We start from the raw sequence: 115,343 nt of genomic DNA, 5'->3' as shown, positions 1-115,343 counted from the left end.
ATCCGCGGGCTGCTTGGCCGCAACGAAGGCGGATACCTCGGCGGCCAGCTGCTGGAACGCCGGCGTCTTGGCCACGAAGTCGGTCTCGCAGTTGAGCTCGAGCAGCACACCGTGCTGCGTCCCCTCGATGTAGGAGGTCACGAGCCCGTTGGAGGCGGTCCGCTCAGCTCGCTTCGTGACGCCCTTGGCGCCCTTGATCCGCAGGATCTCCACTGCCTTCTCGAAGTCGCCGTCAGCCTCCTCGAGCGCCCTCTTACAGTCCAGCATCCCGGCCCCGGTCATCTCCCGCAGGCGCTTGACATCAGCTGCGCTGACAGCCATCAGTTGTTCTCCTCGGTAGTCGTCTCGGTGTTCTCGGCCGGCGCTTCTGCTTGCTCGGTGGCGGGCCGTTCGGCCGGCGCCTCCTCGACCGCGTCAGTCTGCTCGGCGGCGGGCTGTTCGGCCGGCGCCTCCTCGACCGCGTCAGTCTGCTCGGCGTCACCGCGTCAGCCTGCTCGGCGGCAGCCTGCTGCTCCAGCAGTTCGCGCTCCCACTCCGGCATCTGCTCGGCGCCCTCGTCGCTGGCACCGGCGCGGGCCATCTTGCCCTCAGCCACGGCGTCGGCGATCACCCTCGTGAGCAGCGTGACGGAGCGGATCGCGTCATCGTTGCCGGGGATCGGGTAGTCGACGTCGTCCGGGTCGCAGTTGGTGTCCAGGATCGCGACGATCGGGATGCCGAGTTTCTTGGCCTCGGCGACGGCGATGTGCTCCTTGTTGGTGTCGACGATCCACACCGCGCTGGGCACCTTGTTCATGAAGCGGATGCCGCCGAGGGTGCGCTCGAGCTTGTCGCGCTCGCGACGCAGGCCGAGCAGTTCCCGCTTGGTCATGCCGCTGGCGGCCACGTCGTCGAAGTCGATCTCCTCGAGTTCCTTCAGCCGCTGCAGCCGCTGGTGGACCGTCTGGAAGTTGGTGAGCATGCCACCGAGCCAGCGTTCGTTGACATAGGGCATCCCGACCCGCTGGGCCTGCTGGGCAATGGCTTCCTGGCCCTGCTTCTTGGTGCCGATGAAGAGAATCGTGCCGCCATGGGCCACGGTCTCCTTGACGAACTCGTAGGCGTTGTCCAGGTACCCGAGGGCCTGGTTGAGATCGATGATGTAGATGCCGTTGCGGTCCGTGAGGATGAACCGCTTCATCTTGGGGTTCCAGCGACGGGTCTGATGCCCGAAGTGGACCCCGGATTCCAGCATCTGACGCATGGTCACGACAGCCATGGGTAGTCCTTTCGCGCCTTGCAGCGCTTTCCAGTTGTACGCTCCAGCCGGTCGGCCGGGGCCCTGACACCGCCTCCTGCCACGCCCCCCAAGGGGACCGGACGGCACGAGGCCGGCAAGTGCCGGCTGACGGTGTGCGAATTTCGCAGCGGACTGCGATACGAGGAAGTCTACCCGGTTGGCCTGTGGACGGATTCCGCGGCCATCCACAGAAGTGCCGGTGACTCTGGCCGTGATCAGTCGTGCAGTGCTGCCATTGACCTGTGCTCGTACTCCCCCTTCCGCCCGTGGCCCCCCTGGTCGTCACCAGAGCCTTCACCCCCGCTGCGCACGCCTGGCTGCCGGCGCACCGAGGAGTCGACGTGCGGGCCCGGGCGGGGCAGGCAGTCGTGGCCCCGGACGCGTGCACCGTGGTGTTCGCCCACCGGATCGCGGGGCGTCCGGTGCTGTCCCTGCGCTGCCGGGGTGTGCGACTGACCTTCGAGCCGGTCCGGGCGGAAGCCGCTACCGGCGAACGGATGTCACCGGGCGCCGTGGTGGGCCGGGTGGCCCACGGCGGTCACTGCGAGGGCTCCTGCGTCCACTGGGGCGCCAAGGTCGACGGCCGGTACGTGGACCCCATGTCGTTCTTGATGCCGCGGGCCCCGGTGCTCAAGCCGCGTGTCACAGCCCGACCTGCTGCAGGCGCGCGCAGGTCCAGCAGGGACTTGCTGTGGATCTGGCTGACACGGCTTTCGGTGACGCCGAGCACCGAGCCGATCTCAGCAAGGGTGAGCCGCTCGTAGTAGTACAGGGTGAGCACCACCTTCTCGCGCTCGGGCAAGGATGCGATCTGCTCGGCCAGGATCGTCTTCATCTCCTCGGTCTCGTACTCGGCTTCGGGGTCCACGGCACGTGGGTCTTCCAGCAGGTCGCCGAGGGTCATCTTGTCGCCACGGTCCGAGCCCCCATGGGTCACCTCATCGAGGGCGACGACATTGGTGAAGGACACCTTGCTCATGAGCTTGGCGAGTTCCGGTCGGGTCAGCCCCATCCGATCGGCCAGTTCGGCCTCGCTGGGGGCTCGCTTGAGTTCGGCTTCCAGTGCGGCGTGCGCCCGCTCGAGATCCTTGGCCTTGGACCGCACGGAACGCGGCACCCAGTCCAAGGACCGGAGCTCGTCGATGATGGCGCCCCGGATGCGGTTGATGGCGTAGGTCTCGAACTTGATCTGCCGGTCGAGGTCGTACTTGTCGAGGGCGTCGATGAGCCCGAACATGCCGTAGGACACCAGATCAGAGGACTCGACGTTGTTGGGCAGCCCGGACCGCACGCGACCGGCCACGTACTTGACGAGCGGCGCATAGTGCAGGATGAGCCGATCCCGGTAGGCGCGCTCCCCTGTCGCCTTGTAATCCTCCCAGAGCCCCCGCAGCGCTGCGGCGTTGTCGGCGGCTTCCTGGGCGGCGGTCTCGGCGTTGTCCAGAACGTCGGATTCAGGCACGGGGATGCGCATTCTCGTAGACCGATCGCAGCCGGTCGGCGGACACATGGGTGTAGATCTGCGTGCTGGCCAGGCTGGCATGGCCGAGCAGCTGCTGGACATAACGCAGGTCCGCACCGCCCTCCAGAACGTGGCTGGCCATGCTGTGCCGCAAGCCGTGCGGGGCGAGGTCTGGCAGGCCCGGGAACTGTGCGGTCATGTCGTGCACCACGCGGCGGGCGACGCGCACGTCCAGGGCGCGACCACGGGTCCCGACCAGCAGCGCCGTCTCGTGGGGCTGCGCGAGGTCCCCCCGCACCGTCGACCAGCGCTGCACAGCGCGCACACAGGCGCCCGTGAGCGGCACGACCCGTTGCTTCGCGCCCTTGCCCATGACCCTGACGGTACGCCGATCCAGATCCACATCGCGCACCTTGATCGCGCACGCCTCGCTGACCCGCAGCCCACTGCCGTACAGCAGTTCCAGGAGCACCAGATCACGGATCGCGACCGGGTCGTCCGCCAGACGGCTGAGGGTGTCCAGCGCCTCGTTGAGCCGGACGCTGTCGGCCACGGCAGGCAGGTCCGGGCTCACCCGCGGGGTCCGCAGCCGCAGGGTCGGGTCGGTGTCCAGCAACCCGCGGCGGACAGCCCAACGGGCGAAACAGCGGATGCTGGCGATCCTGCGGGCGACGGTGGCCGAACCGGCGCCGGTGGCGCGGGCCTGCGCCAGCCACTGCCGAACCGCAGCGGTGGTGAGGCCGCGACCCTCCAGGAACGCGAGCAGATCGGCCACGTCGCCGAGGTAGGCGGCTGTCGTGTGCTCGGAGAACCCGCGCTCGCGGCTCATATAGTCCTCGAACGCAGGCAGCGCGGCGCCAAGGGGTGACGGGTTGTCCCCATCCTCGCCCGGTCCCACCCGCCGTACTGATCGCACGTGCCCAGACTGCCCAAGGGCCCTGACCGAGTCAACCGGACTCGGGCGGCGTGCCGAGCATCTGGACAAGATCGTCTGCACTGAGCAGCAGCGCCGCCCAGCCGTCGGCCACCGCCCGGTGCACACCCACCACCGTCGGGCTGTCCATCCGGCCCGGCACAGCGAGGACCAGTCGGCCCAGGTCGGCTGCCGTGCGTGCGGTGTTCAGGGCTCCCGATCGGTCAGCGGCCTCCACGACCACGGTGGCCAGCGTCAACGCCGCGATCAGCCGGTTCCGATGAAGAAAGGAACCTCGCGTCAGGCCCACACCGGGCGGGTGCTCCCAGACGACTGCGCCGCGATGCATCGCTGCGGAGAAGAGGTCGGAGTGCTCCGGTGGGTAGACCCGCCCGGCTCCGCCGGCGGCCACCAGGATCGTGCTGCCTGCGGCACGCAGCGCGCCGGCGTGGGCGGCGCTGTCGATGCCCCGGGCGCCGCCGGACACCACCAGTCGGCCAGTCGCGACCACGGCCGCCGCCAACTGCCCGGCCGCCGCCACCCCGTAGTCACTGCACCGGCGCGACCCCACCACCGACACCATCGTGCGGGGGTCGACGGGCACCTCCCCCCGGACCCACAGTGCACAAGGCGCTGCCATCCCCAGCGCGGACAGTCCGAGCGGCCAGTCATCGTCGGCCTGGCACAGCACGCGACCGCCATCCTCCAGCCAGGGTCCGGCGATCGCCGTAGCCGCTTCGTCGAGCATGTCGTGGCCGATGAGGGCGCCCGCTCGCTCGACCTGATCGTGCGCTCCCGTCTGCCCGGCCGCACTGAGCACCGCAGCTGCGCTGTGTCGGAGGTCCATGCCTCGATCGTGCGCCGCCACCCGATCCCGCGGGAGGCTCCGTGGAGCTTCTGTGGATCAGGCCTAGGCGTTGTCCCCAGCTGGCAGATCCTCCACGTTGACGTCCTTGAACGTCAGGATCCGGACGGCCTTGGCGAAGCGTCCTTGCCGGTACATGTCCCACACCCACACGTCGCGCAGCATCACCTCGAAGAACACCTCGCCGCCGTCGGTGCTGCGGACCTGGATGTCGACGTCGTTGGCGAGATAGAAGCGCCGCTCCGTCTCCACCACGTGGCGAAACATGCCCACGACCTCGCGGTACTGGCGGTAGAGCTCGAGTTCGACCTCGCTCTCGTACCGCTGCAGGTCCTCAACGCTCATGCAGCTCCCTCTCGGACGGCCCGCCGGACGGTGATGAATCGGTGGCGGTGCACGGCGCAGGGTCCGTGCTCGGTCAGCGCCCGGCGGTGCGCTGGTGTGGTGTAGCCCTTGTGCTCGTCGAAACCGTACTGCGGGTACTGGGCATGCAGGCCGACCATGTGCCGGTCGCGGGCGCACTTTGCCAGCACGCTGGCCGCGGCGATCGTCGCCGACACCTGGTCACCTTTCCAAATGGCCAGTTGCGGGCTGCCCAGACCGCCAGGCACGAAGCCGTCGCACAGTGCGTAGTCGGGGGTCAGGTCCAGTCGCCGCCAAGCTCGCCGGAAGGCGACCAGGTTGGCTCGGTGCAGCCCGACCTCGTCGAGTTCGGCGACGTCGATGGCGACCACCGACCACGCCACCGCCAGCCGTTTCACGCGCTGTTCGACGCGTTCGCGGGCAGCGGGGGTCAGCAACTTCGAGTCGGCCAGTTCGGCGATGCGGCTCTGGGGTGCCAGGACCACCGCGGCGGCGTACAAAGGCCCGGCGCAGGCGCCCCGGCCGGCTTCGTCCAGCCCCGTCACCAGCGGAAAGCCTGCCTTGCGCACGGTGTTGTCGAAGGCGTACGGACCAGCACCCTTGCGGGGCACGGGGACGCTGGCCGGACCGATCACAGCCCCACCATATGTGCAGGTATGACAGATCCGTGGCCGGGACGTGGCGTGTCAGCCCTGCTGCTGATCCAGCCGTGGGTCGTCGAACGGGATCTCCGGCACGGGGTGGGTGCTGAAGGCCGACAACGGCCACACGGTCAGCACGACCCGGCCGACGACGTTGTCGACCGGCACGGTGCCCTGGTTGTCGTTGAGGTGGTACCGGGAGTCCGCCGAGGCGTTGCGGTTATCACCCATCACGAAGATGCGGTCCTGCGGGACGGTCACGTCGAAACGCACGTCGTCGGTGGTGTCACCGGGCTTGATGTAGGGCTCGGTCAGCGGGACACCGTTGAGGACGATCCGGCCGTCGGTACTGCAGCATCGCACGTGGTCGCCGCCCACACCGATCACGCGCTTGACGAGGTCGTCACCGGTGTTGCTGGGCAGCAGCCCGACCCATTCCAGGATCCCGGGCAGACCGCCCGGTGATTGCTTCTGGGCCGCGTCGAGCCAATCGCCGGGATCGCGGAACACGACGATCTGCCCGCGATCCACGCCCCCGAAGCGGGTGGACAGTTTCGATGCCAGGATCCGGTCGTTGGGCATCAACGTGTCTTCCATGGACTGGCTGGGCACATAGAAGGCCTGCACGATGAACGTGCGCACGACGAAGGACAGTCCGAGCGCCACCACCAGGATGATGACGATCTCTTTGACGAATCGCCACAGCGCCCTGCCGGCGCTGGTCGAGGTTGACTCGCTCACGCGCCAGGGGTGTCGCGCTTCTCGCGGATCTTGGCAGCCTTGCCACGCAGTTCGCGCAGGTAGTACAACTTGGCGCGGCGCACGTCACCGCGGGTCATGACCTCGATGTGGTCGATGATCGGGCTGTGCAGCGGGAAGGTGCGCTCGACACCGACGCCGAAACTGACCTTGCGCACGGTGAACGACTCGCGCACGCCACCGTTCTGCCGGCGGATCACCACGCCCTGGAACACCTGCACGCGCTTGCGCTCACCCTCGACGACATTGACGTGAACCTTGACGGTGTCACCGGGGCGAAAGGGCGGAATGTCGTCTCGCAGGCTCGCCGCGTCGATCGAATCCAGGGTGTGCATGATGGCTCCTCGCATTCACCACAGGTCGAACGCACGCGTGGGTTGGTAACTCCGGTCGGTCAAGTAGACCCGGCGTCCGCAGCGTGTCCCCCTGTGGCGGGTGGCTGCTGAACCTCTCCAGTGTGCCACACGGCACCATCTGCGGCGGGGGTCAGGTCTGTCCGGCGGAACTGCGCGGTGCGTTCACGGGCACGGGCCTGGCGCCAGGCGTCGATACGGCCGTGGTCCCCCGACAGCAGGATCTCCGGGACCGTCAGTCCGCGCCAGACCGGTGGGCGCGTGTAGACCGGTCCCTCCAGCAGCGCGTCGGGTCTGCTGAACGAGTCGTCGCTGACCGACTCCGGGTTGCCGAGCACGCCGGGCACCAGTCGTGCGACCGCCTCGCACATCACCAGCACTGCAGCCTCACCGCCCGCCAGCACGTAATCACCGATACTCACCTCCAGCACGTCGCACCTGCTCGCGAAGTGCTCGATCACGCGGGCGTCGATGCCCTCATAACGGCCGCAGGCGAAGACGAGGTGCGGCCGCCTGGCGAGGTCCTCCGCCACGCGCTGGGTGAACGTGCGGCCCGACGGTGTGGGCACCACCAGCACAGCGCCGTCCGACAGCAGTTGATCCAGTGCCTCTCCCCACGGTTGCGGGCTCATGACCATGCCGGGACCACCGCCGTACGGGGCGTCATCGACGGTGCGGTGGCGGTCCTGGGCGTGATCGCGCAAGTCGTGGACACGCAGGTCGATCGCGCCGCGGTCGATCGCCTTGCCGATCAACGACAGGCGCAGTGGCGCGAGGTACTCCGGAAAGATCGAGACCACGTCAATGCGCATCATCGAACAGCCCTTCCAGCGCCACCACCTCGACGTGACCACTATCGAGGTCGACGACGGGCACGATGGCAGCCACGAAGGGCACCAGCGCTTGACCCATGCCCGTATCCACGGCGAGTACGTCCTGACCCGGAAGGTGCAGGACCTGGGCGATCGTGCCCATCTGCGCGCCGTTCACGACCACCCGCAGACCCTCCAACTGGTGGTCGTAGAACTCGTCGGGATCGTCCGGGGACTCCTCGGTGATGTCCGCGTAGAGCCACGTGCCCCGCAGCGCTTCGGCATGCTCACGCGCAGTGCAACCGGCCAATCGCAGTGCCACGCGCGGTGTCAGCCGGGACTCTTCGACCACGCGCGGTTGACCGTCGAGCATGACCGTGGATCCGGCAGCGAAGCGGCGCTCCGGTTCGTCGGTGGTCGGTGCGACTGTGACCCAGCCCCGGATCCCGTGCGGTTTCCCGATCCGGCCGATAGCCACGCGTGTGCCGGTCAGCGGCCGTTCACATCCACGAAGTCGACACGGACACCGGTGCCGCCGGCGATCGCGTTCATCACTGTGCGCAGCGATTTGGCGGTGCGTCCGGCGCGCCCGATGACCCGCCCGAGATCGTCGGGGTGGACAGTGACCTTCAACAGGGTCCCGCGACCGCGTCCCGGCTTCTCGCGCACGGTCACGTCATCGGGGTTGTCCACGATGCCCGACACGAGGTGTTCGAGCGCATCGGCCAGCGGTCTAGCCATCGGCCTGCGTGGGCTCGTCGGCGGTCGGCTCCGTCGCCTCCGGCGCGGTGGCCTCCGGCTCGGGGACCTCAGTGACCGGCTCCTGCGCAGGCTTCTCCTGTGCGGGCTTGGTCTTCTGCTTCGGGGCCCTCTCCTGGGCCTCCTTCAGCCCTGCGGCCTCAGCGGCTGCCGCGGCGAAGACGGACTTGCGATCGGTCTTCTCCTGTTGGCTCTGCAACGTGCCCTCGGCTCCGGGCAGGCCTTTGAACTTCTGCCAGTCACCGGTGACCTTGAGCAGGGCCATCACCGCCTCCGTGGGCTGGGCGCCCACAGCGAGCCAATACTGCGCCCGCTCGGAGTCGATCTGGATGAACGACGGCTGCTCCTTGGGGCGGTACAGGCCGATCTCCTCGATCGCCCGGCCATCGCGCTTGTTGCGCGCATCGGCCACGACGACGCGGTACTGGGGGTTGCGGATCTTGCCGAGCCGCTTCAACTTGATCTTGACTGCCACTGGGGGTGTATCTCCTGTTGTCGTGTGCCGCTCCCGCCGCGTGTGTGGGGCCACCCACGAGCAGGACCGTCAAAGTCTTCGTTCCCCGTGAGAGAGGGCGGGGCACTGCCCAAGTCTGCCAGACGAACGCGCTCAGGTCAGTGGCGGGCGCCGAAATGCCAGGTCCGGCAGACCAGCACACCCCTGACAGAGACCTCAGTTCCCCCCGCCGAGCAACTTGGTGAACTCGTCGGGCAACTGATCGCCGGTGAAGGGCGTGTCCTGTGCCGCGGGCTGGCCGGAGTCCTGCTGAGCCCGCTTGGCCGGGTTCCCGCTGCGGCCCTTCTTGGCCTTCGGCGCCTTGCCCTTGCCCTTGGCCTTCTTGGACATCCCCGGCATGGGCGGCATCCCTGGCATCGCGGGCATCCCGCCGCCGCCCCGCATGCGCTTCATCATCTTCTGCGCCTCGGTGAAACGGTCCACGAGATTGTTGACGTCGGACACCTGCACCCCCGCGCCACGAGCGATCCGCGCGCGACGCGAGCCGTTGAGTATCTTCGTGTCCCTGCGCTCCTGCGGGGTCATCGAATGGATGATCGCCGCGACCCGATCGAGTTCGCGATCGTCGATCTGTTCGAGTTGTTTGCGCGCCTCGGCCATCCCGGGGAGCATGCCGAGCAACTTGCCCAGCGACCCCATCTTCTTCACGGCCTGCATCTGCTCGAGGAACTCCTCGAGGGTGAAGGCGTCCCCGCGGGCCACCTTGTCGGCCATCCGCTGGGCCTGATCGGCGTCGAAGGCCCGCTCGGCCTGCTCGATGAGGGTGAGGACGTCACCCATGTCCAGGATTCGGGAGGCCATGCGGTCGGGGTGGAAGACCTCGAGGTCCTCGACCTTCTCCCCCACGGATGCGAACATGATCGGCGCGCCGGTCGCCTCGCGCACCGACAACGCCGCACCACCGCGGGCATCGCCGTCGAGCTTGGTGAGCACCACCCCGTCGACGCCGACTCCCTCCTGGAAAGCGGCGGCGGTCTGCACGGCGTCCTGCCCGATCATCGCGTCGATGACCAGCAGCAACTCATCGGGCTGCACGGCATCCCGGATGGCCTCGGCCTGCGCCATCAACTCCTCGTCGATCGCGAGGCGACCCGCGGTGTCGATGATGACCACGTCGTACAGAGACTGCTGCGCCACTTCGAGGGAACCGTGTGCCACCTTCACCGGGTCGCCCACGCCGTTGCCGGGCTCCGGGGCGTAACAGGCCACGCCGGCCCGCTCGGCCACGATCTGCAACTGGGTGACGGCGTTGGGCCGCTGCAGGTCCGCGGCCACGAGCACAGGGGTGTGCCCCTGAGCGGCGAGGTGCTTGGCGAGCTTGCCCGCGAGGGTCGTCTTACCCGACCCCTGCAGGCCCAGGAGCATGACCACCGTCGGCGGCTTCTTGGCCAGCCGCATGGTGCGCGTCTGGCCACCGAGGATCTCCACGAGTTCCTCGTGGACGATCTTCACGACCTGCTGTGCTGGGTTGAGACTGGAGGACACCTCGGACCCGAGCGCTCGCTCCTTGACCCGGGAGGTGAACGTTCGCACCACCGGCAGGGAAACGTCGGCCTCGAGCAGCGCGCGCCGGATCTCCCGGACGGTCTCATCGATGTCCGCCTCGGACAGTCGGCCCTTGCCGCGAAGACCTTTGAAGGTCGCGGTCAGCCGGTCGGACAGGGAATTGAACATGCGAACGCTCCTGAGGGGATCAGGTTCCAGCCTAACCGCAGGACCGGTGGGGCTCGGATCAGGAACCGGCCAATGCCGCCCGCACCGCCGTCATCGCCGCTTCCGTGCGGCCCGGCGACAAGGGACGACCGGCCTCATCGGTGAGGAAGAACACGTCGACGACCTCCGAACCCAGGGTGGACACCTTGGCACCGTCGACGTTCACGCCGGCGGCAGCCAGCGCCGAGGTGATCCAGTAGAGCAATCCGGCGCGGTCGTGGGCGCGGACCTCCAGCACGGTTGCCCGACTCGATCCGTCGGGTACCACCGCCACCAGTGGTTCGGGGCGCGGGTCGTCGCTCACCGCGTACGCCCGTTCCCGCTCTGCGAGCCGTCGGGTCAGGTCCATGTCGCCGGCCAGGGCCCGTCGGATGTCCGCAGTGAGACGTTCCGCCGATGGGGGTTCGCCGAACTGCGTCTGCACCGTCCACCGGATGACGGCCCGCCCCTCACGGGTCCTGCTGACCGCGTCCCGCACGCTGAGCCGATTCACCGCCAGGGCACCCGCACAGCGACTCAACAGCCCCACGGCATCACCGGCGGCCACCGTGACGATCACCTCGGTGTCGGGGATCGGCTCGCAGTGAACGACCACGTCCGTGTCCGCCCACATCTGTCCGGCGACGTCCTCCATCTGCGGTTCGATGACCGGCTGACCACCGGCCAGCACCGCGTGGGTGCGGCGCACGAGGACCTCCATGAGATTGCCCTTCCAGGGACTCCAGGCCGCGGGGCCGGTCGCGATCGCATCCGACACGCTGAGCCAGTGCAACAGGTCGAGGAAGTCGCGATCGCCCACGGCCTGCGCCACAGCAGAGATGACCGCAGGGTCGTCGATGTCCTTGCGCGTGGCGGTGTCGGGCAGGAGTAAGTGGTGGCGAACCAGCGCCACCAGCGTTTCCGTGTCGGACGCGTCGAAGCCGAGCATCGGTCCCAGATCCGCCATCAAATCCACGCCGATCGTCGTGTGGTCACCGCCACGGGCCTTGCCGACGTCGTGCAGCAGCGCACCGATGAGCAGGAGGTCGGGTCGAGTGACCTTGCGCGTGTGGGCCGACGCCGCCACGGCTGTCTCGACGAGGTGCCGGTCGACGGTGAAACGGTGCACAGGGTTGCGCTGAGGCGCCGATCGGACGACGTCCCAGCCCGGGATCAGCCGGGAGATCAGGTCCGCTTGGTCCAGCGCCTCCCAGACCCCGACAGTCCACCGGCCGGCGCCGACGAGGCTCACCAGGTTGTCGCGGGCTTGCCGGGGCCAGGGGACGGGCAGCGGCGCGGACTCCTCGGCCAGGCGATCCACGGTGTGGGGCGCCAGACGAAGGCCCGCCTGTGCGGTGGCCGCCGCCGCCCGCAGGATCAGCACCGGATCCCGGTCGGGCCGGGCGTCCTGAGCCAGCACGACCTCGCCGCCCTGCACCACCACCCCGTCGCACAACGGTTCGCGCTGTGCCGGCTTACGGATCCGGCGCAGCCGTGGCAGCGATCTGGGCTTGGCCTGTCTTTTCACCCGGCCCCAGGCCACGGAACTGACGAAGGAGATGGTCCGCCCCGCGGCACACACCGCGCGCAGCAGTTCATCGGCATCGCGGTATCCGAGCAGTTCGGCCACCTGTGGCTGCTCCTGCTGGGTGAGGCGATCAGTCGCCCGGCCCGTGACGATGTGCAACGCGTCGCGCACGTCCAGCAGGGTCAGTTTGCTGGCCGCCAGCGAATTCTGAGGGGGGCTGATGACCCAACTGGCCGCCAACGCGCGCATCACGGTCAACTCCCGCAGCCCGCCGTAGGACTCCTTGAGGTCGGGTTCCAGCAGGTAGGCCAGTTCACCGTGGAGTTCCCGGCGCTGCTCGACGAAGGCCAACAACTCGTCGAAGCGGCCAGCCGCCATGGCCCGCCAGTCGCCGAGGACACTCGAGCGGGTCTCGACCGTCAGCCGGTCGTCGCCAGCCACTGTGCGGGCATCCAGCAGCCCCAGCACCACCCGCAGGTCTTGGCCGGCCAGACGTCGCGCTTCGGCGGGCGTGCGCACACTGTGATCCAGGCGGATCCCGGAGTTCCACACGGGGTACCAGATCCGGTCTGCCACCTCGGCCACGTCTTTGACGGGTACCCGCGTCGGGTGCAGGAGCAGCACGTCGACATCGCTGGCCGGAGCCATCTCACCGCGGCCGTAGCCGCCAACGGCCACGAGGGCACACCCGAGGTCAGCGGCCCCCGACGCCGTGAACAGGTCGACGAGCCAGTCATCGGTGAGCCCGGTGAGGGCGTTCCGCCGCGACGGCCCGAAGCCGGGTCTGGCGATCAGGTCGGCACGCGCTGCCAGGAAGTCGCCAGCCACCACGCTCATCTGTCCCACCCGTCCCGTCGTTGACAGACGTGCGTGGCGGCAGTCCCCATCTGTGAGACCGCCGCCACGCACGTTCATGTCAGAGAGCGTCCGGTCCGCGCTCGCCGGTGCGCACCCGCACCACCGAGTCAACCGGGGCCACCCAGACCTTGCCGTCACCGATCCGCCCGGTTTGGGCGCTCTTGACGATCACGTCGACCACGCTGTCTGCGTCGTCGTCCTCCACGACCACCTCGATGCGCACCTTCGGCACCAGGTCGACGGTGTACTCCGCTCCCCGGTAGACCTCGGTGTGACCGCGCTGGCGGCCGTAGCCGCTGGCCTCGGAGACCGTCAGCCCGTGGATCCCGAAGGTCTCCAGCGCCGACTTCACGTCGTCGAGTTTGAACGGCTTGATCACCGCAGTGACGATTTTCATACTGAGACCTCTTCCTTCTTGATCGCGGACTGGCCGACACCGGCGAACTTGCCGCCGGATCCACTCTCCTGCAGCTCGTAGGCCGATTCCGCGTGGGTGGTGAGGTCGATACCGGCGACCTCGTCATCCTCGACGATCCGCATGCCGATCGTCTTGTGGAGCGCGAAGCCGATCACCAGCGTCATCACGAAGGAGAACACCAGCACTGCGACCGCTGCGATCAGCTGTGACCAGAACTGCGTCAACCCGCCGCCGTAGAACAGCCCGTTGACTCCGGCCGGCGCAGCCTCGGTGGCCAGCAGCCCGATGAGCAGGGTGCCCACCAGACCACCGACGAGGTGCACGCCCACCACGTCCAGCGAGTCGTCGTACTTCAGCTTGTACTTCAGGCCCACCGCCAGGGCACACAGCACACCCGCGGCGATTCCGATGAGGATGGCCCCGATCGGGCTGACCGCCGAGCACGACGGGGTGATGGCCACCAATCCGGCGACGATGCCGGACGCAGCGCCCAGGCTCGTGGCGTGCCCGTCACGGATGCGCTCCACGAGCAGCCACGCCAGGCTGGCCGCGCAGGTGGCGACGAAGGTGTTCAGGAACACCACGGCGGAGGTGTTGTTGGCCGCCAGTGCCGAACCCGCGTTGAACCCGAACCAGCCGAACCACAGCAGACCCGCACCGATCATCACCAGCGTCAGGTTGTGCGGCTTCATCGGGGTCTTGGGCCAGCCCAGGCGCTTTCCGATGACCATCGCGAGCGCCAGTCCGGCGACACCTGCGTTGATGTGCACCGCGGTGCCACCTGCGAAGTCGATAGCGGGAGTGCCGTTGAGCGGGCCGAGGCCTTCGAAGATCCAGCCGCCGGCGCCCCACACCCAGTGCGCCACCGGGAAGTACACGATCGTGACCCACAGGCCCGAGAAGATCAACCAGGCGTTGAACTTCGTCCGGTCTGCCACGGCTCCGGCGATCAGCGCCACAGTGATCGATGCGAACATGGCCTGAAACGCCACGAACGCCATCGCCGGGTAGGTCGCCGCCGGGTCGTCGGCCATCAGACCCTCAAGGCCGAGGTACTGCGTGAAGCTGCCGAGCCAGGCACCTCCCTCGCCGAAGGTCAGCGAGTACCCGAAGAGCACCCACAGCACGCCGACCACCGCCAGCGAGCCCATCACCATCATCATCATGTTCAGCGTCGACTTCGATCGCGTCATGCCGCCGTAGAAGAGCGCAAGGCCCGGCAACATGAGCAGCACGAGTGCGGCGCTGACGAGAATCCAGGCCGTATCGCCAGGACTCAGGACGATTTCCTCCATCCGTCCGCCTTTCTGTTCGTTGTGACCATCGGGGGTTTCCCTCTGGATGCCCAAAGGCTCTCCCGGTCGTGTTTCGAGGTGCGCGACGTCAGGTTTCGCGCATGTGACGAAGGCGGGGTCCGGTGTTAACTCTGGGTTTCGCGCGGTACCGGGGCTGGGCCCGCGGCCCGAAGCGCGGAGCCCGCAGTGCTGAAGGCGGGAGTGCCGAAGCCGGAGCCCGCAGCGCTGAAGGCGGGAGTGCCGAAGCCGGAGCCCGCAGCGCTGAAGGCGGGACCGCCGGTGCACCGGGGCCCGCAGCGCGGGCGGGGGGGGAGCGACACCTCCGCGGGGGCAGCCAACCCGGTTGAACCGCTCCCCAACGTCCGTACCTCTCCCGGCTTCCCCTTGCGCGCTCAGCCGCCGGTGCACCGGGGCCCGCAGCGCCGAAGGCGGGACCGCCGGTGCACCGGGGCCCGCAGCGCCGAAGGCGGGAGTGAAACCTCTACCCGGGAGAGACCCAACCCGGTTGAACCACTCCCCGACGTACGTACCTCTCCCGGCTTCCCCTTGCGCGCTCAGCCGCCGGTGCACCGGGTAAGGGTGACCCGGGAGAGACCCGTCGCGGGCTCAGTCCAGCAAGGCGGACACGAAAGCATCGGGGTCGAACGGCGCAAGATCGTCGGGACCCTCACCCAGACCCACGAGTTTCACGGGCACGCCGAGCTCCTTCTGGATGGCCACCACGATGCCGCCCTTGGCGGTGCCATCGAGTTTCGTCAGCACGACCCCGGTGATGTCCACGCCCTCGCTGAACACCCGGGCCTGGGTCAGGCCGTTCTGGCCGGTCGTGGCGTCGAGGACGAGCAGCACCTCGTCGACAGGCCCCTGCTTGTTCACCACGCGCTTGATCTTGCCGAGCTCGTCCATCAGGCCGACCTTCGTGTGCAGGCGGCCGGCAGTGTCGATGACCACACAGTCGGCGCTCTCGGCGTTGGCCTCGGCCACCGCGTCGAAGGCGACCGCTGCCGGGTCAGAACCCTCCGGTCCCCGGATCACCTGGGCACCGACCCGGTCCCCCCACGTCTGCAACTGCTCGGCAGCCGCGGCCCGGAAGGTGTCGGCGGCGCCGAGCACCACGGTGTGCCCGTCGGCCACGAGCACCCGCGCCAACTTGCCGGTGGTCGTGGTCTTGCCCGTGCCGTTGACCCCGACGACCATGATCACGGCCGGTCGGTCGCCCTGCCGGGAGGCCACGAGTTCGCGGTCCATGCCCGGGTCGACCAGTGTCAGCAACTCGTCGTGCAAGGCTCGTTGCCAGTCCACCTCCCCGTCCAGGCGAAGGCGCAACCGCAGCCGTTCCACCAGATCCGTGGCGGCCTCGACCCCGAGGTCGGACATGATCAGGGTGTCCTCGATCTCCTCCCAGGTGGCCTCGTCCAACTGGTCGCGCGTCAGCAGTGCGAGCAGCCCGCGCCCGATCGCCGAGTTGGACCGGGCCAAGCGGGCCTTGAGGGCGGCCAGCCGGCCCTTGGTGGGCTTCGGCCGCTCCAGTTCGATCGTCGGCGCCGATGGCTGCTCGGGCAGGACGACATCCTCGACCGTCGGCAACGGGGTGTCCCGCGGTTCGCTGGCGTCGTCGCCGACGCCCGGGATGACCTCGGGCGCCTCCACCGGGGGGGTCCGGCGGCCAGCGACCAGGCGCGCCCCAGCGAGTACGACGACGGCGATGAGCACCACCGCGAGAATCAGGTACACAACGATCGAATCCACCCGTCCAGTGTGACCGACGCTGACGCCGGCACCGCAGGGCGGTGGTCTCGCGAACCGGCCCCTGGGTGCGGCACTTCACCGATCCGACCCGCGGGTGCCGGGGTGAGGCAGCCGTCAGACAGGCTGCAGTTGACGCATCCGCTGGCTGATCACCTCGGTGACCCCGGTACGCATGGTCACGCCGTACAGCGCGTCGGCCATCTCCATCGTTCGCTTCTGGTGGGTGATCACCAACAACTGCGAGGTCTGCCGGAGTTCTTCGAGCAACCCGATGAGCCGGCCGAGGTTGACATCGTCGAGGGCGGCCTCCACCTCGTCTAGCAGATAGAACGGCGATGGCCGCGCCTTGAACAGCGCCACCAGGAAGGCCACGGCCGTGAGGCTGCGCTCCCCACCGGACAGCAACGACAGGCGTTTGATCTTCTTGCCGGGCGGCCGGGCCTCGACCTCCACGCCGGTGGCCAGCAGGTCGTCCGGGTCCGTGAGGATCAGCCGCCCCTGACCGCCCGGGAACAGTCGCGAGAAGGTGTACTCGAACTCGCGCGCCACATCGGCATACGCCTCCGAGAACACCTGCTGCACGCGGGTGTCGACGTCCGCGACGATATCGAGCAGGTCCTCCCGGCTCTTCTTGACGTCCTCGATCTGATTGACCAGGTGCGTGTGCCGCTCCTCCATGGCAGCGAACTCCTCGAGGGCCAAGGGATTGACCCGCCCGAGCAGCGCCAAGCCCCGTTCTGCCTCCTTCAACCGCCTCTGCTGGACCGTCCGGTCGTACGCCTGGGGCTCCTCACCCTCCGCGCCGGCGATCAGTTGTTCGGGGCCGTACTCCGCAACCAGGTCCTCGACGGTGAGTCCGAACTCCTCGAGCGCCTTCTCCGTCAACTGGTCGAGGGTCGCCCGCTTCCCGGCGCGCAGCACCTCGTCGCGGTGGACGTCCTGTGTCAGGCGCCCGACCTCGGATGCCAGTTCAAGTGCCGAAGCCCGCGCCTGGGAGTGCCGGGACTGCGTCTGCTCCTGCTCGGCCTCGAGAGTGGCCAGTTCTGCCTCCACTGAGCCCGCGTCGGCCTCGACCATCACCGAGGTACGCCGGGCGAGGTCGCCAAGTGCCCCGAGGGTCAGCAGTGCCTGTTCGCGCTCCACACGGCGCCGCGCCGCGGCCGCCACCGCCTCGTGGGCCTGCCGGACCTGTTCATCGAGTTCCTGGTGGCGGGATTGAAGGGCGGAGTACCGCTCCTGCGCGGAACGCACGGTAAGGCTCGACTCGTGGTGGGCGTGACGAGCCCGTTCCTGCTCGGCGAGCAGGCCTTCCAGCCGGGAGCGGTCCACAGCGGGGACGCCCCGAGTCTGCAATGCGGCAAGGTGCTGGCGCGCCGAGTGCAGGTCCGCGACGTGGGATGCCAGCGCAGCGGATACCTCGTCGCGCTCCGCGCTCACCTGCTCCAGGCGACGGGCGGTCGCCACGGCTCGCTGGCGCACGTGGACATCACGCTCGGCCGCGGCGGCGGCACGGGCCTGCTGCCGGGCGACTGCGTTGCGCACCTCGTCGCGCTCCTGCCGCGCGGCGCTCAGTTGTGCATCGACCCGCGTCACGTGGTCGACGGCTCGGCGCCAGCAGGCCTCCGTCGCGACGAGTTCCTCCGTGGCCTGTTCCAGTGCGTTGCGCAGGGCCATGACGTTGCCACCGTCGGAACCCTGGCAGGCCACGCCGCGTCCGAGCACCTGGCCGGTGAGCGTCGCCACGAGCGTGTGCGGGTCCTGGGACACCAGCGTCTCGGCGTCGGCAAGGTCCGTGGCGATGGCACATCCGCGCAAGATGTGGTGCAGTGCGCCGTGCAGATACTCGGGGGCCTCGATGTACTCTAGGACCGGACTCGCGGCGTCCCACGGCGTGCCTGCCAAGACCAGTCGCAGCGATTCGTCGTCACCCGCGGCCTGCAGGACCGCCCCCGGTGATTGGCCCTCGCGCAACACCGTGGCGCGGGCGTGTGCGCCGAGCAGCGCGGCGACCGCTTTCTCGAAGCCCGGACGCACCCGGATGACGCTGTCCAGGGTGCCGTATTGCGCCTCCGGGCCGACGGCGCTGTCGGTGTCATGGGCCAGTGCGCTGCGCAGAGCCTCGCAGCGCGCGGTCAGGGAAGCCCGGCGCTGCTCCTGGGCGGACAGTTCGGCGCGGGCCAGTTCCACGGACCGCTCGGCGTCGAGCATCGTCTTGTCGGCGCCGGCGACGTCCGCCACCTCATCGACGACTTCGGCCGGGGGCAACTGAGCCACGGCGGCCGTTGCCTCCGCGGCTTCGCGTGCTGCGGGCTCGTACTGTTCACCCAGCCGGTCGGCCCGATTCTGTGTCGCCGCCACCAGGCGTTCCCCGCCGGTCACTGCCTGCTCCGCGGCGGCCTGCTGCCGGTGGTCGGTCAGTGCCCGCTCGGCATCGGCCACCTGCTGCTGCTCCTCGCGGACGCGGGTGCCCACAGCTTCTGCGGCATCCCGGGCCGCCTCGAACTCCCCGCGTGCCTGCAAAAGGACCTCGCCCTGATCGGCCAGTTCCCGTGCGACCGCATCGGCCTGCCTCTGCACATCCTCCGGGTCGACGCCGAAGCTGAACTCGAGTTGCTCGCGTTCCAGCGAACGCCGGCGTTCCCCGATGAGAGCGACCAGGGAGTTCATCCGCTCGCGCAGACGGGTGAGGTCCAGCGAGCGGGTGCGCACCTCATGCAGCCGCGGAGCGATGTGCTGCAGCCGCGACTCCAGATCCGCCTGCGCCGACCGAGCCGCGGTCAGTTGCTCCTCCACCCGCTCCCGCTCAGCCTTGGCGGCGCTCTCATCGGCCTGCTCCTGCGCCAACTCGTACTGCACGGTGGCCACGTCATCGGCCAGCAGTCGCAGACGCGCATCCCGCACATCGGCCTGGATGGTGGCCGCCCGGCGGGCCACTTCGGCCTGCCTGCCCAACGGCTTGAGCTGCCGGCGCAACTCGGCCGCGAGATCGGTGAGGCGGTTGAGGTTCTGCTGGATCTGCTCGAGCTTGCGCAGCGCCTTCTCCTTGCGGCGGCGGTGCTTGAGGACCCCGGCCGCCTCTTCGATGAAGCCGCGACGATCCTCCGGGCTGGCATGCAGGATGGCGTCGAGGCGGCCCTGGCCCACGATCACGTGCATCTCGCGGCCGATGCCGGAATCCGCGAGCAGTTCCTGCACGTCCAGCAGGCGACAGGTCTGACCGTTGATCGCGTACTCGGACCCCCCGCTGCGGAACAAGGTGCGCCGAATCGTCACTTCGGAGTAGTCGATCGGCAGCGCCCCGTCGCAGTTGTCGATGGTCAACTCCACCTCAGCGCGACCCAGCGGCGCCTTCCCGGAGGTACCCGCGAAGATGACGTCCTCCATCTTGCCGCCGCGCAGGCTCTTCGCGCCCTGCTCGCCCATGACCCACGCGATCGCGTCCACGACGTTGGACTTGCCCGATCCGTTGGGACCCACCACACACGTGATGCCGGGTTCGAGGTCGATGGTGGTCGATGTCGCGAAGGATTTGAATCCCCGAAGGGTCAGACTCCTCAGATGCACTCCGGGCCTCCTGCCGCGCATACGGTCACAGACGGACCTCACGGCCCGCTAGCGGGGAAGACCCTCACAGTACGCCTCTGAACGGCGACTGGCCGGCAACGCCACGCGGGGCGGCACGTGGCGGATCAGGCCAGGACGGGTGGCTGCGACGACAGGGACAGCACCTCGTCCTCGAATGTCGCCTGCTCGACCTTCAGAGCGCTGACCTCGCGCTCCAACTCGGCGACGCGGGCACGCAAAGACACCAACTCGGCCAGCAGCCGGGGGTCGTACTGTGCGCCAGGGGTATAGACCGCCTTGGCCATCGGAGTCCTCCGTACAGGGTTGGACAGGGCGGCAAGGGAACAGCGCCCCATATATCAGGCTGACATAACGCATCGAGCATCGTCAAGCAGAACACGCCGGTTGCCGCTGGCAGCGTGGACATCGGTAGGAGGACCGGTTGGCGAACGGTTCCCGCACGATGGGTGCACCGCAACGCGGGCAGGGCAGCCCCGCGCGACCGTACGCCGACAACTCCCGCTGGAAGTAACCGCTGCTGCCGTTGACGTTGACGTAGAGCCGGTCGAACGAGGTCCCGCCGGCGTCCATCGCCTGCCGCATGACCGCGGCGGCTGCGTCGAGCAGCATGCCCACGCGGCGCGCGCTGAGCGCATCTCCTGGGGTGCGCCAATGCACGCGGGCGCGCCACAAGGCCTCATCGGCGTAGATGTTCCCGATGCCGGACACGACACCCTGGTCCAGCAGTAAGGCCTTGATCGGCGCGCGTCGCCTGCGGATCGTGTGCACGACGCGGGCGCGGTCGTACCGTGCGGAGAAGGGGTCGGGCGCGATGTGCTGCAGCGACAACGGAAGACCGTTCTCCAGCGGTTCCACCCACATCCCGCCGAAGGTGCGCTGATCGTCGAAGAGCAGTGGCAGGCCGAGGTCGAAGGTGATTCGGGTGTGGTCGCCCGGCGCGGCCTCCACTCGGAACTGGCCCGACATGCCGAGGTGGCCCACCAGTGCGGCGTCACCGATCGGCCACCAGAGGAACTTCCCGCGCCGGTCCACGTGCGTGAGTTGGACGCCCAGCAGGCGCGACTCGAAGTCGCGGGGTGATCCGGGGTGCCGGCGTACGGCCCGGGGGTGCCGGACCTCGACCCCCGCAATGGTGCGCCCGGCCGTCCAGTGCTCCAAGCCGCGTCGGACGACCTCGACCTCCGGCAGCTCAGGCATCGTCGGCGAAAGCCTCGCGCACCTCGTCGAAGGCGGTCTGCGCGGCCTGCTGCTCGGCCTGCTTCTTCGTGCGGCCCTGCCCATGGCCGAAGAGTCGGTCGCCGACGCGCACTTGTGCGGTGAACATCCGGGCGTGGTCCGGGCCGTCGCCGGTGACCAGGTACTCCGGCGAACCCTGGCCCAACTGGGCGCTGAGTTCCTGCAGGCTGGTCTTCCAATCCAGTCCGGCGCCGAGTTCCGGCACCGTATGCAGCAGGTCGTCGAACAGTCGCAGGATGAACTCCCCCGCCCCGGCAATCCCCGCCTGCAGGTAGACGGCGCCGATGATGGCCTCGAGGGCGTCTGCGAGGATCGACGCCTTTCCGCGCCCGCCGGTGCCCTCCTCGCCGCGACCGAGCAGCAGGTACTCGCCGACGCCGACGGCGCCCGCTATCCCTGCCAACGACTGCGCGTTGACCAGCGCGGAGCGCATCTTCGCAAGTTGCCCTTCCGGAAGGTCCGGAAAGGAACGGAAGAGGTGATCGGTGATGACCACGCCGAGCACGGAGTCGCCGAGGAACTCCAGTCGCTCGTTGGTGGGGATCCTGCCGTTCTCGTAGGAGTACGACCGGTGCACCATCGCCAAGGGCAACTCCTCGGGCATGCTGGACAGCCCGAGCCGGTGCACCAGCCCGGTGAGTTCGATCCCCGTCACCCTCGCGCCGCCGCGATCAGACGTCGAGGACGCGCCGCTTGGCGTAAGTGCCGCACTCCGGGCACGCCGTGTGCGGGAGTTTGGGCATGCCGCACTGCTTGCACGTGGCCAGCGTCGCCGCGGAGGTCTTCCACTGCGACCGGCGGGACCGGGTGTTGCTGCGCGAGGTCTTGCGCTTCGGAACGGCCACTTACTTCTCCTTGGATACGTCGGCCTGCTCGGTGAGCAGGCCGTCCTTGAGGGCGGACAACGCCGCCCAGCGGGGGTCGGATGAATCGTGATGGTGCTCGGGGTCGTCTGCCAGCCGCGCCCCGCACTGCGGGCACAGACCGGGGCAGTCGGGATCACACAATGGTGCCTGCGGCATCTCCAGGATCAGCCCGTCCCGGATCGCCGGATGCAGATCCAGTGACTCCCCCTGCAGATGGGGGCCGAGCTCACCGAGGTCGTCGACCTCGGCCTCCTGCGCGGTCCAGGCGTACAACTCCTGCAGGTCCGCGGCCAGCGGCACCCGCACCGGGTCCAGGCACCTGCTGCACACCGCATCGGCAGTCGTGGTGGCGGTCCCGGTCACGAGGATCCCCTCGCGCACCGACTCCAGCATCACCTCGGCGCGTGCCGGCTCGGCCGGGTCGACGGTGACGACCGCCGTCGACACTCCCGCGCCGGCAGGTTCGGTGAGTTCGATGCGCTGGTAGGCCCCCGGTTTGCCGATCAACCGGCGCACGTCGACCACGAACGGCGCACCGGCGCTGGTCGTCATCGGCATGTCCTTGGGCTCGTCGGGGGCGCAGCGTCGTCGGGATCAGGGCATGCCGACGATCGCGCTACAGCGCCGCTGGACCCCAGGGTATCAAGCCTGCCGACCGCTGCGCCGACGCCCACCGACCAGATCCCCGGCAACCTCCGGGTCCTGGGTGAAGTCGTAGATCCCGCCCTCGCCCTCCGGCGGTGGTGCGGCCGACGCAGATCCGGCGTTGCTGCGTCGCCGCCCACGACCGATCTGATCCAGGGCCGCCCGCAAGGTGTCCTCCAGGTTGGCCAGGCGTTTGTCCACATAGATGTCCGCCTCGGCCCGAACGCGTGCGGCATCGCTGTCAGCCTGTTGACGCAGGGCCTTCGCCTGCCGCTCGGCCTCCAGCCGGATGGTGTCCGCCGCCACCAGTCGCTCAGCCTCCGCGCGGGCACGGTCCACCGTGCGCGCCGCGTCCGACTGGGCCTGGGCCAGGACCTGGTCGACGTCGGCCTGGCCACGTGACATCAGCGCCGCGGCTTCGTTCTCCGCGCGCGTCAGCGTCGCATCCGCGTCGTCCTGTGCCGCAGCGATCCGTGACTCCGCTTCCCGGGCAGCATCCTCGAGGACGTCGTCGCGGTCGGCGAGGATCGTCGCCGCGTCGCGCAGGGACGCAGGCATGAGGGCCCGCACCGCCTCCAGCAGCTCCAGTGCGATGGTGCGGTTGATGACGCAGGAGTCGGACAACGGGACGCCGCGCGCGCCTTCGATCAGGTCGACCAGGTCATCCAGTCGTTCGTAGACCTCCATGCGGGCCTCCCAACTCTCTCACCCAGTATTAGCCACACGTTCGAGCAAACGGTCGTTGACCACGCCGGGCAGCATGTTGGAGACATCCCCGCCGTACGTGGCGACCTCCTTGATCAGCGAACTGGACAAGTACGAATAGAGCGGGTTGGTCGACACGAAGACGGTGTCCACCCCGGACAACTGGTAGTTCATCTGCGCCATCTGCAACTCGTAGTCGAAGTCGCTGACCGCCCGCAGGCCCTTGACGATCGCCTGGATCCCGCGGTCCTTGCAGAAGTCGACCAGCAGCCCGTGGAAGGAGCCGACCACGACGTTGGGGAAGTCGGCGGTGACCTCCTGCAGCAGGCCGATGCGTTCCTCGACAGTGAACATCCCCTGCTTCTTCTTGTTGATGAGCACGGCGACGACCACCTCGTCGAACAGGTTGCTCGCCCGCCCCACGATGTCCAGGTGACCGTTGGTCACGGGGTCGAACGACCCGGGGCAAACCGCTCTGCGCACCGTTGGGCTCCTCGCGCTGGGATCTAGGCCTTCCGGTGACGGTACCAAACCGCCCGCTGCACATGGGTCCCCCCGAAGCGGCGACTCCACGCGTCGTCGAAACCGTCGGGCCATCGAGGCGGTTCGCTGGTGGCGCTGCGTTCGACGACGACCACCGCACCGTCGGCCAACCACCCGCTCGTCAGCGCCGCCAGGATGTCCTCCACCGCGCCCGTGGTCAGTTCGTACGGCGGATCCAGGACCACCAGGTCGAACTGCTGCGCCCCGCCGGTCAGGTAGGACTGGACACTGGCGCGCCGGACGGTGGCCCCGGGCAACGACAAGGTCCGGATGTTGTCGGCGATGACGCGCGCGGCCGCTGGCGACTGCTCCACCAGAACGACCTGGTGAGCTCCCCGGGACAGCGCTTCCAGACCCAGGGCCCCGGAGCCGGCGAAGAGGTCCAGGACGCGGGCCCGGCGAGGTCCACGACGCTGGCCAGCGACGCGAACACCGACTCCTGACCCTGTCGCTGGTCGGCCTGGTGGCGGTCGCGGGCACCTTGAGCCGGCGCCCCCCGGCCCGCCCGGCGATGATCCGGGTCACGTCTTCTCCACGTAGTCGGCTCCCGCGGATTGCCACCGGTTGACCATCGCGCGCAGCGTCGCATGCTCTCGCAGGCCCGGGTCGCGGGCGAGCAGATCGGCCACATCGGCGCGCGCCTGCTCGATGATCTGCTCGTCACGGATGACCCGCAGCAACCGCAACCGGGTGAGCCGGCCCGACTGAGCGGTGCCCAGCACGTCACCCTCCTTGCGCTGTTCGAGATCGATGCGGGCCAGGTCGAAGCCGTTGGTCGTGGCAGCGACCTTCTCCAACCGTTCGGTGGCCTCGGGATTGCGGGTGCACAGCAGGCACAGCCCAGGCAGGTCCGCCCGGCCCACGCGACCGCGCAACTGGTGCAACTGGGAGACCCCGAACGACTCGGCGTCGAGGACGACCATCACGGTCGCCGACGGCACATCCACCCCCACCTCGATGACGCTGGTGGCCACGAGCACGTCGATCGCATCGGCGGTGGCCGGATCGGCCGCGAACCGCCGCATCACATCGGACTTCTCCGCCGCCGGCAACCGGCCGTGCATCACACTGACCCGCACACCCGCCAGCGGGCCGTCGGCGAGTTCCTCCGCGGTCTGCAGGACACCCCGGGTGCTCTCCGGGGTGGGGAAGTCGAGTTCGGCGAGGTCTTCCGGCAGGTCAGGGTCGGGCTCGAAGGTCGCACCGTCACCGATCCGGGGGCACACGACGTAGACCTTGCGCCCGGCGGACACCTCTTCCACGACCCGCTCCCACGTGCGCTCGGCGTGGCGGGGGGCCAGGGACTCGTTGACCACGAACGTGCTCACACCGGCACGGTTGGCCGGCAGTTCGCGCAGCGTCGTGACATCCAGGTCACCGAACACCGTCATGGCCACCGTGCGCGGGATCGGGGTCGCCGTCATGACCAGCAGGTGGGGCCGCGACGCGCCGGCGCCGCGATCGAGCAGGGCGGCCCGCTGTTCCACCCCGAAACGGTGCTGCTCGTCCACGACCACCAAGCCCAACTCTGCGAACTGGACCGCCTCACTGAGCAGCGCGTGGGTGCCCACGACGATCCCCGCCTGCCCCGAGACGATCTGCAGCAGGGCATCCCGGCGGGCCGCCGCACCGGCCGACCCGGTCAGCAGCACCACCTGGGTGCCCTGCTCGCCGCCCAGCAGGGTCCCGGCGTGGGCCAGTTCGCCCAACAGGGCGCTGATCGAGGCGTGGTGCTGCTGGGCCAGGACCTCAGTGGGGGCCAGCAGCACCGCCTGTCCGCCGGAGTCCACGACGGTGGCCATGGCCAGCAGTGCCACCAGCGTCTTCCCTGCGCCCACCTCCCCGTGCAGCAGACGCTGCATGGGTGTCGGCTCGGCCAGGTCCGCCCGGATGGCGGCCACGGCCTCCTGCTGGCCGGTGGTCAGGGCGAACGGCAGGCGGTCCTCGATGGCTGCCGCCAACCCTCGGAGGGAGCCGGGGCGCGCCGTGGCGCGGCTGTGTGCCATCGCCTGGCGCCGCAGTGCCAGAACGGTCTGCAGGACGTAGGCCTCCTGGTAGGTGAACCGGCGCCGCGCCGGTTCGACCAAGTCCAGTGACGTCGGGGTGTGCAGCGCCTGGAAGGCCTCCTGCTGGCCCAGCAGTGCGCGCTTCTGCCGGGCCAGTTCGTCCACCGGGTCCTCCGAGAGATCCACGGCGTCCAGCACCAACTTCACGGACTTCCCTACCCGCCAGGAGGGGATGCTGGCCGTCGCCGGGTAGATCGGATTGATGGTGGCGAGGAAGGCTTCCACCTCCTCGGCGTCGTCACCCACCCCCTTCGGAGACATCACGCACATGGGGTGCGCCAACTGCAACTGGCCGCGGTATGCGCCGACCTTCCCGCTGAACAAGCCGACCCGGCCCGGTCGCAGCATCTCCTCGAAGTGCTGGATGCGGCGGAAGAAGGCCAGATGCAGGTCGTTGCGTCCGTCGGTGATGACGGCGTTGAGCATGCGGCCGTTACGGGTCGACCGGGTGCTGGCGTTCTTCACGCGGGCCAGGACAGTGGCCACATCACCGACGTGGAGGCCGCCGATGTCGGTGAGCCGGGTCATGTCCTGGTAACGGCGGGGGAACACCCACAGCAGGTCCTCACACGTGCTGACGCCGTGCGACTTGTGCAGACTGCCCGCACTGCGCCCGCCGAGCACGTCCGCCAGCGGTGATCCGAGGTGCGCCACGCTATTCCACGCCGATGATGACAGGCCAGTACGGCTGTCCGCCGCTGACGACCTCCAGGTCGACCATTGCGGCCCGCAGGTGCTGTTCGACCGCGCCGACCAGGTCCGGCGGCGCCTCGGTCCCCGTCACCAGCGTGACGAGTTCGGAGGTGGTGCTGCTCATGCGGTCGATCACCCGCAAGGCGACATCCTCCACGGAATCGCCGATCTCGACGATGTCGCCGTCGACCAGACCCAGGACGTCGCCGATCTGGCAGCGACCCGCGGTGGTGATGGCCTCCTTGCTGGCCACCGTCACCCCGCCGTACCGGGTCGCGCTCGACGCCCGCGCCATGGTGACCACGTCATCGTCGAAGCTGATCGACGGGTCGTGCACCGCCACTGCGGCCAGCGTCTGCACCACGGAACGACTCGGCACCACCGCCACGCGGATGTCGTCGTCGCGTAGAAACTCCGCAGCCGCCTTGGCCACCGGAGTGGAGTCGGAATCCGAGGGCAACAGCAGTGCCTCGCGGGCACCGCAGGATGTCACTGCGCGCACGAAGTCACGCGTGCTCGGGCGTCCCTTGGGCGGGGTGCGCACGGCCACCGCCCCCGACTCCTCCAGCAGTTCGGCCACGCCGGGCCCATGGGCCACGGCCACCACCACCCGGGTGATCTCGCGCGGAAGGTGGCGTTGCTGCTCGATCAGGTCGGTCACCGCGATCCGGTGCGGACGCCCCGCATCGATGCCTGCCTCCACGGATGCGCCGATGGTGTCGGTGTGCACATGTACGTTCCACAGCCCCCCGCCACCGACGACGACCAACGAGTCACCCATGGCATCCAGGCGGGTGCGCAAGGCGGGTATGCCGTCGTCCTCGGCGTCGAGCAGGTACATGACCTCATACCGCGGTCCCGTGTACTCCCCGTGTGGCATCGGCTCGTGCGCCACGACCACGGGCTCGGGCTCGTCGGGGTGCACCTCGCCGGTGAGCACCTCGACCAAGGCATCCAGCACCACGACCAAGCCCTTGCCGCCGGCGTCCACGACCCCTGCATCGGCCAGCGCCTGCAACTGGGTCGGCGTCTTGGCCAGAGCGCGGTGGGCGTGCTCAGTGGCGGCCCTCGCCACCTCCGCCACACCGGCGTCCCCGTTGGCTGCTGCCCCCTCCGCCGCCGCCCTGGCCACCGTCAGCACAGTGCCCTCGACCGGTCGGCTCACGGCCGCATACGCCAGATCGGCGGCGCGCGCGAGGGCTGCCACTAAGGTCTGCCCGGTGGGCGCGTCAGTGGTCGCAATGACGTCGGCCAGCCCTCGCAGGAGTTGGCTGAGGATCACCCCGGAGTTGCCCCGGGCCCCCAGCAGAGCCCCCCGCGCCATTGCGTCAGCCGTGGGGCCGGGCACACTGGCCGGGTCGGTCACCTCGGAGGCCGCCAGTGCGGCGGCCTCCACGGTGAGGTACATGTTGGTCCCGGTGTCGCCGTCGGGGACGGGGAACACGTTCAGCGCATCAATTTCCGCCCGCCGCTGGGCCAGCGCTTGCTGACTCAGACGCATCCAGTTGCGCAGGGCGGTGGCGTCGAGGGTGACCTCGCTCATCGCTTCAGGCTCCTCCCTGCGTCGACGTCATCCAAGGGTAACGGGGGCGGTGGGCACATGAGGGAGCATCGGCTATCCTGGGGAGGATTGCGCGCGCCCTCGACGTCGCGCACCACGACGATCAGACGTTCACCTAAGGAGTACCTGTGGCTGCCAACTGCGATGTCTGCGGCAAAGGTCCCGGCTTCGGCCACAACATCTCCCACTCGCACCGCCGCACGAAGCGCCGCTGGAACCCCAACATCCAGTCCGTGCGCGTGCTCGTCGGCAAGGCACCGAAGCGCCTGAACGTGTGCACCAGCTGCCTGAAGGCCGGCAAGGTCACCCGCGCCGTCTGAGGCCCGATGCACCCGCCCTGCGGGGCGACCTTCTGAGGTTCTCGTCTCTGGGTCCGGCCGTCACTGTCGTGCGCGTGCCCGATCTCTACATCTTTGCCGACTGACCCGGAATCAGTCCCGGAAGTGGTCGAACCCCGGTGCCCCGATGTGCCGGTATCCCGGCACCTCCACGCCACTGCCCTCGACGATCTCACCGATGGCGACGAACCCGCTCGGCAGCGCGGTCCCGGCCGGGAACGTGGCGGCCAGCGCGTGGTCGTCCCCACCGGCGACGACCCAGCCCAGCGGGTCGGCGTTGAAGGCCGAAGCGGTCTCGCGGATCTGGTCGTCGATCGGCAGCGCGTCGGTGTCCAGCACGATCTGCACCCCTGAGGCCGCGGCGATGTGACCCAGGTCCCCCAGCAACCCGTCGCTGACGTCGATCATCGCGGTGGCGCCAGCGGCTGCCGCCAGTGCACCTGCGGAGTACGGCGGGTGCGGCCTGCGGTGCGCGTCGACCACGATCCGCGGCGAGCGGAAGCCGCGGCCCAGCACGGCGAGGCCAGCCGCCGCCCACCCGAGGCGGCCGCAGACAGCGACCACGTCCCCCGGCCGGGCACCGTCACGACGCACGAGCCGGGAACCCGCCGGCACCCCCAGCGCGGTGACCGAGATGGTGACCGACGACGCCCGGGTGACATCCCCGCCCACCACGGCCGAGCCAAGGTCGGCGGCTTCGGCGACCAGCCCATCCATCACACCCAGCACCCATTCCACCGGGGTCTCCGGCGGCAGCGCGATCGCCGCCGTCAGCGCGACCGGCCGGGCCCCCATCGCGGTGAGATCGGCGAAGTTCTGCGCAGCGGCCTTGTGCCCGATGTCTTCCGGCGAGGACCACTCGATACGGAAGTGACGGTCCTGCACGAGCATGTCCGTGCTGACCACCAGCCGCTCGTTGCTCCACCGCAGCACGGCGGCGTCGTCACCGGACGGCACCTCCACCGCGGGCGCGGACGCCAGCCGGCTCTGCAGGGCCGCGATCAGCCCGAACTCCCCGATATCGGCCACCGTCTGCCCGCTCATCGCGCCACCCACCCAGTCATCGTCGTCCCCGTCATGTCGTTGTCCCCGTGGTCAAGATAGTCTCCTAGCATCTACCGCGTAGGAGGAACCGTGGTCCAGGCCTACATCCTGATCCAGACCGAAGTCGGCTCGGCATCCAGGGTCGCCGAGGAGATCCGCAAGATCTCCGGTGTCACCCAGGCCGACGACGTCACCGGCCCCTACGACGTCATCGTTCGCGGCGAGGCGGACTCCGTCGATCAACTCGGCCAGATGGTCGTGGCTAAAGTCCAGGCCGTTCCCGGAATCACGCGCACCCTCACGTGCCCCGTCGTGCACTTGTCCTAGTCCTGTTGCTCGCGGGCTGCTCCGCGGCGCAGATCCCGGCTGCCGACCCGTCGCCGTCCGACGAGGCACCCTGTCGCGCTTTGGTCGAGGCCCTGCCACGCACACTGGACGGCGACGAGGACACCGGACGGTCGGAGTACGCCGCGGCGTGGGGTGATCCCCGCATCGTGCTGCGATGCGGCGTCGCCACACCGGCGGGCTACCAGAAGACCTCAGAAATGGTCGTGGTGAACGAGATCTCGTGGTTCGCCGAGGAACAGTCCGACGGCTACGTGTTCACGGCGGTGGGCCGCAGCCCGCTGGTCCAGGTCTATGTTCCGGACACCCATCAGACCCAGGTCAATCCCCTGGTGGACCTGGCCCCGGCCATGACTCAGCACACCGAAGTCAGCGGCCCCGCCGGTGCGGCCCCCTGAGTCACAGGTACTTGCGGAAGACCCGCACCTGAGGGGCACTCCAGTCCGTGTGGTCGTTGCGCCAGCCCTTGACGCGTTCGTGGAAGTGCGGGGAGTCGTTGACCATGCGGTGGCCGATCACGTTCTGCTTCGTGATCCCCAGTTCGGACTGCAGCCAGCGCACCAATCGCACCCCCGCCCGCCGCTGCTTGGGCCGTTGCAGGATGTTGGAGGCCGAGGACATCTCGACGAACTCGATCCCCACGGAGCGGTCGTTGATCCCGATCGCATGCCGGCACATGATGCGCAGCGGAGCGAGTTGCAGGATCGTGCCGTCCTTGTCGACGATGAAGTGCGTACACCCACCCGGCTTCTCCGGCCTCGAGCCGGCCGGTCCCGGCGAGGCGCTGTTGCTGGCGAAGAGGTTCCACGGCGAGGAGGCGGTGTTGCTGACCGTGTAGTGCAGTACGACGACCCTCGGGTCGGTCAGTTGCCAGGTCCGCACGCCGTAGTGGCGCAAGGAGTACCCGGCCATCTGCTTCTTGCGCTGCTTGCCGTAGGGAATGTACTTGACGACGATCGGCGGCCGCGGAACCACGGTCGTGTCGACCGGCGGCACCAGTGGCAGGAACATCTCGATCATCGCAGGCCCACTCCCCGGAGCAGGGCATCGTCGATGAGGCTGGTCACCACGTCACTGTACGTGCGCCCCGTGGCCTCCCAGACCAGCGGGAACATCGACGCTGACGTGAAGCCCGGCATCGTGTTGATCTCGTTGAGGATCACCCGCTCACCGGACACGAAGAAGTCCACCCGCGCCAATCCCTCGCACATCGCCACGCGGAAGGCCTCCTGCGCCACGTGCCGGATCCCGTCCACCACGGGGCTGGGCAACTCCGGGTCGATCACGAGGTCGACGGAGTCGTCGAGGGTACTTGGCCTCGAAGTCGTAGAACTCGTGGCCGGTACGCACAACGATCTCGCCGGGCAGGCTCACTTCAGGATGCGGGGTGGCCAGGACCCCCACCTCGACCTCACGCGCGTCCTGCACCCCCGCTTCGACGATCAGTCGGGGATCGTGGCGCAACGCTTCCTCGATGGCGGTGCGCAACTCGCCGGGCCCGTGCACCTTCGAGATGCCCTGCGAGGAGCCCGCGCGACTCGGCTTGACGAAGACCGGCCACCCGAGTCCCGAGATCTGCGACTGCAGGTGCGCCGGGTCGGACCGCCACTGGTCCGCGGTGAACGCCACGAACGAACCCACGTCGATACCGGCAGCCGCCATGTGTTGCTTGAACGAGATCTTGTCCATAGCCAGCGCTGAGGCCAGCACCCCCGAGCCCACATATGGCAGGCCGGCCACCTCGAACAGGCCCTGCACCGTGCCGTCCTCGCCGAACGGCCCGTGCAGGATCGGGAACACCACATCCAGTGGCACGTACTCACCGTCCACGAGCAGTCCCTTGCGGGTGTGGTCGAGCATCAGGCTGACCTCGGGTCCCCTGAGCACCTCGGGCAGCTGCGCGCCGAGCCGCAACCGGGACAGGTCCTGGTCGTCCAGGCGCCACGTCCCGAGCCGGTCGATGCCGATGCGCACGACCTCGAACCGCTCCGGGTCGAGAGCCCGCAGTACGCTGCCCGCAGACACACAACTGATGCTGTGCTCCGAACTCGTCCCTCCGTAGAGGACGCCCACACGGATCCGCGACTCAGACACGATTACGACCCTAATCCAGGAGGTTCGATGGACCGCGCAACGATCGCCGTTGCGGGTGGACGGCCCACGCCACACGCCGACGCCCCACTGAACCTCCCGGTGGAGTTCGCCTCCGCACTGGCCGCCGGTGGGGACATCGAATACGCTCGCCACGACGCCCGCAACAGTCGTGCGTTCGAGGCAGTGCTCGGCGGCCTCGAAGGCGGCCACGCGGTCCTGTTCGCCTCCGGCATGGCGGCCATCAGTGCGGTGCTGGACCTCCACGCGCCGGTCACCTTGGCCACCCCGGCCGTGGTCTACTCCGGCACCGCCGCCCTGCTGGCTTCGCGCGAGATCATCCGGGTACCCCTCGACGACCCAACCGCGCAGACGCGCTGGCTGGAGACCCCGAGCAACCCGCACCTGCGGGTGTACGACATCGCGGCGCACGCCGGGATGGGGGGCGTCACCGTCGTCGACAGCACCTTCGCCACGCCACTGGCACAACGCCCCCTGCAACTGGGCGCGGACGTGATCGTGCATTCGGTGTCGAAGTTCCTGTCGGGGCATTCCGACGTGATCCTGGGCGCGGTGGTGTGCCGTGACGCAGATCTCGCACAGCGATTCCGCGAGCACCGGGAGCTCACGGGCGCGATCGCCGGTCCCATGGAGGCCTGGTTGGCGCTGCGCGGGGTACGGACACTCGACGTGCGCTACCGGCGGGCGAGCGCCAACGCCGCAGTTCTCGCCGAGCGCCTCTCAACGCACCCCGGTGTGACCGAGGTCGTGTACCCGGGACTGCCCACCCATCCCGACCACGACCTGGCAGCACGACAGATGGACCTCATCCCGCCGCTGCTCGCAGTCATTCCGCGCGGTGGTCCGCAAGCCGCCGAATCGGTGTGCGACCGGGTCCGGGTGTGGACCCATGCGACGAGTCTGGGCGGCGTGGAGTCGACGCTGGAACGGCGGCGCCGCCACCGCCTCGAATCCGACCTCGTGGACCCAGCACTGCTGCGCCTGTCGGTCGGTATCGAGCATGTCGACGACCTGTGGAAGGACTTGGCCGCAGCGCTACCGGGCGGAGAGGCTCGGTAGCACCGCGACGGTTGCACGGTTCAGGGTCGGCGCTCGCGGCCTGCGGCCCGGCCTCAGGACAGGCCCTCGTGGCCCTGTTCGGCCTTGCGATCACGCGACATCAGGTTGGCCAGCATCTGTCGCGGGGGCATGCCGTGATGCACCACCCGCACCACCTGCTCCGTGATGGGCATGTCCACCCCGTTGCGGGTGGCCAGATCCAGGATCGACTCGCAGCTCTTGACCCCCTCACAGGTCTGCTGGGTCTTGGCTATCGTCTCGTCCACGGTGAGTCCCCGGCCGAGGTTCTCCCCGAACGTGCGGTTGCGTGACAGCGGCGAGGTGCACGTCGCGATGAGATCGCCGATGCCGGCCAGACCCAGGAAGGTCAGCGGATTGGCCCCCAGAGCTTCGCCCAGCCGCGACATCTCGGCCAGACCACGGGTGATGAGCGATGCCTGCGCGTTCTCGCCGAAACCCAGACCGTAGGCCATGCCGTTGGCCAGCGCGATGACGTTCTTCACCGCTCCGCCGAGTTCGGCGCCGATCACATCAGTGGTGTAGTACGGGCGGAAGTACGCCGTGGTCGTCGCCTCCGCGAGGTTCTGTGCACGCCCCTGATCGGCGCACGCGACGGTTGTTGCCGCAGGCTGCCGCTGGGCGACCTCACGTGCGAGGTTCGGCCCGGAGACCACCGCCACCTGCGATTCGGGGAAGCCGGTCACCTCAGCTATGACCTGGGACATACGCATCACGGTGCCCAACTCGATGCCCTTCATCAAGGACACCAAGGTCGCGTCAGGGTTCAGGTACTCCTTCCACACCGACAAGTTCTCCCGCAGCGTCTGGGAGGGGATGGCCAGGACCACGATCTGCGCCCCCCGCAACACCCCCACCGGATCCCCACTGGCCCACATCGACGGCGGGAGTTCGATCCCTTCGTGGTAATGGTCGTTCCGATGGTTCTGGTTGATGTCGTCAGCCACGGCAGGCTCCCGCGCCCACATCGCCACATCCCCGCCAGCATCCGCCAGCACCATCCCGAACCCGGTTCCCCAAGAACCACTTCCCATCACTGCGATGCGTCGCATCTAACTCTCCTCTGTTTTGTCAGTCTCACGCGCCTGCCGCCAGGCCTTGTAGTCGAGTCGTCCGGGCGGCGCCTTCTCGCCACGGATGTCCTCCAGTAACTCGGTGATCCGGTCGATGATCCGGGCGGTAGCAGCGGCGAGGACCTCGGAGGTCAGCGACTCTGCCCGCAGGTCGTCGAGGTCGACCGGCGGCCCCACCTGCATGTGCATCGTCTTCCGCGGGAACACCTTGAACTCCTTGACGTAGGGACCCATCACGTATTGCGCGCCCCACTGTGCGATCGGGATGACGGGTGCGCCGGACAGCAGGGCGATCCGGGCCGCCCCGGTCTTGCCACTCATCGGCCACAGATCCGGGTCGCGGGTGATCGTCCCCTCCGGGTAGACCACCACCGCCTCCCCGTCGTTGACCGCCGCCACCGCGGCCTTCACGGACTCCGCAGCGTTCTGCGTCTCCCGCAACACCGGAATCTGTCCGGCACCACCGATGATCTGACCGACTCCGGGGACGTGGAAGATCGCCTCCTTTGCCAAGAACCGCGGCGACCGGCCGTTGTTCCACAGGATGTGGGCCAGGGGATCGGGTCGAACCACGACACGTGGTTGGAGACCACAACGATGCCGTCGGTGGGTGGGTAGTCCTGCCGCAGGTACTCCTCGCCGTGCCAGGCCCGCCGTGTCAGCACCGTCATCGGCGGCTTCAGGACCAAGGCCGCGAAGCGGTAGTACGGACCCAGTCTGCGGGTGCCGTGACGGGAGGACATGCTGCCGATCATCGCGCGGCGGGGTCCTGCTGTCGACCGATCCCTGCAGGCTGACACGATTGGGTGTGCAGTTCATCCTGCCCGTGAAAGGACGTCTGCGGGGCAAGACCCGCGTGGCCGCTTCGCCGGCCTTCCGGGAGGCCCTCATCGTGGCGATGTTGCGCGACTGCGTGGCCGCGGCGCTGGCCACGGAACTCGGGGAGGTCGTTGTGGTGACCCCCGATCCGGACCTGCGGAACATCGCCCGTTGCGATGGCGCCACGACCCTCGACCATGCCGGCAGTCTCAACGAAGCGATCGGCGCCGCCCTCGGCAAAGGCCGAAGTGCAGTCCTGCTGCCGGATGTGCCCGCGGTCCGCCCGGAGCACCTGCTGGAAGTACTGGCGTCCTCGGAGTCCGGCTTCGTGCCCGACCGCGCGGGCACAGGCACCACGATGCTCTTCGGCACGGATCTGGTGCCGGAGTTCGGGCCGGGTTCCGCGGCCAGACATGAAGCAGCCGGCAACCGGCGCATCATTGTGCCCGAGTGCGGACTGACGGTGGATGTCGACACTGCGGCCGACCTGGAGATCGCACGCCGACTGGGACTCGGCCGGCACACCGCCAGCGTCCTGACACACGCTCAGGGGCCGACCCGGTGATCCGGATCGGCCCCTGAGAACGCGAGTTACTTCTTGCTCGTGGGCTTCTTGGCCGGAGCCTTCTTCGCCGGAGCCTTCTTCGCGGCGGCCGTGGTCTTCTTCGCGGCGGCCGTGGTCTTGGCCGGAGCCTGGTCTTGGCCGGAGCCTTCTTCGCAGCGGCCGTGGTCTTCTTCGCAGCCGCCGTGGTCTTGGCCGGAGCCTTCTTCGCCGCAGCGGTGGTCTTCTTCGCAGCCGCCGTGGTCTTGGCCGGAGCCTTCTTCGCAGCGGCGGTGGTCTTCTTCGCAGCCGCCGTGGTCTTGGCCGGAGCCTTCTTCGCAGCGGTCTTGGCCGCCGTGGTCGTCTTCTTGACCGCAGCGGTGGTCTTGGCCGGGGCCTCCTTGGCGGCGGTCTTGGCCGCCGTCGTCGTCTTCTTGGCCGAAGCCGCGGCCTTAGCCGGGGCCTTCTTCGCGCTGGCCTGCGCCTGCTTGGCACGGGCCTGGGCCTTCTTCAACGCCGCGCGAGGGTTCTCCACGAAGGCACGGAACTCCGCACCTGCCTTGAACTTCGGCACCGGCTTGGCCTTCACCTTGATCGTGCGGCCGTCGAACGGGCTCTTCATGGTGCGCGCATTGCGCTGGATCTGCTCGAAGATCCCGAAGCCGCTGATCGCGACCTTTTCGCCCTTGGCCACCTCGCTCTTGATGGTCTCGATGACCGCCTCAACAGCCTCTGAGGCCTCTTGGCGACTGGCCTCGAGACGCTCCGCGACCGCCTCGACGAGTTCTTTTCTGTTCACGTTCTTTCCTCCGGTTGGGAGACTCGGTGCTTCGCACCCTAGGACCCCCATGGTTGGCTATGTGGGCGCCACGCCGCATTCACGATCATGGCTACCGTTCGGGTGCCTCGAACACTACCCAGGAAACGCCGTGATGTGCACCGATCAGCGCGATCTTTCCAGCGGTGCGGCACCGCCTGCGCACAGCCGTCAGGCAGTCGTCGGGAGGAAGTCAGGCCGCCGCTGCTCGAACGCAGTGATCGCATCGGCGTGCTGCAGCGTGATCCCGATGTCGTCGAGGCCTTCCAGCAGGCGCCAACGCACGTACTCATCGATGACGAAGTCCGCGACCAGATCACCTACGTGGACCTGCTTCGCCTGCAGATCCACCGTGACCTGCGTCCCCGGGGCTGCGTCGAGGATGGCCCACAGACGCTCGACCACATCCTGTTCGACCTCAGCCGTCACCAGGCCGCCCTTGCCCGCATTCCCGCGGAAGATGTCGGCAAATCGCGACGAGATCACCACCCGGAAGCCGTAGTCACTCAGGGCCCACACGGCGTGCTCGCGGGAGGAACCGGTGCCGAAGTCGGGACCCGCCACAAGGATCGATGCGGATCCATGGGCCGGATGGTTGAGGACGAAGTCCGGATCCTGCCGCCAGGCGGAGAACAGTGCGTCCTCGTAGCCGGTGCGGGTGATCCGCTTGAGGTACTCGGCCGGGATGATCTGGTCGGTGTCGACGTTGGAGTGGCGCAGCGGCGCAGCCACCCCTGTGTGACTCGTGAACTTCTCCATGCTCAGACCTCCACCAGATCGCTCGGAGCCGCTAGATGACCGGCCACTGCAGTGGCGGCAGCCACCTGCGGGGAGACCAAGTGGGTCCGCCCGCCCGGTCCCTGCCGGCCTTCGAAATTGCGGTTCGACGTCGACGCGCTGCGCTCCTGCGGGCGCAACTTGTCGGGGTTCATCGCCAGGCACATCGAACAACCGGCGTTACGCCACTGCGCACCGGCGGCTTCGAACACCTTGTCCAGGCCCTCGGCCTGCGCCTGCAGCCGGACCTTGACCGAACCGGGCACGACGAGCATCGTCACCGCGTCGCTGACCTTCCGTCCGCGCAGGATGTCGGCGGCTGCCCGCAGGTCCTCGATGCGACCGTTCGTGCAGGACCCGAGGAAGACGGTGTCCACCGCGATGTCCTTCAGCGGCGTGCCCGGCTCCAGGCCCATGTACTGCAGCGCCTTGCGGGCCGCTGCCTGTTGTGTGGGTTCGGCGAAGTCATCCGGCGACGGCACGGAGGCACTCAGCGGCAAGCCCTGCCCGGGATTGGTGCCCCACGTGACGAACGGGCTCAACTGCGAGGCGTTGATGGTCACTTCCGTGTCGAATCCCGCATCGTCGTCGGTGGCCAGCGTTCGCCAGTACGCAACTGCTGCATCGAAGTCCTGCGGCGCCCGTTCGCGCCCACGCAGGTAGTCGAAAGTGGTCTCGTCCGGGGCGATCATGCCGGCACGGGCACCGGCCTCGATCGACATGTTGCAGATCGTCATGCGGGCTCCATGGACAGTTGCTCGATAGCCGAGCCGCGGTACTCCAGGACGTGCCCCTGCCCGCCGCCGGTGCCGATCTTGGCGATGATCGCGAGGATCAGGTCTTTGGCGGTCACGCCCTCCGGCAGCAGCCCCTCGACGTTGATCGCCATGGTCTTGAAGGGCTTCAGAGGAAGGGTCTGGGTGGCCAGGACGTGCTCCACCTCGCTGGTGCCGATGCCGAAGGCCAGCGCGCCGAAGGCTCCGTGAGTGGAGGTGTGGCTGTCGCCGCAGACGACCGTCATCCCCGGCTGAGTCAGGCCCAGCTGCGGCCCGACCACATGCACGATCCCCTGGTCAGGGTCACCGAGCGGCCGGATCGGGACCCCGAACTCCTCGCAGTTGCGACGCAGCGCATCGACCTGGGCGCGCGAGACCGGGTCGGCGATGGGCTTGTCGATCTCCAGGGTGGGAACGTTGTGATCCTCAGTAGCCAACGTGAGATCAGGCCGCCGCACAGTGCGGCCCGTGGCCCGCAGGCCGTCGAACGCTTGGGGGCTGGTCACCTCGTGGACCAGATGCAGGTCGATGTAGAGCAGGTCCGGCTCCCCTTCGGCCCTGCGCACCACGTGCGCTTCCCACACCTTCTCCGCCAGCGTGCGGCCCATCGCGATCTCCTTGCCATCTCACATAGTGAGATCGTAGTATCACTTCGTGGACAACTCTAACACGGTGGGAACATTGGTCAAGGCCGGGGCGATCCTGGACGCCCTGGAAGTGGGGCCACAAGATCTAGCCGGCCTCGCGGCACTCACAGGACAACCCCGAGCCACCTGCCACCGGCTGGCCACCTCACTGGTGGACCTGCGCCTCCTGACCAAGGACGGCGCCGGCAGATACACCATCGGTCCCCGCATCGCGGAGTTGCACGCCGCTGGGGGCGGCGATCGGCTGCGGACCGTGGCCCTGCCGGCGCTGCGGCGGTTGCGTGACCTCACCGGCGAAAGTGCGCAGATCTACCGGCGGCAGGGTGCGGCGCGATTGTGCGTGGCCAGCGTGGAACCGGCCACCGGCCTGCGGGACACAGTCCCTGAGGGCGCCCTGCTCACCATGGCCGCCGGCTCCGCGGCGCAGGTGCTGACGGCCTGGTCGCAGTCGGAGTCCGGTTTCCCCCGGGAGAGCCTCGCCTCGGTGCGCAGACGCGGTTGGGCGGAGAGTGTCGGCGAGCGCGAGCCGGGCGTCGCCAGCGTCTCGGCCCCGGTGTGGTCCGGCGACCGGGTGGTGGCGGCGGTCAGCATCTCAGGACCTATCGACCGCCTGAGCCGCAGGCCCGGCCGCCGGTTCGCAGGCCACGTCGTCGACGCCGCAGACCAGGTAGGTCACGATCTCGGGGCCTGAGGTGAGGACCGGACCGTACGCATCACCAACGGATGTGGGCAGCCTGAGTCCCCGGCCCGAAATACGAAAGGCCCCCACCACGAGGGTGGGGGCCTTCGACGTAGCCCCGACGGGATTCGAACCCGCGCTACCGCCTTGAGAGGGCGGCGTGCTAGGCCGCTACACAACGGGGCCGGATGAGAAGCACTGTTCTCGCTGGGGTACCAGGACTCGAACCTAGACTAACTGGACCAGAACCAGTCGGGCTGCCAATTACCCCATACCCCAAGGGTGCCGTCCGCGAAGGACAACTGTTCCAGCATACCTAGGCCGGCGACGGCACAGAAAGGCGGTCCGGCTAGCCGGACAGGGCCGCGCGCAGGCGCCGCAGGCTCTCCTCGCGACCGAGTAACTCCATCGACTCGAACAGCGGCGGAGAGACCCGGCGCCCCGTGATGGCCACCCGGACCGGCCCGAAAGCGAGCTTGGGTTTGATCCCCATCTCGTCCACCAGAACCGTTCGCAGCGCCTGCTGGATCGGGTCGGCGGAGAACTCCGGGAGGTCGGCCACCGCCCGGGCGGCCGCCGCCACCACGTCGATGCCCTGCTCGGTCAGCACCTTCTGGGCGTCGTCGGGGTCGACCTGGAAGCCGTCGCCGGCGAACAAGAAGCCGAGCATCCCCGTGGCCTGCGCCAGGGTCTCCATGCGTTCCTGGACCAAGGGCGTGGCCGCCGTCAGCAGCGCCCGATGCTCGTCGCTGATCTCTGCTCCCAGCACCCCGTCACGCTGCAGGAACGGGATCATCCGCTCGGCGAGGTCCTCGGTCTGCAGGTGGCGGATCCAGTCCCCGTTGATAGCGGTGCACTTCTTCACGTCGAATCGGGCAGGGCTGGCATTGACGCGGGTGATGTCGAAGTGCTCGGCCATCTCCTGCAGGGAGAAGAACTCCCGGTCCTCGCCGATGGACCAGCCGAGCAGCGCCAGGTAGTTCGCCATCGCCTCTGGCAGGTAGCCGTCGCGCACGTAGGTGTTGAAGGCCGATTGCGGGTCGCGCTTGCTGAGCTTCTTGTTGCCCTCCCCCATCACGTACGGGAGGTGGCCGAACTCGGGCACCGGAGCGCCGAGGTGCTCGTACATCGCCAACTGCCGGGGCGTGCTGGACAACAGGTCCTCCCCACGCAGGACGTGTGTGATCCGCATCGCGATGTCGTCCACCGGGTTGACCAGGGTGTACAGCGGCTCGCCGTTGGCCCGCACGATCACGAAGTCGGGCACGTGCTCGTCGTGGACCGTGATGTCGCCGCGCACCAGATCGTGCCAGTGCCAGTCGTGGTCGGGCATCCGCACCCGGATCACCGAAGTGCGGCCCTGCGCGTCGTAGGCGGCGATCTGCTCGGCCGTGAGGTTGCGGCACGTGCCCTCGTACCCCGGAGGCCGCCCTTCGGCCCGCGCCAGTTCGCGCTGTGCTTCGAGTTCCTCCGGGGTGCAATAGCAGCGGTATGCCTTGCCCTCGTCGAGCAACTGCTCGGCGGCACGGGTGTAGGAGTCGAGGCGCTGGGACTGCCGGTACGGTCCGTACGGCCCACCCACCCCGGGGCCCTCGTCCCAGTCGAGGTGCAGCCAGCGCAAGGTGTCGAGCAGCGCCTGGAAGCTCTCCTCGGAGTCCCGCGCCGAGTCGGTGTCCTCGATGCGGAACACGAACGTGCCGCCGTGACGACGCGCGAACGCCCAGTTGAACAACGCGGTCCGCACCATCCCCACATGTGGGTTCCCGGTGGGCGAGGGGCAGAAGCGGACACGTACGTCGTTCATGCGAAGACTCCTGAGTCGCTGACCATGTTGTCGAGGGTGCCGATGCCCTCGATCGTGACCGTCACCATGTCGCCGGTGCGCAACGGCCCGACGCCGGCCGGGGTACCGGTGAGGATCACATCGCCGGGCACCAGCGTCATGATCCGGCTGATCCACGCGACGAGTTCGGGCACACCGCGGACCATGTCGGCGGTCGTTCCGTCCTGCCGGATCTGATCGTTGACCTCGCACTCGATCGCCAGGTCGGTGGGGTCGACATCCGTGCTGATCCATGGCCCGAGCGGGCAGAAGGTGTCGAACCCCTTGGCCCGGCCCCACTGGCCATCCGTGGCTTGCAGGTCGCGGGCGGTCACGTCATTGGCGCACGTGTAGCCGAGGACCACGTCGTTCACCCGGTCCTCGGGAACGTCTTTGCACAGCCGGCCGATGACCACTGCGAGTTCGGCCTCGTGCTCGACCCGCTGGGACTGCTCCGGCAAGGCGATGACGGCCTCGGGGCCGATGACAGCGGTCGAGGGCTTGAGGAAGATCATCGGTTCGGACGGCACGTCCCCGCCCATCTCGGCGGCGTGGTCGACGTAGTTCTTCGCCACGGCGATGATCTTGGTCGGCAGCACCGGCGCGAGCAGATCCACGTCGTCGATGTGGACCTCGGCACCGGTGACCTCGATGCCGGCCACCGTCGGGAACGGAGTCCCCGCGATCTGCCGGACGATCTCCCCGTCCACGATCCCGTAACTGACATCCCCGTCGTGCCGGTAGCGCGCAATCCTCACGGGACGAGCCTACTTGCGCAGTCGCGGGCCGGTGGCCGCCGGACGTCAGTCCCCCCGCTCGACTCCCAGCAGGCCGTAGCCGAACGCGTCCTCGAGCGCCATCCACGACGCGGCGATGACGTTCTCGTGCACCCCGACGGTGTCCCACCGCCGCGTACCATCGGTGGTCCCGACCAGCGTGCGCGTGACCGCGCCGGTGCCTCTGACCCCCTCGAGGATGCGGACTTTGTAGTCCACGAGGTGCAGGGCCGCCAGCTCGGGGTAGAGCTCGGTGAGCGCCGAGCGCAGGGCATTGTCCAGCGCGTTCACCGGACCGTTGCCCTCCCCCACCGCGACCATCCGCTGATCGTCGGCGACCACCTTCACCGTCGCCTCGCTGACGACCTCGCCGTCGATGCGCTGCTCCACGATGGTGCGCCACGACTCCACGGTGAAAGGACGGGTGCGGCCGTGCTCGCGCTCATCGACGATGAGCAGTTCGAAGGAGGCGTCCGCGGCTTCGAACGTCCACCCGCGAGCCTCGAGCTCCTTGACCCGATCGACCACGCGCGCGAGCAGCGCCGGGTCCTCCGAGAGGTCGTACCCGAGTTCCTTGCCCTTCAACTCCACCGACGCCCGCCCGGCCATCTCCGTGACCAGCACCCGCATGTCGTTTCCCACCACGGACGCGTCCTCGTGGTTGTACAGGTCGTAGTTGACCTTCAGTGCGCTGGCGTGAAGCCCGGCCTTGTGCGCGAAGGAGCTGACGCCGACGTACGGCTGATGAGTGTCCGGGGCGATGTTGGCGATCTCCGCGATGGCGTGCGAGATCCGCACGGATTCGCGCAGGTGGCCTTCCGGCAGTACCTGCAGTCCGAGTTTGAGTTCCAGGTTCGCGGCCACGACGAACAGGTCGGCGTTGCCGGTGCGCTCTCCGTACCCGTTGGCCGTGCACTGGGCATGAGTGGCCCCGGCCTCGACTGCTGCCACGGTGTTCGCGATCGCGCATCCGGTGTCGTCCTGACAGTGGATGCCGAGCCGGCCGCTCACCTTGGAGTGCACGTCCGTGACGATCCGGGAGAGGCCTGTGGGCAGCATGCCGCCGTTCGTGTCACACATCACCGCCGCCTCGGCCCCGGCGTCCAGCGCGGCGCGCGCCACGGAGACCGCGTAGTCGGCGTCGTGTTTGTACCCGTCGAAGAAGTGCTCACAGTCGACGAAGACCCGGCGGCCCTGGGCCAACAAGTACCGGACTGTGTCGGTGACCATGGCGAGGTTCTCCTCGGGGGTCGTCCGCAGCGCCTCCCGGACATGCCGGATGTCGGACTTGGCGACCAGCGTGATCACCGGCGCCCCACTGTCCAGCAGAGCCGCCACCTGCGGGTCCTCGGCCACGTCCACACCGGCTTTTCGGGTGGCCCCGAACGCGACCAGGGTGGCGTTGCGCAGTTTCAGTTCATCGGCGGCCCGGGCGAAGAACTCGGTGTCTTTGGGCATGGCACCGGGCCAGCCCCCTTCGATGAAACCCACGCCGTACTCGTCGAGCAGGCGACAGATGGCCAGTTTGTCCTCCACCGAGAAGGAGATGCCTTCGCGCTGCGCCCCGTCGCGCAGCGTGGTGTCGAACAACTGGAACTGCTGGTCCATGTCAATCCTTCCAACGAAAAACCCCCGGGCCCGAGGGCACGAGGGTCAGCGCATCGGTGACGGTGTCAGCCGATGCGCCTGTCGATAATCAGCGCGGAACGCATGGGGCCAGTGTGGCACATCGGCGGCATGCGAGGGTCGCCCAGGGCGCGAGGGTCGCCTGGCATGGGTGCCGACCGGCCGCGGCGCTGGGCGAGGGATCCACCCGCCCGTCACGCCAGTTCGTACATCCAGGCGTGAGTGTCCGGGCTCTGCCCCGACTGCAGGCTGAGCAGGGCGTTGCGCAAGCGCATCGTGATCGGGCCTGCCCCGCCATCGGACACCGCCCAGGCACCGATGCGACTCTTGACCTCCCCGACCGGCGTGATCACGGCCGCCGTGCCGCAGGCGAAGACCTCGGAGATCTCACCGGATTCGCACCCGGCCTTCCACTGGGTGACGCTCACGGGCTCCTCGGACACTGAGATGCCGAGATCCTGCTGGGCCATGATGAGGATCGAGTCGCGGGTCACCCCGGGGAGTAGCGACCCCGTCAGCGGCGGCGTCACCAGTCGCGCGGAATCGCCGGTGCCGAAGACGAAGAACAGGTTCATCCCGCCCATCTCCTCGACCCACTCGTGCTCCTTGGCGTCCAGCCACACCACCTGGTCACAGCCGTGCAGGCTCGCCTCGGCCTGGGCGATCAAGGACGCGGCGTAGTTGCCTGCGCACTTCGCCTCCCCGGTTCCACCCACCGCTGCGCGAACGTAGTCCGGGGTGAGCCACACCGACACCGGCGCCACACCGCGCGGGAAGTAGGCCCCAGCCGGCGAGGCGATGAGCAGGTACTGATACTCATCCGCCGGCTTCACCCCCAGCCCCACCTCGGTGGAGAACATGAAAGGCCGCAGGTACAGCGACTTCTCGGGGTCCGACGGCACCCAGGCGCCATCAATGCGCGCGAGTTCGACCAGGGATTGGATGAACATCTCCGCGGGAATCTCCGGCATCGCCAGTCGCCGGGCAGAGGCCCGGAAACGGTGCGCGTTCTTCAGCGGCCGGAACGTGCGGATGTGCCCGTCGGCGTGGCGGTAGGCCTTCATCCCCTCGAAGATCGACTGCCCGTAGTGGATGAAGTTCGTCGCCGGGTCCAAGGAGATGGGCCCGTAGGGGACCACGCTGGGCTCGTACCACCCGCGCCCGCGGTCGAAACGGATGCTCACCATGTGGTCGGTGAAGTGTCGGCCGAAGCCGGGGTCGGCGAGGATCGCCTGCCGCTGCTGGTCGTTGCGCGGCGTCGGGGACAGTTCGATGGCGAAGTCGGTCATCCCGTCACCCGTCCCACGAGGTCGTCGCCGATCTGCGAGGTGCTGCGTACGGCGTCGCCACGCGTCGCCAGGTCTTCGGTCACCGCCTTCTCAACCGCCATCGCAGCCTCCTGTTCACCGAGGTGGTCCAGCATCATGGACACACTGAGCACGGTGGCCGTGGGATCGGCCTTACCCTGCCCGGCGATGTCCGGCGCCGAACCGTGTACAGGCTCGAACATACTCGGATTGCGGCGCGTCACATCGAGGTTTCCGCTGGCAGACAGCCCGATGCCGCCGGCGATGGCCGCACCGATGTCGGTGAGGATGTCGCCGAACAGGTTGTCGGTCACCACGACGTCGAAGCGCTCGGGCGAGGTCAAGAAGAACATGCTCGCGGCGTCGACGTGGCAGTAGTCGGTCTCGATGTCCGGGTACTTCTCAGCCACCTCTTCGAACGTCCGCTGCCACAGCGAGCCGGCGTTGGTCAGGACGTTGGTCTTGTGCACGAGCGTGACCTTGCCCCGGCGGCGGGAGGCCCGCTGGAACGCGTCGCGCACGATGCGCTCCACGCCGAAGCGGGTGTTGAGGCTCTCTTCGACCGCGATCTCGTGCGGCGTCCCCACCCGCATGGCCCCGCCGGCCCCGACATACGGTCCTTCCGTGCCCTCGCGGCACACGACCATGTCGATGTGTTCAGGGCCCTTGCCCGCCAGCGGGGTGCGCACACCGGGGTAGAGCTTCACCGGGCGCAGGTTGACGTGGTGGTCGAGCCCGAACCGTAGTCTCAGCAGCAGCCCGCGCTCGAGGACACCGGGCGGAACGCTGGGGTCACCCACTGCACCGAGCAGGATGGCGTCGTAGGAGCGGATCGACTCGAGCTCAGCATCGGGCAGGACCTCGCCTGTGGCGTTGTACCGGGCCGCTCCGAGATCGAACTCGGTGGTCTCGATGGCGACACCCGTGGCTGCAAGCACCCGCAGCGCCTGTTCCACCACCTCTGAGCCGATCCCGTCGCCGGGGATGGTCGCGATCCGATATGCCATGGGTAAAGGCTAAAGGGGACCTCGGGCACGCGAACCCACGGGCGGACAGCACCGCACGAGACACCTGCCGGCGCGTAGGCTGCCACCATGGCCGAACACCTCCTGCTGACCTTCCCCGAGACCCGGGCCACCGAGCCGGTGATCTACCGGATCGTGACCGACTTCGACGTCATCCCCAACATCCGCCGCGCGGCGATCGAGAACCACCTCGGGTGGATGGTCGTGGAACTCGACGGTGACGCTGAGAGCATCCGCCGGGCCAAGCAGTATCTGGCCGGCCAGGGCATCGGGGTCGAGCGCGCCGAGGGCGACATCGTCGAGGGCTGAACAGATGACCTTCGACTTGCCGGTGCTACGCCAGGAGATCGACGCCGGTCACATCGAGACGGTCATCGTCGCAATGACCGACATGCAAGGCCGGCTGCAGGGCAAGCGGCTGCACGGACCCTTCTTCCTCGAACAGGTCGCGCATCACGGAACTGAGGGGTGCAGTTACCTGCTGGCCGTGGACGTGGACATGAACACCGTCGACGGCTACCAGATGGCTTCCTGGCACAGCGGCTACGGCGACTTCGTCATGCAGCCGGACTTCGGGACACTGCGGCGTATCCCCTGGCACCCGGCCACGGCGATGGTGCAGGCCGATGTCCTGTGGGAGGACGGTCGCGGCGTCGATGCCAGCCCGCGGCAGGTGCTCAAGGCGCAGCTCGCCCGGCTCGCAGACGCCGGACTGCAGGCCTTCGCGGGCACAGAACTCGAGTTCATCGTCTTCAGTGACTCCTACGAGCAGGCCTGGCGTCAGGGGTATCGGGACCTGAGCCCGGCCAACCAGTACAACGTGGACTACTCGATCCAGGGCACCTCGCGGATCGAACCGCTGCTGCGCCGCATTCGCCTGGCCATGGCCGGCGCGGGGATGTACGTCGAGAGTGTCAAGGGCGAGTGCAACCACGGTCAGCACGAGATCGTCTTCCGTTACGCCGACGCACTGACCGCCTGCGACGACCACGTGGTCTACAAGACCGGAGCCAAGGAGATCGCGGCGCAGGAGGGCACGGCGATCACGTTCATGGCGAAGTACGACCACCGTGAGGGCAACTCCTGCCACATCCACCTTTCACTGCGCGGACACCAGGACGAGATGGTCCTGGCTGACGACACCGATCCCGACGGCCTGTCCGCGCTGGGCCGGGCGTTCATCGCCGGGCAACTGGCCCACATGCGCGAGGTCTCGCTGCTCTTCGCGCCGAACATCAATTCGTACAAGCGCTTCGTGCCCGGATCGTTCGCCCCCACCGCCATCAGGTGGGGCCGGGACAACCGGACGTGCGCGCTCCGGCTGGTGGGGCACGGACCGTCGCTACGACTGGAGAACCGCGCCCCGGGCGGTGATGTGAACCCCTATCTCGCGGTGGCGGCAATGGTCGCGGCCGGTCTCGACGGGATCCAGCAGGGCCTCGAACTCGAGCCGGCGCTGAGTGGGAACGCCTACCAGGTGCAGACCGATCGCCTGCCGGACAACCTGACCACCGCCCTGCACCTGTGGGAGTCCTCGCCGTGGGTGGCCGCCACGTTCGGCGAGGAGGTCCAGCAGCACTACGCGAACATGGCCCGCATCGAACTGCAGGCCTTCGGTGAGGCTGTGACGGACTGGGAGCGCTACCGCGGTTTCGAAAGGCTCTAGATGCAGACATTCGCCGTCATCAACCCCGCCACCGAAGAGGTCGTCGCGGACGTCCCCCGCATGACCGTGGAGGCCGTCGACGAGATCATCTCCGGCGCCCAGGCGGCCTTCCCGGCGTGGCGGGCGGTCGCCCCCGGTGATCGGGGCCGTCTGCTGCGGCGGTTCGCCGTCCTGGTGGACGCCCAGGTGGAGGAACTGGCCGCTATCGAGGTCCACAACTCCGGCCACACCATCGCCAACGCCCGCTGGGAGGCCGGCAACGTCCGCGATGTCCTGCACTACTACGCAGCGGCGCCCGAGCGATTGCACGGCAAGCAGATCCCGGTGCCCGGCGGTGTCGACCTGACCTTCCAGGAGCCACTGGGCGTCGTCGGCGTGATTGTGCCCTGGAACTTCCCGATGCCGATCGCCGGGTGGGGTTTCGCCCCCGCGCTGGCAGCGGGCAACACCGTCGTTCTCAAACCGGCCGAAATGACCCCACTCACGGCCCTGCGCCTCGCGCAGTTGGCACTGGAGGCGGGGATCCCGCCGGGCGTCTTCAGCGTGGTGACTGGCCCCGGTTCAGTGGTTGGCGAACGCCTCGTCACGCATCCGGCAGTGCGCAAGATCGTGTTCACCGGTTCCACCGAAGTGGGCACCGCCCTCATGGCCAAGTGCGCCCCGCAGGTGAAGCGGGTGACGTTGGAACTCGGGGGGAAGAGCGCCAACATCGTCTTCGCCGACGCCGACCTGGACAAGGCCGCCGCCACCGCGCCGTACGGCGTGTTCGACAACGCCGGCCAGGACTGCTGCGCCCGCTCCCGGATCCTGGTGCAGCGCAGCGTGTTCGACCGGTTCATGGAGTTGCTGGAACCGGCTGTGCAGGGGGTGCGGGTCGAAGACCCAACCCGCGACAGCGCGGAGATGGGACCGCTGATCTCCGCAGGCCACCGCGCATCGGTGGCAGCCTACGTGCCTGACGATGCGCCGGTGGCCTTCCGCGGTACGTCCCCCGAAGGCCCCGGCTTCTGGTTCCCGCCGACCGTGCTCGCGCCGGTCGCGCCCGGGTCGGCCGCTTTCACCGAGGAGATCTTCGGACCGGTGGTGGCCGTCACCCCGTTCGACGACGAGGCCGACGCCATCACGCTGGCGAACGCCACCGAGTACGGGCTGTCGGGCTCCATCTGGACTCGGGACCTCGGGCGGGCCTTGCGCGTTGCGCGGGCCCACGACGCCGGCAACCTCTCGGTCAACTCGCACTCGTCGGTGCGCTACTGGACGCCGTTCGGCGGGTTCAAGCGGTCCGGTCTCGGGCGCGAGCTCGGCCCGGATGCCCTCGAGGCGTTCACCGAGACCAAGAACGTCTTCATCGACACCGAGGAGTAGACATGCTGCGACTGGCCGACAGGGTGGCCGTCATCACCGGCGCAGGCAGCGGCATCGGGCGCGCCACGGCACTGCGGTTCGCCGAGGAGGGCGCCCGGGTGGTCTGCTTCGACACCGACGGGGAGGCAGCCGGGGCAGTGGCCGCGGAGGTCAACGGCCTGTCTGTGACCGGCGACGTGACCGACCCGGGCGACGTGGCCGCGGTGTTCCGGGAGGCGTTCGGGACGTTCGGCAGCGTGGACATCGCGTTCAACAACGCCGGGATCTCCCGCCCCGATGACGACTCGATCCTGGAGACGGGACTGGATGCCTGGCGGCGGGTGCAGGAGGTGAACCTCACCAGCGTGTACTTGTGCTGCAAGGAAGCCATCCCCTACATGCAGCGGCAGGGCAAGGGATCGATCATCAACACCGCATCTTTCGTGGCCACGATGGGGGCGGCCACCTCGCAGATTTCCTATACCGCTTCCAAGGGCGGCGTGCTGGCGATGTCGCGCGAGCTCGGGGTGCAGTTCGCCCGCGAGGGGATCCGGGTCAACGCCCTGTCGCCCGGCCCGGTGAACACTCCGCTGCTCGTGGAGCTGTTCGCCAAGGATCCCGAACGCGCCGCGCGGCGGCTGGTCCACATCCCCCTGGGCCGGTTCGCGGAGGCGTCCGAGATCGCCGCCGCCGTCGCTTTCCTGGCCTCCGACGACGCCTCGTTCATCACTGCGTCGAACTTCCTCGTCGATGGCGGCATCTCCGGGGCGTACGTCACCCCGCTGTGAGGCCCGCCGCGCCGGCTCCAGCTCCACCGGGCGGCTCCAGCTCCACCGGGGAGCGATGCAACCGGGTTCGATCTCTCCCCGGTGACGGCAACCCTCCCGCCTTCAGCTAGCGCGGATGCTGGGGCTGTGGTCCAGCTCCACCGGGCGGCTCCAGCTCCACCGGGGAGAGAAACCCCCACCGGGGAGCGATGCAACCGGGTTCGATCTCTCCCCGGTGACGGCAACCCTCCCGCCTTCAGCTAGCGCGGATCACGGTGCGGCGGTGCTCCAGCCCCGCGCCGGCTCTCGGGCCCCCGGCCCCCGCCCCCCCCCCCCGCCGCCCCCCCCCCCCCCCCCCCCCCCCCCCCCGGCCCGGGGCCCCCCGCCCCCCCCCCCCCGCCCCCCCCCCCCCCCCCCCCCCCCGCCCCCCCCCCCCCCCCCCCCCCGCCCCCCGCCCCCCCCCCCCCCCCCCCCTCCCCCCGGGGGCCCCCGCCCCCCCCCCCCCCCCCCCCCCCCCCCCCCCCCCCCCCCCCCCCCCCCCCCCCCCCCCCCCCCCCCGGGGGCCCCGGCCCCGCCGCCCCCCCCCCCCCCCCCGGCCCCCCCCCGCCCCCCACCGGCCCCCCCCGGGGCCCCCCCCCCCGCCCCGCCCCCCCCTCCCCCACCCCGCCGAACCCCGCCCCCGCCCCCCCGCCCCCCCGCCCCCCCCCCCCCCCCCCCCCCCCCCCCCCCCCCCCCCCCCCCCCCCCCCCCCCCCCCCCCCCCCCCCCCCCCCCCCCCCCCCCCCCCCCCCCCCCCCCCCCCCCCCCACCGGCGGTGCTCCAGTCCACCCCGGACGGCTCCAGCTCCACCGGGGAGCGAAACGGACACCCGGGAGCGATGCAACCGGGTTCGATCTCTCCCCGGTGACGGCAACTCTCCCGCCTTCAGCAAGCGCGGATGTTGCGTGGTGCCAGTCGCGGCCGAGCACTACAGCCCGGACGCCCGCAGGGTGGCCCGCACCACGGGATGGTCGGGGTCGAGCCCGTACCGGTCCCGGTACACGGCCGTCACAGCGTGGCGGAGGGCGGGCCCAGCGGGTGCCCTCCTGAGCGGGAGAGGAGGCAGGGATGCGCCCATCAACAGCAGGCGCGGCTCCTCACCATCTTGCCCATGGTCGGGCGGGGCGTAATCGCGGACCGCGAGCAGATGGACACCGTGGCGCCGGTAGAAGTCGATGCGGCGCAGGTCGTCGCGCCGCTCCGCAGAATCCTGCGGCCGGCCGTCGGGATCCTCCACGTCGAGCAGCAGCATGGAGCATCCGGAGCCGCGAAGGTGGTCCACCAGAGCCGACCACAGTGCCGATCCGTGTCCGGCGCCGCGTCGCGTCGCATCAACCACGAAGTAGCGCAGGAAGGACATCGACGTGCCGCCCAGGTGGCGGAACAGGGCGAGTCCCACAGGCGGCGCCTCACTGCTCTCATCGTCGAGGAGGACGAGCAGTTCCTCGTCGGGGCGGCCGGCGGTGATCTCCTCCCACGGTGCGCGCAGCGCGAGCGGGAACGACGACTCGTAGACATGGCGCACGGCCGCCTGGTGGGCGGTGTCGAGCCCGGCGAACGCCGCCAGCCGGTGCTTCGTCATGCCGGACCTCCGATCCCCAGGCCGGCGTCCCACACAACCTCACCGCCGACCACGGTCGCCAGTACCTCGATGTCCGTCAGCGAAGCCGGGTCCACCCGCGTGGGGTCGTCGGACAGGACCGCGAGGTCGGCGAGCGTTCCCGGACCGATCCACCCTTTGCGGTCCTCTTCGTAGGAGGCGTAGGCCGACCCGTAGGTGTAGGCCCGCAGCGCGTCGTGGGCGGGGACCACCTCGCCCGCGCCGAGCAGGTCCCCGGACGCTGTCCGCCGGTTCACCATGTCGTGGATCCCCAGCATGGGGCGGCCATCGACGACGGGCCGGTCGCTGCTGCCCGGTACGACCAGTCCAGCCGCCAGCAGCGATGCGTGGCGGTAGGCCCAATCGGAGCGCTGCAGTCCCAGCGCCCGTCGCATACCGTCGCCGATCTCACCGACGAAACGGCCCTGGGGCACCGGCACGACGCCGAGGCGGGCCGCCCTGACCACCTGGTCGGGTCGGGCGACTCCGAAGTGCTCGATCCGGTGCCGCGGCTCCGGGTTTCCCGGACGGCCACCCCAGCCGGTCCGCGGGTGGTCGCGCGCACAGCGTTCGTACGCGTCGAGGACGAGGTCTATCGCGGCGTCGCCGATGGCGTGGGTGGCGACCCGCCAGCCGGAGCGGTGGGCGGACACGATCGTGTCGACAAGTGAGTCTGCGTCATCCTGCAGGTAGCCGCGGACGCCGGGGGTGTCGCTGAAGTCGGTACACATGGCGGCGGTGTGTCCGATCAGCGACCCGTCGGAGAACACCTTCACCGGTCCGAGCCGCAAGCGGTCGTCGCCGAACCCGGTGCGAAGACCCAGGTCGATGCCCTCACCCAGTGCGTCCGCATCGCTTGCGCCGAGCGCGTGAAGCACGTCGGACGCCACCATGAGCTCAACGCGGACGGCGAGGCGCCCGGCATCGCGGGCCCGCTGGTAGGCCAGCGCCTCGACCGGGGTGCGACCGATCCAGCCCCCGCCCACGCCAGCCTCCACCACGCTGGTGATGCCCTGACGGACATAGACCTCGCTGGCCCGCGCCAGCGCATGGACGACGTCGTCGACCAGGACCGGGCGGCGTAGTGGCTCGAGCAGGTTCTGGGCCTGCTCCTGAAGGAGTCCCGTGGGTCGACCGGAGCCGTCCAGCACGATCGTCCCGCCCGGCACCTCTCGGCCGCGTTCGGAGATGTCCAAGTCCGCCAGAACTGCCGCACTCACGACGCTCATGTGCCCGGACGTGTGGGTGAGCTGGACTCGGCGCCCGGGCGCCGCCCGCTCCAACAGGGTCCCGATCAGGATGGCCGCGATCTTGTTCTCGTCGTAGCCGTTCCCGACGATCCACCGGTCCGCCGGCGTGATCGCGCTGGCGGCTGCGACCGCGGCAGCAACGTCGTCGAGGTTGCGGACCGGCGGGGTGGACAGATCGATCTCGTCCAGGCTGGCACCGAACCAGGCCATGTGCTGGTGGGCGTCGTGGAACCCGGGCACGACGCACCGGCCGCCGAGGGACACCGTGCGCCGCGCGGTCAGCCCTGCATCCTCCGGGCCAACGTGCACGACCCGGTCGCCGAGCAGCGCCACGACACCGGCCCGAGGTGCGACCCCGGAGCCCTCGGGTGCCATCGTCAGGACGGTCGCGTCGGTGAGCAGGAGGTCGGCGATCACGGCCGCGGCCCCTGCGCTCCCGCGGCCAGCCAGCCGAACAGAGCCTGGAACGAATCGGTCCATGGGATCGGCTGTCCGGCGTCGTCGGCCTTGACCAGCACGCGGGTCCCGTGGGCCACCGGGATGCCGTCGCCCCCGGGTGCGGGCACTGCACAGCGGTACCCCCAAGTGGCACTGGTACGCCCCAGCCGGACGGCGACCACCTCGACGGTCATGACACCCGGGCAGGCCACCGGCGCGGTGAACTCCAGGGCGATCGCGCGGACCACGTAGCCGATGTCCTCGTGCCGTTGGGACAGGTCGGTCCAGCCGTAGCCGAGCTCCTCGAACAGGGCGGACTGGGCCCGTTCCACGTGTACCGCGAAGCGCGAGTTGTGCATGACGCCCAGCGGGTCCAACTCATCGAAGTAGACCGGGCTGTCGTACCGGTAACAGGCCGGTCCGGTCACGGTCATCTCCACACCCCATCCACGCGGTCCCACGTCCGGCCGGGGACCGGGACCAAGCGGGCCTTCGCGACCCGGTGCGACGCCGTGACCGGCAGGTCGTCGCACACCTCCCAGTAGCGCGGCACCTTGAAGCGGGCCAGCCGCTGCCCGCAATGCTCTGCGAGTTCACCAAGGAGCAACTGCTCCGGGCGGTCGGCCCCCGCCAAGGACACGAACGCCTTCACCTCCTCGCCGCGCAGGTCGTCGGGGACCGGCACCACGGCTGCCAGCCGGACGGCGTCGTGGGTGAGCAGGACCTCCTCGACCTCACGGGCGGACACGTTCTCCCCTGCGCGCCGGATCATGTCCTTCAAACGCCCCACCAAATACACGCGTCCCGCCTCGTCCATCCGCCCGAGGTCGCCGGTGTGGAACCAGCCGCCGCGGAAGGCGGCCGCCGTCGCGTCCGGGTCGGCCTCGTACCGGTCCATCAGGCCCGGTCCGCGCAACACCAGTTCGCCGACCTCACCCCGGGGCACCGGCAGGTTCTGGGCGTCCACGATCCTGGCCTCCCGCGCCCGCGCCGCAGCCCCCACACAGCCGCTGCCCACGAGAAGATCGTGATCCGCGTCTGTCACGCGCAGGTCGGCTCCGGTCTCGGTCATTCCGAACGCCTCGTACCACTTCACGCCCCACCGCTTCTCCAACTCCTCGTGGCGCGCGGGCGGGATGGCCGAGCACTGGACGACCCGGACCCGGTGCGAACGGTCGAGCGGGTCGGGAGGCATCTTCAGCAGCAGGGTGGGCATCGCAGCCAGGCAGTAGAAGTACGTCACCGCGTGCTCCCGCACCTTGGACCAGAACGTGGAGGGGTGGAAGGCGTCCAGGACGACCAGGTGCGCCCCCGCCAGCATCGCTGCGACCACGTTCCACTGCGGGTCGATGTACGAGAACGCCTGCGCGGTGAGCATGGTGTCGCCGGGACCAAGGTGGGGGAACTCGTCCACCAGACCGCCGCCGAGTTCCATCCAGTAGCGGTGAGACAGGACGCACCCCTTGGGTCGTCCGGTCGTGCCGGAGGTGTACTGGATGTTCACGGTGTCCTCCGCGGCGACCCGGTGCGCGGGCGCTCGGGAGCTCCCCAGCGGAAGGCCCGCACCCGGCAACCGTTCGACCCCGAGGACCGGCACATCCAGATCGGCGCAGGCAAGCGCCTCGCGCACGCATCCGGTGAGGTCACCGGATGCAACGACGGAAGCCGCACGGGAGTGTTCGAGGATGTGGCCGGCGTCGTCGGCGCGGTATTGCGGGTTCAGGGGGACCATCGTCGCGCCGAGCCGGGCCAGGGCGACCCAGGTCAGCGGGAACTCCGCCCGGTTGGCCATCATCACGGCGACCCGGTCGCCGACGGCGACCCTTTGGTCGGCCAGCGCCGCGGCGAGGCCGGCCGATCGACGGGCGACGTCCGCGAAGGTCAGGGACTCCCCCGGGTCGAACGTCCAGGCAGGACGGTCGGGCCAGAGGCGAGCCGCACGGTCGACGGCGGCAACGAGATCCTTCGCCTCGGCGACCGAACCTGCCGCGCCCCCTCGATCAGCCACCGGCTCTCCCCCGGAAGACCTCTGCAGCGGACTGTGCCTCGTCGGTCGACATGGTGGCGATCGCGGCATCCACCTCGCGCTGCAACGCGCCCGACTCGGTCGAGTCCACCCCGTGGTCGAGCAGCGACTTGGCCAGCGCCAGGGCGGCCGGGGGCTGTGCGACGAGCCGCTGCGCGAAATCGTGTGCGACCTCCTCGTGCGACCCGGTAGGGACGACCCGGTTCACCAGCCCGAGACGGTGGGCGTCGTCGGCCGACAGGTGCTCGCCCAGGAACAGCAGTTCCTTGGCCCGCATCGGGCCGACGGTGCGTGGGAGCAGCGCGGAGATCCCCCGGTCACGCTGAGCCCGACACCCACCTCGGGGAACCCGAATCGGGCGTCCTGGGCCGCCACGACGAGGTCGCATCCCAGGGCGAACTCGGCGCCGGCACCGAGCGCATAACCGTGGACGGCGGCGATGACCGGGCCCGGGAACGACCGGATTGCGCGGGTGACGTCCTGGATCCGCTGCAGCCGAAGCCGGGCCGCCGCCTCGTCCTCGGCAGGCGCCGGTTCCTTCAAGTCGTGGCCCGCGCAGAACGCGCGCCCGCGGCCGGCCAGGATGATGACCCCGACTCCTTCGCCCCGGGCCCGCTCGAACGCTCCCAGCATGCCGTCGACCAGCGCGGGCACGACCGCGTTCAGGCGGTTCGGCCGATCGAGGTGCACCACAGCGACTGGGCCGTTGGTCGAATACGAGACGCACTCGCTCACTGGACGACTGTAGCCCGACGCCGTGGTCACTGCGGTCATGTTGCGCCTCGCGGACGTACGCCAACTGCCACGCTGCGCGGCATCTGAGTTGGCCAGCGAGAGCAGACAGGTGCGACACTGCCAGAATGCGCAGCCTGGGTGTCGTACTCGTAGATGAAGCCCATCGGCAGGCCTGGACGACCCGTCCGGATCTCGCCGCACAGATGAACCCGCGGGCTCCGGCCGACGCGGGGTACGTGGTCGCTGCAGAGTCCCTGCGGAGCGCAGGCTACGAGGTGCGCGCTCACGAAGACGGGGCATTGACGCCAGCAGCGCTGGCCGACGTGGACGTGCTGGTGATTCCGCACTGTTCAGAGGACGCGTGGGAGGCCACCACCGGGATCGGGTCACCCGCGCACGCTCCCGATGAACTGGCCGCTATCGAGGGTTTCGTCGCAGCCGGGGGCGGGCTGATCGTGCTCGCGGAGACGGAGCAGGAGAAGTACGGGAACGTCCTGGGCGACCTCACAGGACGATTCGGGATCGACGTGGTGTCGACGACCGTCCAGGATCCGGTGAACCGGTTCAAGGACGTCAGCACGTGGGTGCTCGGCCAGCCCGGACCACCCACCGACCGCGATCTGCTCGCCGAAGTCTCCGCAGCCTGCTGCTACCGGGCAGGCGTGCTGCGGCTGACGGCACCCGAGGCGTTCGCGGTGCTGGTGACCTCCCCGCAGGCCACCCTCCCGGGTGAGCCGCTCATCGCCGCCGTCCCCAGCGGTGCCGGCCGGGTCGTCGTCGCCGCCGACTCGGATCTCTTCGGCGACGACTCCATCGAAGACCTCGGGCACCGCCGGCTGTGGCTGAACCTCGTCACCTGGGCCGGGACCGGACGCGCCTCGGTAACTCCCGCTGTGACTGGCGGGACCGGCGCGGTCGAGGACCCGGACTGGGAGGTCCTGGTTGCTGCGATCGAGCAGTTGCGCCCCTTGCAGGCCAAAGACGGAGCGGTCGCCCCGGAGCATCGCGACCGTGCGGCTGGCCTGGTGGCCGCGATCGCCGAGGCCGTCAGCGCGCTGAGTCCCCGGTTCCCCCACCAGCAAGCGCAGCTCGAAGCCACGGTCACCGATCTGCTGGCCTGGCGCGATGCGGGACTGGGCGTACCGGACTTCCTCGACTCGCTGCTGCTGTTCCACCCCGAGCAGGAACGCCGCGACGGCGTCGAGCACCTGACCGTGTTTCCGATGTACACGCAGAACGGGAACCTGAACCGGAATTTCGAAGCCGTGGTCACGCGGACCGTATGGCCCGACTGGATCGCGGAACTGGAGGCCGGCAACTACGACAACCCGGCGTTCGTCCCCATCGAGTTCGTGGGCTTCACCAAGGGGTACGACACCCACTCGGCAGTGCTCTTCCCCGAGACAGTGGCAACCCGCGAGACAGCGCGTTTCTCGTGGGGCGGCATCTTCTGCGACCGGGAGTCCGCACGCTTCCGGCGCGTCTCGGCCGCGGCAGCCGACCTGTTGGCGTTGTCGCTACCGCCGGACGCGGAGCGACTGCTGGAGGACCAGCGGCTGGCACAGGAGACGTTCATTCTGTGGGACCTCGTGCGACCGTACGCACAGTCACGGGGACCTGCCGTTCGACCCCTTCATGATCAAGCAGCGGATGCCGTACTGGATGTACGGCCTGGAGGAACTGCGCTGCGATCTCACCACATTCCGGGAGACCCCCGCTCTGGAGTCCCGAGGCGCGACGCTCGCCCGGCACGTGCGCATCGCGATCCTGTTCGACCGGCTCTTCCGCTTCCCGACAACCGGCGAGCGGGTGCGCAACTACGACGGGTTGGGCGGCCAGATCCTTTTCGCCTGGCTGCACCGCAATGGTGTTCTCCGGTGGACGGACAACACGCTGAGCCTCGACTGGCCCCGCGTGTACGACTCCGTCTGCGAACTCTGCGGCGAGATCGAGACCCTCTACAACGAGGGCATCGAGCGTTCCCGGATGGGGCACTGGATGGCAGCGCACACCTTCGTCAGCGGGCTCGTCCCCCCGAATCCGGCATCCGTCTGGGCGCAGGGAGCGCAGGCCCTCCCGAGCGAGCCCCGGCTCGCGGTCGACGAGGTGCTGCCCGACGAGTTCCCCCTCAACGTCTTCTATGAGGCGCTGCGGAAGAAACTGGCGCCCGTCATCGAATCGACGCGCGGGATCACAGGAGTGAGTGGATGAGCACATCACTGCCCGTGGCCATCGTTCTGGGGGCGGGCATGGGCGGCCGCGGCGTGTCCATGGCGCTCGCCGGTCGTGCGCATGTGGTCATGGTCGACCGCGATGAAGCCCTGGCCGGGAGTGCGGCACAGGCCGTGGTCGCGGCCGGCGGGACGGCCGAGGCCAGGACCGTGAACCTCCTCGACTACGACGCCGTCGAGGCGTTTCGGGACGACCTGCTCGAGCGACACGGGCGGATCGACACCGTCGTCCATCTTGTCGGCGGCTGGCAGGGGTCGACGACCGTGGACCGGAAAGCCGCAGAGCAGTTCGCGGCGCTGGAGCCGGGAATCTTCGGCACGCTCCGGGTCACGAGCGCGGCCTTCCGCGAGGTTCTGATCGCCTCCCCCGCCGGGCGGTACTTCATGCTGTCGAGCGCCCAGGTGCTGGCGCCCAGTGCGGGCAATGCCGCCTACGCGAGCATCAAGGGGGCCGCCGAGACGTGGATGCGAGCGCTCGGCGCCAGTTTCGACGGCACCTCGGCGCGGGCCCTGATCCTCGTGGTCAACGCCCTCGTAGACGACGAGATGAGGACCCGCAACCCCGGCAAGGCGTTCCGGACCTTCACCGACACCAACACGGTCGGCGCGGCGGTGGCCAATGCCATGGCTGACTCCGCCGTCGAGAACGGCGCACGCATCGTCCTGGTGCCGGAGCAGTAAGGGGTGGGCGCCGACCCGGCAGGCATTGCGAGTTCGTCTACGGCGTCGCAGCCATCAGCGAGGTGGGGGTTCCACCCGGCCGCCAGCAGAGTCGGACCGTTGCAGCCAGCAGCGAGGTTGGAGATCGTCCACAACCTCCACCCTCGCCGCGTCAAAGGACTGGGCAGCGAATGCGCGCATCAGGACAGCGCGGCGAGGACCCACGCCGCCACCTCAGCCTCGTACTCCAGGTGCCCGAAACGTCCGGCCGGCCCGGAGTGGGAGCCCTCGGCGGTTTCGACCCGGAACAGCACCGTGCCCGGTGATGTGGGATCGGCCGGGTCCGTGCCCGCGCCCTCGTCTGGATCAGTCGCCCGTAGCGCACTCACCCATTTCGCCGGCTCGCGGACCAGCACACGGGGGTCGTGCAGTGCTCCGGTCACGAGCAGCGGCGGTCGGCCGGCCGCCGGCGGCAGATTGTCGTAGGGCGAGTACCCGGCGAGGTAGGTCATGAATGCGGGGTCGCGCGGGTCTCCCCACTCGTCCCACTCGTTGACCGTCAACGGGATGGAGGGGTCCGACATCGCGGTCACGACATCGACGAAGGGGACCTCGGCGACCACCGCCCGCCAGCGGTCCGGCCGTTGCGAGTACACCGCACCCTGCAGCAGCCCCCCGGCGGACAACCCCCGGCTCGCAATGCGGCGTCCGTCCACCAGGCCGAGGGCACCGTCGTGAGCGAGAGCGTCCGCGACGTCGACGAAGTCGTCGAAGGTGGTGCGCTTGCGCAAGAGTCTGCCCTGCTCCCACCAGGTCCGCCCCATCTCGCCGCCGCCGCGCACGTGCGCATGAGCGAAGACGACCCCGCGCTCCAGCAGCGGCGGAAGGGCCGCGTCGAACTCGGGCTCGAAGACGTACTCGTAGGCGCCATAGCCGTACAGCAGGCAGGGCGCGCTCCCGTCGAGCGCGACGTCGTGGCGCCGCCACAAGGTCACCGGAACCAAGGCGCCATCCCTGACCGGGACCCACACCCGCGAGGCGGCGTAGCGCGCCGGTTCAAGGCCGGGGGCAGCCGTCCTGTGCACTTCGCGCCGGTCGCCGGACTCCAGGTTCACGTCCCACCAGGAGGCCGGCTCCGTGCGGGCTTCGGTGCGGATCGTCACGGCCCTCGGGTCGAAGTCGTCCACCCGGATCAGGCAGACCGTGGCCGCCTCGTCTGTGGGGAGGATGTCGTACGGAGCCGACCAGTCCCGCCTGACCACCCGGAGCACCGGCAGACCGTCCCGGCGCAATGTCAGAACGACGTGCCCAGCGAATGCGTCCGCGTCCAGAACGCGGACGGCTGGGTCGTGGGCCACCACCTCCCGCCAGGGTCCGAGCGTGTCCGTCGCTGCGGCCATGACCCGGAACTCCGGAGCCTCATCATTGGTGACTATCAGCAGTTCGTCGGACTGACCCCACGGGGCGTGGTCGACGGTGTACTCGATCCCCCGGCGCCGTCCGGCGACCGAACGCAGGGCTTCTGTGGTGTCCCGGGTCGGGAGCAACCACGACTCGCTGGTGTCCCGGCTGCGCGACTCGATGACGATCCACTCCCCGGAACGCGTCGCCCGCGCTGTCACCTCGAACGACTCATCATCCTCCTGCAACACGAGCCGATCGGAGTCCGCGGGAGTCCCCAGGATGTGCTCGCGCACCTGCCATGGGCGCATGGCGTGATCGGGGACGACGTAGAGGAATCGAGTGCCGGCCGCATCCCAGGCACCCGTGTAGTAAGTGCCCGGTACCTGATCCGGCAGGTCGTGGCCGGTGGCGAGGTCCCGGAAGCGCAACGAGTACGTCTCACCCCCGGTCAGGTCGACCGACCACGCCAGTGTGCGGTCGCCCGGTCCCGGCTCGATCAGGCCGAACTCGGCGTACGTGGTGCCCTCGTGCAGGGCAACCGCCTCCAGGTCGACGAGGACCTCGACCGGGCCGTCGTCGGCCCGCGGCCGTCGGGCCAGGCAGGGCAGGTCCGAACCGGCCCGGAACTGCGTCAGGTACGTGTAGTCTCGACGGATGAAACTGACCGACACGTCAGTTTCGGGGAGAAGGCCGCGCATCTCGCCGGCCAGTTCATTCCGGAGCGGACGCAGCTGATGGACCCGTTCCTCGTAGTAGGCACGCTCGTCGCGCAGCGCCTCGAGAACCTCCGGCCCATCACCGGCCAGCCAGCCGAAGTCGTCCAGTCGACTCCCGGCGCCCCAGCGGACTTCGGTGGGGCGCACGTGGGGCTGGGGCGTGGATGGCATGGCCGGACGCTAGCACCAGTGATCACCCAGGGAGGAAACAGATGAGGGTACGCCGACGTTGGAACACGCGCGCGGCGTTCGCCGCCGCGATCGCGGTGCTGCTCGCGCTCCCGCTGCTGCCGGCCAGCGCGGATGAGTCGGACAGCCCCGTCCCGCCGCCGGCCAGCGCAGGGGAGAAGACCGTGTTCACGGTCGGCATCACCCAGGACGTCGACTCGACGAACCCGTTCACGGGCATCGCGGCCGCTTCCTTCGAGGCCTACCAGATGATGTACCCCACCCTCACGGAATATGCGGCGGCCGACTTCTCCACCGTCCCCGGTCTCGCGGAGTCCTGGGAGGAGTCCGCGGACAAGACCTACTGGACGTACAAGATCAGGCCCGGCCTGAAGTGGAGCGACGGCCAGCCGCTGACCGCGCGCGACGCGGCCTACACGTTCAACCGGGTCATCAACGGCGACTACGAGCAGACCAACTACGGCGGCTACACGTCGAACATCACCAAGGCCGTCGCCGAGGACGACACGACGCTGGTGCTGTACGTCAAGAAGCCCTCGCCGATCATGCTCCACCTGGCGGTGTACATCCTCCCGGAGCACATCTGGAAGAACATCGACGCCAAGCAGGTCAAGTCCTACAAGAACGAGCCCGAGGACGGCGAGCCCGTGGTCGGCGGCGGCCCGTTCGTGCTGATCGAGCGGCGCAAGGGCGAGTTCATGCGATTCGCGGCCAACCCCGACTACTACGGCGGCAAGCCCGCAGCCGACGAGGTCGTGTTCCGCGTCTACAAGAACACCGACGCGATCGCCGAGGCCTTGCGCAAGGGCGAGGTCGACTACGCCAACGACCTCTCCGCGAACGTCTTCAACTCCTTGGCCGGCGACGAGGGCATCACCACCGTCCCGAGTGTGTACTCCGGGTTCAACCAGATCGCCTTCAACATGGGCGCTGCCCTCACCGACGGCACGCCTATCGGGGACGGCAGCAAGTTGGTGCTCGACCCGCAGGTGCGACTCGCGATCGCGCAGGCGATCGACCGGCAGGTGCTGGCCGACAAGGTGTACGGCGGCTTCGCGACTCCCGGCACGACGGTCATCCCGCCGCTGTACGCCAACCTGCACCTCGAGCCGGCCGATCAGAACTCGTTCGATCTCGAGGCGGCCAAAGCGACCCTGGAAGCCGCCGGCTACACCCTCGGCGACGACGGGGTGCGGGTCTCCCCCGACGGCGAGCGGATGTCCCTGCGTCTGCTCGGCCGGCAGGAGTCCAGCGAGTCGCAGAAGGTGGTCGAGTACGTCAAGGACTGGCTGGCCCAGATCGGCATCGAGATCAAGGTGCGGATCGTCAGCGAGGACACCCTGTACGAGAGGGTGGGCAACGGCAACTTCGACATGTTCGAGTGGGGCTGGGTCGTAGAACCCGATCCGGACTACCAGCTGTCGACCTTCACGTGCGACCAGCGGTCAACCGAGGACGACGGCACGATCTTCGCCGGCCTGTCCGACTCCTTCTACTGCGACGCCGACTACGACCAGCTCTATGAGGAGCAGAAACTGGAGACGGACACGGCCAAGCGTGCCGAGATCGTCAAGGAGATGCAGCAGTTGCTCTACGACAGCAACGCCTACGTCGTGACTGTCTACTACGACAACCCGACGGCCTACCGCTCGGACCGCTGGACCAACTTCACTCCGCAGCCCGAGCCGGACGGGGTGCTGCTGTTCCAGTACGGCACCTGGTCGTACGAGAGCATCGAGCCGGTGTCCGCTGAAGAAGGTGACACCGCATCGTCCGACGGCGGAGGGATCAGCCCGGCGCTCATCGTCGGCGGCGTACTGGTCGCCGTGGGGCTGGTGCTCGGCGGCGTGCTGATCGGCCGCCGGGGGCGTTCCGACGACGACGTGGAGTAGTGGAACCGTGTCGCTGATCCAGGATGTCGCCGGGGGCGGGGGTCCCGACCCCATCCCCGGCCCGCCGCCCCTCTCGCGAACGCAGAAGGGGGGCCTGTCCCCCGGGGCGCGCTTCGCCCTGCGTAAGACAGGGGCGGCGCTGGGCACCCTCCTGTTCGTCCTGGTGGTGAACTTCTTCCTGTTCCGGCTCCTGCCCGGCGATCCCATCGGGATGTACACGCGGGGGCGCAACGTGCCGCCCGAACAACTGGCCGAACTGCGGGCCGAGTTGAACCGTCCGGTCCTCGAGCAGTTCCTCGCCTACCTGGGGAACCCGTTCTCCAGCACGATCGACTCGGCCCAGTTCAACCGGCCCGTCTGGGAACTGGTCACCGAGCGCATCTGGCCCACGCTGCTGCTGGTGGGCACGGCGATCGTGTTGGCCTCGATCATCGGCGTCTGGATCGGGATCAAGGCGGGGTGGCGCAACGGCAAGTCCTTCGACAAGGTCTCCACCGGAGTCACGCTCACGCTGTACTCGATGCCCGAGTTCTGGCTCGGCATGATCCTGCTGATCGTCTTCGGCGTCGGGGTCTTCGGTCTGCCCGGCATCTTCCCGATCGGGGGGATCTCGTCGCCGGGCGTGGACACATCATCCCTGGCAGGATGGCTCGACGTCGCATGGCACATGGTGCTGCCCGTCGCGACGCTGACCATGGTCTACCTCGCCGAGTACGCACTGGTGATGCGCTCCTCGCTGGTGGACGAGATGGACGAGGACTACCTGACCACAGCCCGGGCCAAAGGGCTGTCGGACAAGTTCGTGCGCCGCCGGCACGCCGTCCCCAACGCCCTGCTGCCCACCATCACCCTCATCTTCCTGAACCTCGGCTTCACAGTGTCCGGCGCCATCACGGTGGAGACCGTGTTCTCCTGGCCGGGTCTGGGGCTGCTGTCCTACGAGGCTCTGCGCGGCCCCGACGTCGCGCTGCTGCAGGCGATCTTCCTGCTCTTCTCCATCGGCGTCGTGCTGGCGAATCTCGTGGCGGACCTGCTCTACGCCGTGATCGACCCGAGAGTGAGGCAGTGATGGCCGGCGACCAGCAGAGCGGCGGAGCATCGGCCCCGCCGCAGGGCCGTCGCGCCATCGCCCGGATCCGCCGGCGCGAGGCTCTCGGGCGCGGTTGGCGCCAGTTCCGCACGCACCGGGCCGGGATGGTGGGTTTGGGGATCCTGGCCTTCTTCGCCTTGATGGCGCTGCTGGCCCCGGTGCTGTTCCCGCCGGACACCATCAGCGTGACGCGGGCCACCGGAGAGCTGCTGGCGCCCCCGTCTGGGGAGTTCTGGCTGGGCACCGACGACTCGGGGCGGTCCATGATGGCCCTGTTGGCGTGGGGTGCGCGGGTGTCCCTGACCGTCGGCATCGCTGCGACCCTGATCTCCATGCTCATCGGGACATCGGTGGGGATCGCCTCCGGTCACTACACCGGGCTGGGTGGCGCCACTCTGCAACGGCTGACGGACTGGGTGCTGGTGATCCCGTTCCTCCCCTTGGCCATCGTGCTGGCGACCGTCCTCGGCGGTGGTTCGACGCTGACCATCATCGTCGTCATCGGCGTCACGTCGTGGGCCGGCACCGCGCGACTCATCCGGGCTCAGACCCTGTCGGTCGAAGGCCGACCGTACCTGGAGCGGTCCCGGGCGCTGGGCAGCGGCAACTGGCACCAGATGACCCGTCACGTGCTCCCCAATGTGTTCCCCCTTGTGCTGGCGAACACCACCCTCACCGTCGCGATCGCGATCCTCTCGGAGACGACGCTGTCGTTCCTGGGACTCGGCGACCCGTTGCGACCGTCGTGGGGCGCCACGCTGGACCAGGCGTTCTCCAATGGCGCGGTCTCCGCAGGAGCCTGGTGGTACATCGGTCCACCCGGACTGTGCGTCGTCCTGGTGGTGCTTTCCTTCACGATGATCGGCCGAGCGCTCGAGCAGATTGTCAACCCGCGGCTCGGGGGTCGCTGACATGGCCGTTCTGGAACTGCAGGACGTCAGCGTCACCTACCGGTCCGCGCAAGGCGACCTTCCCGCGGCCCGTGAGGTGTCCCTGACCGTCGATGCCGGGCGTTCGCTGGGACTGGCCGGGGAGTCCGGCTCGGGCAAGACCACCGTGACCTCGACCGTCCTGCGCCTGCTGCCCAAGTCCGCGACCGTCACCGGGCGCGTGTTGCTCGAGGGCGAGGACGTCCTCACGATGAAGTGGGGACGTCTGCGCGCGGTCCGTTGGGCGAGCGCCTCGGTGGTGTTCCAGGGAGCCATGCACGCGCTGAACCCGGTGCAGCGCGTCGGCCGGCAGATCGCCGAGCCGATCCGGCTGCACGAGAAGTCCGTGTCGGAACCGACGGCACGCGCCCGCGTCGGGGATCTGCTGGAGCAGGTGGGCCTGCCCTCCCGGGTAGCCCAGTCGTACCCGCACCAGTTGTCCGGAGGGCAGAAGCAGCGGGTGATGATCGCCATGGCGCTGGCCTGCGGACCACGACTGATCGTGGCCGACGAGCCCACGACAGCCCTCGACGTGATGGTCCAACAGCAAGTTCTGGACGTCCTCACCGAACGGGTTCGGGATCTCGGCCTGGCCATGGTCTTCATCTCCCACGATCTGTCCGTCCTCGCGTCCACCTGCGACGACCTCGCTGTCATGTACGCCGGTCAGGTCGTCGAACTCGGTCCATCGGACCAGGTCTTCGAGCAGGCCCATCACCCCTACTCACGCGCGCTGGGCGACGCGTACCCGCGGATCGGGGACCGGCGCTTCCGCTACAGCCCCGGCGGCCTGCCGGGCGACCCGCCGTTCCCCGGCGAGGCGCCCTCAGGATGCGCGTTCCACCCGCGCTGCCCCGTCGCACGCGACGAGTGCGCGACCACGGACGTGGCGCTGCGCCCCTCCGGTGATCGGCGCTGGTCGTCCTGCCTGTTCGCCCCGGAGGTGGGCACGTGAGCGATTCCGTCCTGCAGGCCCGCGGCCTGGAGGTCACGTTCCACGGGCGGGGCAACCGGGCCGCCCGCGCCGTCGACGGTGTCGACCTGAGCCTCGGGCGCGGCGAAATCGTCGCCCTCGTCGGGGAGAGCGGCTGTGGAAAAACGACACTGTCGCGGGCGCTGCTCGGCCTGGAACGGCGGTCGGGCGGCGAGGTCCTGGTCGATGGGCGTCCGCTGGAGTACTCCTCAGCGGCACTGAAGAAGCACCGGCGCACCACGCAGCTCGTTCTGCAGGACCCCACCGGAGCGCTCAACCCACGCCGGTCGGTGTACGAAGCGGTCGCGGAGGGGCTGCGGGTGCACAAGTTCGACGGTGACGAGAGGGGCGCCGTCGCGGACGCGCTCGCGCGCGCCGGTCTGCGGCCTCCGGAGCGGTTCTTCCTGCGGTACCCGCACGAGTTGTCCGGCGGCCAGCGCCAGCGCGTGGTGATCGCCGGGGCACTGGTGCTGCAGCCGCGGGTGATCATCGCCGACGAACCGGTGAGTTCGCTGGACGCGTCCGTCCGGGGGCGAGATCCTGGCCCTGCTGCTGTCCCTGCGGGAGTCACTCGGGTTGTCCCTGCTGGTCGTCACCCACGACCTCGGGGTCGCCTGGAACATCGCCGACCGCATCGCGGTCATGTACCTCGGCCGGATCGTGGAGCAGGGCCCCACCGAGGAGGTGCTGTCAGCGCCGAAGCATCCCTACACGCGTGCACTGCTGTCGGTGGTGCCCGAGATCGACCATGTCGACCCGATCGTCCTCACCGGCGAGCCCCCGGACCCGACTGCGATCCCGGCCGGCTGCCGCTTCCATCCCCGGTGCCCTGCGCTGCGGGACGGCGCGGCGCGCGACGTGGCCGCGAGTTGTCGGGAGAAGCCCCTCCCGATGCTTTCCGGGGCGGGCGGGCACGAGGCCGCCTGCTGGCTGGTGGGCCCGACCGGCCCGTGAGCAGGCTGGCTCAGCGGGGTCCCAGCAGGGCTGCGAGCCGCGCCTGCGGCAGTGCCGGCACCGTGAGGCCACGCCGCCCCGTGGTCGTGGTCGCATACAGGAGGCTGTCCCACACCGCGGACTCGGTCGCGTCCACTGTGGCTTCGAACAGGTCGTCCAGTCGGGACCCGGTCCACGCGTCGCGACCGGGCACCTCGCCACGCGGCACGCGCAGGCCGGTGGCCAGGCAGCAGAAGATCTCGCCGCTGCCGTGGTGTGCGACCGAACCGCACCGCGCCAGCCCGAGACCGACCCGGGCTGCAACGCGGGTCGCTGCCGCTGGATCGAGCGGCGCGTCGGTGACGACGACCCCGATGCATGAGCCTGCCGGCTCGGGGTGGTGTGCCGCCCACCAGGCCGGTTCCTCCCCCACCGCCCGTCCCCGGAGCGTCAATTGGTGCGGTGCGCCGAAGTTCGTGAGCAGCACGACGGCCACAGTGGTGCCATCCGGCAGGATGCGCGACGAGGTCCCGATCCCGCCCTTCCACCCCATGCACACGGTCCCCGTCCCCGCACCCACGCAACCGCTCAATGCCGGCCGGCCCCCAGGGGGGAGGCCTTCCATGGCCGAGAGGCGCGCCTGGGCCAGCGCCTTGGCCACGTCCTCGTCCGTCACATGCATGGTGCGCGGGTCGTTGAGCCACGAGTCGTCGCACTCGCCCACGACCGGGATCACCACCGAGTCCGCGATCTCCGGCTGTTCAGCCAGGAGCAGCCGGCACGCAGCGTCATAGACACGGCCGACCTGCATCGTGCTGGTGAGGAAGACAGGGGTCTCGACCAGCCCCCACTCGCGGATCTGCAGGCTTCCGGTCAGCTCGCCGGCACCGTTGAGGACCGCGACCCCCGCCGGCACCGGGCTGGCCCAGACGTCGCCCCCAGGGTCGACGACAGTCACCCCGGTCCGGGCGATGCCGGCGCCCGCCGGCGGGTCGGCGTCATCGCGGACGATCGTCGCGTGGCCCAGCCCGGCCCCGGGTACGTCGAGCACAGAGTCGGTCGGACCGGTCGGGAAACGACCCCAGGGTTGAGCGAGGAAGGCGGGCGGCATGGTGGCATCATGCCGCACATGACGCTCCCCGTGGTCTGGTCGGACGACTGCCTGCTCCATGTGCCGGGCGGGGAGGTGTGGGTCGGCATCCACACGCCCGGGACCGAGGTGCCCGAGCGGCTCGAGGTAATTCGGGCCGCCCTGGCCGCGGCCGGCCACCCGATCGTTGCGGCAACCGCTCACGGCGACGAACCCGTGCTGGCCGTCCACGACGCCGCACTGCTGGACTACCTTGCCGACGCGTATGCGCAGTGGGTGGCGGCGGGCTTGCCCGAGGAGCCCGGTCAGGACCGCGTGGTCGGATACCTGTTCCCCACGCAGGGGTTGCTGTCAGGGCTGCCACTGCGTCCGCCGACCGCCGCCCACGCCCGCGCGGGCCGCTTCTGCTACGACACGATGACGCTGGTCGGCCCGGGTACGTATCCCGCCGCCCGAGCAGCGGCTGACGCGGCCCTGACCGCGGTCGACCTCGTCTGCTCGGGGGCGGCTGCCGCATACGCCGCCTGCCGCCCGCCGGGTCACCATGTCACGCGGGACGCCTTCGGGGGCTCCTGCTACCTGAACAACGCGGCCATCGCGGCACAGGCGCTGCGCTCGGCCGGGCACGACCGGGTGGCGGTGGTCGACGTGGATGCCCACCACGCCAACGGGACGCAGTCGATCTTCTACGACCGGTCGGACGTGCTGGTGACGTCGGTGCATGTCGACCCCGGCGCAGGCTGGTTCCCGCACTACCTCGGCTTCTCCGACGAGACCGGCCGGGGGGCCGGCAAGGGGGCGAACCTCAATCTCCCCCTCCCAGAGGGCACGGGGGATCAGGGCTGGTTGGCCGCAGTGGGAACCGCCATCGAGGCGGTTGCCCGGTTCGACCCCGGCGCCTTGGTGCTCTCCCTCGGTGTCGACGCGGCGGCCGACGACCCCGAGAGCCCGCTGCGGGTCTCCGAGCAGGGGTACCGCAGCGCTACCCGGCAGGTCGCAGCCCTCGGCGTCCCGGTCGTCGCTGTCCAAGAGGGCGGATACCACCTCCCGACCCTCGGGCGGCTGGTGGCTGCGGCACTGCACGGCCTCGCCGGCTAAGTGATGGCGGCGGCTGGAGTCCGCCCACCTAAAGCGCCGAGGCCCCCACCAGCGCCTGGAACAACCGCACATCGCCGCCGTGCTCCGGATGCCACTGCACGCCGAGGGCGAACCGCGCCCCGGACGCCTCGCACGCCTCGATGGTTGCGTCGGCCGCCCGCCCCGTGACCTGCAGTCGCCCCGGGTCGGCCACAGCCTGGTGGTGCGAGGAGTTGACGATCATCTCCGCACCCAGCAACTGGCTGATCATCGACCCCGGCGCGAAGGTCGCGGTGTGCTCGGTGAACGTCCCGAGCTTGATGCGGTGTGGGAGATCCGTCACGTCCGGCAGGTGCTGTGTGAGGTATCCGCCCTCGGCCACCGCCATGATCTGCAATCCGCGGCAGATGCCCAATACCGGCAGATCCACCTCCCGGGCCGCTCGGTAGACCGCCACCTCGAACTCATCACGCAGATGCCGGGGCCGGTCGTTGCTCGGATGCGGGTCCTGGCCGTACATCGTCGCGCCGATGTCCGGCCCGCCGGTGAGGATCAGCCCGTCGATGCGCGAGACCAGTTCGGCCGCCGCTTCCTGCTGCGGGGGCAACAGCACCGGAATGCCGCCCGAGCGGATCACCGCCTCCGGGTACCAGGCGTGCAGCAAGGTGGCGTCGGTGTGCCAGGCCGCCCACCGGGCCGGCTCGACGTAGGCGGTCAGTCCGATCACGGGTCGCATGCCGCCCATTGTCCCGCGTCGGCCTCACGTACCCCCACCCGTGCCGTGGTAGCCTGCAGGGGTGTTGCGCGGGCTCCTGCTTAGCCGCCGCGGCGAGGCCTGATCACCGGCCCCCTCGTCGCGGAGCCCTGACGCGCCGGTTGCCCGTCCCCATCGCAACCAGGAGCCACGATGAACGAACAGCAGCCCTCCCCCATGGCGTTCCGCCGCTACAAACCCTTCGCCGGGATCGACGTGCCCGCCCGCACCTGGCCGGACACCGTGATCACCGAGGCCCCGCGCTGGTGCGCGGTGGATCTGCGCGACGGCAACCAGGCCCTCATCGACCCCATGAGCCCGGCGCGCAAGATGCGCATGTTCGAGCTGCTCGTGCGCATGGGCTACAAGGAGATCGAGGTGGGCTTCCCGTCTGCTTCGCAGACCGACTTCGACTTCGTGCGCCAGCTCATCGAGGAGGACCGCATCCCCGACGACGTGGTCATCCAGGTGCTGACGCAGGCCCGTGACCACCTGATCGAGCGGACCTACGAATCGATCCGGGGGGCCAAGCAGGCCATCGTTCACCTGTACAACTCCACCTCCACCCTGCAACGGCGGGTGGTCTTCGGTCTCGACCGTGACGGCATCAAGGACATCGCGGTGCACGGCGCCCAGTTGTGTCTGAAGTACGCCGACACCGTGCCGGAGACCGACGTCTTCTTCGAATACTCCCCGGAGTCCTACACCGGGACCGAACTCGAGTTCGCCGTGGAGGTCTGCAACGCGGTGAATGAGGTGTGGCAGCCGACACCGGACCGCAAGGTGATCATCAACCTGCCCGCCACCGTCGAGATGGCCACCCCCAACGTCTACGCCGACTCCATCGAATGGATGCACCGCAACCTGGCGCACCGGGACTCGATCGTGCTGAGCCTGCACCCCCACAACGACCGCGGGACCGCGGTCGCGGCCGCGGAGCTGGGCTTCCTGGCCGGTGCCGACCGCATCGAGGGCTGCCTGTTCGGCAACGGCGAGCGCACGGGCAACGTCTGCCTGGTGACCCTGGGCATGAACCTGTTCAGCCAGGGCGTCGACCCGCAGATCGACTTCTCCGACATCGACGAGATCCGCCGGACCGTGGAGTACTGCAACCAACTGCCCGTGCACGAACGCCACCCGTACGGCGGGGATCTGGTCTTCACCGCGTTCTCCGGCTCCCATCAGGATGCGATCAACAAAGGCCTGAAGGCCCTCGACGTGATCGCCGCGCGGGAGGGCAAGGACGTCCGGGACGTCGAATGGGAGGTCCCGTACCTGCCCATCGACCCACAGGATGTAGGCCGGTCCTATGAGGCGGTCATCCGCGTCAACTCGCAGTCGGGCAAGGGCGGCGTCGCCTACATCATGCGCACCGAGCACAAGTTGGAACTGCCGCGCCGGCTGCAGATCGAGTTCTCGGCGGTGATCCAGCACCACACCGACGACGAGGGCGGTGAGGTGACGGGCATGCAGATGTGGGACATCTTCACCGACGAGTACCTGCCCAACCCGCAGGCTCCGTGGGGCCGCTTCGCCCTGGTCAAACACGAACTGGTCAGTGAGGTGGAGGGAGACACCGTGGTGCGGGCGACCCTCCTCGACGACGGCGAGCCTGTCGAACTGACCGGTCATGGCAACGGCCCGATCGCCGCCTTCTGCGAGGCCCTGCGCGACCACGCCGATGTGCGTGTCCTCGACTACCACGAACACGCCCTGGCCTCCGGCGGGGACGCGAAGGCGGCGGCCTACCTCGAATGCGCGGTGGACGGCCGGGTGCTGTGGGGCGTGGGCATCCATTCCTCGATCGTCACCGCTTCGCTGAAGGCTGTGGTCAGCGCCGTGAACCGGGCCCACCGCCCCTGATCCGGCACCTGCGGCAGGTTCGTCGCGGGAATGTCGCATCCTCGGCGTACCGTGGACAGGTGAGGTGGAGAATCGTCGCGGCCCCGGTCGCGCTGAGTGTGGCGCTGGCCCTGGGGACGACCCCGGTGGCCGCCGAGGATGTCGTCGTCCCATCCGCCGAGCCCACGCCGGTCTCCGTGCAGTGGACCGAGCCTGCCCCGACTGTGAGTACGGATCCGCAACACCTGGTCGAGGAATCCGGGGACTCCGGCGCCATGACCGTCGTGTACGCGGTCCAGGACGGCGACTCACTGCGCATCGAGACGCAGCGGGCACCGTCGGAGAGCGCGGCCGCCCAGACCATCGCGGAGGTCCAAGCAGACCCGGCGGTGATCGCTGTCGAAGTCGACGTGGCCACCCACCGGCTGACCGGTATGCCACCCCGCGCGCTGACCGGGGCGGATCCGGCCCGCGGCGAGCAGTGGGCGCTGGACACGTTGGGGGCCGAGACCGCGTGGGCGTCGTCGACCGGCGCCGGGGTCACGGTGGCGGTGATCGACTCCGGGGTGGCCCGGCACCCCGACCTCGCCGGGCTGTTCGTCCGCGGCAAGGACTTCGTGGACGGCACCGACGGCCGGGCCGACGCGAACGGGCACGGCACACACGTCGCTGGGATCATCGCCATGACTGCGAACAACGCCATCGGCGGGGTCGGACTGGCGCCCGGGGTGTCGCTCATGCCCGTCGTGGTGGCCGATGCCGGCGGGTCGGTGCGAGCCGGTGACTCCGCACAGGGCATCGTGTGGGCGGTCGACCACGGTGCCGACGTGCTCAACATGAGCTACTCGGGTTCGGCGAGTTCCGTGGAACAGAAGGCGATCCAGTACGCCCAGTCCAAGGGCGTGATCACCGTGGCCGCTGTGGGCAACGCCTACCTGGACTCCGGTGGTTCGCTGTACAACCCCGTGCAGTACCCGGCGGCCTTCCCCGGTGTGCTGGGGTGGGGCCGTCACCCGCGCGATGAAGCGCTCCTCGTTCTCCGAGGTGGGCAAACAGGTCGACATCATGGCCCCGGGTGGCAGCGGGAGTTTCGACTCCGCGCGTGGCATCTTCAGCACCTACAGCGGTGGCACGTACGTGCGCATGCCGGGGACCTCGATGGCCACCCCGTTCGTCACCGCGACCGTCGCACTCGCGCTGTCGAGGGAACGCACCCTGGGCCTGAACCTGGACACTGAGGACCTGCTGCTGGGCACGGCCACGGACCTGGGCGACCCGGGTCGTGACGACGAGTATGGCTTCGGCGTGGTGAACCCGGTCGCGGCGCTGGACACGATCACCAGCCTGTCCGCGAGCGGGGCGACGCTGCCCAGCATCAAGCCCGCTGAGATCACCACTCGTAAGGTGCGCCGGATCCGCCTGGACATCCAGGACGGCTACGTCCGTTACAAGATCCCCGCCACCGGCCAGTTCATCGTCGCGTGGGAGCAGTTGCGCCAGAAGTCGTGGTCGGATCCCGTCAAGTTCAAGGGCAAACACGAGGGCCGGGTCTGGTACCGGGTCCGCACGTCGACACCGGGCATGAAGGTCCGGATCCTGGCTGTTCGCAGCGGGACCTCCAAGAACGCCCCGATCTGGATCTCGCCGACCTTCCGGACCCGTGCCGGCGTCTCCTGACCTCCGCTAGCCTTGGCCGTCATGAACACCTTCGACGGGCGCGGTCTGGCTCTGGGCATTGCCGGCGGCGTCGCCGTCGGCTTGGTCATTTGGTTCCTCACCGGCAGCACCCTGTGGATCGGGCTGATGGCCGCCATCGGGGCGGTGCTCGGGATGAACGCCGGCTTCGGCAAATCCGACTGAACTGTGCGGTGGCGCACCCCCGAAGCCCATCGCAGGATGGGCACCATGACGACCGTTCTCATCACCGGATCCACTGACGGCATCGGCCTGCGCACGGCCCAGACCCTGCGCGCCCGCGGCTGCGAGGTCATCGTGCACGGCCGCGACCCCGACAGGGTCGAGGCGACCCAGGCAGATGTGGGGGCTGTCGCCGGGCTGGTCGCCGACCTCGGGGATCTGCACCAGGTGCAGCGCCTGGCCGACGAAGCCGCAGAACTGCACCCGGATGTGCTCATCAACAACGCCGGGATCTATGCCCGCGACCGGGTGCTGGCGCCGTCCGGCGAGGCGACCTGGGTGGTCAACCACCTCGCGGCCAGCCTGCTGGCGGACTCGCTGATCCCAACCATGCCGGGGGGCGGGCGGGTCGTCTACGTGTCGTCCATCGCCCACGGCCGGGCCGACCTCGACCTCGAGGACCCGGAGTTCGCACATCGGCCCTACGACCACTACGCGGCCTACGCCCAGAGCAAACTCGCGAACCTGCTCATGGCTCAGGAGACCGCACGCCGGCTCGGACCTGGCGCCACCGTGAGCGTCAATGCTCTGCACCCCGGGGTGATCGGCACCAAACTCCTCACGGAGGGATTCCGGGTCGACGGTCGCGACGACCTCGACCAGGGGTGCGCGACGTCGGTGTACCTGGCCGTGGACGCGCCCGCCGACGTGACCGGGCAGTACTTCGTGCGGTCCAAGCCCGCGGCAGTGCAGGGGCGCGCCCGCGACACCACACTGGCGGCCGACCTGTACGACCACACCATGGAGGTCCTCGAGGAACGAACTTAGTGGGAGAAGCCCGCCGCGTGGTCGGGGTCGTCCGGCATCGGACCGTCGAGGTTCTCGAAAAACTCCGTGGCGTGCGCCAGATCCGCCAGCAGCAGATCGGCCAAGTCCCTGCCGAAGCCGTTGCGGACCACGATGCGCAGGCCTGCAACGTCCGTGAGGTCCGGCGGCAGCGTGTAAGCCGGGACCTGCCAGCCGCGCTCACGCAACTTCGCCGAGACGTCGAAGACCGTGTAGTTCTTCCGGTCCGCCTTGAGCGTGAAGAAGAAGACCGGCAGTTCCGAGCCGTCGGTGGCCAACTCGTAGGGCCCCATCTCAGCGATCTCGGCGGCCATGTACATCGCGGTGTTGCGGCAGGCCTGCTGAATCGCCCGGTACCCCTCGAAACCGAGTCGGAGGAAGCGGTAGTACTGCAGGATGATCTGGCTGCCCGGCCGCGAGAAGTTCAGCGTGAAGGTGGGCATGTCGCCGCCGAGGTAGTTCACGTGGAAGATCAGGTCCTCGGGAACACACTCGTGAGTCCGCCACACGACCCACCCCACACCCGGGTAGACCAGGCCGTACTTGTGGCCCGAGGAGTTGATGGAGTGCACCCGAGGTACCCGGAAGTCCCACTCCAGGTCCGGGTCGATGAACGGCGCCACGAAGCCGCCGGACGCGGCGTCCACATGCACAGGGATGTCCCAGCCCTTGTCCTGCTGGACGGCGTCGAGGGCCTGCGCGATGTCGATGACCGGCTCATAGGACCCGTCGAAGGTGGAGCCGAGGATGGCGACCACCCCGATGGTGTTCTCATCGACGAGTCTGACCGCCTCCTCGGCCGTCAGGTGCAGCCTGCCCTCGGCCAGCGGCGCGTAGCGGGGCTCGACGTCCCAGTAGCGGCAGAACTTCTCCCAGACGACCTGCACGTTCTGGCCCATGACCATGTTCGGGCGGTCCGTGGGTTTGCCGGCCTCCTTCTGCTTCTGCTGCCACCGCCGCTTGAGCGCCAGCCCGGCGAGCATGACCGCCTCGCTGGAGCCGATGGTGGACGTCCCGATCGCGGTGTCGTGCTCCGGTGAGTTCCACAGGTTGGCGATGATGCTCACGCACCGCGCCTCCATCGCCGCGGTCTGCGGATACTCGTCCTTGTCGATCATGTTCTTGTCGTAGGTCTCGGCGAAGAGCCTGTCCGCCTCGTCGTCCATCAGCGTGGTCACGAACGTCGCGAGGTTCTGCCGGGCATTCCCGTCGAGCATCAACTCGTCGTGGATGAGTTGATACGCGACCCGCGGATCCCGGCCATCCTCCTCCAGTCGGTGCGCGACGATTGCTGTCTGCTCCGCGTACCGGGCGAACAACGGCGACAGGTAGAGGCGCTTGATCTGATCGAGATCTTCACTGTGCAGCATCGCTAGTCCCAGGGGTCGGCGGCGCTGTCAGACTATCTGCGGGACGGCGCAACGCGCTCCCCCGTGCAGGGGGATGCTGGCGCGCTACACCAGGTCGACTGCTGCGCCGGAGTCCGCACCGATGCGAGCCGCGATCGCCGCGACCGTCTGCGGATCGACCGCGCTGTCCACCGTCAAGGCGACGAGTGCCAGACCGCCGGCGGCATCCCGGCCCACCTGCATGTTGGCGATGTTGACTCCGGCATCACCCAGCAGCTGCCCGACGATCCCGACGACGCCGGGCTTGTCCTCGTAACGGAACACCAGCATGTGCTCGCTGATCGGGAGGTCGAGGTCGAGGCCGTTGACCTCGACGAGCTTCTCGCTGTCGCGGACCCCGAACACGGTTCCCGCGACGACCATCGACTGCCCGTCGGCGCATGCCATCCGCACCCGCACCACTGACCGGTGGTCCGGGGAGTCACCCTCGGTGACCAGCGCCGTCACCACACCCCGGTCGCGGGCGAGGACCGGCGCGTTGACGTAGGACACCGGGTCGTCGATGAGGACCGAGAACATGCCCTTGAGCGTGGACAGTTCCAGCACGCTCACGTCGAAGGCACTGATCTCCCCGAGCGCCTCCACGGTGACTTGCGCGACCGCCGAGGGGGCCATGGAGGTGGCGATGCGCCCGAGGTGCTCGGCCAGCTCGATGAACGGGCGGACCTCCTCGGCGATCACCCCGCCACGGACGTTGACGGCGTCGGGCACCAGTTCACCGCCGAGGGCCTGTCGTACCGATTTCGCCACTGCGATCCCGGCCTTCTCCTGCGCCTCGTCGGTGGAGGCCCCCAGGTGCGGGGTCGCCACGACGTTGTCCAGGGCGAAGAGTGGGGAGTCGGTGCACGGCTCCTTGCCGTAGACGTCCACGCCAGCTCCGGCGACCCGGCCCTCCGCCAGCGCGTCGAACAGGGCCTGTTCGTCGACAATCCCGCCGCGCGCGGCATTGATGATGTGGACGCTCGGCTTGACGAGCTTCAAGGCGCCGGCGTCGATGAGCCCGACCGTCTCCTTGGTCTTCGGCAGGTGCACGGTGATGAAATCGGACTGCTCGAGCAACTCCTCCAGCGACAGCAGCTTCACGCCCAGTTGGGCGGCACGGGCGGGCTGCACGTAGGGGTCGTAGGCGACCAGCCGTACCCCGAAGGCGCTGAGACGTTGAGCCACCAGCAGACCGATGCGGCCCAGGCCCACCACCCCGACCGTCTTGTCAGCCAACTCGACCCCGGTGTACTTCGAGCGCTTCCACTCCCCCTGCCTCAGCGCAGCGTGGGCCGGGGAGATGTTGCGGGCGCTGGCCAGCAGCAGCGCCACTGCGAGTTCAGCGGCGCTGACGATGTTGGAGGTCGGGGCGTTGACGACCATCACGCCGGCCTGGGTGGCGGCGTCCACGTCGACGTTGTCGAGCCCCACGCCGGCGCGCGCGACGACCTTGAGCTTCTTCGCCGCGGCCAGCGCCTCGGCGTCGACCTGGGTCGCGGATCGCACGAGGATGGCGTCCACGTCCACGATGTCCCGCAGCAGAGCCTGGCGATCGGCCCCGTCCGTGCGGCGGATCTCGAAGTCCGGACCCAGTGCGTCGACGGTGGCGGGTGAGAGTTCTTCGGCGATCAGGACGATGGGTTTGCTCACCCTTCGATGGTACGGATGGGGTTCACACCGCCCGGAGATAGCCCGTGGCGATGGCCTCGGCACGGGCGCCGTACCCTGCGCCGAAGAGGCGGTGGTGCACCAGCAGCGGCCAGAGCTGGTGCAACCCGATCCGGTCACGCCAGCCGGCCCCCAGCGGGAACGCCGCGTCGTACGTCTGCAACAGCTCGTCGAGGTGCGGCGCGCCGAACAGTGCCAGCATGGCCAGATCGGTCTCCCGGTGCCCCACGTGGCATGCCGGATCGACCAGCCGGGGCTCATCGCACCAGATGAGGTTGCCGGCCCACAGATCGCCGTGCAGCAGACTCGCGGGCTCCGGCGAACCGGCCCACTGAGGCGCGTCGGACAACACCTCCACCAGTTCCGCGCACGCCGGCAGGTCCGTCGTGAGCAGCGGGCGCAACCGGAGTTCGGCGTACATCTGCGGCCACGAGTCGAATCGCCCGGCCGGCATGGCCACCGAGCCGATCCGACCATGCTCCGGGCCGTCGCCGAAGTGGCCGGGCGAACACCGGTGCAGGGCGGCCAGTCGGCGGCCGAGGTCACGCGCCGCACTCCGTGTCGGCCGGCCCGCCTCGACCCACTCCAGGACCAGCCACTGCGGATCTGCGCACCACCTGCGGGGTGAGTCCCGGTACCGCGCTGCCTATCCGCTGCAGACCCTGCGCCTCCACCACCAACAGGTGCGGGTCGGGTCGCCGCGGGGTCTTGGCGAAGAAGACCCGGCCCCGGGCCTGGACGCGGAAGGCACGGCAGATGTCACCGCCCGCAAGCGGGGTCGCCTGATGCCGGCCGACGATCGGCGTGAGCGCCTCGATCACCGCGCGGCGGTGCGGTCCGCCAGGCGCCGGGCAACGGTGTCGACCGGCATCTGCAGCAGCAGGAACCATAGTGCGGTCTCCGGAGCGACCAGGGCCACCAGCAAACAGAACAGGAAGACGCCGGTGATCAACGTGGTCCGGATCTGTGCCTCCCGCGCCGACTCCGAGTCGACCTTCGTGGACATCAGCCCGGGCGTCCGACGCACGTGCCACAGGATCAGCGTCAGCAGCAGACTGATCAGCGCCATCCAGCCGATGTAGAACCCGGTCACCTGCCGGCTGGGGTCGTTGCCGATGACGATGTTCGTCGGCAGCGGCAGCAGCGCGATGGCGAACAGCCAGCCGAAGTTCAGCCATAGGGTCAGGCCGTCCACGGCCTTCACCCGGTTAAACAGCCGGTGGTGGCCCACCCAGAACACGGCGATGATCAGCCAGGTCAGGGTCAGCCCTCCGAGCAACTGCCCGTGGTCCTGCAGCGCGGCGAACACGTCGCCGTTCGTGACATCGATGTCCGCCAGCGGCAGGAGCAACACCGTGATCGCGATCGCCACCACGGCGTCGCTGAACGCGATGATGCGGTCGGCACCGAACCGCTCCGGTGCGTCGCTCATCGCGCGGCGGTGCCCTCCGTGTAGTCGTCGTCGGTGGCCACCCATGCCATGAGTTGGCGCAGTTCGCGGCCGACTTCCTCGATCTGGTGCTGCTCGCCTGCCTGGCGCATCGCCGCGAATTCCGGCGCACCGGCGTCCTGGTCGTCGATGAACCGCTGGGCGAACGCGCCCGACTGGATGTCGCCGAGGACGTCCTTCATGTTCTGCTTCACATGCGCGTCGATGACCCGCGGGCCGGAGACGTAGTCCCCGTACTCGGCGGTGTCGGACACACTCCAGCGCTGCTTGGCGATGCCGCCCTCGTACATGAGGTCGACGATGAGCTTGAGCTCGTGCAGGCACTCGAAGTAGGCGACCTCCGGCTGGTAGCCGGCCTCGACCAATGTCTCGAATCCGGCCTGGACGAGCGCGGATGCCCCACCACACAGGACCGCCTGCTCGCCGAACAGGTCGGTCTCGGTCTCCTCGGTGAATGTGGACTTGATGCCGCCGGCGCGCAAGGACCCCATGGCGCGGGCGTAGGACAGGGCCAGTGCCCACGCGTTGCCCGTCGCGTCCTGCTCGACGGCCACGATGCACGGGACGCCCCGCCCGGAGGTGTACTCCCGTCGCACCAGGTGCCCGGGCCCCTTGGGAGCCACCATGCACACGTCGATGTCCGCGGGCGGCTGGATGTAACCGAACCGGATGTTGAAGCCGTGGGCGAAGAACAGCGCGTCACCGGACTCGAGGTTGTCGCGGATGGCCTCGGCGTACAGGCCGCGCTGCACCGGGTCCGGGACGAGCACCATGATCAGATCGGCTTCCGCGCAGGCGGTTGCCGGGTCGACGACACGCAAGCCCTCGGCCTCGGCCTTGGCCCGCGACTTCGACCCCTCGGCCAGACCAACCCGCACGTCGACACCGGAGTCACGCAGGTTCAGCGCGTGGGCGTGCCCCTGCGATCCGTACCCCAGGATGGCCACCTTGCGGCCCTGGATGATCGACAGATCGGCGTCGTCTTCGTAGAACAGTTCAGCCACTTCATTCTCCTTGTACGGGTGTGTCACAGTCTCTCAGGTGGGGGATCGTCGCAGGCGTCATGGTGCCACCGAGACCGCGAGGAAGGCCGCGAACACGGCCAGGTGCACCCCGGCCTGCTGCAGAGTGGCCCGCCCCGGCACCACAGTCAGTGTCGATACGAACAGCGCGATCGCCAGGAGCACTATCTGCAGCGGACCGAGTCCCAACTGCAATTTCGTGGACAGCCAGATCTGGGCCACGGCGATCGTGGGGATCGTCAGGCCGATGCTGGCCATGGCCGACCCGAAGGCCAGGTTCAGGCTGGTCTGCACGCGGCCCAAGCGGGCGGCACGCAAGGCCGCGAGGCCCTCCGGCAGCAGCACCACCAGCGCGATGATGACACCCACGAATGCCAGCGGCAGTCCTGCTGCCAGCACCGCGGACTCGATCGTCGGCGACAGCGTCTTCGCCAAGCCGACGACAGCCACCAGGGAGACCAGCAGCAGCCCGACGCTGATCCCCGCGGTCCGGTTGTCCGGCGGCGGCATGTGATCGTCCTCGTGGCCGCTGCGGTCCAGGAAGTAGTCCCGGTGCCGCACGGTCTGCACGAATACGAACAACAGATACAGCGACAGCGAGGCCACCGCGGCGAATGCCAGTTGCCCGGGGGTGAACGTCGGGCCGGGCGAGCTTCTGGTGAACGTGGGTATCACCAGGGTGAGCACCGCCAGCGTCCCGATGGTCGCCAGCGCGCCGCCGGCCCCCTCGGAGTTGAACTTCACGATCGGTCGGCGCAAGGTCGCGGCGAGCAGCGAAACCCCCACGATGCCCAACGTGGTGATCATGATGGCGCTGAACACCGTGTCCCTGGCCAGGGTCTCGGCCTTCACGCCACCACTGGTCATCAGCGCGACGATGAGGGCCACCTCGATGACCGTCACCGCCACCGCCAGCACCAACGATCCGAACGGTTCGCCGACGCGGTGCGCCACCACTTCCGCATGGTGCACTGCCGCCAGCACCGCCGCCACGAGCACGAATCCGATGACGAACGCGAGCACTCCGGAGAGACTGCGACCCCAGGTCGCCACGAGCACCACGAGTCCCAGGACCGGCGCGAGGCGGGCGGCGCTCTCCACTAGGCGCTGCGGTCCACTGCGCGCAGGGAACGGTCGGAGATCGACTTGCCACCGCGGCCGACGGCCACCACCCCGGACTGAACGAGTTCCTTGATCCCGTACGGCTCCAGCACCCGCAGCAGCGCCTCGAGTTTGTCGCGGCTTCCGGTGGCTTCGACGGTCAGCGTCTCCGGTGCCACGTCCACCACCTTCGCCCGGAACAGCGTGGCGATCTCGAGCACGTTGGAACGCATCTCGTTGTTGGCCTTGACCTTGACGAGGACGAGCTCGCGCTGCACCGAGTTGTCGTCGAGTTCGACGATCTTCAGGACGTTGATCAGCTTGTTGAGTTGTTTGGTCACCTGCTCCAGCGGCAACTTGTCGACGCTGACCACGATCGTCATGCGGCTCACGGACGGGTTCTCCGTGGGCCCCACCGCCAAGGAGTCGATGTTGAAGCCGCGGCGGCTGAACAGCCCGGCGATGCGCGCAAGCACACCCGGCTTGTTCTCCACGAGCACGGACAGTGTGTGACGGCTCATCAGTCCTCCCGGTCCCAGGCCGGCGCGAGGTCGCGCGCGGTTGTAATGAGGTCGTTGCTGGTACCGGCCGGCACCATCGGCCAGACCATCGCGTCGCGGTGGACCTGGAAGTCGATGACCACTGGTGCGTCGTTGAGGGCCATGGCCTTCTCGATCACGACATCGACCTGGTCGCGGCTGTCGGCCCGCAGGCCGTAGCACACGTACGCCTCAGCCAGCTTCACGAAGTCCGGGAACTGGTGGGACTGCAGATCGGTGTTGGAGTACCGCTCGTTGTAGAACAGGGTCTGCCACTGCCGGACCATGCCCAGGCTGGAGTTGTTGATCAACGCCACCTTGATGGGGATGTTGTTGATGGCGCAGGTGGCCAACTCCTGGTTGGTCATCTGGAAGCAGCCGTCGCCGTCGACGGCCCAGACCACCTTGTCCGGCGCCCCGACTTTGGCCCCCATCGCAGCCGGCACCGAGTACCCCATCGTCCCCAGCCCGCCGGAGTTGAGCCAGTGGCCCGGCTTCTCGTATCCGATGAACTGCGAGGCCCACATCTGGTGCTGGCCGACGCCTGCCACATAGATCGCGTCCGGTCCGACGATCTGGCCGAGGCGCTCCAGCACGTACTGCGGTTCGAGGGCATCCGGGTGTTCCTCGTAGCCGAGCGGGAAGCGTTCGACCCAGCCGTCGATCAACTGCCACCACTGCGCGATGTCGATGTCGTCCTTGCGGTGCTTCAGGGCGTCGATGAGCGCCAGGATCGTGGCCTTCGCATCCCCCACGATCGGCACGTCGGCGTGGCGGTTCTTGCCGATTTCGGCCGGATCGATGTCGGCGTGGATGATCTTGGCCTCAGGGGCGAAGGAATCCAGGTGACCGGTGACCCGGTCGTCGAACCGCGTGCCGAGGGCGATGAGCAGGTCGGCCTTCTGCAACGCCCCGACCGCGGGGACGGTGCCGTGCATCCCGGGCATGCCGAGGTTCTGCCGGTGACTGTCCGGGAAGACGCCCCTGGCCATCAGCGTGGTCACCACCGGGATACCGGTCATCTCCGCCAGTTCGAACAGTTCCGCCGAGGCACCTGCCCGCACCACGCCGCCGCCCACGTAGAGCACCGGCCGCTTCGCCTTCGCGATGAGTTTGGCCGCTTCCTTGACCTGCTTCCCATGCGGCACGGTGTTCGGCCGGTAACCGGGCAGTTCGACGGAATCGGGCCATTCGAAGGTTGTTCGGGAGGCCAGGGCGTCCTTGCTGATGTCCACGAGGACTGGCCCCGGCCTCCCGGTGCCTGCCAGGTGAAACGCCTCGGCGATCACGCGCGGGATCTCCGCGGGATCGGTGACGAGGTAGTTGTGCTTGACGATCGGCATGGTGATGCCGGAGATGTCAGCTTCCTGGAAGGCGTCCGTGCCGATCGCGGCACTCGGCACCTGGCCGGTGATCGCGACGATCGGGACCGAGTCCATGTAGGCATCGGCGATGGGGGTGACGAGGTTGGTCGCGCCCGGCCCGGAGGTGGCCATGCAGACGCCCACCTTGCCGGAGGTCTGCGCGTAGCCCTCCGCCGCGTGACCGGCGGCCTGCTCGTGGCGCACGAGGATGTGGCGCACCTGCTTGGAGTCCATCAGCGGGTCGTAGGCAGGCAGGATCGCACCACCTGGGATGCCGAATACGGTGTCGACCCCGGCATGCTCCAGCGACTTGATCAGACTGGCGGCGCCGGTCATGTGCTCGGCCATGGTCATCCTTCCTGCAACGAAAAACCCCCCGACCCGAATGGGTAACGGAGGGTAGCGCGCCTGTCCCGGGAGGGGCTCAGACGCGCTCACTTACGAGAATCAGGTGCTGCACCCGTTCAGAGTATCCTGCGGCCCACAGACTGCCAACCCGGGGCCCGTGTCGGACGGGGCCAGTCACAGGAACGCCGCGGCGATCGCCGCCATCACCTGCGGGTCGGCGTCGAGCTCGCTGTCGCCGGGCCGGGGGTCGTGCACGATGAGGTCGGTCATGCCGACGCGTTCGCAGATCCCCAGCAGGTGCTCGACCACGTCCACGCCCGTGAGTCGGTGCGACGACACCAGCACCCGGTCGATGGTCGCAGGATCCCGGCTCAGGCGCTCACACTGCTCGTCGAGGACGGCCGCCTGCGCCAGGACCACGGCCTCCAACTCCGCCAGCGACTGATCGCCATCCCTGCCATACGTGACCCACCCCTGCCCGTAGCGGGCCGCCATGCGCAGCGTGCCCCGACCCGCGGCAGCCACCAGGAAGGGCACTCGCGGATGCTGCACGCACGCGGGGATGTTCTGCGCGGCATCGACCGGGTAGCGGGGGTTGTCCGATGAGAACGTGGGCTGGGTCAGCAGCCCGTCCATCACCTCGAGGAAGTCGCCCAGGCGGTCGGCGCGCTCCCGGGGGCTGGGCACCGCATTGCCGAAGACCGTCGCGTCGTACCCGGTGCCGCCAGCGCCGATGCCCAGTGTCAGCCGCCCGCCGCTGACGTGATCGAGGGTCAGCACATCCTTGGCCAGCGTCACCGGGTGCCGGAAGTTCGGGGACGCGACCAGCGTTCCCACCCGGATGCGCTCGGTGACCGCAGCGACCCCGGTCAGCCACGGCACTGCGCCGAACCAGTCGGAATCGCGGAACCGTCGCCAGGAAAGGTGGTCGTAGGTCCACAGGTGCGCATACCCGAGCGCCTCCAGCTGCTGAACCCGAACTGCAGCCTGCGGCCAAGGATCCGCGGGCAGGACCGCGACGCCTATGCGCACGGATCAGTCGCAGACCGCGCCGCGCGAGGCCGAACCCACCAGCCGGGCGTACTTGGCCAGCACGCCCCGCTCGTAGCGGGCCGGCAGCGGTTGCCAGGCCTCCCGCCGAGCGGCTTGTTCGTCGTCGTCGACCAGCAGGTCCAGGGTGCGGTCCTTCAGGTCGATACGCACCCGGTCGCCATCGCGGACCAGGGCGATCGGCCCGCCGTCCGCCGCCTCCGGGGCGACATGCCCCACGCACAACCCGGTGGTGCCACCTGAGAAGCGGCCGTCGGTGATGAGCAGGACGTCCTTGCCCAGGCCCGCCCCCTTGATGGCGCCGGTGATCATCAGCATCTCGCGCATGCCGGGACCACCCTTCGGACCCTCGTAGCGGATGACCACGACGTCACCGGCCTGAATGGTGCCGTCCTCCAGCGCCGCCATGGCGGCCTGCTCGCGCTCGAATACCCGGGCCGACCCCTCGAAGACGTCGACCGGAACCCCGGCGCTCTTCACGACGGCGCCTTCGGGGCACATCGACCCCGACAGCACGGTGATGCCGCCGTGGGTGTCCAGTGCGCTGTCGACCGCGTGCAGGATGTTCCCGTCCGGGTCCGCCGGCTGCAGGTCGGCGAGGTTCTCCGCCACCGTGCGCCCCGTGACCGTCATGCAGTCGCCGTGCAACAGCCCGGCTTCCAGCAGCGCCTTCATCACCACGGGCAGGCCGCCGACCCGGTCCACGTCGCTCATGACGTACCGGCCGAAGGGCTTGAGGTCTCCCAGCAACGGCACCCGGGAACCGATGCGGTGGAAGTCCTCGAGCTCCAAGTCCACCTCAGCCTCGTGGGCCATCGCCAGCAGGTGGAGCACGGCATTGGTGGATCCGCCGAGTGCCATCAGCACGGTGATGGCGTTCTCGAACGCCTCGCGGGTCATGATCTGCCGGGCCGTGATGCCCCTGCCGGATCAGCTCGACGACAGCCTCCCCCGAGCGACGGGCGTAGGTGTCCCGGCGGCGGTCCACCGCGGGCGGGGCAGCCGACCCCGGCAATGACAGGCCCATGGCCTCGCCGATGCTCGCCATCGTGTTCGCGGTGTACATGCCGCCGCAGGCACCCTCACCGGGGCAGATGGCCCGCTCGATCTCATCGACCTCCTCACGGGTGATCAAACCCCGCGCGCACGCACCGACCGCCTCGAAGGCGTCGATGATGGTGACATCGCGGTCCCCGACCTTGCCGGGCAGGATGGAACCGGCGTAGACGAACACCGATGCCACGTCCAAGCGGGCGGCGGCCATCATCATCCCCGGCAGGCTCTTGTCGCAGCCGGCGAAGGTCACCATGCCGTCGAGCATCTCGGCGTTCATCACCGTCTCCACGGAGTCAGCGATGATCTCCCGGCTGACTAGGGAGAAGTGCATCCCCTCGTGCCCCATGCTGATGCCGTCGGACACCGAGATCGTCCCGAACTGCAGCGGGAACCCCCCGGCAGCGTGCACACCCTCCTTGGCCGCTTTCGCGAGGCGGTCCAGGGACAGGTTGCAGGGGGTGATCTCGTTCCAGCTCGACGCCACCCCGATCTGCGGCTTGTCGAAGTCCTGGTCGCTCATGCCGACCGCGCGCAACATACCGCGGGCGGGGGCGCGTTCGAGGCCATCGGTGACAACGGAACTGCGCGGTTTCATGTCGGCCATGGCGTCAGGGTATCGCCGGGGGGGTTGGGCTGCTGCGACCTATCTGATCCTCACCCTCCGGCTCGTACCGGCTGGACCCGCACCGTTCGCATTCAACGCATACACCGTGAAGCGGTAGCGTTTGCCGGACTTGAGCCGCTTCACCGTGCACTTCGTGCGACCACTCGTCTGGCAGGCCCGGGTGCCCGGCGAGGCGAACACGCGGAACGACGAGATCGCGGCGCCACCGTCCGACGTCGGCCAGGACCAACGCACCACAGCCTTGCCCCGGCGGACCTTGACCTTCACGCTGCGGGGCGACCCGGGCACCGTGCTGGGCACCACTGCCGCCGACCATGCGGAAACCGGGCTCGTGCCCCAGGCCGTGTGGGCTGTGACTGCGAAGCTGTACGACGAGCCGTTGGCCAGGCCGGGCACCACGCAGCTGGGGGCTCCCCGGCGGCGGTGCAGCCCGGCTGCCCGGTCGAGGTCAGGACGGTGTACCCCGTGATGGGGCTGCCGCCGTCACTGGCCGGCGGCTGCCAGGAGACGGTGGCGGAACCATTGCCGGGTGCGGCACTCACGGCTCCCGGCGCGCCAGGCGGCACCGGGGTCGGGAACTGCACGTTGAGGTTGACGTTCGGAGATCCTGCTTGCCCGTACGGGTAGCTGATGACACCTGTCGTCGCCTGGCTCATGACCGCCGCCTGCACTGCCGCAGCGCCGGCGCCCGGGTAGAGCTCCCAGTAGATGGCGGCAGCACCTGCCACGTGCGGGCTGGCCATCGAGGTGCCGTTCTTGCTCACGCCGGCGCCGCCGAGGTAGTTGGTGCTCACGATGCCCTGGCCCGGGGCGTACAGGTCGAGGCAGGACCCCCAGTTGGAGAATGACGTGTCCTGGTCCGAGGAGTCGACCGCCCCCACGGTGAGCACGGACGGCTCGCTGGCCGGCGAGACGGTGCAGGCATTGACGCTGTCGTTGCCCGCCGCGACGGCCACCGGGATGCCCAGCGCAACGAGCCCAGCCGCCGCGCTGTTCTGCGCGGATGAGAAGGGCCCGCCGAGGCTCATGTTCACGATGGAGTGGGCCGGTGCGTTCGCAGCCACCCAATTCATCCCGGCGATGCTCGCGCTCGTCGGCCCGGACCCGTCGCAGGCGAGGACGCGCACGGGGTGCAGGATGACGCCCGGCGCCATGCCGTACGTGGTTGACCCCACGGTCCCGGCCACGTGGGTGCCATGTCCGTTGCAGTCACTCGCGCTCGTTGCGACGTCGGGCGAGTAGGCGCCGAAGCCGAGCCGGCCCGCGAACTCCGGACTGGAGTTGATCCCCGTGTCGATGACGAAGACGTGTGTCCCGGCGCCGGTGGCCGGCGGGGAGTAGTCACCGTTCAGCGGCAGGTTCCGTTGGTCCGTGCGATCGAGGCCCCACGAGTTGGCCACCGACGCGGTCCGCTGCTCGTCCATGGTCCGAACCTGCCGGTCCGGCTCGACGGCCACCACACCCGGGTCGTCGCGCAGTTCCTGCACCTGTGCGGCGGTGGCCTGCACCACCGCCCCGCGGAAGACCGGCCCGGTCAGGTTCGCCAGAACGGTCTGCGATGACAGCGCCGCGGAGACCGACGTGCGCTTCGTCAGCGTCACGATGTACGGCCGTCCAGGATCGTCGCCGGTGGCGGATACCGACGGCAGAGCCGCGTCACGCTGGCGTTCGTCCCCGGTCGCCGGCGCGGCTCCCAACAACGCGAAGCCGATCGCACCGGCGCAGATTGTGGCGAAGAGAGATCGATACATGGGGACCACCCGCTTCGATAGCACGGACCGCAACACCTTCAATGCTGCCAGCCGCGCCGCGGGGAAGGGCTGCCGAGCGGACGCTCGTCCGGGTGACCGGTGCACGGACTCGATCCGCGACCTTGCGACACTGGACAGGATGTACTCGACGTTCACCTTCACCAGCACCGACGGCACGCAGGTGCTCGGCTGGAGCAATGACGGGCACGGCCCCGCGATCGTGGTCTGCAACGGTCTCGGCGTGCCACCTGAGGCCTGGCCGCGCCTGCTGGATCCCGACTGCGGGTACCGCGTCGTGGGCTGGAACCACCGCGGCGGCCTGGGCTCCGGACGCCCTGCCGACCCCGAGGCGATCCGCGTCGAGGACCACGTCGCCGACGCACTGGCGCTGATGGACCACGTCGGGATCGACCGTGCGCTGCTGGTGGCCTGGTCACTGGGCGTGAACGTCAGCTTCGAGATCGCCGCCGAGCACCCGGAGAAGGTCGCGGGCATGCTCATGTGCGCCGGCGTGCCGGGTGGGACCTTCGACGCGGCCTTCTCGAACCTCTTGGTTCCCAAGCCTCTGCGCAAGCAGTCGGGCCTGCTGGTGAGCCGGGCCGGCCAGGCCATCGGCGGGCCACTTTCCGCACTCGCGCGGGTGGTGCCCAAGGGCCCGGCGTTCGCCGAGGTCCTGCGGCACAGCGGTTTCATGCTCCCCAGCGCGCGGACCAAAGACGTGGTGCCCTGGATCCAGGCGTTCCTCGAGCACGACTTCGAGTGGTACTTCCGGCTCATGGTGGCTGCCGCCGATCACGAGCCGATGGACCCCTCGTTCGTCGAGTGCCCGATCACCGTCGTGGCTGGTGGTTTCGACGTGATGACCTCGATGCGCGATGTGGTGGCCTTCGCCGAGCGGATCGAGCAGGCGGAGGTCCACGTCCTGCAGGGCACACACTTCGTGCCTCTGGAGTTCCCCGACGAGATCATGGCGATGCTCGACGGCCTGCTGCTGCGCAGCGACCTTGTCGCGGGCACCCACGTGTAGCCGTTCACCCTATGGCGCGGCCGCGCCCACCCGTGCCAGGGTGCGGCATGCGCTTCGCGGCCGCGCTGGCAGCGGGGGTCCTCCTGGTGACCCCGCTCCCCGCGCATGCGCAATCGGTCGCCAGTGACGGCCCGGACACGACGCTGACCACCCCGTGGGACCGCCATGTGAGCGCGAAGAAGAAGCCCAAGAAGAAGCGCGTGTACACGACTCCCGGCTACAAGCCCAAGCGGAAGGTCGTACCCGTCACGCCGGTCGAACCCCCGGCCCGCCCGCTGATCCAGTTGGCGGACGCCGTCACGGAGCCCAGGGTGCTGCTCGACGCGGCGGGGACCGCCCACATCACCTGGGTCGAGCGCGGCACGCCCGACCGCCCGGGGGACGTGGAGGTCTACTGCCGGCTGCCGCGCGGGGCCTCGGCCTGCGACTCGGTCAAGCGCTGGCCGGAGGCCTACCTGCCGGACATCGGCGTCACCAACATCAACGGGGTCCAGCCGCTGGCGCTCGGCGACGACCTCGCCCTGGTGAGCAGCCGCTATCCCTACGACGGCGTGCCCATCCCGGGCCGGCCGCCGAACAACACCCCCGAGTACGAGGATGCCACGGCGACCTTCTTGGACTTCAGCGCCGACGGTGGCACCACGTTCGCCCCGCGCACGTGGATCGGCGACATGTCCGTCCACGACGCCGCGGTGTTCGGCCCGCCGGAAGCACCGAGCATCCTGGGGATCACCGACACCGTGACCGGCGGCACCAGCGTGCAGGCCTACACCGCCGGCCAGACATCGGTGGCCACGGCCCTGCTCGGGCCGGGCGTCCAGGCCTACGACGGGCGGGTGGCCAGCGAGGGCGGTGTGCCGATCGCCGCCTGGACCGACGCCAACGCCAACGGCTGGCTGGGCCGGTGGAGCGGCCAGGGGAGCCCGAACAACGTCGCCACCTGGCAGCGCGCCGAGATCGGGCCGGCCGGCGAACCGTCGTTGGCCCCCGGGCCCGCGGGCACACTGCTGCTGGCCAAGCCGGGCCTGAGCGGAATCCCGCAACTGCGCCGGGTGAACGACATGACAGTCAGCGACCCGGTGACCATGGCGCCCGGTGACTTCGCCACGGTGGAGCAGGACGGCGCCGGCGGGGTCTATGTGGGCAGCGTCGACCCTGGTACGCGCGGCACATTCCAGCTCCAGCGCGGCGACGGGACGGCCTTCGGCGGCCCCGTCACCGTGGCCACCGCGCCCACCGGACAGGCCTTCTCCACCAACCGGTTCGCCGTGCTGCCCGACGGTGGTGGCGTGGTCGTGATGGCGGGGTCAGGCGGCATCTACAACCCCCTGTACGTGACCTCGTTCGGAACCTTGGCGCCCACCGGTCAACTGGGGCTCGGCGGGCGCGCCGGTGAGGGCCTGGTCGGACCGGAGGCCACCGTGGAGTGCGGGCGGATCGCGTTCGGGGCCGTGGAGATGCGCACGTCCGGGTGCTTCTTCACCGCAACGCGGACCACCGCCACCAGTGGGCTGACCGCGACCCGCAGCATCCGTGTGGCGCAGGGCCCCGTGGATCTCAATGGCCTGTGGGTGCGGCCCGACAAGGGCGTGCAGATCCAGATCGACCCCGCGGCGAAGACGATCGACACCACCGGCACGGTCTCGGTGCAACTCGACGCCGGCGGCGGCCCCATCACCGTCTGGCGCGGCGAACTGCACCTGAAACTGCCCAAGCCGAACGAGAAGACGCTGCTGGCGAGTTTCGACACCTCCGCGTACGCAGCGGCGCTCAAGGGGTTCCCGATCAGCGGGCGCATCGACGTCGAGCTCACCGACAAGGGTGTGCGCATCCCGGTGAACCTGAAGCTGCCCAAAGCATTCGGCGACGCCCGGGGGGAGGCGGTCCTGCGCGCACAGGTGGGCAGCGGGCTGCAATTGGACTCCTTGCGCATCGAGATCAACGAGGCCTACCTGGCCGGCCCGACCCTGCGGGACGTGCTGCTGGAGTACACGGCCGGCAACGACACATGGGTGGGCAGCGGTCAGTTGATCATGCCGCCGGGACGCGGATCGCTGGGGATCGGCGTGAGCGTGCGCTTCGTCGCAGGCGGGTTCCGCGACGCGAGCGCGGAGGTGACCATCCCCTACCCCGGACTGCCGCTGTTCAAAGGCGTGTACCTGTGGAAGGTCCGTGGCGGGTTCGGTCTGCAGCCCACGAAGATCTCAGTGGGCGGCACCATCGGGATCATCCCGGTGGTGGCCGGGCAGACGTTCCTCGTGGACAGCAGCGCCGACGCGACGATCACATTCGGCACGCCGTGGGAGGTCAGCGTGCGCGGCGGTTCCACCGTGCTCGAGCTCATCCCCGTCTCCCGGGTCAAGGCCACCGTCAACGGTGATGGCTTCGTCGCCTACGAAGGCCAGGCGCGGCTGAAACTGGGCAGCAACGACCTCGGGGTGGGCGGCGGCGCCGGGCTGGGCCTGGCCTTCGACCTGCCCAGTGGCCAGTTCTCCGGCCGGTTCCAGAGCGGCAGCATCACGTTGTACGTCCCCGACCCGTTCCCCGACGTGGATCTCAACATCGCAGACATCGTCATCAGCAGTCGGGGCGTGGGCATGTGCGTCGGTGGCGCAGGCTTCCGGTACCGGTTCTCCGACAAGGACCTGACCCTGTTCCCACCGCTGGGGTCGTGCAACCTCGGTCCGATCCAGGTCGTGCTGACCCCCCGGCAGTCCCAGGCCCTGCGCGCGGGCCACGTCGCGGCCTCGGGCGTGCGCCTGAGCGGCGGGGTCCACGCCTACCTGCACATCGACGGCGTCGGCGGCGCCCCGGCAGTGAGCCTGATCGATCCCAAGGGGCGCCGGATCGATCCGGTCCGCCCAACGACCGTCACCCAGGCCAAGCGGGCCCGAGTCGTCGCGCTGTCGGCGGACAATCAGACGATCGTGTCCATCCGCAACCCCCGGAAGGGGAACTGGCAGGTCGTCGCCGCGGACGGTTCGGTGATCCAACGCATCCGGCTCACCGAGAGCGCACCATCACCGCGGCTGTCGACCCGCATCGTCCGCACCGGCGGCAAGGTCTCGTTGCGGTACACCCTGCGCGGCGGCAAGGACCTCGGCGCGATCATCAGCGAACGCACCCGGACGGGCACCTCCCGCGTCCTCGGCACGGTCAAGGCCGGTTCGGGAGCATTGCGAATCCCCGCCGGGACCGGTCCCGGCGGGCGGCGGACCCTCACAGCGATCATCACGCGCGACGGCATCCCGGTCGACCACGCCTCAGCCGGCAGGTACTCCGCACCCCCGCCGGCGCGGCCAGGCAAGGTCACAGGTGTGCGGATCGTCCGCAAGGGTCAGGGGGTCGTGGTCCGCTGGCGCAAGGCGCGTGGGGCCGACGCGTACGTCGTCGTCGTGCGGTCCGGGGACGGGCTGTCGCGACGCATCACCACCGGCCCCAAGTCCCGCGGCGTCCGGGTCACGGGCATCGACCGTGACGACCGGGCTGCGGTGAGCCTGCAGGCCGTGGCGAGCACCGGGCGGGTCGGCCCGACGACCCGGGACACCCTGCCCGCGCCCAAGCCGAAGAAGAAGAAACGCTCCTGATGTCGCCGGGGTCACCTGCCCGGCAGAATCACGACGTGGACAGCACAACCACCCCTACAGGGCGGACTTCGCCTTCCACTGCTGCCACGTGTAGTTCCAGTACGACCCGGGCGCACCGTTCCACGTCTCCATGGGCCGGCCGGTGTTGACGGTCACCGTGACGTCGCCGGCACGCACGTGGTTGTAGAACCATTTGGCCGGTCCGACGTTGAGGTTGGTACAGCCGTGGGAGCCGTTCCACGCGCCGATCCGCGACGCCGCCCACGGCGCACCGTGCACGAACTCCCCGGACGGGGTGATGCGGACGGCGTAGGGGACGTTGAGGTCGTAGGACTCGTTGGTCAGGCCCAACTCCGCGCTGGTCATCCGCTGCCAGCGGTACTTCTCCCCGGTGATGATCTTGACCCCGGACCGGGTGAGGAACCCCGGCTTGCCGAGACTGATCCCGAAGACCTTCACCAGTTCGCCGTTGCGGAAGACCTTCATCTTGTGGCTGTCGGAGTCGATCCGGGCGATGAACGACCGCGCTGTCCGCCACGACTGCACCCGGGTCGTCGTCTTCCCACCGACCCACACCGTGGCCGCATCCGAGTTCAGCGTGACCTTCCGCAGGTCGAGTTCGACGTCGATGCGCGTCTTGCCGGGCCAGAACTCCTTGGGCCGGTAGACCGCGGTGGAACTGTCGATCCACCCCCACGCCCCCGGCGGGAGCGGATCGGGCGAGGTGACCTGCATCGCGGCTTCCGCCTCCGCGCGGAACCGCACAGGGGCCGAGAAACGGGCGGTGATCAGCTGGCCCACCCCGAAGCGTCCCGGGCCCGGGGTGATGTCCACGCGGACCTTCTCAACCGTCTTCAGCGTCTGGGCCATGCCGGTGGCCTCCCCCGACGGCAGGACGTCCGGCGGCGGGGTGGGGGTTGGTGCGGGGGTCACGGTTGGTGCCGGGGTGACCGGGTCCGGGACGGTGTCGGCGAACGCCGGTGCGCCGAACAGAGTCAGGCCGGTGGCCAGCAGGACAGGAATACGGGATGAAACCACCCCTCAATTGTGCGGTACGGGAGTCAGGGAGCCACGCGGCGGGCGACCGCCGTGTCCTTCTTCACGTAGACCCGCCAGGCGTGATAGGTGCCCGTGAACGGGTTGCGGCCGTGGACGAGGACGCCGCGACGCAACTGCCGCACCTTCAGCGCAACGGCCCGGTCAACCGGTATCGCCGCCCGGATGGCCGCGTCGATGGCCGCGATCGTCGGGGGGCCCGCGTTCACCTGTGACGCCACCTCCCGGGTGAGCATTCGCATCGTGGAGTTCAGCGACGCCGCTTCCGACGCCCTGCGCCACCTCAGGTATCCGACTGCGCCCCTCGGCGTCGGAACCGTGACCGCCTCGTAATCCACGGTGAGGTCGCCCAACGAGGTGAGCCGGCCCATGTCATCCACGGTCGCGGAGACCGCTGTGCCGTCAGGCAGCGTGAAGACCCACCCGTTGGTCACCGCCTGCACGCCGGATGCCGCAGCCAGTACCTGGGCGCACGTTCCATCGAACGTCACCGCCGCGGCGCGCGCCTGTTCGTACGATGCGGCCCATCCCTGGTCGGAGGTGGCGAAGACGCCAGCACGAAGCCACCAGGCGGCAGCCGGTCGCTTGAGGTAGCGCAGAGCCGCCCGGCGCTCGCGAGCCAGCAGCGGCTCATCGGCGATGGCGCCGTAGGTCCCTGCCGACTCGATCACCACCCGCCCGGTCGTGGTGAACCGGCCCGGGGCGAACAGGTCCTGGCCGGACGGTGACGACACCGATCCACCGGTGGCCAGTAGTGCCTGCCGACCGCTCTCGCATGCCTGGGCCGCCTGCTGGCCTGCGGCAGTCGTGCCTACCGGCTCGGCAGCCGCCGGTGCGGCACCGAGGAGCAGGGTGCCGGCGAGCACGGCCGCAGTACGCATGCCCGCCAGGCTACCGAACCCGTTCATGGGGCGGGGTCAGCGTTCCAACTGCGTGATGTCGACCTGCACGCCGAGCGCGTGGCTGGCGCCACCGGCATAGATGCCTTTCAAAGGCGGGACGTCGGCGTAGTCCCGCCCTCGGGCGACGAGAACGTGAGCAGCACCGACGGTGCGGTCGTTGGTCGGGTCCAGCCCCTCCCAGCCGCCGTTCCACACCTCGACCCAGGCATGTGACTCGCCGCGGACCGTCTCCCCCAGTGCGTCCTCCTCGGTGTGCAGGTAGCCCGAGACGTAGCGGGCGGGGATGCCCGCTGACCTCAGCAGCGAAAGCATCGCGTGGGTGAAGTCCTGGCACACGCCGGACCCGGCCGCCCACGCCTCGCCCGCGGTCGTCGACACCGTCGTCGCCCCGGCGGCGTACGCCAGGCGTTCGCGCACGATCTCGATGCAAAGGTCGACCGCCCCGGCCGGCGTGGGCTGCTCGCGCAATCGCGTCACCAGATGCGCGCGGGCAGGGTCGGCATTCGCGTCGTCGACGTAGGAACTCGGGCGCAGGTACTCACACCACCGGTCCAGCACCGTGGCCCCGGCCAGTTCCTCCCACGTCGCCCCGGGCGCCCGGTGGTGACCGCTGGCGGTGTCCACGGTGCTGGTCGCCACCACCTCCAGCACGTCGTGGGGTTCGTGGGTGTCGAACGACTCCACGCGGGCGCCCCAGTAGTCCGTGTAGACGAGCACGGCGGCGCGCGGCTCGACGCGCAGTTCGTGAGCGATGAGCACCTGCCCGTCGTCGTCCAGCGGCGTCATCCGGACCTCGTTGAAGGAGGAGACCACAGGTGAGCCGTACCGGTATCCGGTGCGGTGCTGGATGCGCAATCGACGCCCTGCCATCAGTTGCTCCACACGACTGAGCCCACTGGGCGGAAGAAGGCGGTACCGACGACGTCCGAGGCGCGGGCGGTGGCCTGCTGCACGTGTTCCACAAGCGCATCCACCTCATCGGGGGCCGGGTTGACCGCGTACTCCAGTTGCGAGCGCAGCAGTCCGACTTCGCGCAGCAGGTCACCGCCGTCGCTGGCTCCCCTGGCGGCCAGACCCCGTACGGCCTCCTCCGCGGTGTGGGAGCTCAGGCGCATGGATCGGGGGTGGGCCTCGTCCAGGAGCAGGTAGCGCCGGACCTCGTCACCGGTCATGGGGTGCTGCGTGCGCAGGAAGGCGTTGAGCGCTGCCGCGGCCCGCAACGTCGCCACCGGCCCCCCCTCGGGCCAGAGCTGGTCGTGGCGGACGGCGAGCAACCGGGCCATCATGTCCAGCCGCTCCAGGGAACGCCCCAATGACAGGAACAGGTAGCCCTCGTCCCGGGGCACGGTCCAGTCGATCTGACCCACCACCACAGCCAGTCGCTCCACGACCCGGTAGAGGGCGTACGCCGGGCTGGTGGCAACGATCGGGCCCCGGATACCCGCCAGGTGGGCGGCGTTCAGGCCCTCGAACACGTCCGCCGGCAGCCGCTCCCGCACACCACGGGCGTTCTCCCGGGCCAGGGTGATCGCGCCCGCGATGGTCGCCGGGTCCGCCGAGTCACCGACCACGGCAGTGATCAGTTCCGATGCGTGCGTTGTGGACTGCGGCGGCAGCGACAACGCGTCGAGCAGCACGGCAGCGGCCAGGTCCTCCGGAACTGTGCGCTCCTCCACCATGAGTTGGTGGTGCTCGGCGAGCAGCCGCGACGTGGCCTCGGCCCGTTCCAGGTAGCGGCCGATCCAGAAGTACGACTCGGCGATGCGGCTCAGCATGGCGGCGCACCTCCCGCTTGCTGCTGCTGGTTCTCCTGCTGGCGCATGCGCTCGTCGTGCGTGGTCGGCGAGTGGACCCGGGCGGGGACGGCGGCCAGGACCCGGGTGAGGCGGGGCGTCGGCCGGTCCGGTGGCAGATAGGCGACGGTGGACTCCCGGTCTGCCAGGACCCACGTGTCCTTGGAGCCGCCCCCCTGGCTGCTGTTCACGACCAAGGATCCCTCGGGAAGGGCCACCCGGGTCAGGCCGCCTGGCAGCACGTAGATGTTCTCGCCGTCGTTGACCGCGAACGGCCGCAGGTCGACGTGGCGGGGGGCGAGTTCACCACCGTCGACCAGCGTCGGACAGGTGGACAGCCGCACGATCCGCTGGGCGATCCAGCCGCGCGGGTCCGTGCGGATCCGGTCGGCCAGTGCACTGAGTTCTTCGTCGCTGGCGCGGTCCCCGACGACCAGGCCGTATCCGCCGGACCCGTCGACGGGCTTGAGCACCATGCGGTCGAGGCGGTCGAGGACGAATGCCCGCTGGTCGTGGTCCTGCAGGTCGAAGGTGTCGATGTTCGGCAGGATCGGTCGCTCCCCCAGGTAGTACTCGATCAGCGCCGGGACGTAGGGGTAGATGGCCTTGTCGTCGGCCACACCGTTGCCCACCGCGTTGGCCACCGTGACCCGGCCGGCACGCGCAGCATTCAGCAGGCCGGGCACGCCGAGCACGGAGTCCGGCCGGAAGTGGACGGGGTCCAGGAAGTCGTCATCGATGCGGCGGTACAGCACGTGGACAGGCTTCGGGCCACGCACGGTGCGCATCCAGACCTGATCGTCACGGCAGTAGAGGTCGCGGCCCTCGACGAGTTCGACGCCCATCCGGCGAGCGAGGAACGCGTGCTCGAAGTGGGCCGCGTTGTGTACGCCCGGGGTCAGCACCGCAACCTGCGGATCCGCGACCCCGGCGGGGGCCGCCGCCAGCAGTGCGTCCAGCAGGCGCTCGGGGTACTCCGCGACCGGTCGCACCCGCTGGTCGCTGAACACTTCGGGCAGCACGTGGGCCAGGGCACGCCGGTTCTCCAGGACGTACGACACCCCGGACGGGGAGCGCAGGTTGTCCTCCAGGACCGCGAAGACCCCGTCTTCGTCTCGGATCAGGTCGATCCCCGCCACGTGGATCCGGACCCCGTTGGGCGGCTCGATTCCCCAGGCTGCGCGATGGAAATGGCTGGAACTCGCGACCAGTCGCCGTGGCACGATGCCGTCGTCGAGCACGCTGCGCGCACCGTAGAGATCGGCGAGGAACATCTCCAAGGCGCGGATCCGCTGGATCACGCCCTGTTCGATGACCCGCCACTCCGCTGCACTGAGCAACCGCGGCACCAGGTCCAGAGGCAGCGGGCGCTCCCGGCCGGCGAGGCTGAACGTGATCCCCTGCCGGTTGAAGTACGCGTCGATGAGTCGCGCCCGGTCGGCCAGACCCTCCTGACCCAGCCCGGCGAGGACCGTGGTCAGCGCGCCGACCGCGTCGGCGTCTGCCATCTCGCCATCCATCTCCTGGAAGGCGGGGAGGGTGGAGTCGATGCCTGGCACAGCCCCATCGTTGCACCCGGATCGGCCGTCACGGCCGGGTCGGCCGCAAACGTAACAGGGCAGAAACATGGGTGCGGGCGACCTCGCGGCGCTCCGGACCGGACAGGATCACGGCGTGCGGCAGGAGCGTCCGGTAGTCCTGGAAGGCCCCGTCGCGGCCCGCCGGGGTCGTCGCGCACCCCGTCGGGTTCCCACGGGATGTCGGGGGCGACCAGCAGCACGAGGTCGTAGTCCTCCTCCTCGACCGCCGCGAGCAGTTGCTCGGTGACTCCGGCAGGGCCGGCGTCGTATCCCGGGCGGCGGCGTACCGCACCCATGTGCCAGACCAGCGGTGTCGCACAGGACCCGTCGGCGAGGACAACACCTTCGGGATGTCTGGCAGCAACGACGGTCTGCGCGGCCAGTACAGCGGCCTGGTGCAGTAGGGAGGTCGCCCGCTGCTCGCGGTAGGTCCACCGGTGACCTGCTGGCAGCCGCTCGGCCAACAGCCGGCCCTGCTCGGGCACGACTTCGCGTGGCACCCCGGCAGTGTGCAACCAATCGGCCAGGAACTGCACCAGCGTCGTCTTGCCCGAGGACTCCGGGCCGACGACCGCGATCGAATGGATCAGGCCACTGACTGGTCGTCGGACGACTTGGCAGCCGCCTTCGGGGGCGCCTTGCCGGTGCGCTTGGTCCCCTTCGCCGCAGTGCTCTTCGGGGCACCGCTCTTCGGCTTCGGGACCGGCTTCGCGGCGGCCGGGGCTCCCTCGGGCACGGTCTCCTGTGCCTCGATCTCCGAGGCCGCCTCCTCGGCGGCGTCCTGCACCACGTCGGCGGCCTCGAACGCGACCTCCGATGTGGACAGCGCAGCCTTGTCGACCACACGCTCGGCCTTCTCCGCAGCTTTCTCCGCCTTCTCGGCCATCTCGGCGGCGGCATCAGCGGTGGTCTGGGCCGCCTTGTCGATGACCTCGGTGGCCTTGCGCGCAGCGGCCTCAGCGGTGACGCCGGCGTGGGCGGCAGCCCCTGCGGTGGCGTCAGCGACGCTGGACACGCCTTCGGCGGCCTTCTCCGCGGCGTCCGCGACAGTCACAGCCGCAGTGGCCGCGGTCCGGGTCACACCCTCGGCGAACTCGTCGGCGTAGGAACCGGCCCTGCGCACCCACTCTTCGCGCCGGCCGTTCTCGCGCCGCCGATTCCACACGACTCCAGCGGCCACCGAACCCACCGCCAGACCGACTGCCAACAACCGACGCATGTGACACCTTCCTCGCCGCCTACTTAAGGTCAGACTGCCATGCGCCGGTGGATCCCGACAGGTGGACCTGCGGATTCGTCACCGTCGCGCCGGGGAACCAACCGCCACCGCACCGACGTCACAGGAGCATGCGTATCGATCATCGCGTCTACCTCTCGGACATCGCCAGGGCGTCCGGGCGGCTTCGATTCTCGGTGACCGCACCCCACTGCGAAGGAGAACTGCGGCTGATGGTGCTGGACCAGCGGGGGCACGTCCAGCACCGGATGGCCCTGGATCCCATGGGTTCCCGCACACCGGTTCAACTCACCGGCTTCCCCCGCGGTGAGGTCTTCCTCGTGTGCGCCTTCAGCAACGACCAGTTGGTGTGGTCGGCACCCGTCCAGGCCGGTTGACCTAGGCTTCTGCGCGTGGGCAACTTCGAAGTCGTCGCCATACCGACGCAGGACCGACTCGACGCGGCGGTGTACCGCGAGGTCGGCAGCGTGGTCGGGTCCTACGTGGCGCAGGAGAGTGCCAACCCTGTCACCAGTGCCCTGCGCGATGTCCTCGCGGAGCCCCTTGACCCGTCGCAGGTGCTCAACACCGCCGTGGGCTTCGCCAACGCCGTGGCCCTGTTGGCACTGGCGGTGACTCAGGACGAGGACGCTGCGGCCCGCGTGGTCCGGGAGACACTGCGCCTAGGTAACGGCAGCGAGGATGCGGACGCCGAGGTGCTCATCCTGCGGATCCTCGAGCCCGCCGACCGGGCTCCGGAGTCCATCAGTGGCCAGACCCTCACCGCCATCGCGAACTACGGCGATATGGCCGTGCGCCTGACCGATCAACTCCAGATCGCACGCGAGACCCTGGCCGCCGCGGTCTCAGCGGCGGCCGCGCGGGTGGGCTGACGGAGTCGGACTGCAACGCCGCAGTGGCCCCACCTAGGCTCGTTGCCGTGGCCAGAGCCGTTTATGTGACGTCCATGGAAGCCGCCAGCGGGAAGTCGATGATCTCGCTGGGCCTGATGGAGGCCTTCAGCCGGCACACCTCGCGAGTCGGGTACTTCCGCCCGGTGATCGCCAGCGAGGGCAATGATGACGCCACGATCGAACTCATCCGCCGCCGCTACGGTCTCGCGCAGACGTACGAGCAGTCCTACGGCATCACCACCGATCAGACCCGGGGGGTCGGTACGGTCCAGGACGCCGACGGACTGATCTCCGAGATCATGGGGCAGTTCGAGGGGCTGGCGGCCGAATGCGATGTGGTCCTCGTCGAGGGCACTGACTACACGGGGGCCAGCGCGGCGTTCGAGTTCGAACTCAACGTCACGATGGCGCTGAACCTGGCGGCGCCGGTGCTCATGGTCGTCAGCGCACACCACCACCGCCCGGATCAGGTGCGCGGGGCGGTGCACGCGGCGCGCGAGTCGCTGCGCAACCACGAGGCGAACCTGCTGGGCATCGCGGTGAACCGCATCGAGCGCGAGCACCTCGAGACGATCACCGAGTCGGTGACGGACCTACCGGAACCGGTCTGGATCATCCCCGAGGAACGCAGCCTGCAGTTGCCGTCCCTGCACCAGATCAGCGCCGAACTGCAGGCACACCTGCTGCTGGGCACCCAGGAGTCGCTGGACCGCGAGGTCACCGGGGTCCGGGTGGCGGCAATGACCCTGCCTAACCTGTTCGACCGCTTGCAGGACGGCGTGCTGCTGGTGACCCCGGGGGACCGCTCGAACGTACTGCTCGCGGCAGTGACCGCTCGTTTCAGCGACCGAGTGCCCAGTGTCAGCGGCGTCGTCGTCACTGGCGGCGTCGAACCGAATCCGCGCATCCTGTCCTTCGCACGCGGCCTGGAATCGGCCGTCACTCCCCTGCTGCTGAGCGCCACCGACACCTACGAGACCGCGCACCGCATCGCCACGCTCACCCCTCAGATCCGGTTCGGCGACGACCGCCGGATCGCAGCTGCGCTGGGTCTGTTCGAGGCTGCTGTGGACACCTCCGGTCTCATGGAGCGGATCGAACTGGCCGACACCCCGGTGACCACGCCGCTGATGTTCGAGCACCGCCTGGCCCGCGCCGCCCGGCAGAAGCGCCAGCGCATCGTGCTGCCTGAAGGCGACGACGACCGGATTCTGCGCGCCGCCGACCAGCTCCTGCGCCGGTCGGTCTGTGACCTGACGATCCTGGGCTCCCCCGAAGGGATCCGCGACCGGGCCCGTTCGATGGGTCTGGACATCTCGGCTGCCACCCTCATTCACCCGGAGCGATCGGAATTGCGCGACGACATGGCGCGCCTGCTGTGCAACTTGCGCGAGCGCAAGGGCATGAGCATGGACATCGCCCACGACGCCGTCACCGACGTGACCATCTTCGGCACCCTGCTGGTGAAGGCTGGGCTGGCAGACGGCATGGTCAGTGGCGCCGCCCACACGACCGCCGACACCGTGCGCCCGGCCCTGCAACTGATCCGGACAACGCCCGGGGTCTCCGTGGTCTCCAGCGTGTTCTTCATGTGCCTGGCCGACCGGGTGCTCGTCTACGGTGACTGCGCGGTGAACCCCGATCCCAACCCGGAGCAGTTGGCAGACATCGCCATCTCGTCGGCTCAGACGGCCGCCGCCTTCGGTATCGACCCCTACGTGGCCATGCTCAGCTACTCCACCGGGACCTCCGGCGGTGGAGGCGGCGACGTCGAGAAGGTGCGCAAGGCCACTGAGATCGTGCAACAGCGCAGGCCGGACCTGCCGGTGGAGGGACCGATCCAGTACGACGCGGCCGTCGACCCCGAGGTCGCGGCCAGCAAACTGCCCGGGTCCGACGTGGCCGGTCAGGCGAACGTGCTGATCTTCCCCGACCTCAACACCGGTAACAACACGTACAAGGCTGTCCAGCGCTCGGCCCGGGCGGTGGCCATCGGCCCTGTCCTGCAGGGGCTGCGCAAACCCATCAACGACCTGTCCCGCGGATGCACCGTCAAGGACATCGTGAACACCATCACGATCACCGCCATCCAAGCGCAGGAGGACTGATGGCACAGGTCCTGGTGCTCAACTCGGGCTCCTCGAGCATCAAGTACGAACTCATCGACATGGCCGGGCCGACCACGCTCGCCGCCGGTCTCGTCGAGCGCATCGGGGAGGCCGCCCCCCGGGTCACGCACGACACCGACGGCCGGCAGCACACCATCGACCGGCCCCTCGCCGACCATCGCGAGGGACTCGTGGCGATGGCTGAGGCGTTTGCTGCGACCACCCCGATCGACCCGTCCGCCCTGCGGGCCGTGGGCCACCGAGTGGTCCACGGCGGGGACCGCTTCGCGCATCCGGCGATCATCGACGACGAGGTGCTGGCGGCCATCCGCGACTGCATCCCGCTGGCCCCCCTGCACAATCCCGCCAACCTGATGGGCATCGAGGTGGCGATGCAGATCTACCCGGACTGTCCGCACGTGGCCGTGTTCGACACCGCGTTCCACCAGAGCATGCCCGCTGAGTCGTTCCGCTACGCACTCGACCGGGACGTCGCCGACGAGCACCGGATCCGCCGGTACGGCTTCCACGGCACATCGCACGCCTACGTCAGTGCACGTGCCACGCAGTTCCTGGGCATCCCCGTGGCCGGTTCCCGCATCATCACCCTGCACCTGGGAAACGGTGCGTCCGCGTGCGCGGTGCGTGACGGCCGCAGCGCCGACACCTCCATGGGCCTGACACCGCTGGCCGGTCTGGTCATGGGGACGCGGACCGGAGATATCGATCCTGGCGTGCTGCTGCACCTGCTGCGCGCCGGCATGTCCGTGGCGGACCTCGACCGGCTGCTCAACAAGCGTTCGGGGATGAAGGGCCTGGCCGGCGACAACGACCTGCGTCAGGTCCACGCGCGGGCTGCGGCCGGGGAGGTCGCCGCACGCGAGGCGCTGCAGGTCTATGTGCACGCCATCAGGCACTACCTCGGCGCGTATCTCGTCGAACTCGGCGGGGCCGACGCCATCGTCTTCACCGCCGGTGTGGGCGAGAACGACGCACAGGTGCGCGAGTGGACCTGTGCTGCGCTGACCGGCCTCGGCATCCGAATCGATCCCGACCGCAACGCCGCTGCCCGTGGCCCGTCCGATGTGGTCGACATCTCGGCTCCCGACTCCGCAATCCGCGTCCTGGTGGTCCCGACCGACGAGGAGCGGGAGATCGCCACGCAGGCGCTGGCGGCGGTCGGCGGCTGAGCACCCGGCGTGGCACCCGCGTTTTGTCACACCCCCCTGTCACTCTCGTGGCATGAACACCGAACAGACGCACTGCGCTCAGAGCGCGGAGTTCGACGGCCGTCTGTGGGACGTGGCCCGCCTGCTGCGCACCGGGAACACCGAACGCGCACGGGTGGAGTCAGCCCTGCTTCTCGCGGACGCCGAGGACGCCGGCTGCGACTACATCGCCGAACAACTCGAACATCTGTGGGCAGCTCGGGGAGCCGCCCGCCGCACCGCCTGATCACCTAGTGGGTCAAGCGGTCCCGCAGGCGGTCCAATGTGTGCTCATCGATGCCCAGTGACGCCAGGTACGCGCCCAACCCGCCCATCTGCTCAACCCGCTCCAATGCTGTGGCCAGGTACTCCTGGCGCACCCCGATGACGGGCATCAGCAGTTCCGGGTCCACACCCTGCTGCTCGACGCTGGCGATCAGGCTTTCGAACACCGGGAGCAACTGCTCGTTCGTGGTGAGGTAGTCGGTGAACACGTCATGGACGTCCACGCCGACGGCCAGCAGCGCCAGTGCCACGGCCCAGCCGGTCCGGTCCTTGCCGTTCGTGCAGTGAACGAGCACTGGTCCGTCGCCGACCGCCAGTTGCTGCAACCAACGGCCGTAAGAGTCCCGCGCGCTCGGCAAATCCACCATGGCCACGTAGGCCTCGTGCATCATCGCGGTGGCCGTGCCGTCGCGCAGCATCGTGTGGAACTGACGCGGGTCGTCGAACAGGTCCTCGACGCCGACCGTGGACGCCATGGCGAAGTCATGCAGGACGTCGAGCCACACGTACTTGTCAGTCACCGGTACATCCGGAGCGCGCTGCACCTCAAAGGCGGTGCGCAAGTCCACCACCACGGCCAGGCCCAGTGCCTCCAGGACCGGGCGGTCAGCATCGTCGAGACTGGCGAGTTGGGTGGAGCGGAACAGCGCCCCAGGCCGAACCGTCCGGTTCGCGCCGGCGGGAGCGCCTCCCAACTCGCGCAGGTTCGGCAGGCTCGGCAGGTCGATCCTGCGCGGCAGCCAACCCCCCGCGCCCTCGGCAATCACCCGGCCATGCTGGCACACGTGTGCCCTGGCGTGCCCAGGCGCTTACTTCACTGCCAACCTGCACCCCGGGCGCCGCGAGCGCGTGGTAACCGCCATGCGACATGCAACGCCTCCCCGCTGATGGTCCGGCCGAGGTCGGACAGCAGGAAGCACACCGAGTCGGCCACGGGACCCGGATCGGTGGCGTCCCAGCCCAGCGGCGCGGCCTCGTAGGTGTCCAGAAGACACTGGGTAGTCCTTTGGGTCAGCCCTCTCCCGTGATGAAGGGCCGACCACATGTCGACTGGCTGTAGGCGTCGAGGTTGACCTCCGCCTGAGCGATGGCATCCTCGTTGCGGGTCAGCCACGCGTCAGCCTTGGCGGCCTCGTCCGGACTCCCCGTCACGGTGAGGGCCAGTTTTCGCACCGACTCCACGTACAAAGCCAGATCCTCCTGGATCGCACCGGGTGCTACGGCCAATGCACCTTCGACGAGGTCGACGAACTGCTGTGGATCCTCCACGCGCTGCTGGGCCCCGGCGGTCTTCTTGATGTAGGCGCAGAAGGCATCGGTGCCGGGGGCGGGGGTCGTGGAACGCTTGGTCGCCGTCGGCGTGGCCGCCGGCGTCGTCGTTGCCTGCGTGGGGGCGGCCGAGGTCGGGCTCGGTGCGGGGGTGGACTGCGCCACCGAGGACTCGGACTGCTCCGCTGGAGGCGAGGTCGTGTTCTGAGAACATCCCGCCAACAGCACCGCAGCCACGATCACCAGACCTGCACGCTTCATGACGCCTCCTGTGGGCCGGCTGCGCACCGGCCCCTCAACGGTAACCGTCGATCAGAAGTGATCCTCGTAGTAGGTCATGCGGACGCGTGTGGTCGGCAACTGGACCAGCAGACCACCCCAGGTCACGGTCATCTGGCTGAGTTCGCCGGCCAGGCCGGCCAGCGCGGAGAGGCGGATCGGCATGTCGGGCCCCCTTTCGGTGACACCAGCCTCCCGCAGCGGTGTTGCCTTCACGTAAACGCAGCGTTGGGGTCGCGTGACCTTATGACGCCGGAGCTGGCCCCACCGGCGGCCGCCCTCCGGGTGGAGTGGAGACGCCCCGGTTTGATCACCCCGGTAGCGGTGGGTCTCCCGCCTTCGGGCCGCGGCCGGGTTGGCTCAGTCTCCTGCCGTATTCCCTACGTCGGGGAGCGATCTGCTTCGCTCCCGGGTGTCCGTGTCTCCCCCGCCTTCGGCTGGAGGGTGGGGTGGCCCGGTCTCCGGACAGCTCCCTACGTCGGGGAGCGAGTTGCTTCGCTCCCGGGTGTCCGTTTCTCCCCCGCCTTCGGCTGGAGGCTGGGGTGGCCCGGTCTCCCGCCGTACCGGGGAGAGTTCCGGACGTCGGGGAGCGATCGAACCGGGTTGTTTCGCTCCCGGGTATCCGGATCTCCCCCGCCTTCGGCTGGTGGGCCGGCGCCGGAGGGCCGGCGCTGGAGGGCCGGCGGCGGAGGCCCGGCTGGTGGCCCGGCGTCGGCTCACTCCGGCTTGACCAGCGGGAACAGCATCGTGTCGCGGATGTTCTGCCCGGTGAGCATCATGATCACCCGCTCCACGCCCATGCCCTGCCCCCCGGCTGGCGGCATCCCATATTCCAGGGCTCGCAGGAAATCCTCATCAACCTCCATCGCCTCGACATCACCGGCAGCGGCCAGCAGGCTCTGCGCGACCAGGCGGTCTCGCTGGTCCAGAGGGTCGATCAATTCGGTGTAAGCGGTACCCAGTTCCGCACCCCAGCCGACCAGGTCCCACTTCTCCGCCAAGCGTGGCTCCGACGGCATCTTGCGGGTGAGCGGCGACACCTCCGTGGGGAAGTCGAGGTAGAAGGTCGGGAACGTCGTGGTGTCCTCGCACAGGTGCTCGTACAACTCGAGCAGGCAGGCCGCGGCGTCCCAGGCAGGGTCCATCGGGATCTCCAGCTTCGCGCCGTACCCACGCAGCACCTGCTCGGGGGTGTCGACCGTGACCTGCTCGCCCAACTTGTGGCTGACCCCTTCGTGGACAGTCATCGTCGGCCACTCCGGTGACAGGTCGATCTCCTCGTACCCGCCGTCGGGAAGCGGCCGGCGCGCGATCGGCCGGCCGTAGACCGCTGTGGCGATCTCCAGGATGATCTCGCGGGTGAGTACGCGCATCGTCTCGTACGACCCGTAAGCGTCGTAGATCTCCAAGCTGGAGAACTCCGGGTTGTGCGTGGCGTCGGCGCCCTCGTTGCGGAAGTTCCGGTTGACCTCGAAGATCTTCTCCACCCCGCCCACCAGCAGCCGCTTGAGGAAGAGTTCCGGGGCGATACGCAGGTACAACCGCATGTCGTAGGCGTTGATGTGGGTGATGAACGGCCGGGCGTTGGCGCCACCGTGGATGGTCTGGAGCATCGGGGTGTCCACCTCGAGGAAACCGCGGCGCCACAGGCTCTCCCGCAACGCCCGGATCGCCGTCGAGCGCAGGGCCACCATCTCGCGCGACGAGTCGTTGACGATGAGGTCGACGTACCGCTGGCGCGTGCGCGCCTCGGGGTCGGTGAGACCGGCGTGCTTGTCCGGCAGCGGGACAAGGCACTTGGACGTGATGACGAAGTCCTTGGCGAACACGGACAGTTCGCCGCGCTTGCTGGTGATCACCTCACCGGCGACCCCCACGTGGTCACCGAGGTCCACCTCCCGCTTCCAGCGCTCGAGGATCTCGCCACCGACCTCCCCCAGCGACAGCATCACCTGCATCTGGCCGCTCCAGTCCTTCACCTGGGCGAATACCAGCTTGCCGGTCACCCGGTTGAGCATCACCCGCCCGGCGATGTGCACCTGCGCGCCCGTGCGGGTGTCGGCCGGGAGGTCGCCGAAACGCGAGCGGAGGTCGCCGATCATGTCCTGGCGGTCGAAGTCGGTGGCGTACGGGTCCACCCCCCGTTCCCGCATCGCTGTCAACTTCTCCCGGCGGACGAGCTCCTGCTCCGGCAGCCGGCGCTGACTGATCGCCGCGGTCTCCTCGGCGTCGCGTGCGCTGAGTTCCTCGGCCACAGGCGTCCAGAGGGCCACCGGCGACGCGGCGGTACCGTCCGCCAGCGACTCCCGGGGGCCGCCGGTGAACGGCAGCCGTGGCTTCTCGACGAATCCTTCCGCCAGGCCGGCCGCGATCCCCACCCGCGGCAGGTCGCCGGAACGTTCGAAGAGCAGGTACCGCGGTACCCAGTCCGGTTCGTACTTCTCATTGGACTTGTACAACGACTCGAGCTGCCACCAACGACTGGCAAACATCAAGAACGCCCGCGATGCACGCATGACCGGACCTGCGCCGATCTTGGCGCCCTCCTCGAAGATCGCCCGCATGACCGCGAAGTTCAGCGAGAGCCGGTCAACACCGATGAGCGGTCCGGCGTTGACCGTGGCCGTGACCATCAGCTCCATCACGCCGTTCTCAGCGTCCGGATCCCGGCGCATCAGATCCAGCGAGATGCCCGAGGTGCCCCAGGGCGAGAAGGACAGCAGGCCGCGGCGCACACCCCCGGCGTCGAAGATCTCGGTCAGCACGCACTGGCCGTCCAGCGGATCCCCGAGCCTGCCGAGGGCCATGGAGAAGCCGCGCTCGTTGTGGGTGTCCCGCCAGCGGTCGGCGTCCACGACCACCTCCGCCAGCTGATCGGCGGGGATGTCCCGGTGACGGCGCACCCGGGTGGTGTATCCGTCCCGCTCCAAGCGGTGCACCGCTTGCCGCACGGCCCGCATGTGACGGCCGTCGAGGGTGTACTGGGAGAACTCGATGATCGCCTCGTCCCCGAGACTCAGCGCCTCCAGCCCGGCGCGCACATAGGCCTCGGCACCCGTTCGAGGCACCCATGACCGCCGGCGCCCATCCGTAGTGACGAGCCTCCTCCAGCCATTCCTCGATGGCGGGGGGCCATGATTCAGGGTCGCCGATCGGATCCGCCGAGGCCAGGCTGACGCCGTTGACGACGCGGTAGGTCACGGCGGACTTGTGCGACGGCGACCACATGGCCGACTTGTCCCGGCGGGTGGCGAAGTAGCCGAGGGAGTCCCGGTCGCCGTGATCGTGCAGAAGGACCCGGAGGTCGACCTCGTCCTGGCCGGTGATCCGGCGCAGGTTGCCGCGGGTGCGGAACAGCGCCAGCCCGAATGCGACGTACACGACGGTGCCCAGCGCACCCAGCAAGAAGGGCACCGGCCGGGTCGCCCGCCCCTCTATGCCGGTCGCGTCGGCCTCTCCGAGCCCACCGAGGAGTTGATTGACCGAGTACGCCCCCGCATCCGAACGCGGCACCGACCCCGGCAGTGCTTCCACCATGGCCCAGCCGATGGGGATGACCACTGCGAACCCGACGAGCAGGGTCACCACCGCGATCACCACATTGCGTCGCGGGACGATCGCGAAGAACTCCTTGCGGGCCAGCAGCAGGATCACGAAGAACACCAAGGAGGTGGCCAGCGTGACGATCTCCTTGGTGCGCACGTCGGATTCGGTCAGCAGAACCACCGATTCGAGCATGCCCAGCACCAGGATGACGACCAGGAACCACCACGCCGATCGCTTGCGCTTGCCGAGCGCCGACGCGAAGATCACCAGCAGCACCGCCCAGGCGATGTTGGGTGGGGCCGGCACGAAGACGGTGGCGATGACATCCCGCACCCGCTCAGCGCGGGGCCAGTGCCGGGAACACCGCCGTGACCGCACTGAACACGGCCACCGCCCAGCAGGAGGCTGCGCAGGACGTTGGGCACGTGCCGGGTCCATCCGGCGCCGGGGGTGTACCTGCGCCGGGGGATGTCCGGCTCGACACGGCGGTTGAGGTCGTGCGCCGACGTCTCCTCGGCGACAAGTGTCATGTCCTCAGCTCCTGCAAGTCGGTGAAGATTCCCAGGCTCTCTGGGTTGGCCAGTGCCTCGGTGTTGCGCACGGACCGCCCGTGGATGACATCGGCCACGGCGAGTTCGGCGAGCTTGCCTGACCGGGTGCGCGGCAGATCGGGCACTGCGAGGATCCGTGCCGGCACGTGGCGCGGCGAGCACTGCTCACGTAACCGCTTCACGATACGCGCGCGCAGGATGTCGTCGAGGTCGTGCCCCTCGGCCAACCGGACGAACAGGACCACCCGGGTGTCGTTGTCGAAGGCCTGCCCCACCGCCAGGCACTCGAGCACCTCGTCGAACGACTCGACCTGCCGGTAGATCTCCGCGGTTCCGATCCGCACCCCTCCGGCGTTCAGTGTGGCATCCGAGCGCCCCAGGATCACGACTCCGTCGTGCTCGGTCCACGTCGCGAAGTCGCCGTGCGCCCACACCCCGGGGAACCGCTCGAAGTACGCGGCGGAGTACCGGTCGCCCTGCGGGTCGCTGAGGAACGCGATCGGCATGCTCGGCAAAGCGTTACGGCACACCAGTTCCCCGGTCACCCCGGCCTGCCCGCGCAAGGACTGTTGCCGCCGTCGTCGTAGATGTCGACGTCGGCACCGAGCGCCGGCGTTCGCAGCCCACCGGCCCACACCGGCCCGGTCGGATCACCGATGACGAAGCAGCCCGCAGATGTCGGTGCCACCGGATATGGAGGCGAGGTGGACGTCGGGCTTCACGTCCCGGTACACGTACTCGAAGGCCTCCGGGGACAGTGGGGAGCCGGTGGACCCGATGGTCCGCAGGCTGCTCAGATCTTGGTGTACGCCCGGCCGCAGGCCTTCCTTCGCGCAGGCATCGAGGTACTTGGCACTCACGCCGAACAGCGTGACCTGCTCCTCCTGCGCGATCCGCCAGAGGTGGTCGGCTTCGGGGTGGAACGGCGACCCGTCGTACAGCACGAGCGTGGCGCCCGCGGCCAGCGACCCCACCAGCCAGTTCCACATCATCCAGCCGCAGGTGGTGAACCAGAAGACCCGGTCGCCGGGGCGCACATCCAGGTGCCACCGATGCTCGCTGGCGTGCTTGAGCAGGAACCCGGCGGCACGATGCGACAGGCACTTCGGGGCGCCGGTGGTCCCCGAGGAGTAGAGGATGAACCCCGGGGCATCGAACGGCATCGGCTCGAACTCCAGGGGGTTCCCCGCGGCGGCAAGGATGTCCCGGAAGTGCCGCTTGTGCGCCACGGGAACGTCTGCGTCCTGGTCCACCTCGTGCACCAGCCACACCTGACGCAGGCTCGGCAGCCCGTCGACGATCTGCGCCAGCGCGGCTGTGCGGTCATGCTGTTTGCCGCCGTACACGTACCCGTCGGCTGCGACCAGGATCACCGGGGAGACCTGGCCGAACCGGTCGAGGACGCCGGCGGGCCCGAAGTCCGGACTGGTCGAGGTGAACACCGCCCCCAGACTCACGGTGGCCAGCATGGTGATGACGGTCTCCGGCGTGTTAGGCATCCAGGCCGCCACGGTGTCGCCACGGCGCACCCCGGCATCCTGCAAGGCGGTCCTCACCGATGCCACCGCTGCGCGCAATTCGCCCCAGGACCACACTCGACGATGGCCGTCCTCACGCCGGAACACGATGGCGGTGTCCTGGGCGCCGGGCAGATCCCCACCGGCGAGCAGGTTCTCGGCGTAGTTCAGCGCTGCGGCGGGGAAGAACCGCGTGGCCCGTAGGTCGTGCCCGGGCGCAGGCGGGATGACCGCCGGGCCCTCCCCGCGATCGCCGACGACCCCACACTCCCCCCACACGAGGTCCCAGAAGTCGCCCGGAGCCGCGATGGAGAAGTCGTGGAAGTCCGACAGGTCGACCATCGGACGTTGCGTGATGCGCTCGACCTCCCGCATCACCCGCGCGACCGACGTGCGATGCACGGCAGCCGGCTCCGGCTGCCACAGCGGTGATCCCATGCCGGTCTAGCCGATGGGGCTCGGCACCACGGTCTCGGCCGGCGCCGGCGAGGTGGGCAGCGAGCGGGAAGGTTCTGGAGTCGCGGACGCCGACGAGGTCGCGTCGGGTGACGACGGTGACGGGCCTCCGGAGATGGCGATGACCGCCGTCGCGCTGGCCTGCAGCTTGCTGGCCTCCGCCCGCAGTCGGTCCGCGTCTTCGGTCGGCACCTGTCCGCCGTCCTGCAGGGCCGCACCGGCCACCGAAGCGCCGTCAGTGACCGACACCTGGAAGGTCTCGACGAAGGTGCGGTAGAACTCCGGCGCATTGCCCGCGGAGACCGCGGCGATGCACGCACTCTGGTACTGGTCCATGATCGGCTTGATGTCCTTGGACAACTGCTCGAAGTAGGCCTGGTTCTCCTCGAGATCCTTGGCGATGGCCACGTCGTTGAGCCGGTTCGCCACCGTGGTGCTCAGGTCGTCGGCGGTGAGCGCCGCCCCGAGATCGGCGCAAGCCGGGTCCACCGTGCCCGAGAAGGTGGCCGTGACCTCCACCGATCCGGTGGTCCCCGCACCCTGGTCACCCGAGCCGCGGAAGAGGAAGAACCACAGAAGGCCCAGGATCAACAATCCGACCAGCAATGTGGCGCCCACCAGCGCCGCCAGCCGCTTGCCCGACGTCTTCGACTTGGCATCGGGCGTGGTGGCCGGCATTCCGGTGATGGGATCGATCGTCTCCGCGGTGGGGAACACGTTGGTCTGTCCCATCGGCGACCCAGGCGCCAGACCGCCAGGCACGGCAGCCGGCGGGACTGCGCTGCCCCAGGCGCCCGGCTGCGCCTGCTGCTGCCAACCACCTTCAGCGCCGGGTTGCGGGGGCTGTGGCCACGGCTGCTGCGGCTGGGCGGGCTGCTGACCCCACTGCGGCTCACCCGGTTGGGCGGGCTGCTGACCCCACTGCGGCTCACCGGGCTGCGCGGGCTGCTGACCCCACTGCGGCTCACCCGGTTGGGCGGGCTGCTGACCCCACTGCGGCTCACCCGGTTGGGCGGGCTGCTGACCCCACTGCGGCTCACCCGGTTGCGCGGGCTGCTGACCCCACTGCGGCTCACCCGGTTGGGCGGGCTGCTGACCCCACTGCGGCTCACCGGGCTGCGCGGGCTGCTGACCCCACTGCGGCTCACCGGGCTGGGCGGGCTGCTGACCCCACTGCGGCTCACCGGGTTGCGCGGGCTGCTGACCCCACTGCGGCTCACCTGGTTGCGCGGGCTGCTGACCCCACTGCGGCTCACCCGGCTGGGCGGGCTGCTGACCCCCTGCGGCTCACCGGTTGCGCGTGCTGTTGACCCCACTGCGGCTCACCGGGCTGCGCGGGCTGTTGACCCCACTGCGGCTCACCGGGCTGCGCGGGCTGCTGACCCCACTGCGGCTCACCGGGCTGCGCGGGCTGCTGACCCCACTGCGGCTCACCGGGCTGCGCGGGCTGCTGACCCACTGCGGCTCACCGGGCTGCGCGGGCTGCTGACCCCACTGCGGCTCACCCGGTTGGGCGGGCTGCTGACCCCACTGCGGCTCACCGGGCTGCGCGGGCTGCTGCGCGGCGGGCGCCTGCGGCACAGCACCAGGCATCGGCTGCGTGTTCTGCGTCCATCCGCCGCCGTCCCACCAGCGCACCTGGCTGGGGTCCCGCGGGTCCTGGTACCAGCCCGGTGACGGGTTTCCGTTGGCCATTGTCGGAACCTTTCGTTCGTCTGCGTTCAGACTAGTCGGCGGTCTGGACCCGACGCGATCACAGCAGGTCGCTGAATCACCACGAAAGGTGATCGCAACCCGTTCGGGCTCACACGCGAGGCGTCACACCTCTTGCATGTCCTCCAGGCTCATGCCCTTCGTCTCCCTGATGAACTTCAGGACGAAGAAGAACGACAGGACGGCGAAGACGGTGAACACCCCGTAGGCGAAGCCGAGCCCGATGGACGACATCCCCGGGAAGGACACGCTGACGATGAAGTTCGCCATCCATTGTGCGGCGGCTGCCACCGCCAGCGCCGCGGCCCGGATCCGGTTCGGGAACATCTCGCCGAGCAGCACCCAGACCACCGGACCCCACGAGACACCGAAGAAGACCACGTAGAGGTTCGCGGCGACCACGGCGATCGGGCCCGCAGCGCCGGTCAGGTAGGGCGTGCCGATGGAGTCGGCGCCCGCACACCCCGCCTGGCCCGCATCCACGAGAGCCTGTGTGCACGTCGCCGCCGTGCCGAAGACGAAGGCCATCACACCCAGCGTGACCGCCATCCCCAGAGACCCGACGATCAACAGCGGCTTCCGGCCGATCCGGTCGACCAGGGCTATGGCGACGAGGGTCACCACCACGTTCGTGGTGTTGGTGACCAGCGTGATGAGGAATGCCTGCGACTCGTCGAAGCCGACGGAGGCCCAGATGCTGTTCGAGTAGTAGAAGATCACGTTGATCCCGACGAACTGCTGGAACACACTGAGCCCGATACCGATCCAGACGATGGGTTTGAGCCCGAGTGCCGCGCCCTTCAGGTCGGCGAATCGTGGCTTGTGATCGCCGGACAGCGACTCCTTGATCTCCGCGACCTTCGCGTGCTGGTCGCCGTCGAGCACATTGGCCAGGACCTCGGCGGCCTCCTCGTCCTTGCCGATGGCCACGAGGTAGCGGGGCGATTCGGGGATGGTCATCGCCAGCGCCCCATACACCACCGCCGGCACCAGCATCACCAGGAACATCCACTGCCAGGCCTCGAGGCCGAGCAGCCAGGTGTTGTTCGCGCTCGTCTCGGGTTTGCCGGCGCTAGCTGCGTTGAGGATGAAGTAGTTGGTCACCGCTGTGGTGAAGATGCCCAGGACGATCGCGAGCTGCTGCAGGGAGCCGAGTCGACCGCGCAACTGCGCAGGAGCGATCTCCGCGATGTACATGGGAGCGATCACAGAGGCGATACCGATACCGGCGCCACCGATGAACCGCCAGAACATCAGGTCGGCCACAGAGAACGGGAAGGCCTGTCCGACAGCTGCGATCAGGAACAACGCGGCGGCGATGATCATGACCTTGCGGCGACCGTATTTGTTCGCCAGTGTGCCCGCGAACCACGCGCCCACCGCCGAGCCGAGCAGCGCGATGGCCACCACGAAGCCGATGGCATCGCCGATATTGAACTTCTCCTTCAGCGCATCGACGGTGCCGTTGACGACCGCGGAGTCGAAACCGAAGAGGAAGCCACCCAACGCAGCAACGCCGGCCATCCGCAGCACGCGCCCGGTGTGGTACTTCTCCTCTGCGACCGGACCGCTGTCACCAGCGCCCGGCAAGGGACCGTGAGCCATGGCTGCTCCTCTCATGTGCTGCCGAAACTATCCACTCGACCGGCGGTCATGCGCGCTGCGCGCTGCGCGATCCGGCGATCCGGCGAAATCGGCTCCCGGCGCGACGGCACCCCGGCACAAAGGCGCCAACACGCCGGTCGCTCCCACAGGTGGCGTCAACGTCCGTGTCTCATATGCCCCCTTAACGCTTGCTCGCAGCCGCATACGAGGGACTATGCTCGCAGATGTGACGCAATTGCGGATTCGACAATGCGCCGAGGTCCTCGGGGTCAGTGAGGAGCACCGTTCGACGGATCATCGACGCGGGTGGTCTGCCCGCCACCGCAGATACCGCCGGCCGGAAGGTGGTCGCCGGCGTCGACCTGGCCGCCTACCTGCGACGGCAGGCCGACTCGCCGGATGGCCTGAACCGCAGTTCTGCGCGCAACAGGTTCCCCGGGCTGGTCACCGAGGTGCACACCGATGCTGTGATGGCCCAGGTGGAGTTGCAGTGCGGACCGTTCCGGGTGGTCTCCTCATGTCGGCAGAAGCCGTCCACGACCTGGGACTGGAGGTCGGCAGCCTCGCGACCGCGGTCATCAAGTCCACCACCGTGATCGTCGAGGTGCCGTGAGAATCGTTCCGGTGGCGCTGGTCGCACTGATCCTGGCGGGCTGCTCGACGTCTGCCCCGGATGCCGGGCTCACGGTCTACGCAGCGGCCTCGCTGAAGCAGCCGTTCACCCGCATCGGGCAGCTGTATGAAGAGCAGCACCCGGGGGCCCGGGTCACGTTCAACTTCGCCGGCTCGTCGGATCTGGTGGCTCAGCTTGACCACGGCGCGCCGGCCGATGTGCTGGCCACCGCGGACGAGACGACGATGACCGACGCCGTGGGTTCCGGTACGGCCACGGGTCCGCGGATCTTCGCGACCAACACCCTGCAGATCGTCGTACCTGCCGGGAACCCCGGCGGTGTGGACGGGTTCTCGGACCTGACTGATCCGTCCCTGCAGGTGGTCGTCTGCGCGCCGCAGGTGCCCTGTGGGGCCGCCACGGTCCGCGTCGAGGAGAACTCCGGGGTCGAGATCGCACCGGCCAGCGAGGAGTCCTCCGTCGCCGACGTGCTGGGCAAAGTCACGTCCGGTCAGGCCGATGCCGGGGTGGTCTACCGCTCGGACGTCATCAGCGCCGGCCCGGCGGTGTGGGGCCTTCGCATCCCGGCGCGTGACAACACGGTCAACCGGTATCCGATCGCCGTCGCCTCCGACCGCCCCCACA

General features: G+C 69.2%; 95 protein-coding genes, 2 tRNA genes and 12 pseudogenes (2 of these 109 cut by a window edge). 32 read left to right on the top strand and 77 right to left on the bottom strand.

Features of this window, described 5'->3' with window-relative positions:
- From IPG68_00845 to IPG68_00705, 29 genes and pseudogenes are all read right to left on the bottom strand, one after another.
- A protein-coding gene (locus tag IPG68_00845) for an elongation factor Ts (protein MBK6761901.1) crosses the window boundary here: on the bottom strand, positions 1–324 show its beginning. It extends 513 nt beyond the left edge of the window; only the first 324 of its 837 coding nucleotides appear in the window; it begins with the start codon at positions 322–324; its stop codon lies beyond the left edge, outside the window.
- Positions 302–1,258: a 30S ribosomal protein S2 gene (gene rpsB / locus IPG68_00840; protein MBK6761900.1), complete on the bottom strand. Its 957-nt coding sequence runs from the start codon at positions 1,256–1,258 to the stop codon at positions 302–304. The genes IPG68_00845 and rpsB overlap by 23 nt, the downstream gene beginning before the upstream one ends.
- Positions 1,259–1,817: 559 nt before the next feature.
- Positions 1,818–2,753: an RNA polymerase sigma factor WhiG gene (gene whiG, locus IPG68_00835; protein ID MBK6761899.1), complete on the bottom strand. Its 936-nt coding sequence runs from the start codon at positions 2,751–2,753 to the stop codon at positions 1,818–1,820.
- Positions 2,734–3,570, bottom strand: coding sequence for a tyrosine recombinase XerC (locus IPG68_00830; protein ID MBK6761898.1), 837 nt, complete (start codon positions 3,568–3,570; stop codon positions 2,734–2,736). The genes whiG and IPG68_00830 overlap by 20 nt, the downstream gene beginning before the upstream one ends.
- 118 nt (positions 3,571–3,688) lie before the next feature.
- Complete coding sequence (locus tag IPG68_00825; protein ID MBK6761897.1) at positions 3,689–4,501, bottom strand: DNA-processing protein DprA; 813 nt, start codon at positions 4,499–4,501, stop codon at positions 3,689–3,691.
- A 63-nt stretch (positions 4,502–4,564) separates the two neighbouring features.
- Positions 4,565–4,864 (bottom strand): DUF2469 family protein, encoded by a 300-nt coding sequence (locus tag IPG68_00820; protein ID MBK6761896.1) that lies wholly within the window; start codon positions 4,862–4,864, stop codon positions 4,565–4,567.
- On the bottom strand, positions 4,861–5,517 hold the full coding sequence (locus IPG68_00815; protein ID MBK6761895.1) for a ribonuclease HII: 657 nt from the start codon (positions 5,515–5,517) through the stop codon (positions 4,861–4,863). Before IPG68_00815 ends, IPG68_00820 begins: the two co-directional genes overlap by 4 nt.
- A 51-nt stretch (positions 5,518–5,568) precedes the next feature.
- Positions 5,569–6,264 carry a signal peptidase I gene (lepB, locus tag IPG68_00810; protein ID MBK6761894.1) on the bottom strand — a complete coding sequence of 232 codons (696 nt, stop codon included), beginning with the start codon at positions 6,262–6,264 and terminating at the stop codon, positions 5,569–5,571.
- Positions 6,261–6,617 carry a 50S ribosomal protein L19 gene (rplS, locus tag IPG68_00805; GenBank protein MBK6761893.1) on the bottom strand — a complete coding sequence of 119 codons (357 nt, stop codon included), beginning with the start codon at positions 6,615–6,617 and terminating at the stop codon, positions 6,261–6,263. The genes lepB and rplS overlap by 4 nt, the downstream gene beginning before the upstream one ends.
- Before the next feature lie 59 nt (positions 6,618–6,676).
- The gene (trmD, locus tag IPG68_00800; protein MBK6761892.1) at positions 6,677–7,447 is read right to left on the bottom strand and encodes a tRNA (guanosine(37)-N1)-methyltransferase TrmD; all 771 of its coding nucleotides are present in this window, start codon (positions 7,445–7,447) and stop codon (positions 6,677–6,679) included.
- Positions 7,437–7,940, bottom strand: a complete 504-nt coding sequence (gene rimM, locus IPG68_00795; protein MBK6761891.1) for a ribosome maturation factor RimM — start codon at positions 7,938–7,940, stop codon at positions 7,437–7,439. Before rimM ends, trmD begins: the two co-directional genes overlap by 11 nt.
- Positions 7,937–8,188, bottom strand: a complete 252-nt coding sequence (locus IPG68_00790) for an RNA-binding protein (protein MBK6761890.1) — start codon at positions 8,186–8,188, stop codon at positions 7,937–7,939. Before IPG68_00790 ends, rimM begins: the two co-directional genes overlap by 4 nt.
- Complete coding sequence (rpsP, locus tag IPG68_00785; GenBank protein MBK6761889.1) at positions 8,181–8,681, bottom strand: 30S ribosomal protein S16; 501 nt, start codon at positions 8,679–8,681, stop codon at positions 8,181–8,183. Before rpsP ends, IPG68_00790 begins: the two co-directional genes overlap by 8 nt.
- Positions 8,682–8,876: 195 nt before the next feature.
- The gene (gene ffh / locus IPG68_00780) at positions 8,877–10,394 is read right to left on the bottom strand and encodes a signal recognition particle protein (GenBank protein MBK6761888.1); all 1,518 of its coding nucleotides are present in this window, start codon (positions 10,392–10,394) and stop codon (positions 8,877–8,879) included.
- Positions 10,395–10,452: 58 nt separating this feature from the next.
- A complete protein-coding gene (locus IPG68_00775) occupies positions 10,453–12,777 on the bottom strand; it encodes a [protein-PII] uridylyltransferase (protein ID MBK6761887.1) in 2,325 nt (774 codons plus the stop codon).
- A gap of 79 nt (positions 12,778–12,856) precedes the next feature.
- Positions 12,857–13,195 (bottom strand): P-II family nitrogen regulator, encoded by a 339-nt coding sequence (locus IPG68_00770; protein ID MBK6761886.1) that lies wholly within the window; start codon positions 13,193–13,195, stop codon positions 12,857–12,859.
- Positions 13,192–14,511: an ammonium transporter gene (locus IPG68_00765; protein MBK6761885.1), complete on the bottom strand. Its 1,320-nt coding sequence runs from the start codon at positions 14,509–14,511 to the stop codon at positions 13,192–13,194. Before IPG68_00765 ends, IPG68_00770 begins: the two co-directional genes overlap by 4 nt.
- A gap of 606 nt (positions 14,512–15,117) precedes the next feature.
- Entirely contained in the window at positions 15,118–16,260 is a 1,143-nt protein-coding gene (gene ftsY, locus IPG68_00760; GenBank protein MBK6761884.1) for a signal recognition particle-docking protein FtsY, read from the bottom strand.
- A gap of 114 nt (positions 16,261–16,374) precedes the next feature.
- Entirely contained in the window at positions 16,375–19,824 is a 3,450-nt protein-coding gene (gene smc, locus IPG68_00755; GenBank protein MBK6761883.1) for a chromosome segregation protein SMC, read from the bottom strand.
- Positions 19,825–19,949: 125 nt separating this feature from the next.
- Positions 19,950–20,129, bottom strand: coding sequence for a hypothetical protein (locus IPG68_00750; protein ID MBK6761882.1), 180 nt, complete (start codon positions 20,127–20,129; stop codon positions 19,950–19,952).
- A gap of 82 nt (positions 20,130–20,211) precedes the next feature.
- Positions 20,212–21,042 carry a bifunctional DNA-formamidopyrimidine glycosylase/DNA-(apurinic or apyrimidinic site) lyase gene (gene mutM / locus IPG68_00745; protein MBK6761881.1) on the bottom strand — a complete coding sequence of 277 codons (831 nt, stop codon included), beginning with the start codon at positions 21,040–21,042 and terminating at the stop codon, positions 20,212–20,214.
- Complete coding sequence (locus tag IPG68_00740) at positions 21,035–21,685, bottom strand: ribonuclease III (protein ID MBK6761880.1); 651 nt, start codon at positions 21,683–21,685, stop codon at positions 21,035–21,037. The genes mutM and IPG68_00740 overlap by 8 nt, the downstream gene beginning before the upstream one ends.
- Positions 21,686–21,752: 67 nt before the next feature.
- Positions 21,753–21,926: a 50S ribosomal protein L32 gene (gene rpmF / locus IPG68_00735; protein MBK6761879.1), complete on the bottom strand. Its 174-nt coding sequence runs from the start codon at positions 21,924–21,926 to the stop codon at positions 21,753–21,755.
- A complete protein-coding gene (locus IPG68_00730) occupies positions 21,927–22,499 on the bottom strand; it encodes a DUF177 domain-containing protein (protein ID MBK6761878.1) in 573 nt (190 codons plus the stop codon).
- A 90-nt stretch (positions 22,500–22,589) separates the two neighbouring features.
- Entirely contained in the window at positions 22,590–23,279 is a 690-nt protein-coding gene (locus IPG68_00725) for a hypothetical protein (protein ID MBK6761877.1), read from the bottom strand.
- 18 nt (positions 23,280–23,297) lie between these two features.
- A complete protein-coding gene (gene coaD / locus IPG68_00720) occupies positions 23,298–23,894 on the bottom strand; it encodes a pantetheine-phosphate adenylyltransferase (GenBank protein ID MBK6761876.1) in 597 nt (198 codons plus the stop codon).
- Positions 23,804–24,365: pseudogene (rsmD, locus tag IPG68_00715) on the bottom strand (16S rRNA (guanine(966)-N(2))-methyltransferase RsmD). Before rsmD ends, coaD begins: the two are co-directional and overlap by 91 nt.
- Entirely contained in the window at positions 24,362–26,560 is a 2,199-nt protein-coding gene (locus tag IPG68_00710) for an ATP-dependent DNA helicase RecG (protein ID MBK6761875.1), read from the bottom strand. The pseudogene rsmD and the gene IPG68_00710 overlap by 4 nt, the downstream one beginning before the upstream one ends.
- 1 nt (position 26,561) lies before the next feature.
- The gene (locus IPG68_00705) at positions 26,562–28,142 is read right to left on the bottom strand and encodes a DAK2 domain-containing protein (protein MBK6761874.1); all 1,581 of its coding nucleotides are present in this window, start codon (positions 28,140–28,142) and stop codon (positions 26,562–26,564) included.
- A gap of 146 nt (positions 28,143–28,288) precedes the next feature.
- Here IPG68_00705 and IPG68_00700 point away from each other — a divergent pair, with 146 nt between their 5' ends.
- Entirely contained in the window at positions 28,289–28,480 is a 192-nt protein-coding gene (locus IPG68_00700) for a 50S ribosomal protein L28 (protein ID MBK6761873.1), read from the top strand.
- 111 nt (positions 28,481–28,591) lie between these two features.
- Here the strand turns inward: IPG68_00700 and IPG68_00695 are convergent, their stop codons facing one another.
- Positions 28,592–29,542, bottom strand: a complete 951-nt coding sequence (locus IPG68_00695) for a thiamine-phosphate kinase (GenBank protein ID MBK6761872.1) — start codon at positions 29,540–29,542, stop codon at positions 28,592–28,594.
- Between the two features lie 90 nt (positions 29,543–29,632).
- Between IPG68_00695 and IPG68_00690 the strand changes: the two genes are divergently transcribed.
- Together IPG68_00690 and IPG68_00685 are read left to right on the top strand one after the other, a co-directional pair.
- Positions 29,633–29,869 carry an Lrp/AsnC ligand binding domain-containing protein gene (locus tag IPG68_00690; GenBank protein MBK6761871.1) on the top strand — a complete coding sequence of 79 codons (237 nt, stop codon included), beginning with the start codon at positions 29,633–29,635 and terminating at the stop codon, positions 29,867–29,869.
- The gene (locus IPG68_00685; protein MBK6761870.1) at positions 29,845–30,285 is read left to right on the top strand and encodes a DUF3515 domain-containing protein; all 441 of its coding nucleotides are present in this window, start codon (positions 29,845–29,847) and stop codon (positions 30,283–30,285) included. The genes IPG68_00690 and IPG68_00685 overlap by 25 nt, the downstream gene beginning before the upstream one ends.
- A 1-nt stretch (position 30,286) precedes the next feature.
- On the opposite strand, the gene IPG68_00680 is transcribed toward IPG68_00685, so the two are convergent.
- Both IPG68_00680 and IPG68_00675 read right to left on the bottom strand, forming a co-directional pair.
- Positions 30,287–30,907 carry an N-acetylmuramoyl-L-alanine amidase gene (locus IPG68_00680; GenBank protein MBK6761869.1) on the bottom strand — a complete coding sequence of 207 codons (621 nt, stop codon included), beginning with the start codon at positions 30,905–30,907 and terminating at the stop codon, positions 30,287–30,289.
- A pseudogene (locus IPG68_00675) lies at positions 30,904–31,960 on the bottom strand (D-alanine--D-alanine ligase). Before IPG68_00675 ends, IPG68_00680 begins: the two are co-directional and overlap by 4 nt.
- 48 nt (positions 31,961–32,008) lie before the next feature.
- Here IPG68_00675 and IPG68_00670 point away from each other — a divergent pair.
- The gene (locus tag IPG68_00670) at positions 32,009–33,058 is read left to right on the top strand and encodes a PLP-dependent transferase (GenBank protein ID MBK6761868.1); all 1,050 of its coding nucleotides are present in this window, start codon (positions 32,009–32,011) and stop codon (positions 33,056–33,058) included.
- 53 nt (positions 33,059–33,111) lie between these two features.
- Here the strand turns inward: IPG68_00670 and IPG68_00665 are convergent, their stop codons facing one another.
- The gene (locus IPG68_00665; protein ID MBK6761867.1) at positions 33,112–34,128 is read right to left on the bottom strand and encodes an NAD(P)-dependent glycerol-3-phosphate dehydrogenase; all 1,017 of its coding nucleotides are present in this window, start codon (positions 34,126–34,128) and stop codon (positions 33,112–33,114) included.
- Positions 34,129–34,892 (bottom strand): annotated as a pseudogene (locus tag IPG68_00660) (1-acyl-sn-glycerol-3-phosphate acyltransferase).
- 59 nt (positions 34,893–34,951) lie between these two features.
- Between IPG68_00660 and cofC the strand changes: the two are divergent.
- Entirely contained in the window at positions 34,952–35,533 is a 582-nt protein-coding gene (gene cofC / locus IPG68_00655) for a 2-phospho-L-lactate guanylyltransferase (GenBank protein MBK6761866.1), read from the top strand.
- Positions 35,534–35,559: 26 nt separating this feature from the next.
- Here the strand turns inward: cofC and IPG68_00650 are convergent.
- From IPG68_00650 to leuC, 3 genes and pseudogenes are all read right to left on the bottom strand, one after another.
- A pseudogene (locus IPG68_00650) lies at positions 35,560–36,308 on the bottom strand (HU family DNA-binding protein).
- Positions 36,309–36,497: 189 nt separating this feature from the next.
- Positions 36,498–37,085 (bottom strand): 3-isopropylmalate dehydratase small subunit, encoded by a 588-nt coding sequence (gene leuD / locus IPG68_00645; protein MBK6761865.1) that lies wholly within the window; start codon positions 37,083–37,085, stop codon positions 36,498–36,500.
- A gap of 2 nt (positions 37,086–37,087) precedes the next feature.
- Positions 37,088–38,487: pseudogene (leuC, locus tag IPG68_00640) on the bottom strand (3-isopropylmalate dehydratase large subunit).
- A 46-nt stretch (positions 38,488–38,533) separates the two neighbouring features.
- Here leuC and IPG68_00635 point away from each other — a divergent pair.
- Positions 38,534–39,217, top strand: coding sequence for an IclR family transcriptional regulator (locus tag IPG68_00635; GenBank protein ID MBK6761864.1), 684 nt, complete (start codon positions 38,534–38,536; stop codon positions 39,215–39,217).
- 101 nt (positions 39,218–39,318) lie between these two features.
- On the opposite strand, the gene IPG68_00630 is transcribed toward IPG68_00635, so the two are convergent.
- From IPG68_00630 to IPG68_00600, 7 genes are all read right to left on the bottom strand, one after another.
- Positions 39,319–39,391: transfer RNA gene (locus tag IPG68_00630), tRNA-Glu, on the bottom strand.
- 21 nt (positions 39,392–39,412) lie between these two features.
- A tRNA-Gln gene (locus tag IPG68_00625) sits at positions 39,413–39,484 on the bottom strand.
- A 70-nt stretch (positions 39,485–39,554) separates the two neighbouring features.
- On the bottom strand, positions 39,555–41,009 hold the full coding sequence (locus tag IPG68_00620; protein MBK6761863.1) for a glutamate--tRNA ligase: 1,455 nt from the start codon (positions 41,007–41,009) through the stop codon (positions 39,555–39,557).
- Positions 41,006–41,785 (bottom strand): fumarylacetoacetate hydrolase family protein, encoded by a 780-nt coding sequence (locus IPG68_00615; protein MBK6761862.1) that lies wholly within the window; start codon positions 41,783–41,785, stop codon positions 41,006–41,008. Before IPG68_00615 ends, IPG68_00620 begins: the two co-directional genes overlap by 4 nt.
- 45 nt (positions 41,786–41,830) lie before the next feature.
- Positions 41,831–43,411, bottom strand: coding sequence for a citramalate synthase (locus IPG68_00610; GenBank protein ID MBK6761861.1), 1,581 nt, complete (start codon positions 43,409–43,411; stop codon positions 41,831–41,833).
- Positions 43,412–43,623: 212 nt separating this feature from the next.
- Positions 43,624–44,718 carry a branched-chain amino acid aminotransferase gene (locus IPG68_00605; GenBank protein MBK6761860.1) on the bottom strand — a complete coding sequence of 365 codons (1,095 nt, stop codon included), beginning with the start codon at positions 44,716–44,718 and terminating at the stop codon, positions 43,624–43,626.
- Positions 44,715–45,743, bottom strand: a complete 1,029-nt coding sequence (locus IPG68_00600) for a 3-isopropylmalate dehydrogenase (protein MBK6761859.1) — start codon at positions 45,741–45,743, stop codon at positions 44,715–44,717. The genes IPG68_00605 and IPG68_00600 overlap by 4 nt, the downstream gene beginning before the upstream one ends.
- A gap of 87 nt (positions 45,744–45,830) precedes the next feature.
- Between IPG68_00600 and IPG68_00595 the strand changes: the two genes are divergently transcribed.
- The 4 genes from IPG68_00595 to IPG68_00580 are packed head-to-tail and all read left to right on the top strand — an operon-like array spanning position 45,831 to position 49,559.
- Complete coding sequence (locus IPG68_00595) at positions 45,831–46,070, top strand: NIL domain-containing protein (protein MBK6761858.1); 240 nt, start codon at positions 45,831–45,833, stop codon at positions 46,068–46,070.
- Between the two features lie 4 nt (positions 46,071–46,074).
- Complete coding sequence (locus tag IPG68_00590) at positions 46,075–47,427, top strand: glutamine synthetase (GenBank protein ID MBK6761857.1); 1,353 nt, start codon at positions 46,075–46,077, stop codon at positions 47,425–47,427.
- Positions 47,428–48,792, top strand: a complete 1,365-nt coding sequence (locus IPG68_00585; protein MBK6761856.1) for an aldehyde dehydrogenase — start codon at positions 47,428–47,430, stop codon at positions 48,790–48,792.
- A gap of 2 nt (positions 48,793–48,794) precedes the next feature.
- Positions 48,795–49,559 carry a 3-oxoacyl-ACP reductase gene (locus tag IPG68_00580; GenBank protein MBK6761855.1) on the top strand — a complete coding sequence of 255 codons (765 nt, stop codon included), beginning with the start codon at positions 48,795–48,797 and terminating at the stop codon, positions 49,557–49,559.
- Between the two features lie 945 nt (positions 49,560–50,504).
- On the opposite strand, the gene IPG68_00575 is transcribed toward IPG68_00580, so the two are convergent.
- The 5 genes and pseudogenes from IPG68_00575 to IPG68_00555 form a co-directional block, all read right to left on the bottom strand.
- Positions 50,505–51,158 carry a GNAT family N-acetyltransferase gene (locus IPG68_00575; GenBank protein ID MBK6761854.1) on the bottom strand — a complete coding sequence of 218 codons (654 nt, stop codon included), beginning with the start codon at positions 51,156–51,158 and terminating at the stop codon, positions 50,505–50,507.
- The gene (locus IPG68_00570; GenBank protein MBK6761853.1) at positions 51,155–52,840 is read right to left on the bottom strand and encodes an amidohydrolase; all 1,686 of its coding nucleotides are present in this window, start codon (positions 52,838–52,840) and stop codon (positions 51,155–51,157) included. The genes IPG68_00575 and IPG68_00570 overlap by 4 nt, the downstream gene beginning before the upstream one ends.
- A complete protein-coding gene (locus IPG68_00565) occupies positions 52,840–53,298 on the bottom strand; it encodes an acyl-CoA thioesterase (GenBank protein ID MBK6761852.1) in 459 nt (152 codons plus the stop codon). The genes IPG68_00570 and IPG68_00565 overlap by 1 nt, the downstream gene beginning before the upstream one ends.
- Complete coding sequence (locus IPG68_00560) at positions 53,295–54,941, bottom strand: AMP-binding protein (GenBank protein ID MBK6761851.1); 1,647 nt, start codon at positions 54,939–54,941, stop codon at positions 53,295–53,297. The genes IPG68_00565 and IPG68_00560 overlap by 4 nt, the downstream gene beginning before the upstream one ends.
- A pseudogene (locus tag IPG68_00555) lies at positions 54,865–55,664 on the bottom strand (enoyl-CoA hydratase/isomerase family protein). Before IPG68_00555 ends, IPG68_00560 begins: the two are co-directional and overlap by 77 nt.
- An 86-nt stretch (positions 55,665–55,750) precedes the next feature.
- Between IPG68_00555 and IPG68_00550 the strand changes: the two are divergent.
- Together IPG68_00550 and IPG68_00545 are read left to right on the top strand one after the other, a co-directional pair.
- Positions 55,751–57,836: pseudogene (locus tag IPG68_00550) on the top strand (hypothetical protein).
- Positions 57,833–58,537: an SDR family oxidoreductase gene (locus tag IPG68_00545; GenBank protein ID MBK6761850.1), complete on the top strand. Its 705-nt coding sequence runs from the start codon at positions 57,833–57,835 to the stop codon at positions 58,535–58,537. Before IPG68_00550 ends, IPG68_00545 begins: the two are co-directional and overlap by 4 nt.
- A gap of 179 nt (positions 58,538–58,716) precedes the next feature.
- Here the strand turns inward: IPG68_00545 and IPG68_00540 are convergent, their stop codons facing one another.
- A complete protein-coding gene (locus IPG68_00540; protein ID MBK6761849.1) occupies positions 58,717–60,807 on the bottom strand; it encodes a S9 family peptidase in 2,091 nt (696 codons plus the stop codon).
- A 41-nt stretch (positions 60,808–60,848) separates the two neighbouring features.
- On the opposite strand from IPG68_00540, the gene IPG68_00535 reads away from it, so the two are divergent.
- The 5 genes and pseudogenes from IPG68_00535 (at position 60,849) to IPG68_00515 (ending at position 66,663) form a co-directional block, all read left to right on the top strand.
- The gene (locus IPG68_00535; GenBank protein ID MBK6761848.1) at positions 60,849–62,717 is read left to right on the top strand and encodes an ABC transporter substrate-binding protein; all 1,869 of its coding nucleotides are present in this window, start codon (positions 60,849–60,851) and stop codon (positions 62,715–62,717) included.
- A 52-nt stretch (positions 62,718–62,769) separates the two neighbouring features.
- On the top strand, positions 62,770–63,786 hold the full coding sequence (locus IPG68_00530) for an ABC transporter permease (GenBank protein MBK6761847.1): 1,017 nt from the start codon (positions 62,770–62,772) through the stop codon (positions 63,784–63,786).
- Positions 63,786–64,718: an ABC transporter permease gene (locus tag IPG68_00525; GenBank protein ID MBK6761846.1), complete on the top strand. Its 933-nt coding sequence runs from the start codon at positions 63,786–63,788 to the stop codon at positions 64,716–64,718. Before IPG68_00530 ends, IPG68_00525 begins: the two co-directional genes overlap by 1 nt.
- A gap of 1 nt (position 64,719) precedes the next feature.
- Positions 64,720–65,691: an ABC transporter ATP-binding protein gene (locus IPG68_00520; protein MBK6761845.1), complete on the top strand. Its 972-nt coding sequence runs from the start codon at positions 64,720–64,722 to the stop codon at positions 65,689–65,691.
- Positions 65,661–66,663: pseudogene (locus IPG68_00515) on the top strand (ABC transporter ATP-binding protein). The gene IPG68_00520 and the pseudogene IPG68_00515 overlap by 31 nt, the downstream one beginning before the upstream one ends.
- A gap of 10 nt (positions 66,664–66,673) precedes the next feature.
- On the opposite strand, the gene IPG68_00510 reads toward IPG68_00515, so the two are convergent.
- Positions 66,674–67,753 carry a P1 family peptidase gene (locus IPG68_00510; GenBank protein ID MBK6761844.1) on the bottom strand — a complete coding sequence of 360 codons (1,080 nt, stop codon included), beginning with the start codon at positions 67,751–67,753 and terminating at the stop codon, positions 66,674–66,676.
- 9 nt (positions 67,754–67,762) lie between these two features.
- On the opposite strand from IPG68_00510, the gene IPG68_00505 reads away from it, so the two are divergent.
- Positions 67,763–68,830, top strand: a complete 1,068-nt coding sequence (locus IPG68_00505; GenBank protein MBK6761843.1) for a histone deacetylase family protein — start codon at positions 67,763–67,765, stop codon at positions 68,828–68,830.
- A gap of 28 nt (positions 68,831–68,858) precedes the next feature.
- Here the strand turns inward: IPG68_00505 and IPG68_00500 are convergent, their stop codons facing one another.
- Complete coding sequence (locus tag IPG68_00500) at positions 68,859–69,554, bottom strand: gamma-glutamyl-gamma-aminobutyrate hydrolase family protein (GenBank protein MBK6761842.1); 696 nt, start codon at positions 69,552–69,554, stop codon at positions 68,859–68,861.
- A 162-nt stretch (positions 69,555–69,716) separates the two neighbouring features.
- Between IPG68_00500 and leuA the strand changes: the two genes are divergently transcribed.
- From leuA to IPG68_00475, 5 genes are read left to right on the top strand one after another with little or no spacing between them, the layout of a single operon-like run.
- Positions 69,717–71,426 (top strand): 2-isopropylmalate synthase, encoded by a 1,710-nt coding sequence (leuA, locus tag IPG68_00495; protein ID MBK6761841.1) that lies wholly within the window; start codon positions 69,717–69,719, stop codon positions 71,424–71,426.
- A gap of 59 nt (positions 71,427–71,485) precedes the next feature.
- Positions 71,486–72,643, top strand: a complete 1,158-nt coding sequence (locus tag IPG68_00490) for a S8 family serine peptidase (GenBank protein ID MBK6761840.1) — start codon at positions 71,486–71,488, stop codon at positions 72,641–72,643.
- A complete protein-coding gene (locus tag IPG68_00485) occupies positions 72,564–73,082 on the top strand; it encodes a hypothetical protein (GenBank protein ID MBK6761839.1) in 519 nt (172 codons plus the stop codon). Before IPG68_00490 ends, IPG68_00485 begins: the two co-directional genes overlap by 80 nt.
- 21 nt (positions 73,083–73,103) lie before the next feature.
- Positions 73,104–73,265 carry a hypothetical protein gene (locus IPG68_00480; GenBank protein ID MBK6761838.1) on the top strand — a complete coding sequence of 54 codons (162 nt, stop codon included), beginning with the start codon at positions 73,104–73,106 and terminating at the stop codon, positions 73,263–73,265.
- Positions 73,266–73,310: 45 nt separating this feature from the next.
- Positions 73,311–74,090: an SDR family NAD(P)-dependent oxidoreductase gene (locus tag IPG68_00475; protein MBK6761837.1), complete on the top strand. Its 780-nt coding sequence runs from the start codon at positions 73,311–73,313 to the stop codon at positions 74,088–74,090.
- Here the strand turns inward: IPG68_00475 and IPG68_00470 are convergent.
- The 12 genes and pseudogenes from IPG68_00470 to IPG68_00415 all read right to left on the bottom strand — a co-directional run bounded on the left by IPG68_00470 (position 74,087) and on the right by IPG68_00415 (position 87,473).
- Entirely contained in the window at positions 74,087–75,478 is a 1,392-nt protein-coding gene (locus tag IPG68_00470; GenBank protein ID MBK6761836.1) for a glutamate decarboxylase, read from the bottom strand. The genes IPG68_00475 and IPG68_00470 overlap by 4 nt on opposite strands.
- A gap of 84 nt (positions 75,479–75,562) precedes the next feature.
- On the bottom strand, positions 75,563–77,149 hold the full coding sequence (locus tag IPG68_00465) for a phosphoglycerate dehydrogenase (protein ID MBK6761835.1): 1,587 nt from the start codon (positions 77,147–77,149) through the stop codon (positions 75,563–75,565).
- Positions 77,150–77,171: 22 nt separating this feature from the next.
- Positions 77,172–78,057 (bottom strand): annotated as a pseudogene (locus tag IPG68_00460) (fructosamine kinase family protein).
- Positions 77,985–78,599, bottom strand: a complete 615-nt coding sequence (locus IPG68_00455; GenBank protein ID MBK6761834.1) for a DUF1211 domain-containing protein — start codon at positions 78,597–78,599, stop codon at positions 77,985–77,987. Before IPG68_00455 ends, IPG68_00460 begins: the two are co-directional and overlap by 73 nt.
- Positions 78,596–79,621 (bottom strand): ketol-acid reductoisomerase, encoded by a 1,026-nt coding sequence (gene ilvC / locus IPG68_00450; protein MBK6761833.1) that lies wholly within the window; start codon positions 79,619–79,621, stop codon positions 78,596–78,598. The genes IPG68_00455 and ilvC overlap by 4 nt, the downstream gene beginning before the upstream one ends.
- A 57-nt stretch (positions 79,622–79,678) precedes the next feature.
- Positions 79,679–80,740, bottom strand: a complete 1,062-nt coding sequence (locus tag IPG68_00445) for an ionic transporter y4hA (GenBank protein MBK6761832.1) — start codon at positions 80,738–80,740, stop codon at positions 79,679–79,681.
- Positions 80,740–81,261, bottom strand: coding sequence for an acetolactate synthase small subunit (gene ilvN, locus IPG68_00440; protein MBK6761831.1), 522 nt, complete (start codon positions 81,259–81,261; stop codon positions 80,740–80,742). The genes IPG68_00445 and ilvN overlap by 1 nt, the downstream gene beginning before the upstream one ends.
- Complete coding sequence (locus tag IPG68_00435; protein MBK6761830.1) at positions 81,261–82,991, bottom strand: acetolactate synthase large subunit; 1,731 nt, start codon at positions 82,989–82,991, stop codon at positions 81,261–81,263. Before IPG68_00435 ends, ilvN begins: the two co-directional genes overlap by 1 nt.
- Before the next feature lie 174 nt (positions 82,992–83,165).
- The gene (locus IPG68_00430) at positions 83,166–84,017 is read right to left on the bottom strand and encodes an LLM class flavin-dependent oxidoreductase (GenBank protein MBK6761829.1); all 852 of its coding nucleotides are present in this window, start codon (positions 84,015–84,017) and stop codon (positions 83,166–83,168) included.
- Between the two features lie 9 nt (positions 84,018–84,026).
- Positions 84,027–85,701, bottom strand: a pseudogene (ilvD, locus tag IPG68_00425) (dihydroxy-acid dehydratase).
- Between the two features lie 39 nt (positions 85,702–85,740).
- Complete coding sequence (locus IPG68_00420) at positions 85,741–85,989, bottom strand: fibronectin type III domain-containing protein (GenBank protein ID MBK6761828.1); 249 nt, start codon at positions 85,987–85,989, stop codon at positions 85,741–85,743.
- The gene (locus IPG68_00415; protein ID MBK6761827.1) at positions 85,986–87,473 is read right to left on the bottom strand and encodes a S8 family serine peptidase; all 1,488 of its coding nucleotides are present in this window, start codon (positions 87,471–87,473) and stop codon (positions 85,986–85,988) included. Before IPG68_00415 ends, IPG68_00420 begins: the two co-directional genes overlap by 4 nt.
- A gap of 139 nt (positions 87,474–87,612) precedes the next feature.
- Here IPG68_00415 and IPG68_00410 point away from each other — a divergent pair, with 139 nt between their 5' ends.
- Together IPG68_00410 and IPG68_00405 are read left to right on the top strand one after the other, a co-directional pair.
- Positions 87,613–88,500, top strand: coding sequence for an alpha/beta hydrolase (locus tag IPG68_00410; GenBank protein ID MBK6761826.1), 888 nt, complete (start codon positions 87,613–87,615; stop codon positions 88,498–88,500).
- 47 nt (positions 88,501–88,547) lie between these two features.
- The gene (locus IPG68_00405) at positions 88,548–92,087 is read left to right on the top strand and encodes a hypothetical protein (GenBank protein ID MBK6761825.1); all 3,540 of its coding nucleotides are present in this window, start codon (positions 88,548–88,550) and stop codon (positions 92,085–92,087) included.
- A gap of 54 nt (positions 92,088–92,141) precedes the next feature.
- On the opposite strand, the gene IPG68_00400 is transcribed toward IPG68_00405, so the two are convergent.
- The 6 genes from IPG68_00400 to IPG68_00375 form a co-directional block, all read right to left on the bottom strand.
- Entirely contained in the window at positions 92,142–93,125 is a 984-nt protein-coding gene (locus IPG68_00400; GenBank protein MBK6761824.1) for a L,D-transpeptidase, read from the bottom strand.
- 23 nt (positions 93,126–93,148) lie between these two features.
- Positions 93,149–94,024: a hypothetical protein gene (locus IPG68_00395; protein ID MBK6761823.1), complete on the bottom strand. Its 876-nt coding sequence runs from the start codon at positions 94,022–94,024 to the stop codon at positions 93,149–93,151.
- Between the two features lie 36 nt (positions 94,025–94,060).
- Positions 94,061–94,915 carry a transglutaminase family protein gene (locus tag IPG68_00390; protein ID MBK6761822.1) on the bottom strand — a complete coding sequence of 285 codons (855 nt, stop codon included), beginning with the start codon at positions 94,913–94,915 and terminating at the stop codon, positions 94,061–94,063.
- Complete coding sequence (locus IPG68_00385) at positions 94,915–95,820, bottom strand: alpha-E domain-containing protein (GenBank protein ID MBK6761821.1); 906 nt, start codon at positions 95,818–95,820, stop codon at positions 94,915–94,917. Before IPG68_00385 ends, IPG68_00390 begins: the two co-directional genes overlap by 1 nt.
- The gene (locus tag IPG68_00380; protein ID MBK6761820.1) at positions 95,814–97,466 is read right to left on the bottom strand and encodes a circularly permuted type 2 ATP-grasp protein; all 1,653 of its coding nucleotides are present in this window, start codon (positions 97,464–97,466) and stop codon (positions 95,814–95,816) included. Before IPG68_00380 ends, IPG68_00385 begins: the two co-directional genes overlap by 7 nt.
- A gap of 538 nt (positions 97,467–98,004) precedes the next feature.
- Positions 98,005–98,637 (bottom strand): hypothetical protein, encoded by a 633-nt coding sequence (locus IPG68_00375; protein ID MBK6761819.1) that lies wholly within the window; start codon positions 98,635–98,637, stop codon positions 98,005–98,007.
- 128 nt (positions 98,638–98,765) lie between these two features.
- Here IPG68_00375 and IPG68_00370 point away from each other — a divergent pair, with 128 nt between their 5' ends.
- Genes IPG68_00370 through IPG68_00350 form a run of 5 tightly spaced genes read left to right on the top strand, consistent with a single transcriptional unit; the run spans position 98,766 to position 103,111 of the window.
- Positions 98,766–99,032 carry a hypothetical protein gene (locus tag IPG68_00370; GenBank protein MBK6761818.1) on the top strand — a complete coding sequence of 89 codons (267 nt, stop codon included), beginning with the start codon at positions 98,766–98,768 and terminating at the stop codon, positions 99,030–99,032.
- Positions 99,033–99,047: 15 nt separating this feature from the next.
- Positions 99,048–99,527, top strand: a complete 480-nt coding sequence (locus IPG68_00365; protein MBK6761817.1) for a hypothetical protein — start codon at positions 99,048–99,050, stop codon at positions 99,525–99,527.
- A gap of 47 nt (positions 99,528–99,574) precedes the next feature.
- Entirely contained in the window at positions 99,575–101,656 is a 2,082-nt protein-coding gene (gene pta / locus IPG68_00360; protein MBK6761816.1) for a phosphate acetyltransferase, read from the top strand.
- Positions 101,656–102,846 carry an acetate kinase gene (locus IPG68_00355; GenBank protein MBK6761815.1) on the top strand — a complete coding sequence of 397 codons (1,191 nt, stop codon included), beginning with the start codon at positions 101,656–101,658 and terminating at the stop codon, positions 102,844–102,846. The genes pta and IPG68_00355 overlap by 1 nt, the downstream gene beginning before the upstream one ends.
- 52 nt (positions 102,847–102,898) lie before the next feature.
- On the top strand, positions 102,899–103,111 hold the full coding sequence (locus tag IPG68_00350; protein ID MBK6761814.1) for a hypothetical protein: 213 nt from the start codon (positions 102,899–102,901) through the stop codon (positions 103,109–103,111).
- Positions 103,112–103,115: 4 nt separating this feature from the next.
- On the opposite strand, the gene IPG68_00345 is transcribed toward IPG68_00350, so the two are convergent.
- The 7 genes and pseudogenes from IPG68_00345 to IPG68_00315 all read right to left on the bottom strand — a co-directional run bounded on the left by IPG68_00345 (position 103,116) and on the right by IPG68_00315 (position 114,085).
- Positions 103,116–103,916 (bottom strand): tyrosine-protein phosphatase, encoded by an 801-nt coding sequence (locus IPG68_00345; GenBank protein ID MBK6761813.1) that lies wholly within the window; start codon positions 103,914–103,916, stop codon positions 103,116–103,118.
- 244 nt (positions 103,917–104,160) lie between these two features.
- Positions 104,161–104,679 (bottom strand): hypothetical protein, encoded by a 519-nt coding sequence (locus IPG68_00340; protein MBK6761812.1) that lies wholly within the window; start codon positions 104,677–104,679, stop codon positions 104,161–104,163.
- Between the two features lie 2,670 nt (positions 104,680–107,349).
- Positions 107,350–108,576 carry a DUF2156 domain-containing protein gene (locus IPG68_00335; protein ID MBK6761811.1) on the bottom strand — a complete coding sequence of 409 codons (1,227 nt, stop codon included), beginning with the start codon at positions 108,574–108,576 and terminating at the stop codon, positions 107,350–107,352.
- 193 nt (positions 108,577–108,769) lie between these two features.
- A pseudogene (locus IPG68_00330) lies at positions 108,770–110,749 on the bottom strand (acetoacetate--CoA ligase).
- Positions 110,750–110,755: 6 nt separating this feature from the next.
- Positions 110,756–111,499, bottom strand: a complete 744-nt coding sequence (locus tag IPG68_00325; protein ID MBK6761810.1) for a hypothetical protein — start codon at positions 111,497–111,499, stop codon at positions 110,756–110,758.
- A gap of 555 nt (positions 111,500–112,054) precedes the next feature.
- Positions 112,055–112,462, bottom strand: a complete 408-nt coding sequence (locus tag IPG68_00320) for a DUF2510 domain-containing protein (protein MBK6761809.1) — start codon at positions 112,460–112,462, stop codon at positions 112,055–112,057.
- 123 nt (positions 112,463–112,585) lie between these two features.
- On the bottom strand, positions 112,586–114,085 hold the full coding sequence (locus IPG68_00315) for a sugar porter family MFS transporter (GenBank protein ID MBK6761808.1): 1,500 nt from the start codon (positions 114,083–114,085) through the stop codon (positions 112,586–112,588).
- A gap of 226 nt (positions 114,086–114,311) precedes the next feature.
- Between IPG68_00315 and IPG68_00310 the strand changes: the two are divergent.
- Positions 114,312–114,698: pseudogene (locus IPG68_00310) on the top strand (TOBE domain-containing protein).
- A protein-coding gene (gene modA, locus IPG68_00305; GenBank protein MBK6761807.1) for a molybdate ABC transporter substrate-binding protein crosses the window boundary here: on the top strand, positions 114,695–115,343 show its 5' portion. 77 nt of this gene lie beyond the right edge of the window; only the first 649 of its 726 coding nucleotides appear in the window; its start codon is at positions 114,695–114,697; its stop codon lies off the right edge, out of view. Before IPG68_00310 ends, modA begins: the two are co-directional and overlap by 4 nt.

Source organism: Micrococcales bacterium, from assembly GCA_016703125.1.
Classification (GTDB): Bacteria; Actinomycetota; Actinomycetes; order S36-B12; family UBA10799; genus JADKAV01.
The sequence above is the reverse complement of the archived record's forward strand: the minus strand, read 5'-3'. Positions and strand labels throughout refer to the sequence as shown.

Coding starts and splice junctions, on each gene's coding strand:
- rpsB (MBK6761900.1), bottom strand. CDS start 1,258: ATGGCTGTCGTGACCATGCGTCAGATGCTGGAATCCGGGGTCCACTTC.
- whiG (MBK6761899.1), bottom strand. CDS start 2,753: ATGCGCATCCCCGTGCCTGAATCCGACGTTCTGGACAACGCCGAGACC.
- IPG68_00830 (MBK6761898.1), bottom strand. CDS start 3,570: ATGAGCCGCGAGCGCGGGTTCTCCGAGCACACGACAGCCGCCTACCTC.
- IPG68_00825 (MBK6761897.1), bottom strand. CDS start 4,501: ATGGACCTCCGACACAGCGCAGCTGCGGTGCTCAGTGCGGCCGGGCAG.
- IPG68_00820 (MBK6761896.1), bottom strand. CDS start 4,864: ATGAGCGTTGAGGACCTGCAGCGGTACGAGAGCGAGGTCGAACTCGAG.
- rplS (MBK6761893.1), bottom strand. CDS start 6,617: ATGCACACCCTGGATTCGATCGACGCGGCGAGCCTGCGAGACGACATT.
- trmD (MBK6761892.1), bottom strand. CDS start 7,447: ATGCGCATTGACGTGGTCTCGATCTTTCCGGAGTACCTCGCGCCACTG.
- IPG68_00790 (MBK6761890.1), bottom strand. CDS start 8,188: ATGGCTAGACCGCTGGCCGATGCGCTCGAACACCTCGTGTCGGGCATC.
- ffh (MBK6761888.1), bottom strand. CDS start 10,394: ATGTTCAATTCCCTGTCCGACCGGCTGACCGCGACCTTCAAAGGTCTT.
- IPG68_00775 (MBK6761887.1), bottom strand. CDS start 12,777: ATGAGCGTGGTGGCTGGCGACTTCCTGGCAGCGCGTGCCGACCTGATC.
- IPG68_00770 (MBK6761886.1), bottom strand. CDS start 13,195: ATGAAAATCGTCACTGCGGTGATCAAGCCGTTCAAACTCGACGACGTG.
- IPG68_00765 (MBK6761885.1), bottom strand. CDS start 14,511: ATGGAGGAAATCGTCCTGAGTCCTGGCGATACGGCCTGGATTCTCGTC.
- IPG68_00750 (MBK6761882.1), bottom strand. CDS start 20,129: ATGGCCAAGGCGGTCTATACCCCTGGCGCACAGTACGACCCCCGGCTG.
- mutM (MBK6761881.1), bottom strand. CDS start 21,042: ATGCCTGAGCTGCCGGAGGTCGAGGTCGTCCGACGCGGCTTGGAGCAC.
- IPG68_00740 (MBK6761880.1), bottom strand. CDS start 21,685: ATGCCCGAGGAGTTGCCCTTGGCGATGGTGCACCGGTCGTACTCCTAC.
- IPG68_00730 (MBK6761878.1), bottom strand. CDS start 22,499: ATGACGACCAGCGCCGGTGCGCCGTTCGTGGTCGACGTGCGCCGGTTG.
- IPG68_00725 (MBK6761877.1), bottom strand. CDS start 23,279: ATGGAGGTCTACGAACGACTGGATGACCTGGTCGACCTGATCGAAGGC.
- coaD (MBK6761876.1), bottom strand. CDS start 23,894: ATGGCCCGACGGTTTCGACGACGCGTGGAGTCGCCGCTTCGGGGGGAC.
- IPG68_00705 (MBK6761874.1), bottom strand. CDS start 28,142: ATGAGCGAGGTCACCCTCGACGCCACCGCCCTGCGCAACTGGATGCGT.
- IPG68_00695 (MBK6761872.1), bottom strand. CDS start 29,542: ATGAGCGGGCAGACGGTGGCCGATATCGGGGAGTTCGGGCTGATCGCG.
- IPG68_00680 (MBK6761869.1), bottom strand. CDS start 30,907: ATGATCGAGATGTTCCTGCCACTGGTGCCGCCGGTCGACACGACCGTG.
- IPG68_00670 (MBK6761868.1), top strand. CDS start 32,009: ATGGACCGCGCAACGATCGCCGTTGCGGGTGGACGGCCCACGCCACAC.
- IPG68_00665 (MBK6761867.1), bottom strand. CDS start 34,128: ATGCGACGCATCGCAGTGATGGGAAGTGGTTCTTGGGGAACCGGGTTC.
- leuD (MBK6761865.1), bottom strand. CDS start 37,085: ATGGAGAAGTTCACGAGTCACACAGGGGTGGCTGCGCCGCTGCGCCAC.
- IPG68_00620 (MBK6761863.1), bottom strand. CDS start 41,009: ATGAACGACGTACGTGTCCGCTTCTGCCCCTCGCCCACCGGGAACCCA.
- IPG68_00610 (MBK6761861.1), bottom strand. CDS start 43,411: ATGGACCAGCAGTTCCAGTTGTTCGACACCACGCTGCGCGACGGGGCG.
- IPG68_00605 (MBK6761860.1), bottom strand. CDS start 44,718: ATGACCGACTTCGCCATCGAACTGTCCCCGACGCCGCGCAACGACCAG.
- IPG68_00600 (MBK6761859.1), bottom strand. CDS start 45,743: ATGGCATATCGGATCGCGACCATCCCCGGCGACGGGATCGGCTCAGAG.
- IPG68_00595 (MBK6761858.1), top strand. CDS start 45,831: ATGGCCGAACACCTCCTGCTGACCTTCCCCGAGACCCGGGCCACCGAG.
- IPG68_00590 (MBK6761857.1), top strand. CDS start 46,075: ATGACCTTCGACTTGCCGGTGCTACGCCAGGAGATCGACGCCGGTCAC.
- IPG68_00585 (MBK6761856.1), top strand. CDS start 47,428: ATGCAGACATTCGCCGTCATCAACCCCGCCACCGAAGAGGTCGTCGCG.
- IPG68_00580 (MBK6761855.1), top strand. CDS start 48,795: ATGCTGCGACTGGCCGACAGGGTGGCCGTCATCACCGGCGCAGGCAGC.
- IPG68_00575 (MBK6761854.1), bottom strand. CDS start 51,158: ATGACGAAGCACCGGCTGGCGGCGTTCGCCGGGCTCGACACCGCCCAC.
- IPG68_00565 (MBK6761852.1), bottom strand. CDS start 53,298: ATGACCGTGACCGGACCGGCCTGTTACCGGTACGACAGCCCGGTCTAC.
- IPG68_00560 (MBK6761851.1), bottom strand. CDS start 54,941: ATGCCGCGATCGCCACCATGTCGACCGACGAGGCACAGTCCGCTGCAG.
- IPG68_00545 (MBK6761850.1), top strand. CDS start 57,833: ATGAGCACATCACTGCCCGTGGCCATCGTTCTGGGGGCGGGCATGGGC.
- IPG68_00540 (MBK6761849.1), bottom strand. CDS start 60,807: ATGCCATCCACGCCCCAGCCCCACGTGCGCCCCACCGAAGTCCGCTGG.
- IPG68_00535 (MBK6761848.1), top strand. CDS start 60,849: ATGAGGGTACGCCGACGTTGGAACACGCGCGCGGCGTTCGCCGCCGCG.
- IPG68_00525 (MBK6761846.1), top strand. CDS start 63,786: ATGGCCGGCGACCAGCAGAGCGGCGGAGCATCGGCCCCGCCGCAGGGC.
- IPG68_00520 (MBK6761845.1), top strand. CDS start 64,720: ATGGCCGTTCTGGAACTGCAGGACGTCAGCGTCACCTACCGGTCCGCG.
- IPG68_00510 (MBK6761844.1), bottom strand. CDS start 67,753: ATGCCGCCCGCCTTCCTCGCTCAACCCTGGGGTCGTTTCCCGACCGGT.
- IPG68_00505 (MBK6761843.1), top strand. CDS start 67,763: ATGCCGCACATGACGCTCCCCGTGGTCTGGTCGGACGACTGCCTGCTC.
- IPG68_00500 (MBK6761842.1), bottom strand. CDS start 69,554: ATGGGCGGCATGCGACCCGTGATCGGACTGACCGCCTACGTCGAGCCG.
- leuA (MBK6761841.1), top strand. CDS start 69,717: ATGAACGAACAGCAGCCCTCCCCCATGGCGTTCCGCCGCTACAAACCC.
- IPG68_00485 (MBK6761839.1), top strand. CDS start 72,564: ATGGCCACCCCGTTCGTCACCGCGACCGTCGCACTCGCGCTGTCGAGG.
- IPG68_00480 (MBK6761838.1), top strand. CDS start 73,104: ATGAACACCTTCGACGGGCGCGGTCTGGCTCTGGGCATTGCCGGCGGC.
- IPG68_00475 (MBK6761837.1), top strand. CDS start 73,311: ATGACGACCGTTCTCATCACCGGATCCACTGACGGCATCGGCCTGCGC.
- IPG68_00470 (MBK6761836.1), bottom strand. CDS start 75,478: ATGCTGCACAGTGAAGATCTCGATCAGATCAAGCGCCTCTACCTGTCG.
- IPG68_00455 (MBK6761834.1), bottom strand. CDS start 78,599: ATGAGCGACGCACCGGAGCGGTTCGGTGCCGACCGCATCATCGCGTTC.
- ilvN (MBK6761831.1), bottom strand. CDS start 81,261: ATGAGCCGTCACACACTGTCCGTGCTCGTGGAGAACAAGCCGGGTGTG.
- IPG68_00435 (MBK6761830.1), bottom strand. CDS start 82,991: ATGGCCGAGCACATGACCGGCGCCGCCAGTCTGATCAAGTCGCTGGAG.
- IPG68_00415 (MBK6761827.1), bottom strand. CDS start 87,473: ATGTATCGATCTCTCTTCGCCACAATCTGCGCCGGTGCGATCGGCTTC.
- IPG68_00410 (MBK6761826.1), top strand. CDS start 87,613: ATGTACTCGACGTTCACCTTCACCAGCACCGACGGCACGCAGGTGCTC.
- IPG68_00405 (MBK6761825.1), top strand. CDS start 88,548: ATGCGCTTCGCGGCCGCGCTGGCAGCGGGGGTCCTCCTGGTGACCCCG.
- IPG68_00395 (MBK6761823.1), bottom strand. CDS start 94,024: ATGCGTACTGCGGCCGTGCTCGCCGGCACCCTGCTCCTCGGTGCCGCA.
- IPG68_00390 (MBK6761822.1), bottom strand. CDS start 94,915: ATGGCAGGGCGTCGATTGCGCATCCAGCACCGCACCGGATACCGGTAC.
- IPG68_00385 (MBK6761821.1), bottom strand. CDS start 95,820: ATGCTGAGCCGCATCGCCGAGTCGTACTTCTGGATCGGCCGCTACCTG.
- IPG68_00380 (MBK6761820.1), bottom strand. CDS start 97,466: ATGTTTCTGCCCTGTTACGTTTGCGGCCGACCCGGCCGTGACGGCCGA.
- IPG68_00375 (MBK6761819.1), bottom strand. CDS start 98,637: ATGCGTCGGTTGTTGGCAGTCGGTCTGGCGGTGGGTTCGGTGGCCGCT.
- IPG68_00370 (MBK6761818.1), top strand. CDS start 98,766: ATGCGTATCGATCATCGCGTCTACCTCTCGGACATCGCCAGGGCGTCC.
- IPG68_00355 (MBK6761815.1), top strand. CDS start 101,656: ATGGCACAGGTCCTGGTGCTCAACTCGGGCTCCTCGAGCATCAAGTAC.
- IPG68_00350 (MBK6761814.1), top strand. CDS start 102,899: ATGAACACCGAACAGACGCACTGCGCTCAGAGCGCGGAGTTCGACGGC.
- IPG68_00340 (MBK6761812.1), bottom strand. CDS start 104,679: ATGAAGCGTGCAGGTCTGGTGATCGTGGCTGCGGTGCTGTTGGCGGGA.
- IPG68_00325 (MBK6761810.1), bottom strand. CDS start 111,499: ATGGGACAGACCAACGTGTTCCCCACCGCGGAGACGATCGATCCCATC.
- IPG68_00320 (MBK6761809.1), bottom strand. CDS start 112,462: ATGGCCAACGGAAACCCGTCACCGGGCTGGTACCAGGACCCGCGGGAC.
- IPG68_00315 (MBK6761808.1), bottom strand. CDS start 114,085: ATGGCTCACGGTCCCTTGCCGGGCGCTGGTGACAGCGGTCCGGTCGCA.